Here is a 113,530-nt window from a genome sequence, read left to right on the forward strand (position 1 = left end):
ACGTGCTGCCACGGCTCGCCCCCCTCGACCGGGAACACCGTCCGCAGGGTCTCGTGCCGGGCGACGACGTCCCGGCAGGCGGCCGCCAGTGCCGGGACGTCCACCGGCCCGGCGAGGCCGAGGGTGAGCGGGATGTTGTACGCGCGGTCCTGCCCGTCGATCCCGGCGAGGAACCACAGCCGCCGCTGGGCCGGGGACAGCGGGACGCGGTCCGGGCGGGGCAGCCGGGTGAGGGCCGGGCGGACCGGGCCGGGTGCCTGTGCGTCGAGGGTGGCCAGGATGCCGGCGACGGTCGGCGCCCGGAACAGCGCGCGGACGCCGAGTTCGGCGTGCAGCGCCGTGCGGATCCGGCTGATCAGCTGGGTGGCGAGCAGCGAATGGCCGCCCAGCGCGAAGAAGCCGTCGTCGAGGCCGACGGTGTCGAGCCCGAGCACGTCGGCGAAAAGTCCGCAGAGGATCTCTTCGCGCGCGGTGCGGGCCGCGCGGAACGCGACCGGCTCGTCCTCGGGCGCGGCCGGCGCGGCGACGGCCTCGACGCGCGCGAGTTCGAGCGTCCCGAGTGGACGGTCCGGGTCCGCCAGCGCCAGTTCGAGCAACCGCACCAGCATCGCGGCCATTTCGTCCACAGTGGACCTGTCGAACAGGTCGGCGGCGTACTCGAACTGGCACGACACGCCGTTCGCGTGCTCGGCGAAGACGACGCTGAGGTCGAGCTTGGCCGTCGCCAGGTCCAGCGGCACCGGCTCGACGTCGAGGCCGGGCAAGGTGAGCGCCGTTCCGTCGTCGTGCTGGAGCACGACCATGACCTGGAACAGCGGGTGCGCGGCGGCGGACCGGCCGGCGCCGAGGCGCTCGACGAGCCGGTCGAAGGGGACGTCCTGGTGGGCGTAGGCGTCGAGGCCGGTGTCGCGGACCCGCGCCAGCAGCTCGGTGAAGCCGGGGTCGCCGCTCAGGTCGGTGCGCAGCACGAGCGTGTTGACGAAGAACCCGACGAGGTCGGCCAGCGCGGCTTCGCTCCGGCCGGAGACCGGAGTGCCGAGGACGACGTCGTCGCCCGCGCCCCAGCGGTGCAGCAGTGCGGCCAGCGCCGCCTGCAGGCCCATGAACGGGGTGCAGCGCGCGGCCCGCGTGACCGCGACGAGCCGGGCGTGCAGGTCCGCCGGGAGCTCGATCTCGACGAGCCCCGCGGCGCCGGTCGTGCCGCCGGTGCGGTGCGCGGGCAGGACCATCCGCCCCGGCAGGTCCGCGAGCCGCTCGGTCCAGTACGCGAGCTGGGCGCTCAACACGCTGTCCGGGTCGTCCTCGGTGCCGAGCACCTCCCGCTGCCACTCGCTGAAGTCCAGGTACTGCACGGGAAGCGGCGCCCAGTCCGGCGCGTGGCCGTCGAGCCGCGCGGTGTAGGCGGCCGCCAGGTCGCTACCCAGCGGGCCGAGCGACCAGCCGTCGCAGGCGATGTGGTGCAGCACGAGGAGCAGGATGTGGTCGTCCGGCGCGAGCTCGAACAGCGTGACCCGCAGCGGCAGGTCTTCGGCGAGGTCGAACGGCCGCGCGATGGCGGCGGCGAGGTCGTCACCGGCCCGGACGTCGAACACGAGCCGCTCCGCCGCCGCCTCGAGCGGGAGCACCCGCTGGCCGGGCACGCCGCCGTCGACCGGGATGACCGTGCGCAGCACCTCGTGCCGGCCGAGCACGTCGGCGACGGCGGCCCGCAGCGCGCGGCGGTCGAGGTGGCCGCGCAGCCGCAGCGGGAAGGGGACGTTGTAGGTCGCGGCGGGACCTTCCAGCTGGTCGAGGAACCACAGGCGCTGCTGGCCGAACGACAACGGACGCACGGGAGGGATCCCTTCACTCGGGCAGGCGCAGGGCCCGGGCCGCGGCCACCGGCCCGCCGAAGGCGAGCAGGGCGCTGCAGATCCAGGCGACGACGGGGGTGGTGAAACTGGCGATGGCGCCGGAAACCGCGTAGGCCAGTGGCGCGCAGCCGATGCCGGACAGCGAAACCATCGACATGGCGACGCCGAGCCGGTCGCTGGGCGCGGCCTGCTGGTAGAGCGTCACGGCGGCCGGGCCGTTCTGGCCGGAGCACACACCGAGCGCGACGGCCATCGCGGCCATCGCGGGCAGCGACGTCACCAGGACCATGCCCAGGAGCAGGACGGCGATGCCGATCCCGCTGCCGACGAGCCGCACCGAGATCGGCACCCGCTCGCCGAGCAGCGCGCCGAGCCCGGCGGACACCAGCGCGCCGGCGGCCCAGCAGGCGATGAGGAGACCGACGGCGGAGACCGCCCAGCCGCGTTCGATGACCACTTCGGGCAGGCCCGGGTTCATCGGCCAGGCGAACGCGAAGTCCAGGCACAGCCCGGAAAGGAACAGCAGCCGCAGCCGCCGGTCGGCGCGCAGGAGCTTGAGGCCGTCGCCCGAACGCCGCCACAGCGGGACGTTCGACACCGTCCTCGGCGCGTCGATCGCCTTCGTCGCCGGGGCCAGGCACGCGAGGGAGACCACGCAGCCCCCGCAGACGACGGCCAGCGCGACGCCGAGGTGCCCGGTCGCGACCAGCCAGGCCCCGAACGGCGAGCCGAGGATCGGGGCGAACCGCGCCACCATGGTGCGGACCGAGTTCGCCGTGCTGAGCCGTTCCTTCGGGACCATGCGCGGCATGAGCGTGCCGAAGGACGGCGAGCCGAGGCCCAGCATCGCGCCTTCCAGCGCGGCCACGACGACCAGCAGCGGCACCGACTGCGCGGACAGCGCGACGACGACCGAGACGGCCAGCACGGCGATGCGCACCGACGTCGTCCGCAGCAGGACCGAGCGCGGGCCGAAGGCGTCGCAGATCACCCCGCCGAAGATCATCGCCAGCGCCCGGGGAACCGACTCGGCCAGCGTCACCCAGGTGACCGCGGCCGTCCCGCCGAGCTGGGCGGCGGCCCAGACGGCGGCGATGAAGAACACCTGGTCGCCGATCAGGGAGACGCCCTGACCGGTGAGCAGCAGCCCGACCCGGCCCCAGGGCGCGGTCGGCCGGGCTTCGTGCACCGGAGCTTGTGTCATGACTGGTGTCCGTTCGCGCTCAGCGGGCCCGCAGGCGCACCGGGAGGTGGTCGAAGCCGAAGTTGATGATCGACCGGTTGTGCACCGGTTCGCCGTCGAGCTCGAGCTCGGCGACCTGGTCGAGCAGGGCGGCGTAGACGGCCTTGAGCTCGGCCTTCGCCAGCGGCGCGCCGACGCAGTAGTGCGCGCCCACCCCGAGGGCGAGGTGCCGGTTCGGCGACCGGTCGAGCACGAGCTCGCGGGGCCGGTCGAAGACGTCGGGGTCGTGGTCGGCCGACCACGTCCAGACGGCGACCTTGTCCCCGGCGTCGATGACGTGCCCGCCCAGCTCGGTCCTCGTCGTGGCGGTGCGCAGGACGTGGAGGCCGACGGAGGTGTAGCGGAGCAGTTCGTCGGTGGCGAGGTCGAGATCGGCGGTCTTGAGCCGGTGCCAGGCGCCGGAGTGGTTCAGCAGCGCCCAGACGCTCATGGCGGCGGTGTGGCGCACGGTCTGCACCCCGCCGACGACGATGTTGTCGAGGTTGAGGACGACGTCCTCGATGGGCAGGAGCCGGTTCTTGATCCGGTGGGTGGCGAGGGTGCTGATGAGGTCGTCGCCCGGGTTCTTGCGCCGCTGCGCGACCTTTTCGACGAGGTAGGGCAGCAGCTTCTGGTGCCCGGCCCGCCGCGCGTCCGGCGTCTGCGCGAGGAAGGCTTCGTCGCAGACGGCGACGACGAGGTCGCGGTCGTCGCCGGGGATGCCGAGCAGGTCGCACATGACGACGAGCGGGACAGTGGCCAGAACGTCCACCAGGTCGACTTTTTCCTGCTCGACCGCGGATTTGATGACGTCCGCGGCGAGTTCGGTGATGCGTTCGGCGGTGCCGCGGACGCCCTTGGGCGAGAAGTACGGGAGGACGGGCGCGCGGAGTTCGCGGTGGCGGGGACCGTCGGAGAGCGCCATCATCTTGCCGGCGCCGGCCGGGGTGCCGCCGGTACCGAGGAGCGAGCCGCCGGTGGAGCTGAAGGTGACGGCGTCGGTGAGCACGCGGGAGCCGAGGTGGTAGCCGAGAACGGACCAGACGGGACCGTCGAGCGCGGTTTCGGTCCGGTGGACGGGAGTGCGGGCCCGGAGGTCGGCGACGATCTCGTCGACATCGGGCCGGGCCCACAGGTCGGGGTCGGTGAGATCGACGGTGGCGGTGGACACGGTTGCCTCCTCGGGCGGGTGAGCGGTGGCCTCTCGGCGCGGGGTTTCGCGTGGGGTCCGGCGTAGGGTGGTCCTGGCCGCCGAAAGGTCTTGAATGAGTCATTCAGGACCCCCGGTGACCTGAATGACTCATTCAGGACACCGCGAGCCGGGCGGGTGGGCGGCTTGCGGTGGTGCACGTCAGGCCCGGGCCGGCCCACCCGCGTGCAAGGCGCGCAGCAGCGTCGCCGGGCCGGTCGTCAGCGGAGTGGCCAGCAGGTGGCCGCCCGGCTCGGTCGACGTCGTGAAGGGGCCCGTCGTCGCGGCCGCCCACCCCGCCGTCACCGACGGCGGGAGAGCTTCGTCCCGCTCGCCGGTCACCGCGTGGATCGCGAACGTCGCCGGCTCCCCGTGGGGGCGGTAGCTGCGGCAGACCGCCAGGTCCGTCCGGATCGTCGCCACCGCCAGTTCGCGGATCGCGGGGTCGTCCGGCAGCGCCCCGGCCAGGCCGCACCGCTCCAGCAGTTCCGACGCACGTTGCCCGGTCGGCGGGATCGAGCCCGGCCACGCGGCGGGCGGGGGTGCGCACGCCGGGACCACGATCCTCGGCCGGTGCCCGGCGGGCAGGGCGCGGGCGACCTCGTACGCCAGCAGCCCGCCGAAGCTCTGGCCGTAGAACAGCGATCCCGGCCGCAAGTGCGGGAGGAGCCCTTCGACGACCGACGTCACCAGCGCGGCGAAGCTCCCCGGCATCACGTCGGTGAAGCGGCCGCCGCGCGCGGGGAGGCGGATCGCCCGGACCTCCAGGGCCGGGGCCAGTGCCGCCGCCAAGCCGGCGAACGCCGTGACGTCGCCGCCCGCGTGCGGGAAGCACACCGCCTGCGGGGTCCCGGCGGCCAGCGGGTACGGGCGGTAGCACCAGTCCCCCGCGATCGCCGGTCGCGGGCCGGCCGCCACGGTCACCGGGTCCCCCGGCGGCCGATCAGCGCGACCGCCGGGCGGGACGGCGCCTCCCGGGCCGCCGCGACCGTCTCGACGAACTCGGCCAACGTCGCCGACGCCATCAGATCGCGCAGCGACAGATCGACCGAAAATTCGTCCCGCACGCGGTACACCACCCGCAACGCGGTCAGCGAATGCCCGCCCAGCTCGAAAAACCCGTCTTCCGGGCCGACCCGGTCGACGCCCAGCTCCTCGGCCCAGACCGCCGCTATCGTCGCCAGCACCTCAGACCCCGAGCGCGACGCGCAGGCTCTTCGGGCGGATGTCGGTCCACGTCTCGTCGACCCACGCCACGCACTCCTCGCGGCTGCCGCTCTTGCCCGCCGGCTGCCAGCCCGCCGGTACCGGCAGCTCGGCCGGCCAGATCGAATACTGCTCCTCGTCGTTGACGACGACCGTGAAGTCCTTGAACGCGTCCACAGTGGATTCCTTTCCTCAGATCAGCTGACGGTGTCCCGCGACCAGCGCGGCGAGTTCTTCGGCATAAGCGGTCACGTAGGCCTCGGCGACGTCGTCCGGGACCAGCGACCGGAGGTGGTCCACGGCCAGCAGGATCCGGCCCGACGCCGGGTCCTGCACCAGGGCGACGCCGAGGGCGAAGTTGGTCGGCTCGTAGCGCATGTCCGGCTCGCAGCCGATCCGGTCGTCGACGATGCTCGTCGCCGAGCCCGCGAGCCGGCCCAGTGCGTGGAACCGCAGGAACGCGAAACACGCTTCGAGCCGCGGGCCGGCCATCATCCGGGCCAGCCGGGCGAACGGGACCCGGCGGTGCGGCAGCAGCTCGACCTCGGCCTCGTGCACCGCGCGCACGAGATCCGGCTCCGACGCGGTCACCACCAGCGGGACCGTGTTGAGGAACAGCCCGTACGCCTCCGTGCCGCTGCGTTCCTCCAGCCGGCCGTTCACCGAGAGCCCCGTGGTGACCCGGTCGCGGCCGGTGATCCGGGACAGCGCCCGGACGTGCGCGGCCAGCGCGGCCGCCTTCACCGGGACGCCTGCCGCGGCCGCGATCGCCTCGAGCTGGGCCGGGGCCTCCGGCAGGACCCGCTCCAGCGTGCGCGGGATCTCCGCCGTCGCCGCCTCGGAGCCGGCACCGGACGACCAGAGCGCGCCGTCCGCGTCGCGAAGCCGGGAACGCCAGAACCGCTCGCTCTCCGGCGAAGCCGACGCGGCTCGCTCGGCGGCCACGAAGTCGCGGAACGTCGACGCGGGCGGCGGCGCGAGCGGGGTGTCCGGCGACGCGTGCCGCTCCAGGATCTCGGTGAGCAACGAGGTGAAGCTCCAGCCGTCCAGGATCGAGTGGTGCTCCGCGATGGTCAGCTGGAAGGCGTCGTCGGCGAGCCGTTGCGCGACGACGCGGAACAGCGGCGCGGAACGCAAGTCGAAGCGCATCGCACAGCAGGCGTCGAAGACCGAAGCGACGGCCGAACGCTGCTCGGCGAAGGGAAGACCGCGCAGGTCCGCAGTGGACACCGGCGCCGGTGCCGAGGCGTGCACGAGCTGCATGGGCTCGCGGTGGCCGATCACGTCGAACGTCGTCCGCAGCACGGGGTGCCGGGAGATGACGCCGGCGACCGCCGCGTGCAGGGCGTCCTCGTCGAGGCGCCCGGCGACCCGGTAGCTGTTGACGTTGTGGTAGCCACCGGCGTCGCCGGACAGCTCCATGTGGTAGATCATCCCGAGCTGCATCGCGGCCATCGGGTAGGCGTCGACGACGTCCGCGGGCAGCTTCGCCAGGTCCTCTTCGGACAGTCCGGCGAACGGCCGCGCGGCCGGGACGTCGACGGCACCCGGCTTCAGCAGCGGCGCCAGGGCCGCCGGGGTGGGCGCCGCGAACAGGTCCGGCAGCGTGAGCGTCCAGCCGCGGTCCCGCAGCTTGCCCGCCAGGTGCACCGCGCGGATGGAGTCGCCGCCGAGGTGGAAGAAGTTGTCGTGCGCGCCCGCCCCGGTGACACCGAGGACGTCGGCGTACAGCTCGGTGAGCAGCCGCTCCCCCGGGGTGCGCGGCTCGGCGTGCTGCCGCGTCGGGCGGGGCGCGGCGGGTGCCGGCAGGGCCGCCCGGTCCAGCTTGCCGTTCACCGTCACGGGCAGCCGGTCGAGGACGGTCACCGTCGCCGGGATCATGTGCTCCGGCAACGACGTGGCCAGGAACGACCGCGCGTCGGCGTACTCCAGGGTTCCGACGACGTAGGCCGCCAGCCGGTCGTCGTGCACGGTGACCGCGCACGCGCCGACCGCGGGGTGCGTCCCCAGCGCGTGCTCGATCTCGCCGAGCTCGATGCGGAAGCCGCGGACCTTGACCTGGCTGTCGCACCGGCCGACGTACTCCAGGCCACCGCCGGCGAGCCGCCGGGCGACGTCGCCGGTGCGGTAGAGCCTCGCTCCCGGGGAAGCCGAGAACGGGTCCGGCAGGAACCGCCGCGCGGTGAGCCCCGCTCGCCCCCAGTAGCCGTGGGCGAGCGCGCCGCCGCCGATGTACAGCTCGCCCGGCACGCCCACCGGGCACGGCCGCAGCCACTCGTCGAGCACGTGGGCGCTCAGGTGCGGCAGCGGCGCGCCGATCAGGCTCCGCTCGAACCCCGCCGGTCCGGTGACGTCGTGCGTGGTGACGTGCACGGTGGTCTCGGTGATGCCGTACAGGTTGCACAGCGGCGCGGACAGCCCGAGCGCGAACCACCGGCGCACGACCGCCGGGTCCAGCGCCTCACCGCCGAGCATGACCTGCCGCAGGGCGGGCAACGCGGGCCCGGTGCGGAGGGCGGCTTCGAGCTGGCGCAGCGCCGACGGCGTCTGGCACAGCTGCGTGACACCCTCCGCCGCGAGCAGCGCGGCGAAGGCCTCCGGCGACCGGCTGGTCAGGTAGGGCACGACGACCAGGCGGCCGCCGTGGTGCAGCGGCCCCCACAGCTCCCAGACCGTCCAGTCGAAGGCGTAGCTGTGGAACAGCGTCCACACGTCGGTCTCGCGGAACGCGAAGTGCGCGCGCCCGGATTCCATCAGCCGCCCGGCGTGCTCGTGGGCCACGGCGACGCCCTTGGGCCGGCCCGTCGAGCCGGAGGTGAAGATCAGGTAGGCCAGGTCACCGGGGCGGACCGGTACGCGCGGCCGGTCCGCGGGGTAGGCCGAGACGTCCTGCCCGACGTCGAACACCGGCCCCGCGGTGTCCTGGTCGGTGACGACCAGCCGCACCCCGGTGTCGCCGAAGACGAACGCCGCACGGTCGTCCGGGGCGGCCGGGTCCACCGGCACGTAGGCGGCGCCGGCCTTCAGGACGGCCAGGATCGCGGTGACGATCGCCTCGCTCCGGTCCAGCAGCAGGCCGACCCGGTCGCCGGGGCGGACCCCGGCCGCGATCAGGGCGTGTGCGAGCCGGTTGGCCCGCCGGTCCAGCTCGGCGTAGGTCACGCTCTCGCCGTCGAAGGTCACGGCGGGCCGGCCGGGGAACCGGTCCACGGCGTCTTCGAAGGACTCGTGCAGGCACCGGGGCTCGGCGGTGGTGACGGAAGCGGGCCACGCCGGCTCCAGCTCGACTCTCCACAGTAGACCGTCCGGTTCGGACAGCACGGCGGCCAGCAGGGTGCGCCACTGCCCGGTCAGCCGGTCGATCGTCGCGGCGTCGAACAGGCTGGTGCGGTACTCGACCTCCCCGCGCAGCTCGCCGTCGTCGAAGGTCGACCAGGTGAGGTCGAACTTGCTGGTGCCGTTGTGGTGCACCCGCCGGGTCGCGGTGAGCGGCCCGAACCGCAGCGGCTCGGCCTCCTCCGCGTGCGCCCCGAACACGACCTGCACCAGCGGCGCGTGCCGGGCCGAGCGCTCGAGGCCCAGCGCGTCGACCACGACGTCGAACGGCACGTCCAGGCAGGCGTAGGCGTCGAACGCGGTGTCGCGCACGTGCGCCACGAGGTCGCGGAAGCTCGCCGCGCGGTCGACGCGCAGCCGCAGCGGCAGGATGTTGACGAAGTAGCCGATCAGGTCGGCCAGCTCCGGCCGGTCCCGCGTGGTCACCGGGGTGCCGACGACCAGGTCGGCCGCGCCGGTGCAGCGGTTCAGCAGCGCGGCGAACGCGGCCAGCTGCACGACGAACGGCGTCGCGTCCAGTTCGGCGGCCAGCGCACCGATCCGCGCGGCCAGGCCGGCCGGGAGCGCGAACTCGCGGGTGTCGCCGTCGAAGTCCTGCCGTGCGGGCGCCTCCCGGTCGGCCGGCACCTCGAGGCGCGTGGGCGCACCGGCCAGCTGCTCCCGCCAGTACGCCAGCGGTTCGTCGCAGGGCTCGGCTCCGGTCGCGTAGTCGGCGTACTGGGTGGTCAGCTCGGGCAGCACGGGCGCCCGGCCTTCGACGGCCGCGGTGTAGAGCTCCGCCAGCTCCCGCTCGAACACCCCGGACGACCAGCCGTCCCAGACGATGTGGTGCACGACGAGGACCAGTGTCACCGGATCCACCAGGGCCGCCCGCAGCACCGGGCCGGTTTCGAGGTCGAACCCGGTGGTGAGGTCGGGAGCGCCGCGGTGCAGCGGGATCCGGACGTGGTCGTGGACCGTCTGCAGTGGACCGTCCGGGCCCGCCGAGAACGTCGTGCGCAGGACTTCGTGCCGCCGGACGATCCCGTCGATGGCGCCTTCGAGCACGTCCGGGTCGACCGGCCCGTCGAAGGTGAACACCCACGGCACGGTGTAGGCGGCGGAGCCGGGGTTCCAGCGGTCGAGGAACCACAACCCGCACTGGAGCCCGGAAACCGGGGCGGTGCGGCCGGTCATGCCCGCACCTCCAGCCGCCGGGCCAGCGCACGGACGGTCCGGGAGGCGAACACCAGCCGCGGCGCGACCCGGGTGCCGGTCTCGGTGGACAGGCGCAGTGCCACGCGGACCGCGGCCAGCGAGTTGCCGCCGAGCCGGAAGAAGCTGTCGTCGACGCCCACCGCGTCGATCCCGAGCACCTCGGCCCACACGGCCGACACCAGCCGTTCGGCCTCGGTGGCGGCGGGGTCCGCCGGCACCGCGGCCACGACGCCGTCCGGGTCGGGCAGCCCGGACCGGTCGAGCTTCCCGTTGGCGGTCAGCGGAAGCGCGTCGAGGGCGGTGACGCTCGCCGGGATCATGTAGTCCGGCAGCAGCGTGGCGAGGTGGTCGCAGACGTCCTGGTAACCGGGGGCGGCGGCGCGGGCGACGACGTAGGCCGCGAGCCCGTCGCCGTGCGCGACCACGGCGCAGTCCCTGACCCCGGCGTGCCGCGCCAGCGCGGCGGCGACTTCGCCGGGCTCGACCCGGAAGCCGCGGATCTTCACCTGGTCGTCGGCGCGGCCGGTGATGGTGAGCAGGCCGTCCGGGGTGCGGCCGCCGACGTCGCCCGTGCGGTACATCCGCGAGCCCGGCGGGCCGAGCGGGTCGGGCAGGAACCGGTCGGCGGTCAGGCCCGGCTGCCCGACGTAGCCGAGGGCCAGCCCGGCCCCGGTCGCGTAGAGCTCGCCTTCGGCCGACGGCCGGAAGTGGTCGTCGAGCACCCGGACGTCCTTGTGCGCGACCGGCACGCCGATGGGGATGGCGGCCGCGGTCACGTCCGCGGCGCCGACGACGTGGCAGGTGGTGAAGCCCATGCTCTCGACCGGGCCGTAGCCGTTGACGATCCGCACGTGCGGGTAGCGCTCGCGCAGCCGGGCCACGTGGGCGACCGAGGCGCGCTCGCCGCCGGTGAACACCACGCGCAGGCCGGCGAAGATCGCCGGGAACTCGTCGACGAGGAAGTTGAACAGGGTGGCCGACAGCTGCAGCTGCGTGACGCCGTGCCGGGCGACGAGCGCGGTCATCGTCTCCGGGTCCGGGCGCTGGCCGGGGTGCAGCACGCAGGTGCCGCCGAAGAGCAGCGGGCCGTAGACCTCCAGGCCGAAGGCGTCCCAGGACACCGGCGAGCACTGCAACCACACCTCACCGGGCGCGAAGAGCGCGTAGTCCTGGTCCAGGTAGGTCCCGGCGAGGGCGCGGTGCGACGCCGCCACGCCCTTCGGCCGGCCGGTGGAGCCGGACGTGAACATCACGCACGCCACCGCGTCGACCTCGACGGCGACGCCGAGGTCGTCCCCGGGGCCGTCGGCGGCCGCGACGAACGCGCGGTCCACGACCAGCCTCGCCCCGGACGCCGCGATCGCGTCCGCCCGCCGGGCTTCGGGCAGCTCCGGGTCCAGCAGCGTGTAGCCCGCGCCCGCCTTGAGGACGCCGAGCAGGGCCACGACCAGGTCGGTGTCCCGCTCGATCAGCACGGCGGCGACCGCGCCTTCGGTCACGCCGTGGGCGCGCAGGCGGCGGGCGACGCGGTTGGCCCGCGCGTTCAGCTCCGCGTAGCTCAGCTCGTCGTCGCCGGAGACGAGGGCGACGGCGTCCGGGCTCAGCGCGGCCTGCCGCTCGAACAGCTCGTGCACGGGGAGGACGGCGGTCTCGGTCGCTTCGGGCCGCACGAACTCGTCCGGCTCGGTGACCAGCTCGGTCACCGCCGTCAGCCAGGCTTCGCCCAGCGCGGTCAGCGTCGCGGCCTCGAACAGGTCGGTGTCGTACTCGATCCGGCCGCCGAAGCCGGTGCCGTCGTCCTCGACCGACCACGACAGGTCGAACCGGGACAGCTCGTTGACGTGCAGCCGCCGCGAGAGCCGGGCTTCGCCGTAGGGCAGCGGGTCCGGGTCGGCGGTGTGCATCTCGAAGACCAGCTGGAACAACGGGTTCCGGTCGCCGGAGCGCTCCCCCAGCACCCGGCCGGTGATCTCCTCCAGCGGTACGTCCTGGTGGCGGTAGCCGTCGAGGGCGACGCCGCGGACGTGGTCGAGCACGTCCCGCCGGGTCGCCCCGGCCTCGACGCGGAACCGCAGCGGGAGGAGCGTGATGAAGTAGCCGATGAGGGCGTCGAGCTCCGGCCGTTCGCGGACGCTGACCGGAGTGCCGACGACGAGGTCGGCGGCGCCGCCGGTCCGGTGCACCGCGAGCACCAGCCCGGCCAGCAGCACCATGAACGGAGTCGCGTCGGCTTCCTGCGCGAATTCGCGGACCGCGGCGGCGAGACCGGCGTCGAGCGCGAAGCGGTGGTAGCCGCACAGGTGCGCGGGTTCGGCGGGCCGCGGGTGGTCGGGAACGACGGCCGGGCGGTCCGGCAAGCCGCGCAGGTGCTCGGCCCAGAAGCCGAGCTGCCGCTCGGCGATCCCGGTGTCCTGCAACCAGTTCGCGTAATCGGCGTACTGGACGGCGAGGCCGGGCAGCCGCGGCTCGCGGCCTTCGACGAGCGCGGTGTAGCACTCGCGCAGCTCCCGGTCGAGCACGGCGAGGGAGCCTTCGTCCCAGACGATGTGGTGGAAGACGAGGACGAGGGTCGCGGTCGCCGCCGACGTCCGGACCAGCCGGGCGCGCAGCAGCGGCCCGGTCGTGAGGTCGAACGGCGTGCGGGCGTCGGCCGCGATCAGGCCGGCCGGGTCAGCCGCCTCGGTGACCTTGAACGGGACGTCGAGGTGCGGGTGGATCACCTGGCGCGGCAGGGTTCCGGTGACCTCGAACGTCGTGCGCAGCGCCTCGTGGCGATCGACGACCCGCTGCAGCGCGGCGCCCAGGAGACCGGCGTCGAGCGGGCCGTCGAGGTCGAACACCCACGGCACGTTGTAGGTCGGCGTGCCCGGCTGCCAGGCGTCCAGCAGCCACAGCCCGCGCTGGAACCGGGAAAGCGGCGCGTCGGACGCCGGGGCGCGGACCGGGCCGGGGCGCTCGGCGCCGGCGTTGTCCTGCGTCGCGGCGGCGAAGCGCTCCAGGGTCGGCGCGTCGAAGATCTGGTACGGCGACACGGGTCCGAACACTTCGAGCACGCGGCCGGCCACCCGGACGGCGGTGAGCGAGTCCCCGCCGAGGTGGAAGAAGTTGTCGTCGAGGCCGACGCGCTCGACCCCCAGGACGTCCGCCCAGATCGCGGCGAGCAGCTGCTCGGCCGGGGTGCGCGGGGCGCGGTAGCCGGTTCCGGCGTGGGCCGGCTCCGGCAGGGCGGCGCGGTCGACCTTGCCCGCGGCGGTCAGCGGCAGCTGCGCCAGCGAAGTCAGGCTCGCCGGGATCAGGTGCTCCGGCAGGGACTTCGCCAGGAAGTCGCGGACTTCCGGGTACTCGAGCGGTTCGGCGGCGACGACGTACGCCGCCAGCCGGGTGCCGTTCGCGGCCTCGTGCGGCACGACCGCGCACGCGGTGACCGCGGGGTGCGCGGCCAGCGCGTTCTCGACCTCGCCGGGCTCGACGCGGAAGCCGCGGATCTTCACCTGGTCGTCGGCGCGGCCGAGGAACTCCAGCTCGCCGCCGCGAGTGCGGCGGGCACGGTCGCCGGTGCGGTACATCCGGGCTCCGGGCTCGGCCGAGAACGGGTCCGCGACGAACCGGGCGGCGGTGCGGCCGCCGTCGCCGAGGTACCCGGCGGCGAGGAGGGACCCGCCGAGGTACAGCTCGCCCTCGTCGACCGGCCGCAGGTGGTCGTCGAGCAGGTGCGCGACCCGGTCGCCGACCGGGGTGCCGACGGTGACCGGCCGCCCGGGCCGGACCTCGTGCACGGTCGAGGTGATCACCGTTTCGGTCGGGCCGTAGGCGTTGAACAGCCGGACGCCGGTCCGCTCGAGCCAGGTGGCGGCCGCGGCCGGGGAGAGCCGGTCGCTGCCGGAGATCATGGTCCGCAGCGTGGGCGGCACGGCCCGGCCGGCGGCCACCGACGCGACGAGGTCGTGGAAGTACCCGGCGGCGACGTTGGCGACGGTGACGTGCTCGGCTTCGAGCAGCTGCCAGAACTCTTCGGCGGACCGGAGCTTGGCTTCGGGGACAACCAGGCAGGCGCCGGCGGTCAGCGCGGTGGTGATCTGCTCGACGGCGACGTCCACAGTGGACCGCGCGAAGTGGAGGACGACGTCGTCGGAGCGGAGGTCGAAGCGAGCGGAGACGGCTTCGACGTGCGCGGCCAAGGCGCGGTGCCCGACGGCGACGGCCTTCGGCTCGCCCGTGGTGCCCGAGGTGTGGATGAGGTAGGCGAGCGGTTCGCCGTCGGCCGGTGCCGCGGGCTCACCGCCGCCGGGCCGCACCGCCCCGCCGTCCAGGACGAACCGCGCGCCGGCCCCCGTCAGCAGGCGCTCGGTGCGTTCGGCCGGCGCCGCCGGGTCCAGGGGCAGGTGCACCCCGCCCGCCCGCCAGACCGCGAGCAGGCCGGTGACCTGGTCGAACCGGTCTTCACTGCGTACCGCGACCACGTCACCCGGCCGGGCGCCCGCCGCCGTCAGCCTCTCGGCCGTGGTCGCGACCAGCTCCTCGAGCTCGCCGTAGGTGAGCGTCCGGGCCCCGCACCGCAAGGCCGGGCGGGTGGAATCGATCGTCACGGCCGGTTTTTCGTCCTGCACCGACATGCTGGGCTCACCCCGAACTGACCACAAAGGACGGACACGGAACCTGCTCGGGCGCGGGGACCGCGCCACTGGGGAAAAACTAAGCGGTGGGAACGGCTCCGACCGGCAGGTCGAGCGGCAGTTCCGCGGCGGCAGGAGCGGCAGGCCAGACGTCGTCGGCGGCGACGGCGTCCGGCCGGTACTTGCCCAGCGCGCTGATCAGCAGCCGCGTCTCCAGCGCCAGCGCCTCGACCAGCCGCACCAGTCCTCCGGCACGGTCTTCGTCGACGGCGACCAGCGCCGCCCGGCCGAGCGCTGCCGCGCGGACGCCGTGGGCCAGCGCCTTCACCACCCGGGTGCCCTCCCACATGCGCCCGCCCGCCAGCAGGCAGCCGTCCGGGCGGCCGATCCGGCGCAGGCACTCGGCGAGCGGGAGGCCGACGTGGCCGAGGAAGGCCGTGGGCGCCCAGCCCGTGCCGCCCTCGGCGCCGTCGACGGTGACCGCGTCCGCCCCGGCCGCCCACGCGACCCGGGCGGCTTCGGCGACGTCCCGGCCCGGCGGCAGCTTCACCCAGACCCGGGCCCGCGGGAAGTTGTTGCGCATCAGGCGGATCTGCTGCCGAAGGATCTCGGCGGTGAACGTGCCGGGACTGCCCGACCGCAGCTTCCGCTCCCCGCGGCCGAGCGCGGTGAGCGCGTACTGCCCGTCGACCCGGGCCGCCGCGGCCGCGTCGAGCAGGGTCATCCCGCCGAGTCCGGGCTTGGCGCCCTGCCCCACCTTCAGCTCGAACCCGAGCCGGCCGCCGTCGAGCAGCGCCGACGCGGCCGGGTCGCTGTAGACGAGGTTCCAGACTTCGGCGTCGGCGTCTTCGGTGCTCTGCTGCACCACGACACCGCCGAGCCCGTCCGGCACCTCCCCGGCGTACGCCCGGACGCGGGTGAGCAGGGCGTTCGCGTACCCGTTGACCGGTACGACGTTCTCGCCGAGCACCATCGGGATCCCGAGCCGCCCGGCTTGGCGTGACGCCGCCATCGCGAGCTCACCGCCGCCGAGCTGCGTCGACCCGAACGCCGAGAGGAACACCGGCAGCGGCGAGGCGAACCCGCCGATCGCGGTCGCCAGGTCGACGTCGGAGAACAGCGGTTCGCGGCCCAGCTCGATCAGCTTCTCCAGCCGCAGCGGCACGAACACCGGCGGCACCAGCCGCGCGCGGTCCAGTTCGTCGCCGTCCGGCGCGACCGCGCCGAACACCTCGCTGCCGTAGGCGGATTCGTCGGGGAACACCGCGGCGGCGCCCCGCGCGGCCCGGTCCCGGACCGCCGCCTCGGGGAAGCCGGCGGCCTTCACGGCGCCACCAGCCCGGGGACCTTCGGGTAGGCGTTGACCCGCCACACCGCGTCGAGGCCGGTGAGGAACCGGACCAGCCGTTCCAGCCCCAGCCCGAAGCCCGCGCTGGCCGGGATGCCGTCGCGGACCATGTCGAGGTACCAGCCGTACTTGGCCGGGTTCTCCCCGGTTTCGCGCATCCGCGTGACGATCCGCGCGTAGTCGGACTCGCGTTCACTGCCGCTGGCCAGCTCACCGAACCCGCCGGGCGCGAGGAGGTCGAAGTTGCGCAGGACCCCGGGCTCGCTGGTCGCTTCGCGGTCGTAGAAGCCGCGGGAGCCCTTGGGGTAGTCGTCGACGAAGAACGGCCGCTCGGCGGTCCGGGACAGCAGTTCCTCGCCTGCCCAGTCGATCTCCGCGTCCGGGCTCTGCGGGTGGCCGAGCTCGTGCAGCCGGGCGACGGCGGCGGCGTGCGTGGTGCGGCCGAACGCCCCGGACAGGACGCCGGCGAGGTCCGCGAGGTCCCGGCCGAGCCCGGTCAGCTCGCCGGGGACCGTCGCGAGGACGTGCTTCACGACGTGCGTCAGCAGCCGTTCGGCGACGTCCTGGGCCTGTGCCCGGCTCGCGCCCGCGACCTCGACGTCGATCTGGTGGAACTCGGCGAGGTGCCGCCGCGTCGAGCAGGTTTCCACCGGTTCCGCGCGGACGTTCGGCGCGATGTAGAAGATCTTGCCGAAGCCGAGCAGCGACGCCTGCTTGTACAGGATCCCGCTGGTCATCAGCTTGTAGCGGTGGCCGTAGTAGTCGACGTCGAGCTGCTTCGAGCCGCGGACGCCGGGGTCGGTGACCGGGCCGATCACCGGGGGCAGCAGCTCGGTGAACCCTTCGCCGCCCAGGAATTCCCGCACGGCGGCCAGCACCTGGTGCTGGACGCGCAGCGCGGCCCGGGTGACGGGTGAGGCGAGGTGCACGGGCAGCGGCGGTGGCAGCTGCCCATCGGGGGTGTCGGTCATGGCGCTCCTGTCGGCTCCGGCCCCGGCCCGGCCGGGCGGGGGCGTGTCGAACTTCCGTTCCACGTGCGAAAGCGCGGCCAGCAGCCCGGCCGAGCCGGTCCGGTGCGGCCGGGTACCGCGCGGCGGCGGGCCGATCGGCAGCCCGCCGGTGTCCGCCCACTGCAGGCGGCCGTCGCCGTCGAGGTAGCTGCGCACCCGGCCGGCGTTGTCCGGGTGCAGGCAGTACGGGATGTCGAGCAGGCCGCGGGCGAACGCCTCCGGCAGCGAACCGGTCGGGTCCTCGTCCAGGTCCAGCACGGCTTCGACCAGCGCGGCCGCCTCGGCGTGGATGCCGGTGTCCTCGGCGCCGGTCGCGGCCGGGGCCGCGGCGGCGGCGCGCGCGGCGAGTTCGAGCGCCTCGACGTTCTCCGCGACGGTCGGGATCCGGTGGGCTTCCGCGGCCGTCTTGACGATCAGCCGGGCCGCGCCGGAGCGCACCGCGAGCCGCGCCGCGGAGGTCAGCAGCCGGGCGGCCCCGGCGCGCGTCCGCGGGAAGACACCCATGTAGGCGTAGACCACGACGTGCCACTCGACGCCGGGCAGGTACCGCGCGGCCAGCAGCCGCAACGCCCGGACGGCTTCCTCGTCCTGCGCCGGGTCCGTCTGCTGCGCGTAGCTCAGCGAGACGCTGCGGATGCCCTGCCGGGCGAAGAAGATCGCTTCGAGGACGCTGATCGCGACCAGCATCCCCGGCGGGCAGAGCTGCCCGAGCATGCAGCCGCCGAAGGTTTCCACGTGCGCCGAGCCGCTCGCCGCGGTCAGCCGGGCGCAGGCGTCGGTCCAGTGCCGCACCGCCGTCCGCAACGGGGTGCGGCTGTAGGGCAGGCAGTAGGACACCGGCCCGCCCTCGGTCGCGTCCAGCCCGGCGGCGACCAGGGTGGCGACGATGTCCTGCGGGCGCGCCGAACCGTGCCGCACCTGGACCGGGAAGTCCGGCCCGAGCACGCCGTCCAGGACCCCGCGGGTCACCTCCGGGCCGTGCGTGACGAGCGGGAAGCCGTTGAGCGGCGCGCCTTCGGCCAGGGCACGGGCCGCCGTGACGAGGTCGCCGACGCGGGTGTAGCTGTCGATGGTCAGGGTGCCCACCGTGGTGGCCGCGGCGTCGCGGGTGCGGCGCAGGCCGGCCCGCATGTCCGCCGGCGCCGGGAAGCCCATCCGCGGCTGGACGACCAGCCGGCCCGCCGCGTGCTGCCGGGCGACGAACGTCCCGAACGGCACGCTCACGACGCCACCCGCACCGGCAGCCCGGCCAGGTAGCGGCGGAAGGCGGTGAGGTCGCCGTCGCCGAAGACGCGGTCGAAGCCCGCCGCCCGCAGCCGGGTCTCCGCCTCGGCGCCGCGGCTGCCGTCGACGCCCAGTTTGCCGCCGATCACCAGCGCCGCGCCCGGGAGCGCGGCACGCAGGCGCGGGGCCAGGCGGAGGCCGTCGGTGGCGCCGTGGCCGTTGACCGTGCTGAGCACCACCAGGTCCGGGTCGAGCCGCCGGCATTCGGCGACGGCGAGCTCGTCCGGCACGCACGCGCCGAGGTTCGTCACCGCGAAGCCGAGCTCTTCCAGCAGCAGCTGCAGGTAGACGAGGTTCCAGGTGTGCGCGTCGGAGGCCGTGCTGCTGACCACCGCGACCGGGCGAAGTTCCGAAGTCACGCCCCGAACCTAGGCGGGGCACCCCGCCCCGACCGGCAGTTGCGGCGGCAGGACGGCGGCGAGAACCCGGCGGCGCGGAAACTGCCGCCGCACTGCCGCACCGGCTGCCGCCGCCCGCGCCCGCCGCCGCCTAGCGTCGGGGCACGAGCGAACCCGGGTGGCTCCACTGTGGACGCCCGCGGCGGGTGCGGCGAAAGGACAAACGATGGGTTCCCTGGGCGTCAAAGAGTTCCTGCCGCTCGACTGGGTGGTCGAGCCCGGCGAGCCGGCGAGCGCCGAAGTGCGCGAGCTGACCGACCTCGACGCCGCCGTGGCGTGGCTCGCCGAGGCGGCGCCGTCGCTGCGGGCGGCGTTGCACCGCCACGGTGCGGTGCACCTGCGCGGCCTGCCGATCGGATGCGTCGAGGACTTCGGGCGCGTGCGCGACACGCTGATGCCGGCCCGCACGCCGTACCGCGAGAAGGCGACCCCGCGCAGCGACTTCGGCAACGGCGTCTTCTCCTCCACCGACCTCCCGGCCGCGCAGCGGATCCGGATGCACAACGAGAACAGCTACACGCTCACCTTCCCCGGGCTGCTGATGTTCTCCTGCCTGATCGCGCCGGCCGAGGGCGGGGCCACACCGGTCGCCGACGTCCGGAAGGTGCTGCGCGCGCTGCCGGCGGAGCTCGTGGCGAAGGTCCGCGCGCACGGCTGGCTGCTCGACCGCAGCTACTCCGAGCACATCTCGACCGACTGGCGGACCGCGTTCGCCGCGGCCACCCGCGAGGACGTCGAACGCTACTGCGCCGAGAACCTGATCTCGGCCCGCTGGCAGGCGGACGGGCACCTGCGGACCAGCCAGCTGCGGCCCGGGATCATCAGCCACCCGGTCACCGGCGAGGAGGTCTGGTTCAACCACCTGGCCTTCTGGAACGAGTGGTCGCTCGACGAAGAGCTGCGCGAGACGCTGATCGACGAGTTCGGCCGCGACGACCTCCCGTTCAACACCGCCATCGGCGACGGCAGCCCGCTGACCCGCGAGGAGATGGCCGCGCTCGACGCCGCCTACGACGCCGCGACCGTGCGCAAGCAGTGGCGGCCGGGCGACCTGCTGCTCGTCGACAACATCCTGAACACCCACGGCCGCGACCCGTTCCGCGGGGACCGCAAGATCGTCGTCGCGATGGGCGAACCCGTCGACGTGGCCGGCTGCGCGCCGACCGTCGCGCCGGCCGGAGCCCGCTGATGGCCGGCCTGCTCCCCCGCTTCCGAGACGCGGTCCGCCGCGCGCCCGAGCGGATCGCCGTGCGGGACACCGCGTCGGCGCTGACCTTCGCCGAGCTCGACCGCCGGACCGCGGCGCTGGCCGGCGCCCTGCGCGCGCACGGCGTCGGCCGCGGCGACCGCGTCGGGGTCGCCCTCGGCCGGGGTACCGACCTGGTGGTGGCCCTGCTCGCCGTCTGGCGCACCGGCGCCGCCTACGTCCCCCTCGACCCGGCCTACCCGGCCGACCGGCTGGCTTTCATGGCCGGTGACGCGGCGATCCGGGCCCTGGTGTCGGCGACGACGCCGGGCTGGCTCCCGGCGGGCGCGGTCGTCGTCGCGCCCGATGCCGACGGGCCTTCGGCAGCCGACACCGCCGGATCGGACCTCGATCCCGCCTACGTGATCTACACGTCCGGCTCGACCGGCCGTCCCAAGGGCGTCCCGGCGCACCACGGCGCGGTGGCCGCGCTCGTCGCCGCGCTGGAGCAGGCGGGCATGTACGCGGGCGAACCCCGGGTCGTCGCGTGGAACGCCAGCGTGTCCTTCGACGCCTCCGTGCAGCAGTGGGCCCGCGTCTGCCGCGGCGACACCGTCGTGGTCCTGGACGACGCGCACCGCACCGACCCGGCCGCGCTCGTCGCGTGGCTGGCCGACTGCGGGGTCACCGACCTCGACCTGACGCCGTCGCACTGGACGGCGCTGCGGGAGCACCTGCTCGACCGGCCGCTGCGGCTGTTCGTCGGCGGGGAGCCGATCCCGGAACCGATGTGGCGGGAACTGGCCGAAAGCCGGCTGGAGGCGCTGAACCTCTACGGCCCGACCGAGTCCACTGTGGACGCGACGGCGACGTGGATCACCGGCCCGGGCGGACCGCACATCGGCGTGCCGCTGGCCGGGATCCGGGCGCACGTCCTCGACGACGCCCTGCGGCCCGCGCCGTCGGGCGAGCTCTACCTGTCCGGGCCGCGGCTTTCGGCCGGCTACCTCGGCCGGCCGGGCCTGACCGCCGAGCGGTTCGTCCCCGACCCCTTCGGCCCGCCGGGTTCGCGGCGGTACCGGACCGGGGACGAAGTCCGCTGGAGCGACGGCGGCACGCTGGAGTTCACCGGGCGGCTCGACCGCCAGGTGAAGCTGCGCGGCCACCGGATCGAGCTCGGCGAGATCGAGGCGGTGCTGCGCGAGGCACCCGGCGTCGCCGCCGCGGCGGTCGTGGTGCGCGACGACCGGCTGATCGCCTACCACGTCGGCGGCGAGGACCCGCGCGCGACGGCGGAAAGGAAACTGCCGGAACACATGGTCCCGGCCGCGTTCGTCCGGCTCGAGTCGCTCCCGCGCACGCCGAACGGCAAGCTCGACACCGCCGCGCTGCCCGAACCGGAAACCGCGGGCGGCCCGGCCCCGAGCGGCCCGGTCGAGGAGCTGATCGCGGACGTCTGGGCGGAGGTCCTGGGCCGCGACGGCGTCGGCGCCGACGACGACTTCTTCGCCCTCGGCGGGCATTCCCTGGTCGCCCTGCGCGTGGTCGCCCGGCTGAAGAAGAACTTCGGCGTCCCGGTGTCCACCAAGGACGTCTACCGGCACCCCCGGCTGGCCGACCTCGCCAAGCACGTCTCGGCGCTCGCCACGAGCTGAAAGGAGCACGGCGATGGACAACCTCCGCAACACCGTGGTGCGCGCCAAACCCAACCCGGGGGCGGCGAAGACGCTGGTGTGCCTCGGCTTCTGCGGCGGCGGCTCCGGCCCGTACCTGCCGTGGGCCGACGTGCTGCCGCCGGACGTCGAGCTGGTGACGATCTGCTACCCCGGCCGCGACGGCCGGTTCCTCGACGACTTCGCCCCGGACTGGGACGCGCTCGCCGAAGACGCGACCGACGCGGTGGCGGCGGCCGCGCGGCCGCGGCCGTACCTGTTGTTCGGGCACAGCATGGGCGGCTGGATGGCGTTCGAGGTGGCGCACCGGCTGCGCCTGCGGGGCGGCCCGCTGCCGGAGACGCTGATCGTGTCGTCGGCGAACGCGCCGAGCCGCGGGCTCACCCCGCGGGACATGTTCCCGGCCCAGCAGGACACCGACGAGCAGCTGGTGACGTGGATGCGCACCAACGGCCTGCTGCCCGGCTACGTGCTCGACGACCCGGAGCTCAGCGAGATGGCCCTGGAGCTCATGCGGGCCGACATCCGGGTCCGCGACACGTTCACGGCCCCCGAAGGCGCGACGGCGAGCGTCCCGCTGGAGGTGCTGACCGGCGCCGACGACGACGTGATCGTCCCGGACGCGGCCGAGCAGTGGCGGGCGCTGGCCGGGAACGGCTACCGGCACGTCGAACTCCCGGGCGGGCACTTCTACACCCCGGAGATCTGGCGCACCCTGCCGGCCCGGATCCCGGCCCTGGCCCCGCTCCCGGCGGCCGGCTGAGCCGAGCTCCTCCCGGCCGGGGTCCGGCCGGGAGGAGCTCGCCGGGGGCATCGCACCCGGCCGGTCGAGCGTCCGCGGACACGCTCCGGCCTACGGGAGCAAAGCCCGGACCGCGGCCGGTTCCGGGCCGTCCGGCGCGATCAGCACGACGGCGTCGTCGAACCCCGCTTCCGCGTACCGGTGCAACACCTCGCCGGTCGGTCCGAGGTCGGCCGCCACCGGGACGGCGCACACGATCGCGCGCCGTCCCCCGGCGGCTCGGTAGCGTTCGTGCGCCGCGATGATCTGCTCGGGGGTGCGGCGGTAGGCGGACGCCAGCCAGCCGTCGAACTCCCGGGCGGCTCGCTCGACCTTGGCTCCCCACGAGCCGAGGAGCACCGGTGGCCCGCCGGGGAGCGACTCGCGCACCTCGGGCAGGTTCTCGTCGAAGGTCCGGAAGCGCGCGCCGTAGTCCCGCCCGAAAGCGGCGTAGTCGAGGTCGGTCGAGCCGGGGCTGACGCCGAGGGTCAGGCGGTCGCCGCACACCGACAGCAGCGACCGGATCCGGTGCGCGAGGTCGGCGGGGTGGTGCAGCGGGACCTGCACGGTGGCCGTGCCGACTTCGACGCGCTCGGTGGCCGTGGCCGCCACCGCCAAGGCGACGAACGGGTCCGGGACCTCGAGCCCCCGCCCGATGATCTCGGGCGTCCAGAGGCTCTCGAACCCTTCGCCCACCAGCCGTCGCGCCCACTCCGCGACCGCGATCGGCGGTCCGGGGGCCAGCCGGGCGAGCGTCGCGCCCAGGCGCACCTCAACGAGCCCGGTCCGCCGCGAACCGCGCGTACCAGCGCAGCGCGTCCGGGTCGTCGACGGAGGCGAGGTTCGCGGCCTTCGCCAGTTCCTTGCCGGACAACAGCTTCTTGATCGGCACCTCCAGCCGCTTGCCGCTCAAGGTGTGCGGGACGGCGGGCGCTTCGACGATCTCGTCCGGGACGTGCCGCGGGGTCAGGCGCGTCCGCAGCGTGGTGACGATCTTCGCCTTGAGCGCGTCGTCGAGGTCGTGGCCGGGCGCCGGGACCACGAACAGCCCGAGCCAGTACTCGTCGCCGGGCAGGTCGATCCCGATCACCAGGGTTTCGCTGATCTCGTCCAGCGTTTCCAGCACGTCGTAGAAGTCGCTGCTGCCCAGCCGGACGCCCTGGCGGTTGAGCGTCGAGTCCGACCGGCCGTGGATGGAAACGCTGCCGTCGGCGTGCAGCGTCACCCAGTCGCCGTGCCGCCACACCCCGGGCCAGGTGCCGAAGTAGGACTCGGTGTAGCGGACGGCGCCGGGGTCGTTCCACAGCGACACCGGCATCGACGGCATCGGCTGGGTGATGACCAGGTCCCCGACCGCGTCCACCACCGGTTCGCCGTCGTCGTCCCAGGCCGCGCAGTCGACGCCGGCCAGCCGGCCGCCGATGCGGCCCACCCGGACGGGGTCGTACTCGCTCGCGCCGACGAACGAGCCGGAGATGTCGGTGCCGCCGCTGGTCGAGTCGATCCGCAGGTCGGCGCGGACGTGCTCGGCGATCCAGTGGTAGCCCGCCGCGGGCAGCGCCGAGCCGCTGACCATGACGTGCCGCAGCCGGCCGAAGTCGTGCTGCCGCCGCGGCGAAGCCCCGGTGCCGGCGGTGACGACCGCCGCGCCGAGCAGCACGACGTCCGCCCCGGTCCGGGCCGCGACCTCCCAGACCGCGCCCGTGGGGTGGTGCGGGGCGCCTTCGTACAGCGTGATCGCCGCGCCCTGGGTGAGCGCGCCCAGCTGCATGTTCCACAGCGCCCAGCCGGTCGACGTGCAGGCGAACATCCGCTCGCCGGCGCGCAGCCCGCAGTACAGCCCGGACCACTTCAGCCCTTCCAGTGTGATGCCGCCGTGGCCGTGCACCAGGCCCTTGGGCAGCCCGGTGGTCCCGGACGTGAAGAGCACCCACAGCGGGTGGGAGAACTCGACCTGCTCGAACGCCAGGGGTTCGTCCTGGGCGAGCAGCTCGGCCCACGGCGTCGAGCCGCCGGGGTCCGGCCGGTCGAACGCGTACGGGACGTGGACGAAGTGGCGCAGCGCCGGGAGCTCCTCGCGAAGCCGCGCGACGATGTCGGCGCGGTCGATCTCCTTGCCGTTCCAGTGGTAGCCGTCCGCCGCGATGAGCACGGTGGGCTCGAGCTGCGCGAGGCGGCCCAGGGTGCCGTCGGCGCCGAAGTCCGGGGAGCAGCACGCCCACACCGCGCCGACGGCGGCGGTCGCGAGGCAGGCGATCACGGCGTGCTCGGTGTTGGGCAGGTAGGCGCCGACCCGGTCGCCGGGGCGGACCCCCGCCCGGCGCAGCCAGCCGGCCGCGGCCGCCACCGACCGGCGCAGCGCGGCGAAGGTGATCTCGCGCGCGGGCCGGCCGCCCTCCCGGACGCACACCAGCGCGGTGGCGTCGCCGGCGCCGCGGCGCAGCGCGTGCTGCGCCCAGTTCAGCCGCCCGCCCGGGAACCAGCGGGTGTGCGGCATCGGGTCCGCGGTGCGCACGCGCGTCCACGGCGTGGCGAAGGCGACGTCGTAGTAGTCGACGATGGAGGTCCAGAACCGGTCCAGGTCCGCGACCGACCAGGCCCAGAGCGCGTCGTGGCCGGGGAACGGCCGTCCTTCGCGCTGCTCCAGCCAGTTCAGGTACGCGCGCAGCGCCGAGTTCTCGATGCGGTCCGCGGAAGGGCTCCAGAGCACGTCCATACCGGGAAGGTAGCGGCAGGCCGCGCCGCTCGTCGGCGCTGTTGTCGGGGATTTGAGAATCACGTGTGATCGAGTTGAGCCGGCCGGCGCACGATCCGCTTGACGACGACGTCTCGAGGAGGCCGGACGCATGAAGCTCGCTCTCTACCTGCCCAACTTCCGCGACGAGGTGACGATCAAGGAGCTCGAAGACCTCACCGCGCTGGCCGAGGACCTCGACTTCGACTCCGTCTGGACGCTCGACCGGATCGTCGTCCCGGAGAGCTCCGACCGCGCCGAACTGCAGTACCCGTTCGGCATGATGACCGACCTGCCCAACGCCCTGCCGGTCATCTCGCGCGGCAAGTGGTTCCAGGGCATGACGCTGATCCCGTGGCTCGCGGCGAAGACCACGAAGGTGCGCATCGGGATGAGCATCATCGACACCCCGTACCGCTCCCCCGGCGTGCTCGCGGCCGAGCTCGCCACCCAGGACCACCTCTCGGGCGGCCGGCTCAACGTCGGCGTCGGCTCCGGCTGGATGCCCGAGGAGTTCGCCGCCGCCAGCGTCCCGCACCTGTTCCCGCGCCGGCACGGCCACGTGCGCGAGACGATCGAAATCCTGCAGGGCATCTGGTCCAACGAGCTGTTCGAGTACCACGGCGAGTTCGCGGACTTCGAGCTGTCGGGCTTCGGCCACAAGCCGATCCAGCAGCCGCCGCCGATCTTCTTCTCCGGCCTGAAGGACCCGAAGCGCTCCGCCAAGCGCATCGCGAAGTACGGCCTGCAGGGCTGGATCGGCATCCAGGACAGCCCGGAGGACATCCGGCGCTGGAAGGGCGAGATGGAGCGCGAGCTGGGCGAGCTCGGCCGCGGCTTCCCCGACGGCTTCGAGATGTGCAGCATGATCTGGTTCGTCATCACCGACGAGCCGATGGACCAGACCCCGGCGGGCAAGGGCACGAACCTGCTCGCCGGCAGCGCCCAGCAGATCGAGGACATCCTCAAGCGCTACCAGGACGCCGGCCTGACGATGCCGCTGCTGTGGCCGCCGTTCCGCGACGTGCCGACGTCGAAGACGCTCGACGACCTCAAGCGGCTGACCGAGGAGATCATGCCGAAGGTCGAGGCCGCGTGACGCCGTCCCCCGCGGCCGCTCGCTGATCTGGCCGCCGCGCCGCAGGTGAGGCACCATGGGTGCGGGCCGCGGCGTGGCGGCCGGACGGTGGCGAAGGAGCCCGCGATGGACGCCCATGCGACGCTGCCGGACAGCCGGCAGGTCCTCGTCGTCGACGACGACCCCCGGGTGCGGACCGTCGTCACCTGGCAGCTGGAAGCCGAAGGGTTCCGGGTCACCGAAGCGGCCGACGGCCGGCGGGCGCTCGAGGCCATCGAGCGCGACCGGCTGGACCTCGTCATCCTCGACCTCGCCCTGCCCGGCGTCGGCGGCCTCGACGTCCTGCGGCGGCTGCGCGACGGCGAGCACGCCGCCCTGCCCGTGATCGTGCTGTCGGGCCGCAGCGGCGAGACCGACCGGATCGTCGGGCTCGACCTGGGCGCCGACGACTACCTCGTGAAACCCTTCTCCCCCGGCGAACTCGCCGCCCGCGTGCGCTCGGTGCTGCGGCGGGCCGCGCCCGCCCCGCCGGTGGCCGCGGCCGGGCTGCGGATCGACCGGGGCGCGCGGGAGGTGTTCCTCGACGGCCGCGAGCTGACCGTGACCGCGAAGGAGTTCGACCTGCTCACCTTCCTGTCCGCGCACCCCCGGCAGGTGTTCACCCGCGCCCAGCTGCTCGAACGCGTCTGGGCGAGCGCCGCGGAATGGCAGGGCGAAGCGACCGTCACCGAGCACGTGCACCGCCTGCGCCAGAAGATCGGGCCGGAGCGGGTGCGGACCGTCCGCGGGGTCGGCTACCGGTTCGAGCCGTGACCCGCACGCACGAAGCCGCCACCGACACCGAAGCGCTGCTCCAGGCGCAGTCCGGGGTCCTCGAACGCATCGCCGGCGGCGTCCCGCTGCCCGACGTGCTGACCGAGGTCGCGACCACCCTGGAACGGCTCATGCCGGGCTGCCACTGCTCGATCCTGCTGCTCGACCGCGAGTCGTCGACGCTCCGCCACGGCGCCGCGCCCTCCCTGCCGTGGACCTACTCCTCCCGCATCGACGGGCTCGCCATCGGCCGCGACGAGGGGTCCTGCGGCGCGGCCGCGTACCTGGGGACACCGGTCGTCGCCGAGGACGTCACCACCGACCCGCGCTGGGTCCGCTTCCGCGACCTCGCGGGCGCGCACGGCCTGCGGTCCTGCTGGTCGACGCCGATCCGCGGCCGGGCCGGGGTGGTCGGCACCTTCGCCGTCTACCACGAGCGGACGCACCAGCCAGCTTCCCGCGAGCGCGACCTGGTCGACCGGCTCACCCACCTGGCGTCGGTGGCGATCGACCACCACGCGCTCTTCGGCGCGCTCGCCGACAGCGAGGAGCGGTTCCGGCGGGCGTTCGACGACAACGCGATCGGCATGGCGATCACCGCCGCCGACGGGGCCGTGACCAGGACGAACGAGGCCCTGCGCGACCTGCTCGGGAGGTCGGAGCACGAGCTGACCGGCGTCCGGCTGGCCGAGCTGTTCACCCCGGTGACCGCGCCGGAGGCGCCTTACGAGGCGACCCTGCGCCACCCCGACGGCCGGACGCTCGACGTGGTCGTCTCGGTCTCACCGGTCGCCGGGCCGGACGGCGTGCCGGTCCGGCTGATCGCCAACGTCCTGGACGTCACCCAGCGGCGCGCCGCCGAACGCGAACGCCAGGCCCGGCACGAGGCCGACGTCGCCCGCCAGGCCGCCGAGCGGGCGAGCCGCGCCAAGACCGACTTCGTCGCCGCGCTCGGCCACGAGCTGCGCACGCCGCTGCAGGCCGTCACCGGGTTCACCGAGCTGCTCGGGTCGCTCGACCTGCCCCCGGAACGCCGTAAGGCGGCGCTGGAACACATCAACGGCGCGGCCGGGCATATCCTCGCCATGGTGGACGACGTCCTCGACGTGGCCCGGATCGAGGCCAGGGCGCTGCCGCTGCACCCGGTGGAGATCGACGTGCCGGCGGTGGTCGCCGAGGTGCTGAGCCTGCTGGAGCCGCTCGCCGACGCGGAAGGCGTGCGCCTGCGCGACGAGAGCGGGCCGGCCGCGCTGCACGCCGACGAGCGGCGGCTCAAGCAGATCCTGCTCAACCTCGCGGGGAACGCCGTCCGCTACAACCGGACGGGCGGGACCGTCGCGCTCACCACCCGCACCGAGGCGGCCGCGGTGGTGATCACCGTCGCGGACAGCGGCCGCGGCATCGCACCGGAGCACCTCGACCGGCTGTTCACCCCGTTCGACCGGCTCGGCGCCGACTCCGGCGAGGGCGTCGGCCTCGGCCTCCCCCTGGCCAAGGGCCTCGCCGAAGCGATGGGCGGCGGGCTCGCGGTCACGAGCACCCCCGGCCGGGGCACGGTCGTCGAAGTGACGCTGCCGCGCTGATCTTCCCGGTTCGGCCGTTCCGGAGCGGGGAACCCGGGGACCTCCCACGCCGACCACGGAGGTACCGATGCGCGTCCTGGCCCTCGTCTGCACCCTCAAGCCGTCGCCGGCGAAGTCGAGCAGCGACCTGATCGCTTCTCAGCTGCTCGAGCTGTTCGCCGCGGAGGGCGTCACCGGCGAGACGGTGCGCGTGGTCGACCACGACGTCCGGCCCGGCGTCGAAGCCGACATGGGCGACGGCGACGCGTGGCCGGGGATCCGCGCCAAGCTCCAGGCGGCCGACATCCTGCTCGTGGCCACGCCGACGTGGGTCGGGCACATGTCCAGCGTCGCCCAGCGCGTGCTGGAACGCCTCGACGCCGAACTGTCCGAAACGGACGCCGAAGGCCGCCCGGCGATGTTCGGCAAGGTCGCCGTGGCCGCGGCGGTCGGCAACGAGGACGGCGCCCACAAGATCATCGCCGACCTCTTCCAGGCCCTCAACGACACCGGGTTTTCCATCCCGGCCCAGGGCGGCACCTACTGGAACGGCGAAGCCATGCGGGGCGGCGACTACAACGACCTCGACGAAACACCCGCAGCCGTGGCCTCGACCAACGCCACGCTGGTGCGCAACGCCGTCCACCTGGCCCGCCTCCTCGGGGAGACGCAGTACCCGGCCGCTTGAACCGCGCGGGTTCTGGGTAAGAGCACCAGTACCCGCGGTTCAGCCAGCAGCCGTGACGCTCTTCGCGTCGGCCCGGCTCCGCGGCGCCGCCGTCACACCGGAGGTGGCAGCACCATGCGCACTGACGACCCGGTAGCCCGGTTCCACCGGCGCACCACGACCGTCACGGTCACCGCGACCGGCGAGTCCACCGTGCTGGCCGCCGTCGGGGACCTCGACCAGGACATCGCCGACCGCCTGTTCGCGCACCTGGACGCCGAGTTGCTCAAGCGCCCGCGCGCCCTGCTCGTCGACCTCACCCGCGTCGGCTTCTGCTCGGCCGGCGCCCTGCGGGTCCTGCTGCTGACCACGGCCGAAGCGCACGCCGCCGGCATCCCGTGCGTCATCGCGAGCGACCAGCACTCCGTCCGGCGGCCGATCGCCGCCCTGCACCTCGAACACCAGCTGCCGGTCTGCCCGACCCTGGCCGACGCCCGCGATCGGCTGGCGCTCTGCGCGGCGTCGACGGCAGCACGAAGGTGGTGACGCCGTCGGGCCCGGTGACGGTGATGTGGAAGGTGAACGTCTCCGTCGTGCCCGACTCGGTGGTCGACGTCTCCGTCGTGGTGGACTCGGGCTGCTCATCCCCGGGACCGAACAGCTCCACCCGGAACAGTCCCAGTACGACGGCCGCGCCGAGCAGCAGGCCCGCGAACGCGGCCGCGGCGACCGCGCCGCCCTCCGGTGGCGGGGCGACCACCGCGGACTGAGGCGCCGGCTCGAGCACCGTCTCGTCCGCCCGGCGCCGCCACTCCGCCGTCGGGTTCGGCACGACCTCGGCTCGCCAGGGCCGGTCCGGTGGGTACTCGACCACGAGGACGTCGCCCGCCGGGAAGCCGGGCAGGTCGGCCAGGTTGACGTGGTGGGTGGTCTCGACGCGGAACGGCGGCGCGCCGTCGGGGGCGACGGTGAGGACGAGGGTCAGCGGGACGTCGCCCGTTTCCGTACCGCCGGCACGCCGGCTTTCGATCCTCGCCAGCGCGACCCGGGGTACGACCGCCGCCTCGCGGGCCCGCCGTGGCAGGCCGGCGACGAACAGCAGGAAGCCGTACGCGACGGGCAGGCCCAGACCGGTCAGGACGAGCGGGAGCCGTTCGAGCACGGTCCCGGTGACGAAGGCGCTCAGCGCCGCCCCGGCGACGCCGCCGCCGAGGAAGCCGCGGACGAGAGCGGCAGGGGACATGGGAACTCCTCAGCAGAAGGGCGATCCGGCCGGATCCGGTTCCACCAGCACGGCTTCCGGGTGCTGCGGGTCGTAGCGGACGCGGACGGCCGAGCCGCGGGACGGGGCCTGGAGGAAGGGCGTGGTCATCGTCGTCACCACCGTGCGCTCCCCCGTCTCCGCCGGGAACCGGACGTGGACGACGAACCGCGGGTTCCCCAGCACCCAGACGTTGGTGAACTCGACGTGCGTGACGTGACCGGTCACCTCGCGGCCGTACCGGCGCAGGGCTTCGGCGCGGTCGTCGGCCTCCGCTTCGGTGAGGAACGCCCGCAGCAGCACCGCGATCAGCACCAGCGCCACCAGCCCGGACACCGCCGGCACCAGGTAGGGCTCGTAGTAGACGACCCAGTCCACTTCGGACCACGGCTCGGCGTCGCCGTCGAGGAACGGCAGCCGGCGCCCCACCGCCTCCGGCGGCGTCCACGAGGGGATCGCCGCGCCGCTGCCCAGCGCCACGCCCAGGGCCGCGGTGAGCGAGCCCGCCCGGAACCGGACGGCCATCCGGTCCAGCGACAGGCCCGCCGTCCACAGCATCGCGAAGCCGAGCGAGGACGCCACCGTGATCGCGAGGCTGAAGAACAGCACGAGCGAAGCCACCGGGCCCGCGTCGGCCCCCCACGCGTCGACGCGGTTCAGCGACATCAGCCGGAAGCCGTCCAGCAGCCCGAGCGAGCCGGACCAGCCCACCGCCGCCCAGGCGAGCGTCGTGGGCACGCCGAGCAGCCACAGCCGCCGCCCGGGACGGTCCGGCCGCGGGTCTCCCGGCAATCCGAAGGCGAACACGGCGCCTCCTTTCGGTCTTGGGGTTCAGGTACTGCCGGGTCCGGATGCCCCCAATGTGGCGTTCGGTGCGTCCAGCGCACCCAATGTGGCGTTCGGTGCGTCGGACGCAACCAACGCCACATTGGGGCGCGGCCGCTGGGTGCCACGCCACTAGGCGATCGGCCCGAACACCGCGACCTTCGCCGGGTCGGCCGGGTCGACGCGGGCCTCGTGGCGGGTGCCGGGCGCGTACTGCTGGATCGTCGCCAGCGGCGTGATCAGCGGGGTGACCGTCCGGTAGGTGGTGCCGTCGGCGCGGGTGACCTCCAGCGTCGCGGTGTACCGGGCCTGCCCGGCGACCGTCCGGTCGGTCGGCTCGAGGGCGCGGACGACCAGGGTGGCCGGCTCGCCGGTGTCGTAGAGCCGGCGCAGCTCCGTGCCGTAGGCCTGCAGTTCCTGCTGCTGGCGCAGCTGTTCGTCGGCGGGCAGCGCCAGGAACGCCGCCGTGGCCGGGTCGGCGTTCACCGCCCGGACCGCCTGCGCGGCCAGCTGCGGCGTCGGCAGCTGCGGGGTGATGTCGTACCCCTGGGCGGCGGCCGCCCGCCGGAACTGCTCCGCGTGCTGCTGGAACTGCTGCGCGCCGCGGGCGGCGCCCTGCTGGGTGGCCTCGTCGACCTGACGGCGGATCTTCTTGAACATCGTGGTCCTGCCTCTCTGTGCGGTGTGCACAGCTTCGGCGGGCCGCGGTGCTACCGAACCCAGGTTTGCCCGTCGCCGGTGGCGTCGAGGCAGGTCAGCGCCGCCCAGAAGACGGGCGAGCGGGCCGGCTCCGGCTGTTCGCGCCACCGCGCGAGCCGGGTGCGCTGCCACGCGCACAGCTCGGTCACGGGGTCGTCGCCGTCGAGGGCGGTGTCGACGGCGATCACCAGTTCGGCCATCGGGTCCGCGCCGGGCACCGCGGCCGACGTCGGCAGCGCCCACACCGTCGCGGCCACCAGGCGCGCCCCGGCCGCCACGGCGGCGAGCAGCACGCCGAACGGCTCGGGCAGGCCGAAGTCGCTCGCGCTGGCGCAGCCGATGAGCGCCACCCGCGCCGGCATCGCGTCCACATCGGACAGTGCGAGGTCCGCGGCGGTGAACGGCCGGTGCGCCCCGATCGGCTCGGCGGTGCCGGGCAGCTCGGCCGGGCAGGACAGGTGCAGCGCGGTCTGCGCGCCGTGTTCGTCGCGGACCTGGCTGACGTGCCCGGCGAACACCAGCCGCGAACACGGTTCGGCCAGCAGCCGGGCGAGCAGCCGCCGGTCGGTGTCGGTGCGGCGGACCAGGTCGAGCCCGCGCGCGGCGGACGGCCGGACCGGGCCGACGGCGAGCCGCGCGTCCAGGTGGCGGATCAGCGGCGACGCCGGTTCCTGCTTGCCGAGCACCGAACCCAGCTCGCCGAACGCGCTCCGGCCGGGGATCCGCGGGTCGAGCAGGTACACCGGCGGTCCGCCGGCGGCGCGCGGCGGCCGGCGCGGGATCCCGGCGGGTGCGAGCAGGGAGACGTCGGCGACGTCGAGGACGCGCTCGTCGCCGTCGAAGCAGGTGCTTTCCCCGCCGGGTTCGAGCGCGTGGTCCGGCCGCCGGTCGGGCAGGGCGAGCAGGCCCCACGGCACCGCGGCGAGGCTGGGCGAGGGCTGCACGCGCAGGAGCGGGCGCCGGCCACCGGCGGCGGCCGCCCGCAGCCGCGCGACGAGGTCGGCGGGCAGGAGGTTGAGGGCGAGCACCCGGGCCAGGCGCTGTTCGCCGGCGAAGCCGCCGAAGGCGTCCTCACCCAGGGAGCGCCGGACGGCGTCCGCGGCGCTCTCCCCTTCACGCGGCGTCGGCGAGGCGCCGGACAGGACCTCGCGGGCCGTCGCCACCAGGACGGCGTCGACCGGGTGGACGTGGACGGTGCCGAGGTCCCCGGTGCTGCGCCAGCTGAGGTAGGTGTGGCCGGCGTCGGCGTAGCGCAGGAGGAACGTCTCGCGCCCGGGCTCGGCGGTGGGCCACGTCGTGACGGGATCGCCGGCCGGCCGGGGCGAGCCGTACCGCTCGGCGGCGACGTCGAGCCAGTGGTCGAGTTCCATCGGCGAGTCCGGCGACCAGCGCAGGGCGGGCGGCGGGGCGAGCCGCAGCGGCAGCGACGCGGTCACGGAACCCAGTGCGGCCGGCGGGAACCCGGCGCCGGGCGGCGCGGCTTCGAGAACGGGCAGCGCGCCGGTCAGGTCCACCGCGGGCGCCCCGGCCCCGGTGTACGCGCCGACCGCGCAGGTCCGCTCGATCAGCTCGGCGGCCAGCCTCGGCTCCTCCAGGCGGGCCAGCAGCGTCATCAGCAGTCCGGTCGCCGGGCCCGCGACGTCGCGGGCCCAGGCCGTGCGCGCTCGCGGCGACGCGAATTCGAACCGGTAGTCCGCCGCCGCCAGCGCCACCGGGAGCAGCAGGTCCAGCACGGCTCGCAGGTCATCGTCGCGGGCGAAGCCGATCGTGGCCGCCACGAAGTCCGTGTGCAGGCGCTGGAGCCAGTCCCCGGACGCCCGCGCCGACTCCCGCGCGCGCGTCACGTGCGCCTCCGCCGCCGCCCAGTCCCCCTCCGCCGCGGCGCACCGGGCCAGCGCGACGGCCAGCCGGCGCAGGCCCGGCGTGTCGCCGTTGGCCGTCCAGAGCTCCCCGGCGTGCCCGAACTGCTCGCGGGCCTGCCGGGGGTCCCCCGCGAGCAGCAGGAGCGTGCCCAGCGCGTGGCTCGCTTCCGCGACGTCCCCGGTCGCGCCGGCCGCCGCGAGGTCGTCCCGGGCGGCGATCAGCGCCGCGAGCGCGCCCGGGAAGTCGCCGCCCAGCGCCCGGTCCGCGGCGAGGTCGATGGCGAACTTCGCGGCCGCCGGCCCGCCTTCGTGCTGGGCGTCGAGCCGGACCAGGTCGGCCCGCGCGGCCGCGTCCTCGCCGCCGGCCTGGCGGAGGCGGGCGCGTTCGGCGCGCGCCACCCCCTGCAGCGCCACCGCTTGGTCGCGGGCTTCACCGACATCGGTGAGGGTTTCCAGCGCGGCGAGGATCTTCTCGAGCGCGGCCAGCGCGCCGGCCGGGTCGCCGGCCGCCGCCTGGACGCGCACTTCGAGGATCCGCAATTCCAGCTCCTCGGCGCCGTGCGGGTCGAGCAGCTCGGGCGGGTACTGCCCCGGCCCGGCCGCCCGGCGCTGCGCCGCCCGGTGCCGCTGTCCCGCGATCAGTTCGCGGGCCCGGCCGACGTCACCTTCCTCAGTGGACAGTGAGATCAGCACGCGATCGGCCACCTCGCGGGATCCTTCGACCATCCGCAGCTCGGCGTACTGTCCGAAGTGGACGGCCGCGGCAGCGCTCACGGGGAAGGCGGCCAGCACGGCCTCGGCGCACTGCCGCGCGGTGCGCAGGTCGCCCGCCGCGTACCGGAGAGCGGCCAGATCGCTGACGGCGGCCAGTTCCAGGTCGGTCCGGTCGAGCCGCCGCGCGAACTGCCGCAGCCGGCCGTACTCCCGGTGCGCGCCCGCGAAGTCCCGCGCGGCCGCGAGCCGCTTGGCCGCCTGCTGGGTCTCGACGGCGTCGCCGAGCAGCCGCCGGTACTCGGCGTCGGTGAGCGAGCACGCCGGCAGTTCGCCGTACGGTGCCGGGTCGAGGCCGAAGTGCCGCGCCACACAGCGGCAGTTGTAGCCGTGCGAACTCGCCCCCGCCAGTTCGGCGGGCAGCGGCCGGTCCGGCGGGGTGAGCGGCGGCGGCAGGCCGGCGAGCACGTCAGAACTCCTCGTCGCGGGCCGCGGCCGCCGCCCGCTCGGCCAGCGTCCGGGCTTCCGGCGGTAGTGCCTGGCGGGCCCGGACGAGCGCCACCACGTCGGCGCGGTCTTCGCGCGTCGTCCCGGCGAGGTGCTCCGCCGTCACCCCGACGACGAGTCCGATGTGGACTCCGCCGGTCAGGTCCGCCGCACCGGAGAACCGCCCGGCGCCCAGGTGCAGGGGAACCTCCGCGACCACCTCGCCGTCGCGGGTGGCGAACGCGGTGAGGGCCGCGTCGGCGAAGGCGCCGGCGACCTCGACCTCGAGCCGGGTGCCGGCCGGCGCGGCGACGATCCGCCAGGTCACGGTGTCTTCCGCGGCGTCGAGGACACCCGGGGGCACCCGGGCCCAGTCGACGCTCGCCCGGCCGGCGGCCACGATCCCGTCCCCGGCCGCCGTCCCGTCGGCACCCGCGGCCAGCGTGTACGCCCGCTGCCCCGGCGAGACGGCGGCCGCCAGCCCGGCCGCGGCTTCGGCGCGCCCGAGGTCGTCCCGATCGTCGAACCAGGCGGACAACCGCAGGCACAGGTCCCGGACTTCGCCGGCGACTGCGGCCGCGCCGATCCCGGCGGCGGCGGCGTCGAACAGCTCCCCCGGCGTGGCTTCGAACCCGTCCAGCACGCCCTCCGCCACGGCGGCCGTCGCGACGGCGGCTTCGAGGTCCAGCAGCGCGGGGTCCAGCACCGGGATCCCGAGGAGCGGACTCGCGGGCCACCACCGGCGCGCCCACAGCAGCAGCGCGAGCGCGGCCAGTTCCGGCCGGGCGGGCACCTCGACGTACCCGCCGGTGAGCGCCGCCAGCGCGGGTTCTTCACCGACGAGCCGCGTCAGCCACGGTTCCGCGGCCGCGGCGTCGCTCAGCTCGACGCGCATCGTCGCGGGCCCACCGGCGAGCAGCTCGGCGAGCGCGAACCGGACGAGCCCGCCGTCCGCCGCGACGACGGGGGTGTGCACCGGATGCGTCACGACACGGCCTCCAGGTCCGGCAGCCGGGCCGCGAGGGCGCGGCGCACCTTCGTCCGCAGGTCCAGCGAGGTGGAGCGGACGACGCCGGTGACCAGGTCGCGGACGTCGGTGGCGCCGGTCGGGAGGTCGCCGCGGACGTCGAAGCCGTGCAGGCGGATCCACAGGCGGCCGAGGAACTGCTTGGCGAACTCCCGCAGGTCGCGGACGAGTTCGGGGTCGGGCCGCGCGGTGAGGGGCGTGGTGCCGGCCAGTGCCCGGCGGGCGTGCAGCACGTACCCCTCGCGCGCGACCTGGGCGTTGAGCTGCCGGGCGAACTCGGGTGCCGCGCCGGGTGCGCCGCCGTCGAGTGGGCGGAGGGCGGGCGCGAGGACGACGCCGAGCGCGAAGCAGGTGGCCAGGGCGGGCAGGCCGAGCCCGAACCCGGCGGCGACCCGGGCGAGCTCGTCGTCGACGAGGTCGGCCACCGGACCCCGCTCGTCGGCGGGAAGCCGCCGCAGGGTGGCGCGGACCCGCCGTTCGACACTGCGTTCGAGCAGCTCGGGCCCGGTTTCGTCGCCGCGCCGCAGCGGGGGCACGGCGGTGCGTTCCCCGCGTTGCAGTCCGAGCTCCGGCGCACCGGGGACGGCTCCGGCACCGCCCGGCCGGCGGAGGGCGAGTCCCAGCGAGTGCCCGGCGGCGGACGCGGCGAGCGCGCGCCAGGCGTCGTCGTCGAGATCGTCGGCGAAGACGCCGAGCAACGCGACGGCGTCCCCGGGCGCGAGCGCGGGGACGGGCCCGGTCCGCCAGCGCCGGTGCAGCTCCGCGGTGAGATCGGCCGCCACCCGGGGCTCGGCCAGGTACGCGGCCAGCCGCGCGACCCCCGCTTCCTCGCCGTCCCCGTGCAGCTCGCGCAGCGCCGCCGCAGCGGTCTCCGGCGCGTCCGGGCCGGGCGCACCGGACCCGGTGGCCAGCTCGTACGCCAAGGGGAAGCAGACGTCCTGGACGTCACCGGCGGTGATGCGCAGCGCCCTCCGCTGCCGCTTGAGGTGGGTGAACCACGCGGCGGTCGCCCGCAACCGGGCGGCGTCGGCGACCAGCAGCGCGGTCAGCTCCGCCGCCTCGGCGGGTTCGAGCAGCGGCCGCCCCAGCCGCGGCCGCGCGGCGGTGCGCACGACCAGCGGGTCGATGATCTTCTTGACGGTGCGGGTCAGGGGACCGCCGTCCGCCGCCGACAGCACTTCGACCCCGGAGATCCGCGTCCACGCGGCGGCGAGCACGGCCGAACGCGGCCGAGCCCGCCCCGATCCGGCCACCGCCACCCCCTCGTCCTCCCCGTACTTTACGACGGCCAGCTGTGGAAACCCCGCCCCGTCTTGCGGCCCAGCTCCCCCGCCGCCACCTTGTCGCGCAGCAGCCGCGGGGGTGCGAAGCGTTCGCCGAGCGTTTTGTGCAGGTATTCGGCGATGGCCAGCCGGACGTCCAGGCCGACGAGGTCGGTGGAGCGCAGCGGGCCCATCGGGTGGCGGTACCCCAGCTCCATGGCGTCGTCGATCGCTTCCGCGTCGGCGACGCCCTCCTCGAGCATGCGGATCGCCTCCAGGCCGAGCAGGACGCCCAGGCGGCTGGTGGCGAAGCCGGGCGAGTCGCGCACGAGCACGTCGGTCTTGCCGAGGTCGCGGACCCACTCGCGGACGCGGTGCACGACTCCGTCCGCGGTGCCGGGCGCGTGGACCACTTCGACCAGCTTCGACGCCGGGACCGGGTTGAAGAAGTGCATGCCGACGAACCGGGCGGGGACGCGTAGCGCCGCGCCCAGCTCGGCGATCGACAGCGAGCTCGTGTTGCTCGCCAGCACCGTGCGGTCGCCGACCACGGCCTCGGCACGGGTCAGGACGTCGATCTTCAGGTCCGCGCGCTCGGGCACGGCCTCGACGACCAGGTCCGCGTCCGCGGGCAGCCGGTCGACGCCGTCGACGACGTCCAGCCGCGCGAGCACCGCGGCCGGGTCGGTGGTGAGCTTCCCGCGGCCGGCGGCTTTGGCCAGGCCGTCGGCCAGCCGCGCGCGAGCGGCTTCGGCGGCCTCCGCGCCGCTTTCGACCACCGAGACGCGGGCGCCGCGGGTGGCGAAGACCTGGGCGATCCCGGCGCCCATCCGGCCGCCGCCGATCACCCCGACCGTGGCCGGGGCCTGCTGGTCGGCCTGCACCGTTTCCGCCTTCACACGCGCTCGATCAGCAGCGCGACGCCCTGGCCGACGCCGACGCAGAGGGTCGCCAGGCCACGCCGGGCGTGCTCGCGCTCGAGGCGGCCCAGCAGCGTCACCACCAGCCGCGCGCCGGAGCAGCCCAGCGGGTGGCCGAGGGCGATCGCGCCGCCGTCGGCGTTGACCTTCGCCTCGTCGAGCTTCAGGCGGCGGATCACGGCGAGGCTCTGGGCGGCGAACGCTTCGTTCAGCTCGACCGCGCCGAGGTCGTCGACCGTCAGCCCGGTGCGGCCGAGCAGCTTCTCCGTCGCCGGGACCGGCCCGAGGCCCATCACGTTCGGCGCCACCCCCGCGCTCGCGCCGGCGACGACCCGCGCCCGCGGCGCAAGGCCGTGCCGGCGGACGGCGTCCGCACTGGCGAGCACCAGCGCGGCCGCGCCATCGGACAGCGGCGACGAAGACCCGGCGGTGACGATGCCGTCCTCGCGGAACACCGTCCGCAGCTTGCCGAGCTTCTCCAGGGTCGTGCCGCGCCGCGGTCCCTCGTCCACCGCGAACTCGCCGTCCTGCACCGGCACGGGCACGATCTCGGGCGCGAACCGGCCGGCGTCGATCGCGGCCAGGGCACGCTGGTGGCTGCGCAGCGCGAACTCGTCGCTCTCCCGCCGGGTCACGCCGTCCAGCCGCGCGACCTCTTCGGCGGTCTCCCCCATCGGCAAGGTCACCTTGCGGGTTTCGGGACCGGCGCCCGGTTCGACCGCGGCGTCGTGCCGGGTGAACTCCGGGTTGGTGAACCGCCAGCCGAGCGAAGTGTCGGCGACCTCGCCGGGCCGGGCCCACGGGGTCCCGGGCTTCGCCAGCACCCAGGGCGCCCGGGTCATCGACTCGACCCCGCCGGCGACGACGACGTCCGCCTCCCCCGACCGGATCGCCTGCGCCGCGGCCGCGACCGCGGTCAACCCGCTGGCGCACAACCGGTTCACGGTGTAGCCGGGCACCTCGTCGGGCAGGCCCGCCAGCAGCGCGGCCATCCGCGCGACGTTGCGGTTGTCCTCGCCGGCCTGGTTCGCCGCGCCGAGGACGACCTCGTCGACGGCGTCGCCGGGGACACCCGCGCGCTCGAGCGCGGTGCGCACCACGAGCCCGGCGAGGTCGTCGGGGCGGACCCCCGCGAGCGCGCCGCCGTAGCGCCCCTGCGCGGTGCGGATTCCGTCGACCACGAACACTTCCGGCATCTGCGCTCCTCTTGACCTCCGGCAGGCGGCACCCTTGCCCGGCTGACATTGTTTACCGTCCATTCGGTCAGTTAGCAAGGGTGCGGAGTCCCGGATCCCGACCCGTGCGCAGCGGAGTGCCGGGCACCGGGCGTCTCGGCATCGACCGGCGGTGACCCCTTGCGACAATGTCGGCATGGCCGACACAGCGACGAACCGGACCGCCCGGCGCGGGCGACCCGGGTACGACCTGGAATCCCTGCTGCGCGTGGCGGTTTCGGCGTTCACCGAGCGCGGCTTCGACGGCACCAGCATGGAAGACCTCTCCCGCAAGCTCGGCATCTCGAAGTCGGCGATCTACCACCACGTGCCGAGCAAGGACGAACTGCTGCGGCTGGCGGTGAACCGCGCGCTGGACGGGCTGTTCGCCGAAGCGGCGGCACTGGCGGAGTTCGACGGCCGGGCGGTCGACCGGCTCGAGCACCTCGTGCGCGCGAGCGTCGGCGTCCTGATCGGCCAGCTGCCGTTCGTGACCCTGCTGCTGCGCATCCGCGGCAACACCAAGGTGGAACGCGCGGCGCTGGCCCGGCGCAAGGAGTTCGACCGGATCGTCGCGGACCTCGTGCGCGAGGCCGCCGCCGACGGCGACCTGCGCCCCGACATCGACCCGGACGTTTCCGCGCGCCTGCTGTTCGGCCTGGTCAACTCGGTGACGGAGTGGTACCGGCCCCGTGGCGGCACCTCGGCCGCGGCGATCGCGGACGCGGTCACCGCGGTGGCGTTCGACGGCCTGCGCCGGCACCCCTGAGCGCGCAGCGCGCCGGCCGGGGGAAAACCGGTGGCGGGCCACCACGGCCGCTGCTACCTTCCCGGGAGCCGTGCGAGAGACCGAGGAGGTGGTACCCGTGGACCAGACGACGTGGGTGCTCCCCTCCGGGGTCACGGTCGGGCGATAGGTCGCCCGGGAGCGCCGTTCACCAGCACTCCCGGAAGGCACGACCATGCACTTCACTTCCGAACAACGCCTCGGCGACGGTGTCCTCGAGCGCGCGTTCACCCTCGGCGAGGTCCCCGGCATCCTGTGGACGCCCGAGCCCGCGACCGGGCCGGTTCCCCTGATCCTGCTCGGCCACCCCGGCGGCCTGCCGAAGATGTACCCCCGGCTGGCGGCCCGGGCCCGGCACTCCGTGGCGGACGGCTACGCCGCGGCCACCATCGAGCTGCCCGGCAGCGGCGACCGGCCCCGGCTCCCCGCCGTCGACGCGGCCCGCGCCGACCTGCGCCGGGCACTGGCGGCCGGTGAGCCGGTCGGCGACGACGTCGTCGACCGGCTCGTCCTGCCGCTGGTCGACCAGGCGGTCCCGGAGTGGCGGGCCACGCTGGACGCCCTCCTGGAACTCCCCGGGATCGACGGCCCGGTCGGGTTCGCGGGCGGGGTGATCGCCGTCGCCGTGCGGCTCGCGGTGGTCGAGCCGCGCATCTCGGCCGCGGTCCTGTTCGCCGGGAGTTACGTGCCGCGGAGCATCATCGAGGAGGCCCGGCAGGTCACCACCCCGCTGCTGGTCCTGCTGCAGTGGGACGACGAAGGCAACGACCGGCAGCTCGCCCTGGACCTGTTCGACGCCTTCGGGACCGGGGAAAAGACGTTGCACGCCAACACGGGCGGGCACACGGGCGTCCCGGCGTTCGAGGGGGATGACGGGAGCCGGTTCTTCGCCCGGCACCTGAAGTGAGGCGGGGCCGCCAGGCCGGCCCGGCCGGCCCGGCCGGCCTGGCGGTTCCCGTCAGAAACCGGGGAACACCCGGCGCAGGTCGTCGAGCGTGACACTCCCCCCGACGCTGACCCCCTGGTCGTACGGCGCCTTGAGCCGGCCGCTGAGCAACCGGACGAACGCTTCCGCCGGCCCGTCGAACGTCGCGGATGGCGCCTCCAGGTGGTCGACCACGGTGACCGCGTCATCGATCACCAATCCCCCGCCGGGAACCGCGACGGAAACCGGGTTCGCCAGCTCGGCGGGCTTCGCCAGGAAGCTCAGCATGAAGCCGACCGGCCCGGCAAGGAGATCGAGGAGCACCTCGGCCGAGCCGGCGTCCACGCCGGCGTCCGGGTCGACGGCCACGCGCACGTCCCACGAGTGGTTGGCCACCTCGCTGAGCCGCATGCCCAGCGCCGTCACCAGCGGCACCGGCTCCGGCAGGAAGCCCAGGTCCACCGTCAGCGACGAACGCTGCTCGGGCGTGAGCGCCTCGACCGTTTCGAGCCAGCGGCCGTTGTGCTCCAGGAAGCCCTCGGCCTGCGCGCGCGGCGTGGCCGAGTCCCAGCGGGCCCAGATCGTCTGGTTGTCTTCGACGGCCACGGTCTCCCCGGCGGCCCGGAGGATCGGCGCGCGGCCGATTTCGGCACCGCTGCCGAGGTGGGAAAGCGCCTGCGCGACCGTCCATTCCGCGGCACCGCTGGTCTTGGTGAGCTGCTCGTCGGTGAGGGTCCGGGCGAGGCCGGCGAGCACGTCGTGCTCGGCCCGGAGGGCGGCGATCGTGCGATCCACGAGTTGGTCCATGCCCAGCTCAACTCCCGGACCGCCGCGTGTGTTCCACCGATCACCGCGCGCGATGTGCCGACCGCCACCTTTCCAGTTAGGTAAGCCTGACCTTATTGTTCTCGCGTGTCCCACGTCCCCCACCTCGCCGGCACCGGTGTCGACGCCCGCGAGATCGACGTCGCCTACGGCAGCGACGTCGTCGTGCGCGCCGCGTCCGTCTCCCTGCACGCGGGCAGCGTGACCGCGCTGATCGGCCCGAACGGCAGCGGCAAGTCGACGCTGCTGCGCGCGCTGGCGCGGCTGCACCCCCCGGTCGCCGGCTCGGTCACCTTCGCCGACGGGGCGGACTTGCGGGCACTGTCCGGAAAGGACATCGCCAAGCGGATCACCTTGCTGTCGCAGCAGCGGACGGCGCCGGGCGGCGTGTGCGTCCGCGAGCTCGTCGAGTTCGGCAGGCACCCGCACCGGTCCCGCTGGGGCGGCCGCGACCCCGAAGGCCCCGCCGCCGTCGAGCGCGCGCTGGAGCTGACCGGCCTGACCGCGCTCGCCGACCGGCCGGTGCAAGCGCTCTCCGGCGGCCAGGCGCAGCGCGTGTGGCTCGCGAGCTGCCTGGCGCAGGACACCGCGCTGCTGCTGCTCGACGAACCCACGACCTTCCTCGACCTGCGCTACCAGGTGGAGATCCTCGACGTCGTCCGCGACCTCGCCGACCACCACGGCGTCGGGGTCGGCGTGGTGCTGCACGACCTCGACCAAGCCGCGGCGGTCGCCGACCGGGTGCTGCTGCTCGAGGACGGCCGGGTCACCGCCGAGGGCGCCCCCGCCGAAGTGCTGACCGCGGCGAACCTCAGCCGGGCCTACGGCATCCGCGTCGACGTCGCGCTCGACCCGGCCGACGGGCGGATCCACGCCCGCGCGGTGGGCCGCTTCAACGACACAGCACCGCGTACCGCGTCGGTCTGACCGGTCCGCCGTCATCGGAAACACCTAGGAGAAACATGCGGATCACCCGGATGATCCTCGGGCTGTCCGCGGCCGCCACGTTCTTCGTGGCCGCCTGCGGCACCACCGAGGAACCGACGAGCGCCGCCGCCACGAGCGGCGCCGGCGGCCCGGTCACGGTCGTCGACTCGCGCGGCAAGGAGGTGAAGCTGCCCCACCCGGCCAAGCGCGTCGCGGCGACCGAGTGGAACGGCGTCGAGCACCTGGTCTCGCTCGGCGTCATGCCGGTCGGCGTGTCCGACATCAAGGGCTACGGCCAGTGGGTGAGCGCCGAGAAGCTCGACGGCACCCCGAAGGACATCGGCACCCGCGGCGAACCGAGCCTCGACACGCTCGGCTCGCTGGGGCTGGACCTCGTGGTCGTCACCGACAGCGTGACCGAAGGGGCGCTCGAACAGATCGAGGCGAAGGTCCCGGTCATCGTCATCAACGGCGGCTCCGCGAAGGACCCGATCGCCGGGATGTACGCCGGCTTGGACGTGATCGCGAAGGCCACCGGTACCGAAGCCGAGGCCGCGCAGCTCAAATCCGAGTTCGAGCGGAAGCTCACCGCCGGCCGGGCCGAAGTGGAGAAGCTGGGCGCGCTGGGCCAGCAGGTCGCCTTCTCCGACGCCTACGTCACCTCCGGCTCGGTGAGCATCCGGCCCTACACCAAGGGCGCGCTGGTGTCCGCGGTGTTCGGCGAGCTCGGCCTCGAGACCGCGTGGCCGATGGACGGCGACCCCGCCTACGGACTCGCGCAGGCCGACGTCGAGGGCCTGACGAAGCTGCCCGACGTCCGGTTCTGGTACATCGCCAACAACGCCGACGGCGACCCGTACCGGCAGGAGCTGGCGAACAACGCGATCTGGCAGAACCTCCCGTTCGTCAAGAGCGGCAAGGTGCACCGCTTCCCGGACTCCCTCTGGATGTTCGGCGGGCCGAAGTCCATGGAGCAGTTCGTCGACGCGGCCGTCGGCGCGCTGAAGAACTAGCGGTGCTCACCCTGACCAAGCCCGGCCCGCCCGCGGTCCGTCGCCGCGGGCGGGCGGCGCTGCTCGGGACCGGGCTCGCCGCCCTGCTCCTGCTCGGTTCGGCCCTGCACCTGACGCAGGGCACCGCGAGCGTCGACGCCTTCGACGTGCTGCGCCTGGTGTTCGGCGACGCGACCGGCGACACGACCGCGGTGGTCGTCGAGTCGCGGTTGCCGCGGCTGCTCGCGGCGCTGCTCGTCGGGGCCGCGCTCGGCGTGGCCGGCGCGGTGCTGCAGTCGGTGTCCCGCAACACCTTGGCGTCGCCGGACACGCTGGCCGTCAACGCCGGGGCGCACCTCGCCGTCGTCGCCGTCGCCGCGTTCGGTGTTTCGCTGCCCCTGCTCGGCGCGACCGGGGTGGCGTTCGCGGGCGGGCTGGCCGCGGCCGTGTTCGTGCTCGCGCTGTCGGGCACCGGCGGCACCGGGATCGTGCGGCTGGTGCTGGCCGGCACCGCGATCGCACTGGCGCTGGTCTCCGTGACCCAGGTGCTCCTGCTGCTGTACGCCCAGGAAACCCGCGGCCTGTTCGCGTGGGGCGAGGGATCGCTGGAGCAGAACGGGCTCCGCGGTGTCGGCACGCTCGGCCCGCTCGTCGGCCTGGCGCTGGCCGCGCTGCTCGGCATGGCCCGGCGGCTCGACCTGGTCCACGTCGGCGACGACCACGCCCGGACGCTCGGGGTCCACGTGGGACGGGTCCGCGTCGCCGCGATCGCGCTGGCCGTGCTGCTGGCCGCGGCGGCGGTGACCCTGGCGGGTCCCATCGGCTTCGTCGGCCTCGCCGCGCCGGCACTGGCCCGGCTGCTCGCGCCGGTGGTGCCGGGCCTGCACCGGCACGCCGCGCTGCTCCCGTTCTCCGCGGCGCTGGGCGCGGCGCTGCTGCTGGGCGCCGACGTGCTGCTCCGCGCGATCGTCAGCCCGCAGCGCGCCCTGGAGGTGCCGACCGGCGTCGTGACGACGATCCTCGGCGCGCTCTTCCTCGTCGTGCTGGCCCGCACCGCCCGGATCACCTCGGCGACCGCCGAACCCCCGGCGGCCGGCGCGCGCGGCGGCGTGAGCGCGCTCCGGTACCGCGTGGTCCTGACCGTGCTGGCGCTCGCGACGGTCGGCGCCGCCGTGGGCGCGGTCCTGCTCGGGGACGCGAAACTGCTGCTGGGCGACGTCGTCAACTGGCTGTCCGGCCAGGCCGGCCCGATCGTCACCGGCGTGCTCGACACCCGCGTGCCCCGCGTGGTGGCCGCGCTCCTGGCGGGCGCGGCACTGGCGCTGGGCGGCGCGCTCACCCAGGCGGTCGCCCGCAACCCGCTGGCCGAACCGGGGATGATCGGGGTCGTCGGCGGGGCCGGCCTCGGCGCGGTCACCGTGATCACCCTGGTTTCCGGCGTCGGGTTCTGGACCCTGACCGGCGCCGCCGGCCTGGGCGCCGCGCTGGCGATGGCCGTGGTCTTCGCCGTGGCGGCCCGGGGCGGCTTCACGAGCGAACGCCTGGTGCTGATCGGCTTCGGCGTGCACGCGGCGACACAGGCGCTGGTGACGTTGCTGATCACGCTGTCCGACCCGTGGAACGAGACCAAGGCGCTGACCTGGCTGGGCGGCTCGACCTACGGCCGGACCCTGCCGCACCTCGTGCCGATGGCGCTGGTGCTGGTCCTGGCGGTGCCCGTGCTGATCCGCCTGCGCCGCGAGCTCGACCTGCTGGCGCTGGACGACGAGACCCCACGGGTGCTGGGCGTGCCCGTCGCCCGGTCGCGCCTGCTGCTGCTCTCGTGCGCGGTGCTGCTCACGGGCGCGGCCGTCGCCGGCATCGGCGTGCTCACGTTCGTCGGCCTGGTCGCCCCGCACGCGGCCCGCGCGATCGTCGGCAGCCGGCACGCCCGCCTGCTCCCCGCGGCGGCGTTGCTGGGCGCACTCCTGGTGTGTGCGGCGGACACGCTCGGCCGCACGGTCATCGCCCCCGGCCAGCTCCCGGCCGGCCTGATGACCGCGATCATCGGCGCGCCGTACTTCGTGTGGCTCCTGTACCGGCACCGCCGTCAGGGCTCGGGCGGTTCCCGGCCGCACTAAACCGCGGGACCGGGAAGCGCGTGTGCGACACCGAACCCCGGAACAGCCGGGGCCCGGCACGAGGAGCACCGCGATGTCGTTCAGCCGACGAGCCAGGCGAACCGGGGCGGCGGCCGTGGGCCTGGCCCTCGCCTTGACGTTGTCGCCGGCCACCCCGGCCGGCGCGGCGAGCGGGGCCGGTGGCGCGCCGGCGTCGGCCACCGCCGCGTCGCCGGTGTGCTCCGGCACCGCGGGGTGGGGAAAGATCGCCTACCAGGTTTGCGTCCGGTACAACTGCGACAGCGACAGCTGCTTGTCCCGCGGCTACCTCGGCCTGGTCAACCGGGCCACCAGCGCCCGCACCGTCCACTGGGAACTGGACACTTCCCTCTACTTCGACGGCACCGAGCCCATTTTCGACGACGGCGGCAGCGTCACGCTGGCCGCGGGCGAGCAGCGGACGATCTTCTCCGACTTCACCTACCAGGAACCGTGCGGCTCCAGGACCCGGGAGTGGCTCCGCATCCGGTACGACAGCGCCGGCTGGAGCCCGACGATCTCCGTCTCGACCCTGGTCCCCTGCGCCTGACCACCCGGCCGGCGCTCCGCGAGCGGTTCAGGAACCCACGATGCCCCGCACCGTGGCCAGCACTTCGCCGGGGTGGTCGAGGTGGACGCTGTGCGTCGCGCCCGGCCAGCTCACCAGCCGGGCGCCGAACGCGGTGGCGAGGCGTTCGTGGGCGCGGTGGACGGCGTGGTCCGGTTTGCGGTCCGCCGTCACCACCACGGACGGGAGGCGGGGCAGGTCGGGCTCCCGCACGGTGCGGGCGACGTCGGTGAGGCCCCGGACCGCGCGGGCCAGCGTCGGGATGTCGAGGTCCGCCGTGCGCTCGAGGGCGGCCGCGCAGTCCGGGCGCAGGTCGCGGCGGCGGGCAGTGCGCCGGGCCGACCGGCGGAGGGCTTCGGCGAGCACGCGGCGCAGCCCGGGCACGGCCGACAGCTTGGCGAGCACGGCCGTCATGCGCTCGATGCTCGCGCAGACCCGGGCGTCGTTGATCGGGGTCGGGTCGAGCAGGACCAGGCCCGCGAGCAGGTCGGGGCGGTCGCGGGCGAGCAGGACGCCGACCGCGCCGCCGAGGCTCTGGCCGACCGCCACGACCGGGCCGAGGGCGAGCCGTTCGACGAGCGAGGCCAGGTGGGCCACGGCACCGGCCACCGAGCCGTCCACAGTGGACGTTCCGGTGCCCGGGCGGTCGTGCACGACTACTCGCGCGCCGGGATCGGCCACCAGCCCCTCCACCAGGCCGGGGAAGAAGCCGTCACAGCTCTCGGCGCCACCGGGGAGCAGCAGGACCGGAGGGCCGGACTCGCCGTGGACGCGGACTCCGTCGATCTCCATGCCACATTGTGACACAATCTGCAGTGATCGTGTGCGACAAGGAGGACGGCCATGGTCGGGCCCGCGGCGCCGGAGCGGATCGCCGCGGTGGTGCGCGGCGAACTGCTGGACGGCGCGCACCCCGTCGGCACCCGCTTCCGCGAGGAAGACCTGGCGGAACGCTTCGACGTGGGCAGGCACACCGTCCGCTCGGCCCTGCGGCTGCTGGCCGAGCGCGGCCTGCTGCTCCACGAACGCCACCGCGGGGCCGTGGTCGCGCCGCTGAGCCGGGCGCGCATCGACGAGATCTTCGACTACCGCAAGGTCCTCGAGCTCGGCGCGCTGCGCATGGCACTGGACCGGGGCGCGGACCTGACGCCGGTGCACGCCGAGGTCGAGCGCCTCGATGCACTCGCCGAGCGAACGCCGCGGCCGTCGTGGCGGAAGCTGACGGAGGTGCACGGCGCGATCCACCGGGCGATCGTCGCGGCCGCCGGGAACGCGCACGTCCTGGACAGCTACCACCGGTGCGAGGACGAGGTCCGCCTGCTCCAGGCCTTCGTCCGCCCCGACTTCGACGCAGCGGCCATGGCGGCGATCCACCGCCGCCTGGTGGTCAAGCTCGGCCTCGACGGCGAGACCGCGACGGACGCCCTGACCGAGGACATCGACCGCACCGGCCGCGCGGCCCTGCTGACGGCGCTGCACCGCGCAGAGGAGAGCGCCCACCGGCTCGGCCGGTGAGCGGCGCCGGCCGGCAGCAGCTGCCAGCGGGACGACGGGACGCGGTGGACCCCGCGGCGAGCACCGTGCTAGAAATAGAACGTGTTCCACTTCTGACCACCGCTGCCGGGAGGTGCGTGGATGGGCGTCCCGACGGTGACCGAGCTGCTGCTGGCCCGCGCCGGGGACGACCGGCCGGGCCTGCGGTTCGAGGACGAGACCTGGTCGTGGACCGAGCACGTCGAGGCGTCGGCACGCCGGGCCGGTGACCTCCGGGCGGCGCTCGACCGGGACGAACCGCCGCACGTCGGCATCTTGGCCGACAACGTGCCGGCGTTCTCGATCCTGCTGGGCGCCTGCGCGTTCGCCGGGGCGGTGCTGGTCGGCCTCAACCCCACCCGGCGCGGTGAGGCCCTCGCGCGGGACGTGCGGCTCGCCGACTGCCAGTTCGTGCTCGCCGAGCGGAAGTACCAGCCCCTCCTGGCCGGGCTGGACCTCGGCGGGATCCGCGTGCTGGACCTGGATTCCTGGCCGTCGGCGAACACGCCGATCGATCCTGCCGAGACGTCGGCGGACGACCTGCTGATGCTGATCTTCACCTCCGGCACCAGCGGCGACCCGAAGGCGGTGCGGTGCACGCACGGCAAGATCGCGTTCCCCGGCGCGATGCTCGCCGAGCGCTTCGGGCTGTCCACATCGGACACCGTCTACGTCACGATGCCGATGTTCCACTCCAACGCGATCATGGCGGGCTGGGCGGTCGGACTCGCGGCGGGGGCGGGCATCGCCTTGCGCCGCCGGTTTTCCGCCTCCGGGTTCCTCCCCGACGTGCGCAAGTTCGGCGCGACCTACGCGAACTACGTCGGCAAGCCACTGTCCTATGTGGTCGCCACACCGCCGCGCCCGGACGACGCGGACAACCCGCTGCGCCTGGTCTACGGGAACGAAGGGGCGAGCGCCGATCTGGCCGCGTTCGAAAAACGCTTCGGCTGCCAGGTCGTCGACGCGTTCGGCTCCACCGAAGGCGGGGTGGGGTTCGCCCGCACCGCCGGCACCCCGGCCGGTTCACTCGGCAAGCCGGCCGGCGACGTGGCCATCCTGCACCCGCAGACCGGCCGGCCGTGCCCGCCCGCCGAGTTCGACGCCGACGGGCACCTGGTCAACGCCGGGGAAGCCGTCGGCGAACTGGTCAACACCGCCGGCCCCGGCTGGTTCGCCGGGTACTACCGCGACCCCGGAGCCGACGCGGAACGGCTGCGCGGCGGCCGGTTCCACACCGGAGACCTCGCCTATGCGGACAGCAACGGGTTCTACTACTTCGCCGGCCGGCTCGGCGACTGGCTGCGCGTCGACGGCGAGAACCTCGGGACCGCGCCGATCGAGCGGATCCTCCTGCGCCACCCCGCGATCACCGACACCGCGGTCTACGCGGTCCCCGACCCGGTGACCGGCGACCAGGTGATGGCCGCCATCGTCACCGACGGCACCCCGCTGGACCCCGCCGAGTTCGGCCGCTTCCTCGCCGGCCAGCCCGATCTCGGGCCCAAGCAGGTGCCGAAGTACGTGCGCACGGTCCGGGAGCTGCCGCGGACGTCGACGTTCAAGGTCGTCAAGCGGCAGCTGTCCGCCGAGGGCCTGGACGGCGACGGCTCACTCTGGGAACGCGCGGGACAGGAGATCGCTTACACGAGCCGGTAGCCGGCCGCCGAGAACTCCGCCGTCAACGCGTAGCGGTCACCGCGGACCAACGTGTGGCGCCACTCCACCGGGCGGCCGCGCGCGTGGCTGAGCCGGTTGATCGCGAACGCCGCGACGTCGTGCGCGCACGCGAGCTGGGCCCGCTCGGCCGCGGTCGGGATGACCGCGCGGACCTCTTCCCGGCCGTGGTCGAGCCGCACGCCGGTGCGGCGGGCGAGTTCGGCGTACAGGCCGGTGTGCGTGAAATCGGCCGGCAGCAACGGTTTCGCCACCTCGGCCGGCAGCCAGACGCGGTCCAGGGCCAGCGGTTCGCCGCCCGCCAGGCGCAGCCGCTCCAGGTAGACCAGCGGCGTCGACGCCTCCAGCTCGAGCCGCTCGGCGACCAGCGCGTCCGCGCGGACGTCGAAGGTGCGCACGACGCTGTGCTGCGACAGCCCGGCCGCTTCCACCGAGGCGAACAGGCTGTAGAGCGCCCCCATCGGCTGGGCGATCTCCGCGGGCGGCGCCACCCGGGGCTGGCGGCCGCGCTCGGCGACGATCACCCCGTCCGCGCGCAGCTGCCGCAGCGCCTGCCGCACCGTGCTGCGGCTCACTTCGTACTCCTCGACCAGCGCCAGCTCACCGGGGAACTGGTCGGTGAACTCCCCCGCGTCGAGCCTGGTCAGCAGCTCGCGCTGGAGCTGGCGCCAGAGCGGCTCGGTGCCGGAGCGGCTGAGCGTCCGCGGTGGCATGGCTTCCTCCCGGCTCGTCGCGCCGACCCTACCCGTGGCCAAATGTCCGTACATCATCTAAGTTGAATGTACGTACATTTCGACACGGAGGCACGGGTGACCACGATCCGGAACGCACCGGCCGCGCCGCAGGCGCCGGTCCGCCCTCGGCACGGGGCGGTGCCCGGCCTGCTGGTGACGGTCGCGGCCGCCGCGGTGGCGACCGGGCTGGGCTCGCTGGTCCCGATCGTCGGCGGCCCGGTCTTCGGCATCCTGCTCGGCGCGCTCGCCGCCGCCGTCGTACCCGGCCTGCGCGACGAGCGGTGGGCCCCGGGCTACGCCGTCGCGTCGAAGCCCGTGCTGCAGGCTTCGATCGTGGTGCTGGGCACCGGCTTGTCCCTGCGCCAGGTGCTCGAGGTCGGCGGCGGCTCGCTGCCGGTCATGCTCGGCACCCTGGCGGTCGCCCTCGGCGGCGCGTGGCTGCTCGGCCGGTGGCTCGGTGTCCGCGGCGACACGCAGACCCTCATCGGCGTCGGCACCGGGATCTGCGGCGCGTCCGCGATCGCCGCGACCACCGCCGTCCTCAAGCCGAAGCAGGCCGACGTCGCCTACGCGCTCGGCACGATCTTCGCCTTCAACATCGCCGCCGTCCTGCTGTTCCCCCCGCTCGGGCACCTGCTCGGCCTGAGCCCGCACGCCTTCGGCCTCTGGGCGGGCACCGCGATCAACGACACCTCGTCGGTGGTCGCCGCGTCGTTCGCCTACGGCGAGGACGCCGGGTCGTACGGCCTCGTCGTCAAGCTCACCCGCACGCTCACGCTGATCCCGATCGTCATCGTGCTGGCCGTCCTCAAGTCCCGCCGCGAAGCCCGGCAGGCCGGCCCCGGCGCCACGGTCGCCGCGATGCCCTGGCGGCGGATCGTTCCCCTGTTCCTGCTGGGTTTCGTCGCCGCGGCCGCGCTGAACAGCCTCGGCGTCATCCCCGGCTCGTGGCACCCCGCCCTCACCGCGCTGGGCACGTTCCTGATCACCACGGCGCTGGCCGGCATCGGCCTTTCCCTGCGGCTGGGCGACCTGCGCCGCGCGGGTGCCCGGCCGCTGCTGCTCGGCGGGCTGCTCTGGATCGCCGTCGCCGCGACGAGCCTCGGCCTGCAGTCCCTCACCGGCACGCTCTGAACCGACTGCCCGGTAACATGCGGCTGGTGACCGACAGCCACGGCGACCGGCCGGACTGGCCCCGTAAGGTGTCCCGCTTCGTCGACCTGCTGCGGGCCGCGGACCAGCGCCCGGGCCTGATCCGGTCCGCGCGCGCCGTGCGCCGTCTGGTCCCCGGCGACCGCGACCTCGGTGACGCGCTGTCGACGACGGCGGGCCACCCGTCGGACCGGGTCGCCCGGCTGCTCGCCGAAGCGAAGGCCGAACAGCCCAGCGCGGTGCGGGAACTCGGGCTCGCGGCCGTCCAGGTCTGGCAGGCCGTCGCGCAGGGACGGCACGGCGAAAGCGGCGAGGCGACGATCGTGTTCACCGACCTGGTCGGCTTCTCGAGCTGGGCCCTCGACGTCGGCGACGCGCGGGCGCTCGAACTGCTGCGCGCGGTTTCGACCGCGAGCGAGGCGACGATCTCCCGTCACCGCGGCCGGGTCGTCAAGGGTCTCGGCGACGGCTTGATGGCCGTCTTCGGCGATCCGGCGGCCGCGGTCGAGGCGGCGTACGAGACGTGCGGCGCGGTCAGCGCGATCGACCTCGGCGGCTACCGGCCCCAGCTGAGAGCCGGCCTGCACACCGGACGGCCGCGCAAGGTCGGCCGCGACTACTTCGGCGTCGACGTCAACATCGCGGCGCGGATCGCCGACGCGGCCGCCGGCGGCGAGGTCCTCATCACCGGGGACGTGCTGGCGAACCTCGACACCGAGCGGTTCACCGTCCGGCGGCGGCGCCGGTTCCGCGCCAAGGGCGCACCCAGCGACCTCGAAGTGTTCGCCGTCGTCCCGCGGTACGACGGGACCTAGCGGGTCGTCCAGGTGGTCAGGGCACCGGGTCGAAGATCGGTGGACGCCCACCGCGGGAGCCGAGACGTTGCGGTGCCCGAACTGATCGGCGGATTCGGGCATCCCCGCGACGATGCCGCGGTCCCGCAACGTCACCAGCCGCCCGTTCCAGGCCGGCCGCGTCGGCGTCGGTGAGCAGCCGTCCGCCGAGGCCTTTGCCAGACGGGACCTAGCGGGTCGTCCAGTAGACGATGCCGGGCAGCACGACCAGCAGTGCCACCGCGAGCCAGTACCGGCCCGCTTTGAGCTGCGGTGCGCGGAAGGCGAACAAGGCGTTCAGGCCGAACACGACCAGTCCGGCGAACACCAGTGAGACCAGGCCGAGCCCGATCACGAAGCCCGCGCCGTCGTCGACCACGGTGGGGTCGGCCGTGCCCCAGCCGAGCTCCCACGCGAGGACCTGCGTCCCCAGCATGGCGAACGCGACCGGGTAGGCGCACGGGACGGCCAGCAGCAGGTTGAGCGGAACGCCGATCAGCCATACGTGACGCGGGCGGAGCTCACGACGGGGCACCCGCTCATCATGCACCGGCTCAGGAGCGGCGCTCACCGAGCACCCGGTTCAGCTCGGGCAGCACGGTGGCCAGGTCCTTCGTCGTCCGGAAGACCACGATGGACGCTTCACCGTCGTCGTCGGGCCGGGTGAACAGCGCCACCGTCTCCGCCATCGCCGCGTCGAACTCCCGCTCGGGGTCGCCCGGACGGCCGCGCAACCACCCGCGCAGCACGTGGTTGTGCGCGGTCACGACCGCGCCGGCCATCAGCTCCGCCCGCAGCGCCGTGTCCTCGCCGCCGCCCATCCAGCGGTGCAGGAACCCCCGGAACAACCGCTGGTACTGCTGCAACCCCGAGATCTCCCGGTCCCGCAGCGCCGGGACGCTGCGCGTCAGCCGGTACCGGGTCCGCGCCCGCTCCCCCTCGGCGAGGTAGTGCCGGAGGACCAGCCGGGTGCCTTCGGTGACCGCGAGCAGCGCGGTCCGCTCGGTCGAGCCGGCCAGCCGCGCCTCGATGGCCTGCAGCAGCACTTCGTGGTCGGGGAAGATCACGTCCTCCTTCGCCCGGAAGGTCCGGAAGAAGGTCGTGCGGCCGACGCCGGCGCGCTCGGTGATGTCGTCGATCGTCGTGTGGTCGTAGCCGCGCTCGGCGAACAGCGCGAACGCCGCCTCGACCAGGCGTTCCTTGGCCGTCATCCGCTTCCTCCGCCCTGCCGCGGCCCAGCCTAGGGCGTGGCGGTCGTCATATCCGGGAGCGACGCCTTCAGCTACCGGCCGGTACTGAGTACCGTCGAAAGGGTATCGAGTCCCAGAGAGGTGGCGGCGATGGAACGCGTGGGCGTGGTCGGGTGCGGGCAGATGGGGGCCGGGATCGCCGAGGTGTGCGCCCGGGCGGGCCTCGACGTCGTGGTCGTCGAATCGAGCCCGGAAGCCGTGGCGGCCGGCCGGCGCCGGCTCGAAGCTTCGCTGGCCCGCGCGGAGAAGAAGGGCAAGGTGGCCGATGCCGCCGCGGTCCTGGACCGAATCCGGGTCACCGAATCCCTCGACGACCTCGCCGACCGCACCTTCGTCGTGGAAGCGATCGTCGAAGACGAAGCCGTCAAGACGGAGCTGTTCGGCCGGCTGGACAAGATCGTGACCGCACCGGACGCGGTCCTCGCGTCCAACACCTCGTCCATCCCCATCATGAAGTTGGGCACCGCCACCGAACGGCCCGCGCAGGTCGTCGGCGTGCACTTCTTCAACCCCGTACCGGTGCTCCCGCTGGTCGAGCTGGTGCCCAGCCTGCTGACCACCGAAGCCACCGTCGACCGCGCCCGGGCGTTCGCCCGGGACGTCCTCGGCAAGCAGGCGATCCTCTGCCAGGACCGGGCCGGGTTCGTGGTCAACGCGCTGCTGATCCCGTTCATCCTCGCCGCGATCCGCATGTTCGAGTCCGGCTTCGCCACTCGCGAAGCCATCGACGAAGGCCTGGTGCGCGGCGCCGCCCACCCGCAGGGACCGCTCGCCCTCGCCGACCTGATCGGCCTCGACACCACCAAGGCCGTCGCCGAATCGCTCTACGAAGAGTTCAAGGAACCGCTCTACGCACCCCCGCCCCTGCTCGCCCGCATGGTCGACGCCGGGCTGCTCGGCCGCAAGACCGGCCGCGGCTTCTACACCTACGAGCGGCCGTGACGGAATGCCGGTGCTTGTGCGCCCCGGCCGGCCACGAGCACCACATCTGCACCGGCACCGCGGAGCACGGGAACTCGGTTCCGCTCCCGGGCAGCCCGACGGGCGCGTTCGTCCCGGCCTGCCCGCCGTGCCACCGCGCCACGCTCCCCCACCGGGGCCACCCGGGCCGTCGGGCGGCCGAGCCGCCGCGGCGCCTCGACGCCCGCGACTGGGACGCCGCCGTGCTCGCCCGCCCGGGCCGGCGCTCCGCCCGATGGCCGAAGGCGGCTGCGGCGAGCTGACGCCGGACGGCCTGCAAGAGCCGACGGGTGCGCCGTCCGGCCGTGCCGATGCACGGCCATTCGCACACCGAAACCGTTGAGGGACAGGAAAACTCGTACATCCGTCAGGTGACGGATGTCTGATCCTTGCCCGCCGCGAAGCATTGCTCTACGGGGCCCCGACGCTCCGACCTCGAGACCCGAGGAGGAGCGATGTCGCGTGCTACCACCACCGTCTCCACGTTCGTGATCTTCCTGTTGGCCATCAACCTGCGCCCGGCCGTGACGAGCCTGGGCGCGGCCCTCCCGGACATCTCGGTCGCCGGCAACCTCGTCGCCGCGGTGCTCGTGGCGCTGCCCCTGTGGGCGATCGGTCTCGGCGGGTGGGCGACGCCGTGGCTGGCCAACCGGGTCGGGACGTACCGGACCGTCGCCGCGGCGCTCGGCGCGCTCGTGCTTTCACTGGGTGGGCGGGTCCTCGGCGGCTCGGCGCAGCTCCTGATCGGGACGGCGCTGACGTGCCTGTCGATCGCCGTCCTCGGCACCATCCTGCCCCTGCTGGCCCGGGGTTCCGCCGCCTTCACGTTCGGGCTCGGGCTCGGCAGCACGGTCGGCGCGCTGGTGACACCCGCGGTGGTCCTCTCGTCGTCGTGGCAGGTCGCGCTCGGCCTGTGGGCGGCCGTGGCCCTGCTGGCCCTCTACGCGTGGCAGCTCATCCCCGGCGAGTTCGCGGCGCCGCAACCGGCGTCCGGGGCGACCCCCGCGTTCGCCCTCACCATCCACTTCGGACTCATCTCGACGGTGACGTTCCTGGTCATGGGCTGGCTCCCCGGCATCCTGCGCGACGCGGGGGTCCCGGCGACGACCGCGGGCGGCTGCCTCGCGCTGTCGATGGCCATGGGGTTGCCCATGATGCTGCTGGTCCCGGGCTGGACGCGCCGGTGGCGCAACCAGACCCTGCTCGTCATCGCGCTGGCCGCGCCCAACGCCATCGGCGTGACCGGGCTGCTCCTCGCCCCCGCGGCCGCCCCCTGGGTGTGGGCCGCGGCCACCGGCACGGGCATGGGGTCCCTCGCGTTCGCGCTGACGACGATCTCGTTGCGCAGCAAGGACAGCTCGCTCTCGCTGTCCGCGGTGGTCCAGGGCGTGGGGTACGTCATCGCCGGCTTCGGCGTACTGGCCTGCGGCTGGCTGCACACCTACACCGGCGCCTGGCGGACCCCGCTCCTGCTGGTGCTGGCCGTCCTGGTCGGCCAGGTCGCCAGCGGGCACGCCGCCGTCACGCGCCGGACCCTGGCGTCGCTGGTCCCGCGTCCCCTCTTCGTGCGCCGCCCGCGGCCGCTCTTCGTGCGCCGCCCGGACGACGCGCCGGAGGTCGGGGTCTGATGGCCCCGCTCAGCCCGAGGCGGATTGGTGGCGGGCGGCTTCCCGGGCGATGTCGATGCGGGAGTGCACGCCGAGCTTGTTCAGGATGTGCGAGACGTGCGTGCCGACGGTGCGCGGGGACAGGTAGAGGCGGGCCGCGATCTGCGGGTTCGACAGGCCTTCGACCACGAGGGCGGCGATCCGGCCTTCAGTCGGGGTGAGGCTTTCCCAGCCGTGCGTGGTCTGGCGGTGCTTCACCGTCGGGCCGCGCCGGATGCCGAACGCCCGGAAGAGTGCGCGCAACCGGGCCACGTCCCACTGCGCGTCCAGCTCCGCGTAGAGGTCGACGGCGTGGGTGAACGCGGCCCGCGCCGAAGCGCGGTCTTCCTCCTTGGCCTCGGCGAAGGCGATCGCGGCCGCTTCGAGCGCCTTGGCGCGGGACAGCGGCCGGCTCGCGTCGCGGTAGCCGTCGGCGGCCCGCAGCAACGTCGTCCCGTCCCGGTCGAGCAAGCCGCGGCAGTACAGGGCGAGCGCGCCGAGGTGCGGCACGGCGGAATCGGCGGCGAGCGCGCGCACCCGGGCTTCGACCTCCGTCGCGGTCCGCACGTCGCCGATCGTCGTGGCCAGCCGGACGGCGTCCCCCAGCAGGTCCTCCCCCGCGTCCACGCCGGTCAGCACCGCGGTCAGCACGGCGAGCGCCCGCTCCGGCGCCCCGGCGTGCTCGAAGGCGAGACTGCGGGCCCGCACCAGGGATTCCACGACCCGGTCGCCGATGCGCTCCCAGTACTTCGCCGCGACGTCGAGGTGCTGCCGGGCCGCGGCTGTCTCGCCGCGGTGGAAGTGGATGATCGCCGCGACGCCGTGGTCGCAGCACACCACGCTCGGGTCCTTGCGGTCGTCGGGGACGACGTCCACCTCGGCCAGCGCGTCGTCCCACCGGCCGGCGCCCAGCAGCAACTGCCCGAGCGCGCTCTGGGCCTCGCTCAGCCGGACGACGCTTCCGGTGCGGTCGGCCAGTTCCCGGGCCTGCGCGGCGGCTGCGTGCGCCTCGGGGTAGCGGTCGAGCGCGCCGAAGGTGACCGACTGGTTGATGCGCAGCTGCAGGGTGAGGTCGATCAGCGCGGGATCGCCTCGCACGACGGCCATCGCGCGCTCGAACAGCGGCAGCGCGCCGGCCCAGTCGCCCCGCACCATCGCGACCAGGCTCAGCACGTGCAGCGCCCACCCGGTCGCCCAGCGGTCTTCGACCGGGCCCAGCTCCTCCAGCGCCTCGGTGGCGACCCGGCCCGCGGTGTCGACCTCGCCGATGTAGCGGTGCGTGCGTGCGATGAGCACCAGCAACCGGGCCCGGTGCCGCGGCTGCAGACCCGGCTGGCCCAAGGCGGAGTTCAGCTCGTTGAGGAACTCGGCGGACCGGCCGGTCATCGCGCGGCACTGGACGACCGTCGTGTACAGGTCGACGCGCACGTCGGGGTCGCGCACGCGGTCGAGCGCGCGGTCGGCGATCCGCTCGGCTTGGGCGACGTTGCCCACGCCGTAGTAGGCGTCGGCCAGCCGGCAGGCCAGCGCGCCGGTCACCGCGTCGTCTAGCGGCGCGTCCCGCACCGCCCGCCGCAGGAGGGCGACGGCGACCACCGGAGCCTGGCCGATCAGCGGCGTGGCCACGTCGAGCAGCCACCGCACGGCCCAGGCGGGCACCGGTACCCGGCTGTCCGTTGTGGACACCATGGGCAGCAACTGCCGCGCGACCCGCTCGACCGGGGCGTTCGCCTCGGCCAGCGCCCACGCGGCGCCCTGGTGCCAGGCGATCCGCACCGCCGTCGGCATGTCGTCGTACAACGCCGTGCGGATCAACGGGTGCCGGAACTCCAGGTCGTCGCCGGCGGCCACGAGCACCCCGGCCGCGCGGGCCTCGTCGAGGGCGGGCAGGAGGTCGGCGAGCGGGGTGTTGGTGACGGTCACGAGGTCCGCGACCGAGAAGCCGACTCCCAGCAGCGCCGCCGCGCGCAGCACGCCCCGCGCGGGTTCCGGGAGGAAGCCCAGCCGGTCCGCGATCGCCTCCGGCAGCGAGTCCGGCGTGGCCGCGCCGGTCAGCTCCGCGATGCCCGCGGTGTCGACCTCCAGGCACGAGCTCCTGGTCAGCGCGTCGAGGAGTTCGGTGAGGTACAAGGGGTTCCCGGCGGCGTCGGCGGCCAGCCGCGCCAGCTCGGCGCCCGGCTTGCCACCGGCCAGCTCCGACACCAGTTCCAGCACCGCCGGTTCCGGCAGCCGGCCCACCCGCAACCGCTCGCCCGGCCCGACGATCCGGAAGAGCGACCGCAGGTCGTCGCGGCGCGGGATCGGCCGCAGCACACCGATCAGGAGCAGCGGGAGCTGCCGGACCGCCCGGGCCAGCCGGCTCCACACCGCCACCGTCGTGCGGTCGGCCCACTGCATTTCGTCGACGACCAGCACGGCCGGGCCGTCCTGGCTCAGCTCGTCCACCAAGGCGATCAGCTGCTCGGCGGCCCGGGCGGCGAGGTCGGCACCCTTGCCCGCGACGGCGCCGCCCCGCAGCAGCTTGGAAATGGCCACCCGGCGGGGATCCCGCGCGGCCGGCGTGATCCGCAACGCGTCCAGCAGCGGCAGCAGCGGCAGTGCCTGCCCGAGCTCGTCGCCGGCTCCCCAGTACACCTGGCAGCCCGCGTCGGTCGCGGCCGCGCAGGCCGTCCGCACGAGCGCGGACTTGCCGATCCCCGGCTCGCCGTCCACCAGAACGGCGACACCGCGACCGGCGCCCACACCACGGATCCAGGCGACCAGCCAGGACAGCTCACTGTCCCGACCGACCAGCAGCTCGGTACCGTCGGTGAGCGGTCGCACACGGAGATAATAAGAGGAAAACTTGTTGCCCAACAAGAGGTATCGTGGGGCAAACCCGGATCGCCGGCCGTTAACCAAGGCTTCCCTTCCGGGCAAACATCCATTTCGATAATAATCCCGTTTCGTGATCCGAACGTGATTCCGCTGCGCGGAAGAATGTGGCTACTTGCCGCCACGCAACGCCGGAGAACGCCGCACGTACCGATCCGGACGAAATGCGGAGAAACGGTGTTACCGCCATCGAAAGGGGCCGCGGCCGCGGAACACCCGCACCGGTTCCACGACTTTCCGGCCCTCGTTCCGCCCGCACCGGGCGTGGCGTTCGAGCATTTCGACGACCACACCGCGTCCCCGAAGGCCCGGGCCGGCGACAGCGCCACGGCACCCCGCGGCGTTTGGTTTCAGCCGGGCGAACCGGCCGGATTCACCGGCGCGCCAGATCGCCGATCCGTTGTTTTCCGCCTTGACCTGCACCCTCGGGCCACGTTTTCCGCACCCCGCCGGTGGCCGCCGCCCGGCCGGGCGGCCGCATACCCCTTCGGACGAGCGCCTGCCTCCTCATCACCCTCAGTGACCACTCCGGAGACCGCCGGCACGGGAACCGGAGCGGGCGAATCAGCGATCCCGGTGCCAGGCTCTCCGGAATCAGCGGGCCTGCCCCGTTTCCACCGGAGCTATTCGTAGCGCACGACGACGTCCGGCGAGCAAAAACAAGATCGTCGATCTAGTATTCGTGCGGCCATTCTGGTGAAATCCCGTTTTCGATGTACGCACGCGTTGTCAAGCGCTTACCAGGTCCCTACAGTGGCCTGCCTGACTCCGGGGAATGATTCACACACACCCCTTGGACTCGGTACAACAACCGTGATCTCCTGTCGAGGAGCAAGGCCTTGTTCGGAATAGCCAGGAGCAGTAACCGGGTTCGCACACGTCACGTCGCGCTCGCCGTCGCGGCCGTCCTGGCCGCCAGCGGCTGCGGGGCGCTCGGTGCCGAAGTCTCGAACTCCTCGTCCAGCGGCAGCGGCCTGGAAAAGCACACGATCAAGGTTTCCATCTTGCCCACCACGGATCTCGGGCCGTTCTGGCTGGCCCAGGAGGGCGGTTACTTCCAGGCCGAAGGCCTCACCGTCGAGTCCGTGGTCGCCGCCAGCGGCCAGGCCTCGCTGACGAAAGCGATCTCCGGCGAGGCCGACATCGCGTTTTCCACCTACCCCCCGTTCTTCATCGCGCGCAGTTCCGGCTCCGCCGACATGCAGCTGGTCGCCGACGCGACGTCGGTCAACCCGAAGTCCAATGCGATCGTCACGGTTCCGAACTCCCCGGTGAAGACGATCTTCGACCTGGCGGGCAAGAAGATCGCCATCACGGCCAAGAACACCGCGTCCGATCTGCTCACCCGCTCGGTGATGCAGGACCACAACGTGGACGTCGGCAAGGTGAAGTGGGTGCTGGTCGCGCTACCGAACATCGCCGCCGCGCTGCAGCAGGGGCAGGCCGACGCCGCGTACCTGCCCGAGCCGTACATCACGCAGGCGGCCCAGACGGTCGGCGCGATCCCCGTGATCGACATCAACAGCGGCGCGACCCAGGACTTCCCGCTGACCGGCTACGGCGCGACGAGGAAGTGGGTGCGGGAGAACCCGAAGACGCTGGCCGCGTTCCAGCGCGCGATGCAGAAGGCCACCCACGAGACCACGAACGACCGCGCCAAGGTCGAGCCGCTGCTGGTGCGGTTCGCCAAGATCGACGAGGACACCGCCAAGCTGCTCACGTTGCCGGGCTACGGCTCGATCCTGGACTCGCGGCGCCTGCAGCGGGTGCCGGACCTGCTGCTGCAGCTCGGCGCCATCCCGTCCCCGATCGACGTGAACTCGATGATCGGACCGCAGGCGGGCCGATGACCCCCGGTGTGCGATCCTCGGCCGGGCCGGTGCCGGGATAAAAAAGTTCTTCCGCAGTCGTGTTGATCCGCGCGCCGCCCGTTCGACAAAGGGGGGCGAGGGCCGAGAGGCGGCCACGCGGACGAGGAGCGCACGATGCCGAAGTACATGCTGATCATGCGGGGCACGGACGAATCGAACGCGGCCATGCTGGCCGACATCGACGCGATGATGGCCGCCAGCCGCGAGTTCATCGAGGAGATGCTCAAGGCCGGCGTCCTCCTCGCCGCCGAAGGGCTCGACCTGCCGGGCCGCGGTGCGGTGGTCGACTTCGGCGGCGAAGCGCCAGTGGTCACCGACGGGCCGTACGGGGAGACGAAGGAGCTGTTCGGGGGCTACTTCCTGCTCGAAGTCGCCACGAAGCAGGAGGCGGTCGAGTGGGCCAAGCGGGTCCCGGCGGTCCGCGGGTCCAAGATCGAGGTCCGCCGGGTGGCCGGCAGCGACGAAACTCCCGAAGCGGCCGGGTCCTGATGGACGCGGCCGACGTCGCGGCCGTCTGGCGGATCGAGTCGGCGCGGATCGTGTCCGCGCTGACCCGGTTCACCGGCGACTTCGAACTCGCCGAAGACGCCGCGCAGGAAGCTGTTGCCGAAGCGCTGGTGTCGTGGCCGCTCACTCCCCCGGCCAACCCGGCCGGCTGGCTGCGGGCCACCGCCCGGCGGCGGGCCATCGACGCGATCCGCCGGCGGGCCGCGCTCCAGGAGCGCTACGCCCGGCTCGCGACCGACCCCGTGGCCGACGACGACGTCGACCCCGACCGGATCGACGACGACGTCCTGGCGCTGATGTTCATCAGCTGCCACCCGGTGCTCTCCCCCGAGGCCCGGGTGGCGCTGACCCTGCGCGTGGTCGGCGGCCTGTCCAGCGAGGCGATCGCCCGCGCGTTCTTCGTGCCCGTGCCGACCGTGCAGGCCCGCATCACCCGGGGCAAGAAGACCATCGCGGCCGCCGGGGTGCCGTTCGAGCTGCCGCCGGCCGCCGAGCGCCGCGAACGGCTGGGCGGCGTGCTCAGCGTCCTCTACGTGATCTTCACCGAGGGGTCGACGGCGACGTCGGGTGACCGGCTCCTGCGTCCGGAAGTCGCGTACGAGGCGATCCGGCTGGCCCGCACGCTCGCCGCGCTGCTGCCCGGCGAGCCCGAGGTGCACGGCCTGCTCGCGTTGTGCGAGCTGACGGCCGCGCGGTTCCCGGCCCGGACCGCCCCGGACGGCGCGCCGATCCTGCTCGAAGACCAGGACCGGCGCGCGTGGGACCACGCGGCGGTCCACCGCGGGCTGGCCGCACTGGCCAAGGCGGCTCCCCACGGCCTCGGCCCCTATGGCCTGCAGGCCGCGATCGCCGCCACCCACGCGGCGGCGCCCTCGGTCGAAGACACCGACTGGGACCGGATCGTGCTGCTCTACGAGGCACTCGGCCGCGTCGCGCCTTCGCCGGTGGTCGAGCTCAACCGGGCCGTCGCCGTGGCCATGGCCACGGGGCCGGAACCGGCGCTGGCGATCGTGGACGAGCTGGTCGCCACGGACCGGCTGCCGGGGTCGCACCTGGTCCCGACGGTCCGCGGCGAGCTGCTGGCGAGGCTCGGGCGGCGCCGGGAGGCACGCGCCGAGCTGGAACTGGCCGCTCGGCTGTGCGCCAACGAACGCGAACGTTCGGTACTGCTGGGCAAGGCGGCCGCGCTGGACTGATCCCCTCATCCGGTTTCGGCGGCCGGCCGGGTTTCGTGAGCGGCGCTCGAGGCGCGATCCCTGGTAATACCGGGCGGAATGGACGAGTATCCCCGAGGTGCCCGACATCAGAGGATTCAGCCTGTTCGCCCGGATCGGCCTGCTTTGCTACGCCTTCGTGCACCTGATCGTCGCCTGGCTGGCGGCCCAGGTGGCGCTCGGTGACAACGAGAAGGCCGACAAGGCCGGCGCGCTGCAGATCGTGGCCACGGGCGGCGGGGCCTGGCTGCTCTGGCTGATCGCCGCCGGCACCGGGTTGCTGGCGCTGTGGCAGCTCACCGAGGCGATCGCCGGTCACCGGCACGCCGCCCCGCGACGCCGGTGGGTCCGGCGGGTGACCAGCGGGCTCGAGGTCGTCTTGTACGCCCTCGTCGCCTACAGCGCGGGCAAGATCGCGACCGGTGGTTCCGGCAAAGCGGGGTCGATCGTGGCCGCGGCACTCGCGCAACCCTGGGGTGCCGCGGCGGTCACCACCGCCGGCGGCGCGGTGATCGCGGCCGCGGCGTTCCTCGCCTACCGCGGGATCGGGAAGAAGTTCGTCCACGACCTCGACTTCGACGGCGCGTCCCCGGCCCTGCGGCGCTCGACGATCCGGCTCGGCCAGGTCGGCTGGTGCGCGATGGCCCTCGCCTACGGCACCGTCGGCGCGATGTTCATCCTCGCCGCCGTGAACTACGACCCGGCCAAAGCCGGCGGCCTGGACCCGGCGCTCAAGACGCTCGCGGTCCAGCCCTACGGCCAGGCGATGCTGCTGGCGCTGGCCGCGGGCATCGCGGTCTTCGGGGTGTTCGCGCTGTTCGAAAGCCGCTACCGCCGGATCTGACGCGGCGGCGCTGCTCTCTCACGGCGTGGTGAAGTCGAGCAGCACCTTCGACGCCACGGTCCGGTCGCCGGCGGTCCCGAAGGCCGTGAGCGCCTCCGCCAGCGGGAAGCGGTGGGTCACCACCGGGTCCACCGGCAGGCCGCCGGCCAGCAGGGACAGGGCGTCGTCGAACTCGGTGTCGAAGCGGAACGCACCCTTCAGCACGATCTCGCGGGTCACCACGACGTTGCCGGGGAAGCCCGTCTCGCCCGGCGGGAGCAGGCCGAGCAGGACGACCGTGCCGCCGCGGCGGACGCGCGCGACGCACGTCGCGAGCCCGGCCGGGGCGCCGGACGCTTCGATCGCCACGTCGACGTCCGCCGGCCACGCCGGGTCGTCCGGGCGGCCGGCCCGCACCGTCGAGGTCGCGCCGACCAGTTCGGCCACCTTCAGCGGTTCGGGGAGCAGGTCGCTCACGACGACCTCCACCGCGCCCGCGTGCCGCAGCACCGCCACGACCAGGCAGCCGATCGGCCCGGCGCCGGTGACCAGGACCCGCTTGCCCTGGACGTCGCCGGCGCGGCGCACCGCGTGCACCGCCACCGACAGCGGCTCGGCCAGCACCGCCCGGTCGAGCGCCAGCCCGGGCGGGAGCACGCGGACCTGGGCGGCCGGGACCACCAGCCGCCGCGTGAATCCGCCCTCGACGTGCGGGAAGTGCGCCGCGCTGCCGAGGTAGCGGGACCGCGCGCAGACGTTGCGCCGGCCCTCGCGGCATTCGCGGCACTCGTCGCAGGGCGTCGCCGGGTGGATCGCCACCGGAACGCCGGTTGCGGGGCCGGGCACCCCGGCACCCAGCGCCGCGACGTGGCCGGCCACCTCGTGCCCGAGCACCATCGGCTCCCGCACGGTGAAGTCACCGACCGCGCCGCGGTGGTAGTAGTGCAGGTCGGAGCCGCAGATGCCGCCGTAGGCGACCGCGATCTCGACCTCGCCGGGGCCGGGGCCGGCCGGGTCGCGCTCCTCCACCCGCAGGTCGCCCGCTCCGTGCACGACGCACGCTCGTCCAGCAGTCATCGGATTCCTTTCACAGCACGGAAAGCATGCCGCCGTCGACGTACAGCAGCTGCCCGTTGACGAACGCGGACGCGTCGGAGGACAGGAAGATCAGCGCGCCGACGAGGTCCTCGACGCGCCCCCAGCGCCCGGCCGGGGTCCGGCCGCGCACCCAGGCGCTGAACTCCTCGTCGGCGACCAGCGCGGCCGTCAGCTCGGTCTCGAAGTAGCCGGGCGCCAGCCCGTTCACCTGGATCCCGGACGGCCCGAGGTCGGCGCACATCCCCTTGGTCAGCAGCTTCAGCCCGCCCTTGGTCGCCGCGTACGGCGCGATGCCGGGGCGAACGGTTTCGCTTTGCACCGAACAGATGTTGACGATCTTGCCGCGGCCGCGCGGCCCCATCCGGCGCGCCACCTCGCGGCCGACCAGGAACGCGCTGGTGAGGTTCGTGTCGAGCAGCCGGTACCAGTCCTCGTCGGAGAACTCGGTGAACGGCGCCCGGTGCTGGACCCCGGTGTTGTTCACCAGGATGTCCAGCGGCCCGGCCCGGTCCTCGGCGCGGGCGACGCCCGCGGCCACCGCGGCGGAGTCGGTGACGTCGAACGGCTCCGCGAACACCGTGCCCAGGCCGGAAAGTTCCTTCTCCGCACACTCCAATGCGGACACGTCGCGGCCATTGAGGACGACCACGCAGCCGGCTTCCAGGAGCCCGCGGGCCAGCGCGAAGCCGATCCCCCGGCTGGAGCCGGTCACCAGCGCGACGCGGCCGGTGACGTCGAAGACCGGATGGCTCGTCACGCCGCCACCGCCTCGGGGACCGGCGTGCGGGCCGGGCGGCCGGCCAGCACGTCCAGGACGTTGTCGACGGCCAGGTCGACCATCGCCGCCCGGGTCGCCTCGGTGGCCGACCCGACGTGCGGCACCGCGACCAGCCGGTCGGCGGCGATCAGGTCGGCGACGTCGGCGCCGCGGGGCTCGCGCTCGAAGACGTCGAGCCCGGCCGAGTGGATCACGCCGGTGCGCAGCGCGGCCAGCAGCGCGGCCTCGTCGACGACGCCGCCGCGGGAGGTGTTCACCAGGGTGGCCGTCGGTTTCATGGTCCGCAGCTCGCCCGCGCCGATGAGGTGCCGGGTGGCCGGGGTCAGCGGTACGTGCAGGGACACGACGTCGGACTCCGCCAACAGGACCGGGAGGCCGACGCCGTCCGGCGCGGCGGGGTCGTGGTGCAGCACACGCATGCCGAACCCGGCGGCGCGGCGGGCCATCGCGCGGCCGATCTGGCCGTAGCCGACCAGGCCGAGCGTCGCGCCGTGAACGTCCAGGCCGAGGTGGCCGTCCATCGCGAAGTGGGTCCACGCACCGGACAGCAGGCTGTCGCGGGCCGCGCCGAGCCGCCGGCGGGCCTGCAGGACGAGCGCGAACGCCAGGTCGGCGGTGGTCTCGGCGAGCACGCCCGGCGTGTGGGTGACGACGACGCCGCGCTCGCGGGCCGCGTCCCGGTCGACCGCGTCGTAGCCCATGCTGGCCAGGCTCACCACGCGCAGCGCGGGGCCCGCGGCGTCGAGCAGAGCCGCGTCGACGGGGTCGTTGCCCAGGCACAGGATGCCGGCCACGCCGTGGGCGAGCCGGGCGAGGTCGCCCGGCTGCGGCCGGCCGGTGCCGGACCAGCGGACCAGCTCGGTGTGGTCGCCGAGCCGGCTCAGGCCGGTGCCGGGGAGATCCCCCCGGGTGCTGAGCACGCGCTGCTTCACTTTCACTCCTCGGGCCGGAATCCGATCTCCCGAAAAGGTAGGCAGCGGCGCTCGGGAACCGCAAATAGCGATTCCCGGTGACGTGATACCGGCACCTTATCGATCCTCGAACCCGGTGATCAGTTCGTGGAAGAGGTCGTGCACGACCAGCGCGGGCTCCGACAGCGGCTGGTTCTCCGAAGTGCACAGCGACACCTGGACCCGGATCGCCGGGGCGATGCGCCGGACCACGAGGCCGCTGACGTCGAGGATCGCGCGGGCCGCCGACCCCGGCAGCACCGTCGCGCCCAGGTCCGCCGTCACCGCGTTGACCAGCGTCAACGCCGACTCGATCTCGCCGGTCACGCGCGGGACCAGCCCGGCGTGCGCGAAGGCGGCGTCGACGACCTGGCGGATGGTGTGGATCCGGCTCGGCAGCAGCAGGTCGACCTCGGCGAGCTCCTCGACCGTGACCTCCCCGGCCGGCGTGCTGCCGCGGCCGGCGGAAATCAGCAGCAGGTCCTCGGTGCGCATCGGCTCGAACCGGACGCCGCGGATCGGGCCGGCGCCGTAGATGAACGCCATGTCCATCCGGCCGGTCATGATCGCCTCGCTGATCACGCCGCCGAAGTTTTCGTTGATGTGCAACACGATTTCGGGGTAGCGCTCCCGCACCGCGCGCAGCAGCGGGAGCGCGAGGGCGGCACCGGTGCTGTAGGGCGCGAGGCCGACCGAGACGCTGCCCGCCGGGGCGCGGCCGCCGATGTCCACCGCCGCGCGGGCCTGGTCGACCTGGCGCAGGATCAGCTGCGCGTGCCGGTAGAGCGCCCGGCCCGCTTCGGTCGGCACCACCCCGCTCTTGCTGCGGATGAGCAGCCGCTGCGCGAACTCCGTCTCGAGCGTCGACACCTGCTGGCTCAGCGCGGGCTGCGCGATGTGCAGGATCGCCGCCGCGCGGGTGATGCTCCCCGCGTCGACGATCTTGACGAACGAGTACAGGCGCCTGGTGTCCACAGTGTTCCTCCCGGTGCGAGCCGGGGCCATCGTACGGGGCCGGGGTCATAGCGAACCGCGATCACGTCAGCCGGAACGGGTATTTGCCGCCCTCCTGACCTGGGATTACGGTCACCGAAACGCGTTCCGCCCCACGGCCCGAACAGCTCCCGGCCGGTGTTCCCCCGTGTTCTACGGAGGCTTTCATGACCGCGAAAATCGATCTCGTCGCCGATCTCGGCGAAGGGTTCGGCGCCTACACCCTCGGTGACGACGAGGCGCTGCTCGACGTCGTCAGCTCCGCCAACGTCGCCTGCGGCTTCCACGCCGGCGATCCGTCCACCATGGACACGACGGTCCGCCGGTGCGTGGCCCGCGGGGTCGGGATCGGCGCGCACCCGGGCTTCCCGGACCTGGCCGGGTTCGGCCGCCGCGCGATGGACCTGACCGCGGACGAGGTGCGCACCGCCGTGCTCTACCAGGTCGGCGCGCTGCGGGCGTTCGCCGCCGCGCACGGCACCCGGGTCGCCCACGTCGCGCCGCACGGGAAGCTCGGCAACCTGGTGGCGGTCCGCCCGGACTACGCGGCCGCCGTCACCGACGCCGCAGCCGCCCTCGACCCGGACCTGATCGTGCTGGCCCAGGACGGCGAACTGGCCGACGCGGCCCGCGCACGCGGGCTGCGGGTGGCGATCGTCGGGATCGCGGACCGCGCCTACCGCGACGACGGGACGCTCGTACCCCGCGGCGAACCGGGCGCGGTGCTGCACGACCCGGCGGAGATCGCCGGGCGCGCGGTCCGGCTGGTCACCGAAGGAGTGCTGGAAACCGTCGGCGGCGGGGACCTGGCCGTCGCCTGCGACACCGTCCTGCTGCACGGCGACACGCCCGGCTCGGTCGCCGTCGCGCGCCGGGTCCGGGCCGAGCTGCGCGCCGCCGGCGTCACGATCGAAACCCTGCGGGGCTGACGTGGACCTGCGCATCCGCGACGCGGGCGACTCCGCCGTCATGGTGACGGCGCTCCGCGGCGACGAAGAGCACCGCTGGCAGCGGGTGCACGCGCTGGCCGACGCCCTCGAAGCCGCCCGCGTCGACGGCGTCCACGGCCTGGTCCCCACCTACGACACCCTGCTCGTCGAATTCGACTGCGTCCGCGTCGGGCACGCCGTCGTCCGGCGGGCCGTCGAACAGGCCGCGGGTGCGGCGCGAGTGCGGCGGACCGAACCCGCGCGCTTCGTCGTCCCGGTCGTCTACGGCGGCGAACACGGGCCCGACCTGCCGCTGGTCGCCGAGCAGCTCGGGCTGTCCGAGCGGGAGGTCGTCGACGCGCACAGCGGTGAAGACCTCGTCGTCCGCTGCCTCGGCGCGCCGGTCGGGGCGCCCATGACCGACGGTCCCGCGTTCGGGAAACCCGTGCCCCGCCTGGCTTCGCCGCGCACGAGCGTGCCGGCCGGCTCTGTCGCGGTCGCCGGGCGCCAGGCCGTGGTGTGCCCGCTGCCCTCCCCCGGTGGCTGGCCGCTGCTGGGCCGCACCCCGCTGCGGGTGCTGGACCTCGGGGCCGAGCGCCTCACCACGTACCGCCCCGGCGACCGGTTCCGGTTCGTCCCGATCGACGCCGCCGAGTGGTCCGCGCACGCCGGCCGGCCGCTGGAGGCCGCCGATGCCTGACACCCTCACCGTGACGCGGGCGGGCCACGCCGTCGTCCAGGACCTCGGCCGATTCGGCCGGTCGCGGTCCGGGCTGCCGGTCAACGGCGCCCTCGACCAGTACTCCGCCCGCGTGGCCAACGTGCTGGCCGGGAACGCCGAGAACGCGCCGCTGGTCGAGCTCACCGCGCTCGGCTTCGGCTGCACCCCGTCGGCCGACGTGCTCGTGGCCGTCACCGGCGCGCCCGCCGAAGTGCTCGTCGACCGTGCCCGCCGCCCGCAGTGGGAACCGGTCACCGTCCACGCCGGACAGACCATCCGGATCGACGGCATCCGCGACGGCCTGCGCGTCTACCTCGCCGTGCACGGGGCCGTCACCGCGGACTACCTGCTCGGCAGCTGCGCCCCGGACACGATCCTGGGGTTCGGCCGCCGGCTGCGCGAGGGCGACGAACTCGCCCTCCCCACCCGGCTCCCGCCGCTGGAGCACCCCGTGTTCCGGCACCCGGTGTTCCGCCTGCGCCCGCCGGTGCCGCGGTTCGGCGGGCCGTGGACCGTCGACGTCACCGACGGCCCCGACGCCGCCGAGTTCGGCGCCGGCGCCGAGCGGCTCTACACGGAGCCGTTCGCCGTCACCGCCCGCAGCAACCACGTCGGCCTGCGGCTCAGCGGCCGGGTACCGCGCCGGGAAGCCACCGGCGAGGTCCTCTCCCGCGGCGTCCCGGTCGGCGCGGTCGAGGTGCCGGCCGGCGACGAGCTGCTGGTCCTGCACCGCGGCCACGGTGTCACCGCCGGCTACCCCGTGCTCGCCGTCGTCACCACGACCGGCCTGTGCGCGCTCGGCCAGGCCCGCCCCGGGCAGACCGTCCGGTTCCGGCGGCGCACGGTCGAAGACGCCGTCTCCGCCCGCGTCGCCCAGCACCACACCATCCGGGCACTCCACCGACGGGTGTCCACAGTGTTCGACGCCCTCCGCATCCCCGTGCCCGCCCACTGAGGAGACCATGATGAGTACCGTGGCCGCACAACCCGATTCACCCGTCGTCGACGCCAAGGCCGCGCGCCGCATCACCGCGGCCGGCTGCGTCGGCATCTTCGCCGAGCTCTACGACAACGGCATCTTCGGCTTCATGGCCGCCACGCTGGCCACGGTGTTCTTCCCGGACTCGCAGAACGCCGTGCTGCTGGTGTTCGTCGGGTACGCCATTTCGTTCTTCTTCCGGCCGCTCGGCGGCATCATCTGCGGTCAGCTCGGCGACCGCATCGGCCGGCAGCGCATGCTGGTCTTCGTCATCCTGCTGATCAGCGTGGCCACCGCGGCCATCGGCATCCTGCCCAGCTACGCCGCGATCGGCGTGGCCGCGCCGATCCTGTTGCTCCTGCTGCGGATCCTGCAGGGCTTCTCGGTCGGCGGCGAGGCCGCGGGCGCGATGACGTTCCTCGCCGAGCACGCCCCCGAGGGCAAGCGCGGGCTGTACACGAGCTTCGCCCAGATCGCGTCGTTCCTCTCGCTGCTGACCGGCACGCTGATCGCCGCGGCGATGACCAGCGGCCTCGGCGCGCAGCGGATGCACGACTTCGGCTGGCGCATCCCGTTCCTGCTGGCCGTGCCGCTGGGCATCACCGGGCTCTACATCCGGCGCCGGATCAGCGACACCCCGCGCTTCACGAAGCTGAAGGAAGCGGGCGGGCTGTCGGCCAACCCGATCAAGGAAGCGTTCTCCACGCCGCAGCACCGGCGCGCGATGCTGCTCGCCCTGTTCATCCCGCTGATGAACGGCTCCGGCTACTACGTCCTGTTCACCTTCATGCCGACCTTCATGAGCAAGAACCTGAAGTTCGACACCGTTTCCGGGCTGCTGGTCACCGCGTCGAGCCTGGTCGCCATCTCCGTCGCCATTCCCTTCATGGGCAAGCTTTCCGACCGCGTGGGGCGCAAGAACGTCCTGCTCGGCGCCGCGGCCGCGATGATCGTCGCCGGGATCCCGTGCTACGCGCTGATCGCCACCGGCTCGGTCGGGCTCGCGGTCCTCGGCGCGTGCGTGATGGCCGTGATCTTCGCCGGCCACACCGGGGTCATCCACATCCTGCTGGTCGAGCTGTTCCCCACCCGCGTCCGCTACTCCGCCTACGGCCTGGGCTACAACGTCTCCTCCGCGCTGTTCGGCGGCACCGCTCCGCTGCTGATGACCTACCTCATCGCCGAGACACAACGTCTACGTGCCCGCGTTCTACGCCGTGCTCACCGCGCTCGGCACGCTCATCGCCGTGTCGCGGGTGCGGGACCGCGCGCACGTCCCGCTGCGCGACGCCTGATCCCCGTCCGTCCCCGAGAGTTCTGGAGATTCCCCATGCCCTTTTCCGACTACGCCACCGCGCTCGTCACCGGCGCCTCGACCGGGATCGGCGCGACGGTCGTCGAACGCCTGGCCAAACAAGGCCTGGTCGTCCACGCCGTCGCACGGGACGGCGAGCGGCTGGCCGAACTGGCCGAGCGCACCGGCTGCATCCCGCACGCGCTGGACCTCACCGACACCGCCGCGCTGACCGAGCTGACCCGCGGCCTGGAGATCGACGTGCTGGTGAACAACGCCGGGGTGTCGCGGACCGGGAACATCCTTACCGTGGACGAATTCGGCGTCGACGAGCTCGTCGCGGTCAACGTCCGCGCGGTGCTGCACCTGGTGCGGCTGCTGATGCCCGGCATGGTCGAGCGCGACCGCGGGCACATCGTCAACATCAGCTCGATCGCCGGCGTCTACAACTTCGGCGGCAACACCGTTTACCACGCGACGAAGGCGGCGGTGCACACCCTTTCCCGCCAGCTGCGGGTGGACGGCTTCGGCAAGCGCGTGCGCGTCACCGAGATCTGCCCGGGCCGCGTCGAGACCGAGATCTTCGGGCGGCTGATCGGCGACATGGAAGCCGCGCAGCGCGAGTTCTACGACGGCTACGAATCCCTCAAGCCCGAGGACATCGCCGACGCCATCGAGTTCGCCGTCGACTCGCCGCGGCACGTCAACATCGGCCACATCGAGATCCTGCCGACGTTCCAGGTGCCGGGCGGGCTGGACTTCGAGCGCCGGAGCGACGCGTGAGCCTCGCCCAGCGCGTCACGCGCATCCAGCCCTCGCCCAGCACCGCGGCCGCGCAACGGGTCCGGGAGCTGCGCACCGGCGGCGTGCGGATCGTCGACCTGACGGTCGGCGAACCGGACTTCGACACCCCCGAGCACGTGAAAACCGCGGCGGTGGCGGCGATCCGGCGCGGCGACACCAAGTACACGCCGGTCAACGGCGTCCCGGAACTGCGGCAGGCGATCGCCGCGAAGCTGGCCCGGCGGCACGGCCTGGCGATCCCCGAAGCCGACATCGCCGTCGGCGGCGGTGCGAAGCAGGTCATCTTCCTCGCGCTGATGGCCACCCTGGACCGCGGCGACGAGGTGATCGTCCCGGCACCGCACTGGGTGTCCTACCCGGACATGGTGCTGGCCAACGACGGCACGCCCGTCGTCGTCCCCTGTCCCGCCGGGCGGGGGTTCAAGCTCACGGCCGCGGCCCTGCGCGCCGCCGTCACCCCGCGGACGCGCTGGCTGGTCCTCAACAGCCCGGGCAACCCGACCGGCGCGAGCTACACCCCCGCCGAGCTGCGGGAGCTGGCCGGCGTGCTCTCGGACCACCCGCACGTGCGGGTGCTGACCGACGAGATCTACGACGAGATCCGCTACGAACCCGGCCCGCCCACGACGCTCACCCAGGTGGCGCCGGAGCTGGCCGACCGCGTCCTGCTCACGAACGGCGTCTCGAAGACGTACGCGATGACGGGCTGGCGGATCGGCTGGGGCGCCGGCGCGCCCGACGTCGTCGCGGCGATCAACAAGCTGCAGTCCCAGATTTCGTCGTGCCCGTCGTCGATCTCCCAGGCCGCGGCCGTTGCGGCGCTGACCGGCCCGCAGGACTTCGTCGAGGAGACGGTCGCGGCCTACCGCGCCCGGCGAGACCGGACGGTGAAGCTGATCGACGAGGTCCCGCTGCTCTCGTGCACGCCACCCGACGGCGGGTTCTACCTGTTCGCCAGCTGCGCCCGCGCCTTCGGCCATCGCACGCCGGGCGGTACGACGATCCGCACCGACGCGGACTTCGCGCGCTACCTGCTCGAAGCGGAACAGGTGGCCGTGATCCACGGCGAGGCGTACGGATCCCCCGGCTACTTCCGCGTTTCCTTCGCCACTTCCGACGACGTGCTCGCCGAAGCGTGCACCCGCATCGCGCGCGCCTGCGCCGCCCTCACCCCGGAGCCGTCATGACCGACTTCACCCGTCCCGAGCCCGGCCTGGTCGAGGAGCTGGGCCGGTACTCGGCCGCCACGATCCACGAAGCGCAGGGCCGCCGCGGCGCGCTGACCTCCTCGATCAAGCCGGTGGACCACCGGATGTCGCTGTGCGGCCCGGCGTTCACCGTGCGCTGCGCGCCGCGCGACAACCTGATGCTGCAGGTGGCGATCTCCCGCGCCCGGCCGGGCGACGTCATCGTGGTCTCCGCCGGGGAGTACGCCGAGGCCGGCTCGTTCGGCGACGTGCTCGCCAACGCCTGCCTCGCCAAGGGGATCGCCGGCCTCGTCACCGACACCGGCGTCCGGGACACGGCCGAGCTGCGGAAGCTCGGGCTCCCGGTGTTCTCCCACAGCGTGTCGATCAAGGGCACGGTCAAGGAGACGGTGTCCCCGCCGGCCGAGCCGGTCCTGATCGGCGGCGAGCTGGTCCGCCCCGGCGACGTGGTCCGCGGCGACGCCGACGGGGTCGTCGTGGTCCGGCAGGAGGAACTCGCCGACGTGATCGAGGCGTCCCGGGCCCGCGAGGTGGCCGAAGCCGGGTACATCGCGGCGTACCGCGCCGGGAAGTCGGTGATCGAGGTCAGCGGCCTCGCCCCGGTGCTGGCCGCGAAGGGCCTGGCCGTCGACTAGCCGGGTGGCCACCACACGGGCGGAGGTGACCCGCCGTGTGGCGCAATCCGTCGGTTTTCGCCCGGTAACCGGCGGGACGGTGTTAACTTCCGTCCGTCGTCCGCTGCCCGAGCGAGGTGGTTTAGTCGCCGTTGACACCGCACACGGACAAGTTCGCCGCCTACCTGCGCATGCTGAAGGACCGCAGCGGCCAGGGCTACGAACGGCTGGGCCGGCGGGCCGGGGTCAGCGGCTCCAGCCTGCACCGGTACTGCTCGGGCAAGAGCGTCCCCGCCGACTACCGCGTGGTCCACTCGTTCGCGAAGGTCTGCGGTGCGTCCACGGACGAACTGCGCGAGCTGCACCAGCTGTGGGCACTGGCCGACGCCGGCCGGGCCGACGACGGGCCGTCCGAGCCGGCCGAGGCCGTGGCGCGGGCGCGGCCGCGAAGACGCGGGTACGTGGCGGTGGCCATCGCGATCGCGGGCCTGCTCGCGGGCGGCCTGGCCTGGGCCACCGCCGGCGGGACCGGGCCCGGGCCGGCCGCGCAAGGCCGGTACGCGGACCGGGTGCTGTTCTCCACCGGCTGCCAGCCCCCGGTCAGCATGGGCCAGCACGACGAGTGCGTCACCGAGGTGCAGAACCTGCTGGTCGCGGCCCAGGGGCGGCTCTCGGTCGACGGCTCGTTCGGCCCGGAGACGCTGCGCCGGGTCACCGCGTTCCAGGTGCTGGCCGGCCTGCCCGCCCGCGGCGTGGTCGACGAGGCCACCAAGAACGCGCTGTACGACCACCGGACCAGCCTGGCGGGCTGGTCGGCGGCCATGGTGGAGCAGCGGGTCCGGGCCGTGTTCACCGAGGCGCCGGACACCGCGGTCGCGATCGCCCGCTGCGCTTCGTTCCTCGACCCGCTGTGGGTGCTGCCGAACACGAACGGCAGCCGCAACTGGGGCGTCTTCCAGATCTCCGACGCCCGCCTGCTGGAGCTGGGCGGCACGCCGCGGCAGGCGTTCGACCCGGTCTGGAACATCGACGCGGCGCACCGCCTGTGGAGCGCGCGCCACGACTTCCACGACTGGCCGTCCTGTTCGGCCGCCCTCCAGAACCCGCCGCCGCACTGAGCACCGGGAGGGCGAAGCCCGCGCCCTCCACGAGGGGCGGCCCGGGAACGGGCCCGGAGGGCGCGGGCTTCGCGGCACGGGGCGGGATCGCTGACGCCGGAACCCCCAGGTTCCCGGCGGCAGCCCCGACCGTCAGACGGTCCCGTTCTCCCACCACCACGAGCGGCCGAGGTCGGCCCGGCTGTCCACGTGCTGGTGGTCGGTGTTGTACGTCTCGAGACCGGAGAACCCGCTGGTCTCGGCCTTCTGGTACACGGTCTTGTTGGCCACGCCCGGCACGTTCAGGTCGGCCGCGGTGCCGTAGAGGTGCATGCTGTCGCTGGCGCCGCCGATGTCCGCGTTGTGCGCGATGCTGCGGAACCCCGAGTTCACCGTGATCGGCTTGTTCCCGAGCTTCTTGCGCACCGCCTCCAGCTTGTACATGCAGCGGCGGGCGTTCTCCTTGGCGGTGGCCGCGCTGACCTTGCCGCCGTTGAAGGTGCCGCTGACCCGGTCGGTGAATTCGCTGAAGTCGAAGTGGACGGTGGAGCCGTCGCTCTGCTCCAGCGCGTTGAGCGCGGCCTGGGTGGCCGGGCCGGCCTGGCCGTCCACGCCGAGGCCGTAGGCGGACTGGAACCTGCGGACCGCCGCGGCCGTGCCGGGGCCGAACTCGCCGTCGATCGAAACCCGGCTGTGGCTGGGCGCGTCGGCCGCCCAGCCCGCCACCCGGATCTGGAGTTCGGTGACGTCGGCACCCGTGGCGCCCTGCGCCAGGGTGCGCGACCAGGGGTAGGCCTGGGCGACGCCCGGTAGCAGCAGCGGGCTGACCGCCGCGGCCGCGCCGAGCACCACCGCGCCGCGCAGCACCGTGCGGCGGCTCATGGGGAGGGTCATTCTCGTCCTTTCCTAGCGGGGAATCAGCGGTTGGCGAGCTGGTCGAGATCGGCCTGGGTGCCGTTGAAGACGTCCCCGGTGGCCGGCGCAGGGATGCCGTCGGGGATGGCCGCGTCGGTGTACTGCCACATCAGCCAGGTCTTCGTCCCGGCGGGCAGGGCCGGCTGCGTGACGGACTGGCGGTAGTCGGCGAGCTGCATCGGGTACGCGGAGAGCGCCGTGGTGCCGCCCAGGCACGCGTCCAGGAACGACTTCTGGGTGTAGATGATCGGGGTCCGGCCGAACGCCGCCTGCACTTTGTCCAGCCACGCCTTGGCGTCGGCGACGGTGACGTACGGCGGGCAGCCGCCGGAGCCGTCGTCCTTCCACTCGAGGTCGAACACGGGCGGCAGGTCGCCGGCGCGCTTGCCGGTGTACCCGGTGGCCCGCACCGCGGCGATGAACCGGTCCGCCTGCGCGCCGCCGGTGCCGGCCGCCGTACCGGTGTAGAAGTGGTACGGCCCCACGGCGAGACCGGCGTTGCGCGCGGCGGGCAGGTCCGTGGCCAGGTAGTCGTCGGTGACGTTCAGGCCGCGGGTCGCCTTGACGGTCGCGAACTCGACGCCGGACGCCTTGACCGCGCCCCAGTTGATCGGCGCGCCGCCGGGGTGCTGGTACTTCGCGGTGTCGACGCCGTCGATCGGGTGCCCGGCGGGCTTCGGCGGCACGCAGTAGGTGTTGCGGCCGGACCAGTCGGTCACCTTCGCCCAGGTGGTGGGCCCGGCGACGCCGTCGGCGCTGGCGTTGACGCAGTGCTGGAACTGGATCACCCGGGTGCGGGTGCCGTCACCGAAGTTGCCGTCGATCGTCAGCGGCGGGTAGTGCCCCGGCTCCATGGCGAGGTTCAGCCGGCACTGGAGCTCCTTGACTTCCGTGCCGGTGGCACCGCTCTGCAAGGTGGGCCGGGCGGTGGACAGGCCGCACACCACGCTCTGCGCGGTCTCCGCCGTGCCCGGGGTGGCGCACTTGCGCGGCCGCGCCGACCACGTGTTCAGCGCGGCCCAGGTGTTCGGGCCGATCTGCCCGTCGACGCTCAGGGCGGCGCACCGCTGGAACACGCGTACCCGGGCGTCGGTCGCCGGGCCGAAGGAGCCGTCCGCGCCGATGGGCGTGTACCGGCTCGCCTTGGTCGCGAGGTTCAGTTCGCACTGGGCTTCGGCGACCGGGGCGCCGGTCGCCCCTTGCTTCAGCGTGGGCTGGGCCGTGGTGTGCCCGCACACGGCGACGGGTTCGGCCGCGACCGCGGTCGCGGCCGCGGCGGGGAACACCAGCAGCACCGCGACGGTCAGAGCGAGTCTTTGCATGGCGAGCAGGCTGGCAGGGACCGCCCCGGCCGGTCGCCGTCCGGCGCGCGACTCGGGACGGCGGGACGGTCCCACCCCACCGGACCAGCGGGAACGTGACCCCGCTGGGACACCGCTGGGACAGCCGGCCGGCACCTGGGGCCCGGTCGAGGGCACACGGCCCCGCACGGACCACGAGTGCCGGGACCGTATACGGCTAGCCGCGCGGGGTGCCGAAGTCCTGCGTCCAGTACGCCTTCCGCGCCGAATCGACGGTGTAGCCGACCCCGAGCTCGGTCAGCCGGCAGTCGAGGATGTTCGCCTTGTGCACCGGGCTGTGCATCCACGAATCGACGACCTGCTCGGGCGTCCGCTGCCCGGCGGCGATGTTCTCGGCCCAGCGCTGCCACCGGTACCCGGCGGCGGAAATCCGCGCCGCCGGGTCCTCGCCGGCCCGCCCGGTATGGCTGAAGTACCGGTAGCGCGCCATCTCGCCGGTGTGCCCGTCGGCCGCGTCGGCGAGCAGCGGGTTGTCGGCGAGCGGCCCGCAACCGTACTTGACGCGCTGCACGTTGGTGAGCTGCAGCACCTGCGTGGGGTAGGAACCGGCGCCCGCCGCCGCGGCGGGCACCGGCGCGACCAGCGTGAGCACAACAGCGAATTCGAGAAACATGCCGACCTCCTCGTGGGGTGTTCTCCGTACACCCGGGGAATGGCGCGGACGGCCGGGTGGCGAAACCCGCCCGAGCGAGGGAAACCGCCGGCACGGACGGTGCGGGACGGGCCGGCGGTTCACCGGGAATGGCGGCTCGGCCACCGGAGGAGTGGATTTCCCGGAACGGGCGGGAACGCGGTGTCGCGGCACGTGCAGGCTCACGTGCTCGCCGGGCACGCGGGCGGGACGTGGTCGCACCCCAAGACTGCTACCGAGAGTCACCAACACCCGAAGGATCCTCATGATCACCAACCGGGAAACCCAAGCAATTCTCGGAAAATCGCTTCCTGTACCAGTCCACGCGATCACTCTGAGTATCGGGGGGTGGCTGAGCACCCATGATCATCGCGCTAGGTTTCGCGGTGTTCACCGGGGCCCGACGACGCGTCCCCGCCCACCCTTCCGCCGGCGCGCGCCCCGTGGCGTGCGCTGGTTCGCCGTGCCGAAAGGAAGTTGCTTGACCGCCACGACGTTGACACAGGTGCTTCGCGAGACCCACACCGTCGCCGGGCCCACCCGGCTGATCGTGCGGTGGGACCGCGAAACCGGCTGGGCGCACCTGGCCATCGCCGTTCCGGGCGCCGGTCCGGCCTGCTTCGCGGGTTTCCACCGGTTCGCCGGGGGAAGCGCCGGAGCCGTCGCCGCCGAGCTCGCCGCCGCCGGTTGTGCGTCCGCTCCCCCGCTCCACCTCGACGACGCGCTGTCGGAGATCGAAGCCGTGCTGCCGGAGGTGCCCGCCGATGCGCGTGGATGACCTGCACCTCAACGGGATCGGCACCGACGTCGGGGCGCTGAGCCCGGTCGCCGCGTCGCTGGCGGCCGGCGAGTTCTCCGCCGGCGACGCCGGTCGGACCGGCCAGCTCTCCACCGCCGTCGCCGGGCTGCCCGGTCCCGAACTCGCCGTGCGGGCGGGGCGGGAAGCCCTGCGCCAAGCGGAAACCACGGGCGGCGAGCCGGTCTGGCCGACGTTGTGCCTGCACGCCGGGATCTACCACTCCGGCATCGACTTCTGGCACGCCGCGTCCTACGTGCGCGACCAGCTCGGCATCGGCGCCGGCCCCGGCCTGACGCTCGAGCTCGGCGCGATGAGCAACAGCCTGGTGGCCGGCCTGGACGTCGCGGCGAGCGTGCTGCGCGGCCGCCCGGACCACGACGCCGCGCTCATCACCGCGGGCGACCGGTTCGGCGCGCCCGGTTTCCCGCACTGGAGCACCGACACGGGCATCGTCTACGGCGACGCCGGGAGCGCGGTCGTGCTGTCCCGGCGGCCGGGCCTGGCGCGGATCCGCGCGATCGCCTCCTACACCGACCCGTCACTGGAAGGCTTGCAGCGCGGCAACGAACCGTTCCGCCCGGCCAGCATCACCGCGCACCAGTCGCTCGACATCCGCGCCCGCAAGCGCCAGTGGCTCGGCCGCCACGGCGGTCCGGCGCACGTCGACAGCCGCAACGCCGACGGGGTCACGACGGTGGTGAAGACCGCACTGGCCGACGCCGGTGTCGACCTGCCCGACATCGCCCGGGTCTGTGCCCCGCACTACGGGCGCCGCCTGGTGCACACGCAGATCCTGCGCCCGCTCGGCATTCCCGAGCACCGCACGATGACCGAGCTGGGGCTGCGGGTCGGTCACCTGGGCGCCAGCGACCAGATCGTGGCCCTCGACCACCTGCTCCGCACGGGCGAAGCCGGCCCGGGCGACCACGTGCTGCTGCTGGGCATCGGAGTCGGCATGACGTGGACGGCCGTGGTCCTGCAGCTCGGCCCGGCCGCCGTGCGCTGACCGGCCTGCCCGGCGAGACCGTCTCGCCGGGCAGGCACCGGGCCCGGACAGTCCGATGTGGACACCACGGCGCTTCCCCGGTCACCCCATCGGGAAGGTCCGGCCGACCCACGTCTCGGCTTCCGCGCGGGTCGGGTACGTCGGCAGGTACGGCCCGGAGGCGACGACCACCCCGATGCCGAACAGCAGCCGCGCGTGCTCCTCGGAGAGCACCCCGCGGGCGCCGATCTTGATCCCGAGTTCCCCGGCGCGTTCGACCACCTGCCGGATGGCGCGCACGGCCTGCTCCGGCGGGTCGTCGACCTCCAGCGCGTCGATGATGGCGCCGGTGAGCAGCACGGCGGGCGCGGGCACGTCGAGGGCGGGCAGCAGTTCCAGTTCGGGCAGCCCGGTGATGTCGACGACGAACACCACGCCGGCCCGCGCGAGCTCGGCGAGGGAGCCGAGCAGGTCGCCGCGGTCGTCCAGCAGCGAAGGCGCGTCCGTGCAGAGCATCAGGTGCCGGTGCGCCAGGCCGTTGCGGTCGAGCTCCTGACCGACGACGCGCACGAGGTCGCCGTCGATCGCCATCCGCCGCGGCAGGGTCAGGCAGACCATCGGCGCGGCGTCGCCGAACCGGGCCCGCCAGTCGCCGGCGGTGCGCAGCGCCTCGGCCAGCAGGTGCCGCCCGAGCGCCACCGTCATACCGGTCGTTTCGGCGAGCGGGTAGAACTCTTCGGGCCGCAGCTCGCCCAGCTCGGGGTGGCGCCAGCGCAGCACGGCGTTGAGGGAGGTGACGATCTCGCCGTCCGGCAGCACGACGTGCGGCCGGTAGGCGACCGCCAGCTCGCCGGAGGCCAGCGCCCCCGCGACACCGCACGCGAGGCGGTACCGCGCCGCGTCCGCGTGCCCGGCCACCGGGTCGAACAGCACCCACCGCGTCTGCCCGAGTTCCTTCGCCCGGCGCAGGGCGACCTGCGCCGACCGGATCGCTTCCGCCGGGAGCGCCTTGCGCGTGTCAGTGAGGAAAACGCCGACGCTCGCGCTGACCCCGACCCCCAGACCATCCACATAGGACGGCCGGCCCAGCGCGGCGATCACCGACTCCGCCAGCTCCCCCACCGACACCGCGTCGTGCTCGCCCGGCAGCGCCACGGCGAACACGTCCCCGGGCAGCACCGCGAGCACCGGCCGGCGGTCGCGGAAGATCTCCCCGAGCGTCCGCGCGACGCCCGCGAGCAATTCGTCGGCCGCGTCGAACCCGAGACCGTCGCGCACCACGGCGAATCCGTCGAGGCCCACCAGCAGCACCGCGACCTGGTTCCCGGTCCCGGCCGCCAGCAGCGGCGCCAGCCCGGCTTCGAGCACCGCGCGGCCGGGCAACCCGGTCACCGGGTCGAGGGGCGCGGAGCTGTCGGGCACCCGTCAGCCACCTCCTCGTCCAGCGCGCACCGGCCGTCTCTCGGCGTGGAGCCAGGATAGGGGCAAGGCTAGTGTGTGCCCGTGCGGCCCGCCGCGGTGGAGCTCGACGGAGAGGAGCGATGGTGCAGCTGGATGCCGGTGCCTACCAGCGCATGCTCGGCGAGGAACTCCGCCGGCTGCGCGAGGAGCGCGGCCTGACGCGCCGCGACCTCAACCACCGGCTGCGCAGCGACCTCTCGCTCCAGACGCTCGCCACCTACGAGCTCGGCACCCGGCAGTGCTCCGTCGTCCGCCTGGTCGAACTGTGCCTGGCGCTGGAGGTGTCCCCCGAAGCGCTGCTCGCCCGCGTCGGGCAGCGCTACTCCGGCACCTTCGGCACCACGGACTCCGACGGCGTCCGGATCGACCTGCGGCGCGTCGTCGACGCCCGGCACGACGACCTGGCCCCGCTCCGCCGCTGGGCGGAGGGCAGGCTGGCCGAGTGCGGGACGACGGGCGCCCCGCACGAGGTGCACCTGGACTCCGCGGCCCTGGCGCGGCTGGCGGAGCTCTGCGGGACCACGGCCGCGGACCTGCGCACCCGGATCCGCCGGCTCAGCTGACGAGCTGCCAGAGGTAGCTCGCGTTCTTCACCGGGGCGGAGACCTTCTTCGTCCAGAGGTACTTCGTCGTGCAGGGCGGGACGATGTGGTACTTCCGCACGGTGAACGTGCGGGCCTCCTTGTACTGCTGCAACCGCAGCACCTTGCCGGCGGGCACCGTCGCCGCGTAGGACCACGAGTCGGACTTCGCGTAGCTCGCGCCGACGCTCACCGCGAGCGAAACGCTGGCCTTGGCGAAGATCACGCCCGCTTCGGCGCTGGTCGTCCCCGTGATCGACGCGTTCACCGTCGAAGTCGCCGTCTTGTTGTAGGTGATCGTGCCCGGCCCGCGGAGGTAGTCGCTGCGGAGGTTCGTCGCGAGCCACGAGCGCGACGGGTTGGAGAACGTGTAGTCGGGCGGATCCCGCACCTCGGGGCACGGGTACAGCGCGAGGGCCTGCGCACCGGCACCCGTCACGGCGGGCACGACACCGGACGCGCAGGCCAGCAGGACCACTGCGGCGATGGAACGCAAACGCATGCTGGGCTCCCCTGGTCGATCTTGAAAGCGACCCTAAGGGCACCGCGTCGGCGAAGCGCGGGAAGTAACCTCTTCGGGCGATCCGGGCCGCCGGCCAGGTATTGCTTCGCCTACCTACCGAAAATCACTCGTTCGAGTGTATTTGCCGCCGTTTTTCCGTCAATTCGATCGCAGTCAGTAACTTCACCCCTCTTTCGGTCGACTCCCCGTGCGTTGCCGGATCCCGAAGGAGAGGTCGACGCCTGGTGAGTGCTCACGGCCCGGTCTTCTTGACCGCCCACGATCCCGTGTCCCACCCACAGCACCTCCGGACCACGCCGGTCGGCCGGTGGCCGCTCCTGGCCGCGGCCGCGATCGCGGTGGTGCCCGCCGACGAGGGGACCGCGTGGACGACCGCCATCGCGATCGTCGTGACGGCGGTGGTCGCCTGGGTCGTGCTCGCGGTGCGCCGGGCCGCGGCGAAGATCGACACCGTGCTAGCCGAGGAACTCGGCCAGCGGCCAAGGACCGATGGGGACCGCTGACCGTGTGGTCCACAGTGGACTCCGCTGCCGACGTGGTCGTCGGGGACCCGGGCAGTCGCGACCGCGCTGATGGTTCCGCGACTCGCGCGCGGGGATGGTTCGGCCTTGGTGGTGCGGCCGGCGACCGGTGCACGCTGCCGTCCCCGATCAGGGACGAACCCCCGGGCCGGTCGCCCGCGGCGGCACCGGCGAGACAGCGCCGGACCTACCGCGTGACCGGCGAAGCGACCGACGGTCCGGAGTCCGGCACCCCCGCGTACTCGGGCAGCTCGACGCCGTTGATCGCGCGCTGGACCAGATCGGTGAGCCACTCGGTGTCGGGCTCGCCCGCCGGCTCGGTGTCCGGGCCGGGGGCGCCGCGCATCCGGGCGTGCAGGCGGCCTATCTCCTGGTTGGCCTCGACGAACGAGCGCATCCGCTCCTCGTAGCGGCCGAACCCGGCCGCCGGGTCCCAATCCGCCGCGGCCAGGTCGCCGGCCAGCAGGTACGCGCCGACCAGGGCCAGTCCGGTGCCCTGGCCGGACAGCGGGGACGAGCTGAACGCCGCGTCGCCGATCAGCCCCACCCGGCCGCTGGACCAGCGGTCCATCACCACCTGGGCGACCTGGTCGAGGTAGAAGTCCGGGGTGTCGTCGAGGTGCGCGAGGATGCGCGGGGTCAGCCAGCCGAAGTCGCCCATGCGCTCGCGCAGCAGCCGCTTCTGGGCCTCGATGTCGCGGTGGTCGACGTCGAAGCCCGCCGCGGTGAAGGAGAACATCGCCATCGCCCGGGTGGCGTCGCCGATCGGCCGCAGCATGGCGGAGCGCCCGGGCTCCTGGTAGTCGAGCAGCCAGCGGTCCAGCCCGAACTCGTTGGGCACGCTGTAGAACGCCAGCACGTGGCCGAGGTGGCGGACGAACCGCTCGCGCGGCCCGAACACCATCGCCCGCACCGACGAGTGCAGCCCGTCGGCCCCGATCACCAGGTCGAAGCGCCGTCGGTCGCCGCCCGCGAAGGTCACGTCGACGCCGCCCGCGTCCTGGGTGAGCTCGGCGATCCGGTCGTCGAAGACGTACTCGACGCCGTCCCGCGTGTCGTCGTACAGCACCTGCGACAGGTCTCCGCGCAGGATCTCGATCTCCGAGATGTAGCCGTCGCCGCCGTCGTCCTCCGCGCTGAAGGTCTCCAGCACGTTCCCGGCCGCGTCCACGGTGTGCGCGCCGGCGGTTTCGGTGCGGGCCGCGCGCACCGCGTCGTCCAGCCCCATCAGCCGGATGACCTCCCGGGTCACCCCGCGCGCGTCCACTGCCTGCCCGCCGGGACGCAGCCCCGGCGCCCGCTCGACCACGGTCACCTCGGCTCCCCGCCGGCGCAGCCAGTGGGCCAGCGCGGGCCCCGCGATGCTCGCCCCCGCGATCAGAACCCTGACACCGCTCATCGTTCCCCCTACGGTCCGGATCAGTGCCGGGATCGTACAGCGACGCTCAGCCGGCAGGTTGCTCGCTGGGGAAGAGGATGGGGCTGAGCAGGTACCGGGTGCGGCCGGGAGCCGGCTCGTTGGCCAGCCGGGGCAGGATCGCGTCGCGCAGTTCCGCGTTCATCGCGACCAGCTCGTCCCGGTCGAGCCAGACCGCGTGCTGCCGGTAGCCGACGGGATCGGTGGCCGGGTCGGCGTTTTCGCGGTCGAGGTAGGCGTTGAACTCGGCGACGAGCGCCGCGACCGCCACCGCGAAACCGCGCCGGTGGTCCTCGAGGGACAGTGCCGCGGCGGTGTCCGGGTCGATGGCGGCCCGTTCCGGGCGCAGCTGGTAGTGGCGCTCGACCGCGCCGCGCACCCGCCGTTCGTCGGCCACGCGCAGGATCCCGCCCGTGGCGAGCAGGTCGACGTGCCGGTAGACCATGGCTTTCGAGACGTCCGGCAGCAACGCGCAGAGCTGGGCGGTGGTGTGCGTCCGCCCGCCGCGCATGGCGTGCACGATCCGCAGCCGCACCGGGTGGGCCAGCAGTTCCAAGGTGTCCACTACCGAACGATCTCACACGGTGATACCGTTCGCAAAACACGAGAACGATGGGGGCGGCGTGGTGGACGAGGGGCCGGCGGCGGTCGCCGCGGCGGTGGTCGGCATGGCGGCCGAGCGGCGGTTCGCCGACGTCGAGGCGATGTTCGCGCCGAGGTTGCGGGCGGCGGCGTCCGCCGAGACGCTGCGGGTCGGCTGGGAGAGCGAGCTCGCCAAGATCGGGCCGGTCTCGGCGGTCGGCGCCCCGGCGAGCGAGCCGGCCCAGGCGGGGCTGGTCCGGGTCAGCGTTCCGGTGACCTGCGAGCGCGGCGGCCTCACGGTCGTCATGTCGGTCGACGACGCCGGACTGCTGCACGGCCTGCGGCTCGCGCCCCCGGGCGGCACCTCCTGGGCACCACCGGGTTACGCCGACCCGGCACGGTTCACCGAACGGGAAGTCACCGTCGGTTCCGGTCCGCTCGCGGTGCCCGGCACGCTGACCGTCCCGACCGGGCGCGGCCCGTGGCCCGGGCTGGTGCTGCTCGCCTCGGGGCCGTTCGACCGCGACCTGACGACCGGCCCGAACAAGCCGTTCAAGGACCTGGCGTGGGGCCTGGCGAGCCGCGGTGTCGCGGTGGCCCGGTTCGACAAGGTGACCCACACCCACCCCCACGTCGGCGCCGAACCCGGGTTCACCCTGACCGAGGAGTACGTGCCGCACGCGCTCGCGGCCGTCCGCCTGCTCCAGCGGCAGCGGACCGTCGACGCCGAGCGGGTGTTCGTCGCCGGTCACAGCGGCGGCGGCAAGGCGGCCCCGCGGGTCGCGGCCGCCGACGCGTCGATCGCCGGGCTGGTGAGCCTCGCCGGCGACACCCTGCCGCTGAGCCGGGCGGCCGTCCGGGTCGTCCGGTACCTGGCGGACCTGGATCCCGGCCCGGCCATGACGGCGGCCGTCGAGGCGGTCACCCGGCAGGCCGCGCTCGTCGAGAGCCCCGAGCTGTCGGCCGCGATCCCGCCGTCGGACCTGCTCTTCGGCTGGCCGGCGTCGTACTGGCTGGACCTGCGCGGCTACGACCCGGTCGCGACCGCGGCGGGACTGGACCGGCCGATACTCATCCTGCAGGGCGGCCGCGACTACCAGGTGACCGCGGCCGGCGACCTCGCGGACTGGCAGGCGGGCCTGGCCCACCGGCCCGACGTCACGATCCGCGTCCACGACGCCGACGACCACATGTTCTTCCGCGGCGCAGGACCCTCCACACCCGCCGGGTACGAGCCGCCGCAGCACGTCGACCCGGCCGTGGTCGCCGACATCGCCGGCTGGCTGGCCGCCCACCGGCGGAAGATCCCCCGGCGCCGGCTCCGCCGCGAGCGTTAGCCGGCCCGGACCGCCAGCAGACTGCGGGCGGTGTCGGCCAGGGTCTCTTCCACCGGGCGGGTCCGCCAGCCGAGCACGCTCCGCGCCTTGTCCGTGCGGATGACCGGGACGCGGCCGAGCCTGCCGAGCGCTTCCCGCATCGCCGGGTCGGTCTCGGCGGCGGCCCGCACCTGCTCGGCCGTCAGTTCACCGGTGGGCAGGCCGTCCCCGCCGACGGTCTCCGCGAGGATCCGGGCCATCCCGAGGAAGCTGATCGACTTCCCGGCCGCCGCCAGGAACCGCTCCCCCGCGGCCCGCGGGTGGGTCATCGCCCGCACGTGCAGGTCGGCGACGTCCCGGACGTCGGCGACGCCGAAGTGCAGCGGCGGCACCACCGGCACCGCCCCGTCGAGCATCGCCCGCACCAGCGCGACCGACGACGACAGGCGGCCGCCGAGGACCGGGCCGAAGATGCCGGCCGGGTTGATCACCGCCAGTTCCGGGCCGCCTGCCGACCGCACCTGCTCCCACGCCGCGCGCTCGGCGATGACCTTCGACCGGACGTAGGCGCTGTTGGGGTCGGCGGGGTCGGTCCAGTCGGCCTCGGTGTACTCCTCCCGCGGCGTGGCGCCGTAGCCGACCGCGGCGAAGGACGACGTCAGCACGACCCGCCGGACCCCGGCTTCCCGGGCGGCCGCCAGCACGCGCACCGCGCCGTCGCGAGCCGGGCGGATCACCTCGTCGTCGGTCTCGGGCGAGCCGGGCGGGAACGGTGAGGCGACGTGGAGCACGGCGTCCACCCCTTCGGCCGCCTCGGCCCAGCCGGCGTCCGCGCCGAGGTCCGCGGCCACCACCTCCAGATCACCGGGTCCCACGGCGGCCCGCACCTCGGCCGCGCGCCCGGGGTCGCGCACGGTGGTGCGGACCCGGTGCCCGTCGGCCAGCAGGCGCGCGACGGCATGCCCGCCCAGGTAGCCGGTACCCCCGGTCACCAGGACCACCGATCGGTTGTCGTCGTTCATGTCTTCCGTCCTCCGGTCAGAACCGCTCGATCAGCGCCAGGAGCTCCGGGACGAGCCGCTTCGCCGCGTCGGTGTCACCGCGGTCGCGGGCGTCCCACAGCCGCGCCTTCACCCGCAGGTACGCCAGCCGCGACCGCAGCCGCTCGATCTCGGCTTCGAGCCGATCGGCGTGGTGGTCGAACAACTCCCGCTGCTCGGCGGCGGCCGCGTCCCCGCGGGCCAGCAGAGCGAGGTAGCGCCGCAGGTCCTCGACCCGCAACCCCGCCGAACGCAGGCACCCGAGCGAATCGAGGACGTCCATGGTCTCGGCGTCGTACCGCCGGTGCCCGCTGCTCGGCTCCCGCGGCACCGGGCCGATCAGCCCGATCTGCTCGTAGTAGCGCAGCGTCGGCTCGCTCAGCCCGCTGCGCCGCGACGCCTCGAGGATCGTCAGCCACACCTGCTCGCCCGCAACTCCTGCCGCCATGGGAGCCAGCATGCAGAACTTCAAGCACTTGAAGTCAACCGGACGAGACCGGTGTCGCCGACCACACCCGAACGGGTGCCGTCGCCCCGGATGCGTCGGCGCCGGCCGCGTCCGCCACCCGGAAATTGATCCAGATCGCCCGCCGAGCACCGAATTGCGCGATTTCCTCGAATTGACCGCCATCGGCGAGGAATCCCGATACCGTGACCCACGGAGGGGAGCCGCCATGGCGCGAGTCACCGCGAACGACAATCACGAACCGCGGCGGAGATTCGGGCGGATCCGGCATTTCCTGCGTCGCCGGGGCCGCCCGCTGACCGGGCTCGAGGCGTTCAACCTGATCGAACTGAAACGCGGCGCCGATCCGATGCGCTGGCATTCCCGGCACGGCGTCTGGCCGGCCGACCGGCAGTCCTCGGGGACACCGGGCCGTCAGCCTTAGCGCACGGCCATCCTCGCCAGTGGCACGTGGTGCTGCCCCGCGTGCGTGTCCCGGTCCCGCAGCGAACCCTGGCTCACCGGGCGCGGGAACGAAATCTTCACGACGTTCAACGACGGGATCCGGAAGATCCGGATCGTCGCTTCGTCGACCCGGTACAGCGCCGCCACCACGCGCTCGTTCAGGAAATCTTCGTCCGCCGCCAAGCGGTAGCCGTCGGCGTCGCGCAGGAACAGTTCCAGCGTCACCCAGAACGGGCCGGCGTTCTTCGACCGGACCTCGTGGGCCAGGTCCGCCAAGGTTTTGTCAGGCACGGGTCGTCCCCTCGAACTCGATCCGGAACAGGTCCAGCGGCGCGCAGTCCACGACGTGGTTCAGCACGAACTCGTACGCCGCCCCGCGCTCGACCTCCGCCGGGGAGGACGGGAACGCGAAGCTCGGCAGGTAGCCCATCGAAGGCGTCGGCAGGTGCAGCATCAGCGGGTTGGCCACCTTCGCCACGGCCGTCGCGGTGGCCTGGTCGGGCGCGTTGACCAGCAGCATCACGCCGACCTCGCGCGGCGGCCCGCTCTCCGGTTCCAGCTCGCCCAGCACCGCGTTGTGGCCGTACAGCCGCAGGTCGAACGCGTACTCGCCGGCGGCGAGGCCCAGCGTCTGGCCCACCCGCCGGGTGATCAACGTGCGCATCAGCTCGGCCCACTCGTCGATGTCGGCCAGCACCAGCGGGTCGCGGATCGCCGAGAACGACATCGTCTCGTACCCGGTGATCCGCGCGCCCTCCAGCTTGATCGTGTACTGGTCGGCGACGTGGAACTTCGACCCGGTGACGCGGACGATCCGGTCGTCGACGGCCGTGTACTCCGCCTCGCGGACGTCGAGCGTGCCGTCGGGTTCGCGCATCTCGAACGGGTCCGCCGTCTCGTACAGCATGTGCGCGGCGACCAGGATCGGCGTGCACGCCGCACCCGGGTCGAGCGGCTCGATCGTGAAGCCGTCCGCGTCGATGGTCGCCAGGACGCCGCCCGCGCGCGGGTTGTCGGTGCACTGGCCGCCGCACTCGACGATCTTGGCCGCGTGCCACGTCGGGCCGGCCGGCATGCCCCGCATCAGCGGGTACGCGGCCGCCACCGCGGTGTCGGTCGCGCGGCCCGCCAGCACCACCTGCGCCCCCGCGCGCAGCGCCTCGACGATCGGTTCGTGGCCCATCGCGCCGACGACGTGCGTGCAGCTCTCCAGGGTTTCCGCGGCCAGTTCTCCCAGCGGGGGCAACGGGTGCACGCGGCCCGCGCCGAGGTGCTCCTTCAGCTCGGCCGCGTCCTGCTCGCTGTAGATCTTCGCGACCTTCAGGTCCAGGCCCTCCTCCGCGAGCACCTCGGCGGCGATCCCGGCGACCCAGTCGACGCCGGTGTCGGTCCCGCTCGTCCCGCACGAGCCCACGATCACCGGGATCCCGGCGCCCGCGGCGGCCGTGAACAGGCTGCGCAGGTCGCGTGCCACGGCCTTGGCGGTCGTCTTGGCCGTCGCGGCACCGAGGTAGTACGGGCCCGAGTCCGTCGACCCGCCGTCGATGCTGATGACGTCGGCGCCCAGTGCGATGCCGCGTTCGACCGTCGCGTGGTCCCAGCCGGCGCCGAGCATCCCGCTCGGTGCCAGCACGCGCACTTCGTCCATGTTCCTCATTCCGCTCCGTTCACGATGTGCCGGCCCCGGCCGTCCAGGGCCGCGACTAGTTCTTCGGCACCGCGCAGGCCCGCGGCCCGGCGCGCTTCGGCGGTCTGCCCGGCCAGGTGCGAGCAGACGACGATCCCGGCCACCCCGCGCAACGGACTGCCCGCGGGCAACGGCTCTTCACGCACGACGTCGAGCACCGCGCCCGCGATCTCGCCGGAGCACACGGCTTCGGCGAGCGCGTCCTCGTCGACGATCGCTCCCCGGGCCGTGTTGACCAGGAGCGCGGTCGGCTTCATCCGCTTGAAGGCCGCGGCGTCCAGGAGCCCGCGGGTGCGCTCGGTGAGCGACGTGTGCACCGAGACGTAGTCCGAAGTGGACAGCAGCTCGGGCAGCCCGGCGAACCGGACGTCCGGGCCGCGCAGGTTCGACGTGCAGACGACGGTCATCCCGAACGCGCGCGCCAGCGGCACGACCGCCCGCGCGGAAGCGCCGTACCCGATGAGCCCGAGGGTCGACCCGCGCAGTTCGTGCCCGTCCTCGCGCGGCCACTCCCCGCGTGCTACCCCGGACGCCGACTGCACGAGCCGCCGCGCCCCGGCGAGCAAAAGTCCCATGGTGTACTCGGCGACGGCGTTGGCGTTGACGCCGGGCAGATTGCTGACGCTGATCCCCCGGCGGGCGGCGGCTTCGACGTCGATGGAGTCGTAGCCGACGCCGGTCCGCACGATGACGCGCAGCTTCGGCGCGCGGGCCAGCACGCCCGCCGTCAGCGGCTCGTTGGCCACCAGCGCCGCGTCGATCCCGTCGAGCGCCTCGACCAGCTGCTCGGGGTCGCGCTTGCCGGCCATCGGCGCGTACACGGTTTCCAGCCCGGCGGCGCGCAGGTACTCGTCCACCTCGTCGCCGGGGCGCAGGTAGTCGGTGGTGACCAGGACCCGGCTCACCGGACGCGCCCGTCGGCGCGGCGCCGCTGCAGCACGGCGACGCGGGCGACCAGGAGCACCGCGATCGCCGTGACGAGCGCGATGTCGAGCAGCAGGAACGGCCAGCCGGTCAGGTCGACCATGCCGCCGACCAGCGCCGGCCCGAGGAACCCGCCGCCCGACCAGCCGACGGTGTAGAGGCCCGTGTAGGTCCCGAGCACCCGGGCCGAGGGCGCGAGGTTCCACAGCACGACCGCCGTGTTGACCATGAACGCCGCCGCGCCCGCGGCCGCCACGCACATCGCGATGATCGTGCCGGTGGGCGTCCGCACGACCGTGCCGAGCACCATGGCCGCGGCGAACACGGCCATCCCGGCCAGGATCACCCGCAGCCGGCCGAAGCGTTCGGCGAACAGCGCCACCGGGTAGGCGGCCGCGAGGAACGCCAGGCCGCTGGGCAGGGTGAGGCCGCCGGAGTCGCCGCGGGACATGCCGAGCGTCTCGATGCCGTAGTTGGTGACGAGGGAGCGCGACGCGAACCACGCGCCGCCGAACGCGAAGACGGCCAGGATGACCAGCAGCCGGCTGCGGTCGGTGTCGCGCAGGATGTCGAGCAGGACGTCCCGCATCCGCACCCGCGGAGAGTTTTCGGTGTGGCCGGCGCGATCTTCTTCGAGCGCGGCCTGGTAGGCCGGGGAGTCGCTGTCCCGCACCCGCCAGGCGAGCACGCCGATGGAGACCAGCATCAGGACCGCCGGGATCGCGAAGGACAGCTTCGGGAAGTCGTCGATGAGGAAGAGGCTGATCAGCGCGGCGACGATCACGGTGATGCTGGAGGCGATCTTGACCGCCGCGTTGGCCCGGCTGCGGCGTTCGGGGGCGATGAAGTCCGGGAGCAGCGACTCGGCGATCGGCTTGAACGAGTTCGCGACCAGCGCGTAGCCGAACATCACCACGACGAGCAGCGGCAGCGAGACCGCGGCGTGCGGGATGAGCACGAACAGCACGGCCGCCACCGGCATGCCGGCCACGAGGTACGGGATGCGCCGGCCCCACGCCGTCCGGGTGCCGTCCGAGCGGTTGCCCATCCACGGCTGGACGAAGATGCCGAGCAGGTTGTCCATGCCCATCAGCGCGCCGATGAGCGCGGCGCTGCCGACGTGCTCGCGCAGCAGCGGCGGGACCTGCGAGTCGTAGAGGTTCCACGTCGACTCCTGCGCGAAGACCGCCAGAGCCACGAAGAACGTGATGCGTCCGGGCCGGACGCGCGGGGTGGTCAACGTCATCGTCGGCACCTTCCCTTGGACATGGCGGCCACCGTACTTTTGCTATAGCAAGATGGTCAATAGTTGCAAAAGAGTTTTGCGATGGCCAGTAGGCTGGACGCATGATGGGCGAGACACTGCAGACCGACACGCTGGCCGACCGCGTGTACCGGGCCCTCCGCGACGCGATCACCACCGGCGAGCTGCGCCCGGGCCAGAAGGTCACCGAACGCGGGTTCGCCGAGCGGCTGTCGGTCAGCCCGACGCCGGTGCGCGAAGCCATCCGGCGCCTCGAACAGGACGGCCTCCTCGAGCGGTCCGGCCCGCGCACGGTCAAGGTCGCGATGTTCGGCGGCGTCGCCGTCCAGGACCTCGCCGAGGTCGAGGTCGGCCTGCGCGGCATGGTGGCCCGCTTCGCCGCCCGGCACGCCACGCCCGAGCAGCTGGCCGGGCTCGACGCGATCCTCGACGAGGCCGACGACCTGCTCATCCTCATCCAGCAGCGCCACGGGTCCGGGCAGGACGTCGAGAAGCACGTCGGCCGGCTCTTCGACGCCATGCAGCGCTTCAACGCCCTCGTCGAGTCGTGCGCCGGCAACCCGGTGCTCGTCCGCCTCCTCGACCAGACCCGGGTGTTCTCCTACCCGGAGCGGCGCTCGCGGGTGCTCGAACGCGTCAGCGTCGACGAGACGTTCGGCCTCGACCGCTACCGGACCCACCGCGCGCTCGTGCACGCCCTGCGGGCCGGCGACTCGGCGCAGGCCGAAGCGCTCGTGCTCGAAGACGCCCGGGGCGGCCTCGGCGACCTGCTCGCGGGCTCCTGAGCCGAGCGGTCACGCGGCTCGCGGCCCGGCGGCGATCCGCTCGGCGATCGCCGTCCCGAGGCCCTCGGTCGTCCCCGGGCCGCCGAGGTCGGGGGTCAGCACCTCCGGCCGCTCGGCGAGCACGCCTTCGATCGCCGCGACGACCCCGGCGGCGGCTTCCGGTTCGCCGAGGTGGTCGAGCAGCATCGCACCGCTCCAGATCTGGCCGATCGGGTTGGCGATCCCCCGGCCGGCGATGTCCGGGGCCGATCCGTGGACCGGCTCGAACAGGCTCGGCCAGGTGCGGTCCGGGTTGATGTTGGCGCTCGGGGCGATCCCGATCGTGCCGGTGCACGCGGGCCCGAGGTCGGAGAGGATGTCGCCGAAGAGGTTGCTGGCCACCACGACGTCGTAGGTTTCCGGGCTCAGCACGAACTTGGCCGCGAGGATGTCGATGTGGTCCTTGGCCGCGGTCACCCCCGGGTACCGGGCGGCCATCGCGGCCGCGCGCTCGTCCCAGTACGGCATCGAGATCGAGATCCCGTTGCTCTTGGTCGCCCACGTCAGCCGCTTGCGCGGCCGGGCCGCGGCGAGGTCGAAGGCGTAGCGCAGTACGCGGTCCACGCCGGTGCGGGTCATCACCGTCTCCTGCAGCACCGTCTCCCGGTCGGTGCCTTCGAAGATCCGGCCGCCGATGCTGGAGTACTCGCCCTCGGTGTTCTCCCGGACGACGAGGAAGTCGATGTCCCCGGGCCCGTGACCGCGCAGCGGGGCGCGCACCCCGCGCAGCAGCCGGACCGGCCGCAGGTTCACGTACTGGTCGAACCCGCGGCGGAACTTCAGCAGGCTGCCCCACAGCGACACGTGGTCGGGCACCACGTCCGGCCACCCGACCGCGCCGAAGAAGATCGCGTCGAAACCGGAAAGGATCTCCCGCCAGTCCGGCGGCAGCATTTCACCGTGCGCCAGCCAGTAGTCCGCGGAGGCGAAATCGAACTCCGTCGTCTCGAGCCCGAAGCCGTGGACGTCGGCCGCGGCACGCAGGCAGCGCACGCCTTCCGGGACGACCTCCCGCCCGATGCCGTCGCCGGGGATGACCGCGATGCGGTGGTTCACGGAACGCTCCTCGCAGTAGGGGTCCCGCCACTGTGGACGGCGGCCCGGCACCCCGGCAAGAACGCTCGCGGCAACCTATCCTTTCTCCCATGGAAAGACTCGACGACCTCGCGTTCTTCCACGTGGTCGCGGTCAGCGAGACGCTCACCGCCGCCGCGCGCGAGCTGGACGTGTCGCTGCCGGTGGTCAGCAAACGCCTGAAAGCGCTGGAAGAACGGCTCGACGTCCGGCTGGTGCACCGCGGCGCGCGGCGGCTCGCCCTGACCGCCGAGGGCGAGCTCTACGCCGCGCGCGTCGAGGCGATCCTCGACCAGGTGCGGGAGCTCGACGACCTGGTCGGCCACCGCGCCGGCGACCTGCGCGGCCCGATCGTCGTCCAGGCGACCCCCGGGCTGGGCCGCGCGCACGTCGCGCCCCTCATCGGCGAGTTCACCGCGCGGCACCCGCTGGTGCGCGTCCGGCTCCACACCTCGGCGCTGCCGCTGCGGCCGCACCGGCGCGAGTTCGACCTCGCCGTGCACGTCGGGACGCCGCCGGACTCGACGCTGCGGATGCGCCGCCTGGCCCGCAACCGCCGGGTGCCGTGCGCGGCACCGTCCTATTTGGACCTTCGCGGGATCCCCGGACGGATCGAGGACCTCGCCGGGCACGACTGCATCGTGCTGCGCGAGAACGAGGGCGACTTCGCCGTGTGGCGCTTCGGCGGTGCCGCCCACCCCCGGCAGGTGCGGGTGCGCGGCAGCCTGGCGAGCAACGACGGCGACATCGTCACGGACTGGGCGCTGCGGGGCCGCGGGATCGTGATGCGCTCGGAATGGCAGGTCCGGCCCCACCTGGACAGCGGCGCACTGGTGCGGGTGCTGCCCGGCGTGCCGACCCCGCCCGCCGACATCTACGCCCTGCTGGCCGACGACGCCCACATCCCGCGCCGGACCAGCGAACTGGTCGCCCACTTGGCGGCCCGGTTACCGGACGCGATCACGGCCTCGCGGCGCCCGAGCCGGTGAAGCCGCGCAGCCGCAGGCTGTTGCCGACCACGAAGAGCGAGCTGAACGCCATTGCCGCGCCCGCGATCATCGGGTTCAGCAGGCCGGCCGCGGCCAGTGGGAGCGCCGCCAGGTTGTACGCGAAGGCCCAGAACAGGTTGCCCTTGATCGTCCGCAGTGTGCGGCGGGACAGGCGGATCGCGTCGGTGGCCGCGCGCAGGTCGCCGCGGACCAGGGTGATGTCGCTCGCCTCGATCGCGACGTCCGTGCCGGTGCCCATGGCCAGCCCGAGGTCGGCCTGGGCCAGCGCCGGTGCGTCGTTGACGCCGTCGCCGACCATGGCGACCACCTTGCCTTCGTCCTGCAGCCGCTTGACGACGTCGAGCTTGTCCGCGGGCAGCACCTCGGCGATCACCTCGGCGATCCCGACCTCCGCCGCCACCGCACGGGCCGCGGCCGCGTTGTCCCCGGTCAGCAGCACCGGGGTCAGCCCCAGCGCGCGGAGCTGCGCGACCGCTTCGGCCGACGTCGGCTTCACCGTGTCGGCGACCACCAGGACGCCGCGGGCCGCGCCGTCCCAGGCCACCGCGACCGCGGTGTGCCCGCGTTCCTCGGCCGCCGCCTTCACCGCGGCCAAACCTGCGGGTAGCGGCCGGCCCCACTCCTCGAGCAGGGCCGCGCGGCCCACGAGGACCGCCTGGCCGTCGACGATCCCTTGCACGCCAAGGCCTGCCACGTTCGTGAAGTCCTCGACGGCGGGGAGGTCGGCGCGCTCGCGGGCGCCGCGGGCGATGGCCGCCGCGATCGGGTGCTCCGACGCGTCCTCCACCGCGCCCGCCAGCCGCAGCAGCTCGGCCTCGTCGACCCCCTCGGCCGCGTGCACGCCGGTCAGCGTCATGCGTCCCGCGGTCACCGTGCCGGTCTTGTCCAGCACCACGGTGTCGACGCGGCGGGTGGACTCCAGCACCTCCGGGCCCTTGATCAGCACCCCGAGCTGGGCGCCGCGGCCGGTGCCGACGAGCAGCGCCGTCGGCGTGGCCAGGCCGAGCGCGCACGGGCAGGCGATGATCAGCACCGCGACCGCCGCGGTGAAGGCGGCCGCAGTGCCGGCGCCGGTACCGAGCCAGAAGCCGAGCGTGGCGACCGACAGCCCGATGACGATCGGCACGAACACCCCGGACACCCGGTCGGCCAGGCGCTGGACCTCGGCCTTGCCGCTCTGGGCGTCCTCGACGAGCTTGGCCATCCGCGCCAGCTGCGTGCCGGCGCCGACCCGGGTGGCCCGCACGACCAGCCGGCCGCCGGCGTTGACGGTCGCGCCGGTGACCGCGTCGCCTTCCCCGACCTCGACGGGCACCGGCTCGCCGGTGAGCATCGAGGCGTCGACGGCGGACTTGCCTTCTTCCACGACGCCGTCGGTGGCGATCTTTTCGCCCGGCCGCACGACGAACCGGTCCCCCACCGCCAGTTCGGCCGTCGGGATCCGGACTTCGGCGCCGCCCCGCAGCACGGCGACGTCCTTCGCGCCGAGGTCCAGCAGCGCCCGGAGCGCGGCACCCGCGCGGCGCTTGGCGCGTGCCTCGAAGTAGCGGCCGGCCAGGATGAACGTCGTGACGCCCGCGGCGACTTCGAGGTAGATGTCGCCCGCCCCGTCCGACGGCGCGATCGTCAGCTCGAACGGGTGCACCATCCCCGGTGTCCCGGCCGTGCCGAACAGCAGGGCCCACAGCGACCACGCGAACGCGGCCAGCACGCCCATCGACACCAGGGTGTCCATGGTCGCGGTGCCGTGCCGCAGGTTCGCCGATGCCGCCCGGTGGAACGGCCACGCGCCCCAGGTGACCACCGGCGCCGCCAGCGTCAGCGAGATCCACTGCCAGTAGGTGAACTGCAGCGCCGGGACCATCGCGAGCAGGATCACCGGGACCGCGAGCGCGGCGCTGGCGATCAGGCGCTGCCGCAGCGGCCGCGCCGGGTCGTCCCCGGCCGGTTCGGGTTCGTCCGGCCGGGGCAGCGTCGCCTGGTACCCGGCGGCTTCGACCGTGGCCACCAGCGTGGCCGGGTCGACGCCCCCGGGCGCGTGCACCCGCGCTTTTTCGGTGGCGTAGTTGACCGACGCGGTGACGCCGTCGAGCTTGTTGAGCTTGCGTTCGATGCGGTTGGCGCAGGACGCGCAGGTCATCCCACCGATCGCGAGTTCGATCTCGGTCATGATCGTCTCCTTCCGCGGTCAGTGGCCGGTGCTGAGGGTGAACTCGGCGGTCCGCACGACGCCGCCGTGCCGGAAGTCGAGGAACAGCCGGTAGGTCCCGGCGCTGGGGACCTCGGCGGCGAACCGCACCCGGGGGCCGGCACCGGGTTCGCCGTCGGGGTGGACGTGCAGGTAGGCGAGGTCGCCTTCGCGCAGCGCGACCAGGTGCCCGTAGGCGCCGAGGTAGGGCTGCAGGTCGGTGACCGGAACGCCGTCGCGGCTGACGGTCAGCGCCAGGGGCGACGTCTTCCCCGCGGTCAGGTCGCCGGTGAGCTCGACGGTGTAGCCGTCGACCCGGGCCGTGCGGCTGGGCGCGTACGTCACCGGCCGGTAGTCCCCGGCGACGGACAGGTCGGCGCCGAGGGTCATCGGCTTGCCGCCGGTGGGCGCGAAGTCGGCGAACGCGCGGTAGGACCCGGCGGCGGGCAGCGTCAAGGGAACGCTCCACGTGCCGTCCGGGGCCAGGTCGGGGTGGATGTGGCGGAAGCCGGCGGTGTCGCGGCGGACCACGATGAGGTGCAGCTTCTTCTCGTGCTCGACGTCGAACGCGGTGACGGGCCTGCCGTCCGGGCCGGTGATCGTGAACGAGAACCGGCCCGCTTCCGGCGACGCGCCGGCGGGGACGAAGGTGTAGCCGGCCGCGCTCGCGGCGAGGCCGCCCGGCAGTTCTTCGACCGCGGCCATTTCCGTGGCCATTTCCGCGTGCTCCGAGGGTTCCCCGGTCGCGGCGGCGACCGGGCCGGTCGCGGTCCCGGCGGCGAACCCGCCGGCGGCGAGGAGGGCGAGCGCTCCCCCGAACGCGGCGAGCCGTGCTGTGGTGTTCATGGCTACTTCCCGGCGAAGGTGTAACCGGCTTCCTCGACGGCGGCGCGGATCCGCGCGTCTTCGAGGACCCGGCTGCTGGTGACGGTGACGGCTCCGGTGGGCAGGTCGACGACGACGTCGGTGACGCCGTCGACCGCGCGGACCTCTTCGCTGACCGAAGCCACGCAGTGCGCACAGGTCATGCCGGTCACGGTGTAAGTGCTTTCCATGCGCCTGAAGATACCCCTACGGGGTATGGGTTTCAAGTGGCCCGCGTCACCTCGGGGTGCTGGCGGCCGCCGGGCATCTGCGTGACGATGGAACCGCTTTCATCGGACAAGGGAGTTCGCATGGTCAAAGCGTTCAGCCGGCGCACCGTCCTGATCACGGGCACCGGAATCACCGCCGGACTCGCGTTCCCCGGCGTCGCCGGGGCCACTCCGGCCGGCCGCGTGGGGTTCGGCCTCGACGCCGAAACGCTCGACGGCGGCGAGCAGATCACCTCGCTCACCCTCGCCACCACCCGGTTCGGGCCGATCGACCCGGCGAGCCTCACCACCACGACGTTCAGCGTGCACGCCAAGGCCACCAGCCCGATCGACACCGGCGGCCAGGACATCGGCTACGAACTCGACCGGCCGGTCACCGCGGCGCGGCTCGACCGCCACGGGAACATCGTGCTGCACCTGAGCCACGGCGAAGGCCAGACCGGCGGCGGCACCCTCGGCTACATCAACGGCAAGGGCCGCAACGTCCGCCTGGACCTCGCCTACACCGTCACGCAGCACGCGCCCGTCCGGCTCCGGCACGGCCGGCCGGTCACCTTCAGCGGATTCACCCAGGGCCGCCTGGCCAACCCCGAAGTCGACGCCTTCACCTACCACGCCTCGCGTTCCGGCATGAAGTACCGGCTGTACGCACCCTCGGAGCGGCGCGGCAGGCGCCCCTTGATCGTCTGGCTCCACGGCGGCGGGGAAGGCGCTTCCCTGCCCGACGGCTACTACGACAACGAAACCACGTTGCGCGCCAACCGCGGTGCGCTGGGCTTCACCACCCGGGAAGCCCAGGCGGTCTTCGAAAGCGCTTACGTCGTGGCCCCGCAATGCACCGCCGCGTGGATGGACGACGGCCCCCGCTTCGCCCCGCTCATCCACGAAGTCATCCAGGACGTCCGGCGCACGCACCCGATCGACCCTGCGCGTGTCCACGTCACCGGCTGCAGCAACGGCGGCTACATGACCATGAAGATGACCACCGTCCACCCCACGGCGTTCGCCTCCTCGGTCCCGATCTGCGGCGTCGTCGCCGGCCGGCAGGCGGGCGACCCGCCGTTGATCCCCGACCCCGAGCTGACCGCGATCCGCACGCCCACGTGGCTCATCGCCTCGCGCGACGACGACACGGTCGACCCGCAGGCCAACTCCGTCCACGCGCACGACCTCATCCCGCGCGCCGAGCTGACGCTCTACGACCAGGTCGTGTGGAACGGCCACCGGTTCCCCGGCCACTGGTCGTGGATCTACGCCGCCCGCAACGACCCGAGCACCCGGGGCACCCACCTGTGGCAGTGGATGGCGCGGAAGGTCAGCGGCGGATGAGACCGAGGTCCGTCGCGGCCGCGACGGCCGCCGTGCGCGAGTCGACGCCGAGCTTGGTGTAGCAGCGCGCCAGGTGCGACTTCACCGTGCCTTCGGTGAGGTGCAGGCGCGCGGCGATGGCCCGGTTGGACAACCCGTCGGCGACCAGGGCGAGCACCTCGATCTCCCGCCGGGTCACCGCCACACCGGGCCGGCGCATCCGGTCCAGGAGCCGGTCGGCGACGGTGGGCGCCAGGGTGGTGCGCCCGGCCGCGGCGGTGCGCACCGCCGCGGCCAGGTCTTCGGGCAGCGCGTCCTTGAGCAGGTACCCGGTGGCGCCGGCCTGGATGGCGGGCAGGGTGTCGGCGTCGGTGTCGTAGGTGGTGACGATCAGGACCCGCGGCGCCCCGGCCCGCGCGGTGATCGCCGCGGTGGCTTCGGCACCGGTCATCCCGGCACCGAACTGCAGATCCATGAGGACGACGTCGATGTCCCCACCGGCGGCCCGGGCCACGGCGGCTTCGGCGGTCGCGGCCTCGGCGACCACGAGGAGGCCGGGTTCGGTCTCAAGGACTGCGCGCAGTCCCGCCCGCACCACGGGGTGGTCGTCGGCCAACAGCAGGCGGATCGGGGTGCCGGTCACGGGCGAACCTCCGGCCGGCTCTCGACGGACCGGGCCACGACGAAGCCGAGCCCGGGCACCAACACCGCACGCACCACCGGGTGATCGTCGGCCAACAACAAACGGATCGGGCTACCGCTCACCGGCGAACCTCCGGCCGGCTCTCGACGGACCGGGCCACGACGAAGCCGAGCCCGGGCACCAACACCGCACGCACCACCGGGTGATCGTCGGCCAACAACAAACGGATCGGGCTACCGCTCACGGGCGAACCTCCGGCTGGCTCTCGGCGGGCCGGGCCACGGGAAGCCGGGCGGCCAGCGCGGTGCCCTCGCCGGGCGTGGACTCGACGGTGAACGCGCCGCCCAGTGCGCGGGTGCGGGCGCGCATGGCCGCCAGCCCGAACCCGCCTTCGCCGGGATCGGGTACCGGCAGCCCGCCGGGGTCGAAGCCGGTGCCGTCGTCGACGACGTCGAGGGCTACCTCGTCGCCGAGGTAGCTCAACGTGACCTCGGCGGTGGTGGCGCCGGCGTGCCGGACGGTGTTGGCGAGCGCCGCCTGGGCGATGCGCAGCAATGCCACCTCGTGGGCGGTCGGCAGCGGTGCCGGGTCGCCGGTGAGGTGGAAGCGCGCGGTGATCCGGTGGCGGGTGCTGGTGGTGGCGCACAGGCGTTCCAGCGCGCCCGCGAGCGTGGTGCCGTCGAGCGACGGCGGGCTGAGGGCGGCGACGAAGCGGCGTGCTTCGGCGAGGTTGTCCGCGGCGGCCTGGCGAGCCTGCTCCACGTAGCGGGCGGCGTTCCCCGGCGGATCGGGCAGGGACCGCCCGGCGGCGCGCAGCAGCAGTTGGATGCTGGACAGCCCCTGGGCGAGGGTGTCGTGGATCTCGCGGGCCAGGCGTTCCCGTTCGGCCAGCACCCCGGCGGTGTGCTGGGCCTCGGCCAGGTCGGCGCGGGCCGCGGTGAGCTCCTCGATCAGGCGCCGCCGTCGTTCGCTCTCCTGGTACAGCGCCTGGTAGCCCCACACCACGGCGACCGCGACCGCCGCGCCGAGCGCCGGGCCGATCGCGGCGGCCGGGGTGACGGTGTCCTGGTGCGCGGCGAAGGCCGCGATCGCGGTCAGCGCCGTGGCGAGCACCGCGAGCAGGCCCGCCCGGCGGGACAGCAGGTGGAGCTGGAGGAAGTACAGCGGGAAGGCGACCCACACCCCGTCGGCGGTCAGGACGACCAGGACCAGCCACCCGGCGCCGACGGCCCCCAGCCACCCCGCGGCGGCCCGCCGGGACGCGCGGACCGGCGGGAGGAGCGGCCCGGCCGCGTACACCACCGCGCAGGCCACCGCGGCCGCGACGACCGCACCGGCCCGCGGCTGCCCGCCCGCCACCGCCCGCGCCGCCGCCAGCACGAGCAGGGCGACGAGCAGCAGGTGCAGGCACCAGGTCAGCACCCGGCTGGTCGGGGTCAAGGCAGGAGCGGCGGCGTTCACAGTGCGTCCAGGCTACGGAGCCGCGGCGGGAACCACCTCTATCGAAAGGGGGAACCCGCGCCCCGTCGTCCGGCCCGGGAAGTGCCGTCCGCCGCCGGATGCCCCACCCGGGCGCCGGGGGCGACGCTGGAGGGACCCGCTTCCCCTTCCGGAAAGGACAGTCCGAGGCCGTGTTCGTCGCCTGGAGAGACCTGAAATTCGCCAAGGGGCGCTTCGCCCTGATGGGGACCGTCATCGTGCTGATCACCCTGCTGGTCGGCCTGCTGTCCGGGCTGACCGCCGGACTCGGCGAGCAGAACGTCTCCGCCGTCACCGGCCTGCCCGCCGACCGGATCGCCTTCGCCGCCCCCGGCGACGGCCAGGACCTGTCCTACGCCGACTCCACCGTCACCGAGGCGCAGTGGCGGCAGTGGTCCGCCGCGCCGGGGGTCACCGGTGCCGAACCGCTGGGCATCACCACCACCAAGGCCGCGGCCGGCGGCCGGAGCGCCGGCGTCTCCGTGTTCGGCGTCCGGCCCGGATCCCCGCTCGCCCCGGACAGCGGCGAGCTCACCGCGCACGCCGCGGTCCTGTCCGCCCCGGCCGCCGCCGGCCTGGGGGTCCGCTCCGGCGACCGCGTCACCCTGGCCGGCCGGCAGCTGACCGTGGCCGCGGTCTCCGGCGACGCCTCCTTCAGCCACACCCCCGTCGTCTGGACCACCCTCGACACCTGGCGGGCGATCGCCCCGCCGACCGGCGGCGACGCGACCGTGATCGCCCTGACCACCACCGCCGGCGCCGACGTCGCGGCCACCGACCACGCCGCCGGCACCAGGACGGTCGCCCGGGACGATTCCCTGTCCGCGATCGGCTCCTACCGGTCCGAAAACGGTTCCCTGCAGCTGATGCGCGGTTTCCTGTTCGCCATCTCCGCGCTGGTGATCGGCGCCTTCTTCACCGTCTGGACGATCCAGCGCAGCGGCGACATCGCCGTCCTCAAGGCGCTGGGCGCCACCACGGCCGTGCTGCTCAAGGACGCGCTGGGCCAAGCCGTCGTCCTGCTCGGCGGCGGCACCCTGGTCGGCACCGGGCTCGCCGCCGCACTCGGAGCCGCGCTCGCCGGCTCCGCGGTCCCCTTCGTCCTCACCCCCGCCACCGTGCTGGTCCCGGCCGCCGTGCTGGTCCTGCTCGGCGGGCTCGGCGCGGCGCTCGCCGTCCGCCGGCTCACCTCCGTCGACCCGCTGACCGCCCTGGGAAGTGCCCGATGAGCCTCACCCTGACCGACGTCACCCTCACCTACCCCGACGGCGACACCCGCCTGACCGCGCTCGACCGGGTCAGCCTGGACGTCCCGCGCGGCAGCCTGACCGCGGTGGTCGGCCCGTCGGGGTCCGGCAAGTCCAGCCTGCTGGCCGTCGCCGCCACCCTGATCACCCCCGACTCCGGGACCGTCACCGTCGACGGCACGGCGGCCACCGGCCTGACCCGCCGCGAGCGCACCGATCTGCGCCGGCACCGGATCGGCATCGTCTTCCAGCAGCCGAACCTGCTGCCCGCGCTCACCGCCGCCGAACAGCTCCAGGTCATGGCCCGGATCGGCGGGCGCTCCCCGGCGAAGGCCCGCACCCGCGCGCTGGACCTGCTCGACGCCGTCGGCCTCGCCGCCCAGGCGGGCCGCCGCCCGCACCAGCTCTCCGGCGGCCAGCGCCAGCGCGTGAACATCGCCCGCGCCCTGATGAACGAGCCCACGGTCCTCCTGGTCGACGAACCCACCAGCGCCCTCGACCACGACCGCGGGGCCGCCGTCATCGACCTCCTCACCCGCCTCACCCACCAGCGGGCGACCGCGACGGTCCTGGTCACCCACGACCGCGCCCACCTCACCGCGGCCGACCGGATCGCCGAAGTCCACGACGGCCGCCTGCGCCTCGCGGCGGCGACCGGCTGAGACCCGCGGCGGTTACGCGAACCCGAGCGACCGGTCGTCGCCTTCGAGCACCGCCGTGCGGGTGCGGGTCAGTTCCGCGCCGGGTTCGACCGCGAAATCGCGCACCAGCCGGTCGTGGACCCGCTGGTACACCGCCAAGGCGTCGGTCCGCAGGCCGCGGGCGTACAGCGCGCGCATCAGCAGCGCCGCGATCGGTTCGCGGTGGGGATGGGCCGCGAGCACGGTCGACAGCTCGTCCGCGGCCGAGGCGTACCGGCCCAGGCGCAGCTGCGAGTCCGCTTTCCGCTGCGCCAGGGAAAGCCGGTGTTCCCGCAGCCGCAGCCGCTCGCCCTCGGCGAAGGGGCCGGGCAGGCCCGCGAGCGGTTCGCCCTGGAAGAGCCCGATGGCGTCCGCGCAGAGCTCGGCCGCGGTGGCCAGGTCGCCGGTGCCGGCGGCCGCTTTCGCTTCCTGGTCGAGCTCCCGCAGGCGCGTGAGGTCGGTCCGGACGCCGTCGCTCGCGAACAGGTAACCCGCGCGGCCGCGGCGGATCACCGACTCCTTGCTGGTTTCGTGGGCCGCGCGCAGGCAGGAACGCAGCCGCAGCACGTACGTCGGCAGCACGCCGGTGCCGGTTCCCGGTGGTTCGAGGCCCCAGACGTCGTCGAGGAGCCCGTGGTCGGTGACCACGACGTCCGGGCGCAGCAGCAGGGCGGCCAGCAGGGCCTGCTGGCGCACCGGGCCGAGGTCGAGGGCGGCCGTGCCCCGCCACGCCCGCAACGGACCGAGCACCGAAAACCGCAGCCTCGCCGCCGGCGGCCGGGGCGCGGGGGCCGGGGGGCCGGCGGTGGTCCGGGCGGCCGTCACGATGCCGTGGTCGAAGGCGTACACGACCGCCGCGGCCCGGTCGCGCAGGCCGAGTTCCTTCAGGAGGCGGGCGAACCGGGTCTTCACCACCGATTCGGAAAGGCCGAGCGTGCCGGCGATTTCGGCGTCGGTGCCGCCCCGGCCGGCGGCGCGCAGCAGCTCGAGGTGTTCCGGGGTCAGCGATCCCGGCGCCGGCTCGGGGTGCGCGGCCGCGTGCCGGTAGGCGGTGAGCACGCGGGCGGTGACGGCGACGTCGAGCCACGCGTCGCCCGCGGCGACGGCGCGGACGGCCCGGATCAGGTCCTCGGCGGGCGAGTCCTTCAGGACGTAACCGACCGCGCCCGCCCGCAGCACGCCCGCGAGCAGCTCGTCGTCGTCGAACGTGGTCAGGGCCAGCACCGGCGGCCGGGCGCCGGTCCGGCGCAGCCGCCGGGTCGCTTCGATCCCGTCGACGTGCTTCATCCGCAGGTCCATGACGACGACGTCGGCTTCGGCCGCGGCGAGGGCCGCCGGTACTTCGGCGCCGTCGCCGCATTCGCCGACGATGGTGAACCCGTCGCGCTCGCGCAGGATCCGGCGCAGGCCGGAGCGCACCAGCTCCTGGTCGTCGACCAGCAGCACCCGGATCGCGGTCACCGGGCCACCCCGGCCGGGGGAACGGCGAGGTCGACGAGCCAGTCGCCGCCGTCGGGCCCGGTGCGCAGGCGGGCGCCGATCTGTTCGGCCCTGGCCGCCATCCCGGTCAGGCCCGAGCCGTCGGCGGCGAACTCGGCCGGGCGGTCGGGCAGGGTGTTGCGGACGATGAGGCGGACCTCGTTCCGGCCGACGTGCAGCCGGATCCGGGCGGTGCTGCGCGGGGCGTGCTTGGCGATGTTCGCGAGCGACTCCTGCGTGATGCGGTAGAGCGTGAGCCCGGCCAGGTCGGGCACGTCGGCGGCGTCGCCCTCCTGCTCGAAGTGGATGTCGAGGCCGGCCCCGCGGGTGTGGTCGACCAGGTCGGCGATGTCACCGGCCCCCGGCAGCGTGTGCCGTTCGGCCGGGGAGTGCGAGAGCAACCGGACCGTGCGGCGGATGTCGGTCATCGCCGCCCGCCCCACCCGTTCGGCCTCGGTGAGCCCTTCGATCGCTTCGTCGACGTCGCGGTCCTGCTGCAGCGCGCGCCGGGCGCCGGTCAGGTGCAGCAGCGTGATGCTGAGCGAGTGGGCCACGACGTCGTGCACCTCGCGGGCGATGCGCTGGCGTTCGGTCAGGATCGTGTGCTCCCGCTCGGCCACCCGGCCGGCGCGCTCGGCGGCCAGCGCGCGGACGTACCAGCGGAGCATGAAGCCGCCGGAGTGCCCGAGCAGCACCGCGGCCAGGTACACCGCCGCCCCGGTCAGCCCGGGCCCGGCCGCCGCCCAGCCGAGCACCGCGAGGTCGAGACCGAGGAACAGGAACGCGACCGCGGGCCGGGCGATCGAGGCCACCTCGGCGGCCAGCACCACGAGCACGATCGGCGCGAAGTCCGGCAGGCGCGGTTCGGTCAGCAGGATCGCCACCGCGGCGGCCACCGTGACGCACTTGGTCCACACGGGCAGGATCCGGCCGGTGCCCAGCCAGGCCAGGCTGGTCGCCGCGACGAGCAGCACGACCAGGACGAGCACGAGCGGCGGCAGCACCCCCGCCCGCTGGGTGACGGCGGTGGCGGTCAGCAACGCGGTGAACGCGTTGGTGCAGACCGCCACCCACCACGGCAACGCGATCCGGGACTGGGCGAGACTCGCTTCCAGCTTTTCCCGCATCTTCACCTTTTCACCCTAGGGCTCGTCGTGGGATCAGGGGTAGTAGACGCCGTTGTACCACTGGCCGCCGGCGTCGTCGGAATAGACGTCGACGTTGAAGTTGTAGTTGCCGTGCTTGCCTTCCCACAGGTAACCGGGCAGGCCCGAAGCCGCGTCGATGTCGCAGATGACGTCGTCGGTGCACAACGTCAACGTGGGGATGTTCCCGAAGAAGTCGTCCACCCCGGCGAGCGGGAAACCGGCGATGGGCGCGATCAGCGGATGACCCGCCGCCCCGGCGTTGCCCGGCCCCGGTGCCCGCTTCGGGTCCGCGATGAGCACGGCGTTCACGTTGTCGAAGGTCTGCCAGTTTTCGGTCACCCACGTGTGCACCACCGCGGCGCCGAGCGAGAACCCGACCGCCTTGACGTGCTGGCCCCCGCACGCGTTGCGCTGGTCGCGGATCAGCCGGTTCAGCTCGTTGACGCCCTGGCGGGCGTTGTAGCCGATCGGCTGGGCCGGGTACCCGACGCGCTGGCTGATGTTGCCCTGCCAATAGGGAGCGTTGGAATCGTTGTCCCCCGTTCCGCCGACCACGATCGTGTAAGTGCCGTCGCACGACGCGGCCTGCGCCGCGGGCGGGGAAAGCAGGCCAAGTCCCGCGGACGCGAGAATGCCCGTCAGCACAACCGAAATCTTCTTCACTTCAACCCCCTTGCGCTGTCGCGGCCCGAATGACCGCGACGCGGGGAATGCTGCCGAGCGATCATGAAATTCCGATGAAACCGCGGCCCGGTCACCCGGTCATGCGATAGCCGACGCCCCGGACGGTGTGGATCAGCACCGGGTCGCGCAGCTTGCGCCGCAGGCGGCCGATCACCACCTCCAGCACGTTCGACCCCGGGTCCGCCGCCTCGTCCCAGGCGTACGCCAGCAGCGCGGCGCGCGAGACCGGCCGCCCGGCGGCGGTCATCAGGCGTTCGAGGACGAGGTATTCCTTGCGGGTCACCGTGAGCAGCACGCCGGCGCGGGTCACCCGGTGCTTGCCGTTGTCCAGCTCGACGTCCGCGCAGCGCAGCACGTCCGGCCGGCTGGTCAGGTCGCGGCGGCACAGCCGGCGCACCCGCGCCACCAGTTCCGGCATGGCGAACGGCTTGACGAGGTAGTCGTCGCCGAAGCGCAGGCCGTCGATCCGGTCGGCGACGCTGTCGCGCGCGGTCAGGAACAGCACCGGCATCGGCCAGTCTTCGCGGCGCCGCCCGCTCACGTACCGCAGCGCGTCGCCCGACGGCAGCATCCGGTCGAACACCGCGCAGTCGTACGGGTTCACGAACAGCGCCTCGTCGGCGGCCGGCAGGTCGGCCGCGGTGTCGACCGCGAACCCGGCGGCACGGAGGGCGGCGTCGAGCGCCACCCGCAGATTTTCGTCGTCCTCGGTCACCAGCACCCGCACCCCCGCACGTTAGCGTGCGGCGGCCGCCACGACGTCGCCGGCGAGCAGCTCGCGCAGTTCGCCCACGTCCGGGATCCGGCCCAGCCGCCGCAGCCGCTGCGACTGCGCCTTGCGCATGCCTTCGAACAGCCGCCGCGCGTCCCGCGCGTTGCCGAAGTTCCGTTCCCCCGCGGCGCGCGTGAAGAAGTCGATCAGCACCGGGTGCGCCGTCGGGTCCAGCTCGTAGTCCCCCGCCGAGACCAGCCGCCCGACGATGCCGAGCAGCTCGCCGGGCGTGTAGTCGGCGAACTCGATCGTCTTGCCGAAGCGGGACGCGAGACCGGGGTTGGCCGACAGGAACTCCGCCATCTCGGCGGTGTAGCCGGCCACGATCACCGCCACGTCGTCGCGGCGGTCCTCCATCAGCTTGACGAGCATGTCGATCGCTTCCTGGCCGAAGTCGCCGCCCGCCGACGCCGACCTCGACAGCATGTAGGCCTCGTCGATGAACAGCACGCCGCCGAGCGACTCCTCGACCACGACCGCGGTCTTCTCCGCGGTGTGGCCGATGTACTGGCCGACGAGGTCCCGGCGCGACACCTCGCGGAACTGGCCGCGCGGCAGCACGCCCAGTGCTTTCAGCAGCTTCCCGTAGATCCGCGCGACCGTCGTCTTGCCGGTGCCGGGCGCGCCCGCGAAGACCAGGTGGTGGCCGGTCGGCCCGACCGGCAGCCCGGCCCGCCGGCGCCACTCGTTGACCTGCAGCTCGTCGACCAGCGCCCGCACTTCGGCCTTCACCCCCGGCAGGCCGACCATCGCGTCCAGCTCGGCCAGCAGGTCGTCCAGCTCCTGGCTGCCGAGGCCGCCGGGGGCCGCCGGATCGCTCGCCGCGACCACGGTCGTCGCCGCGCCCGGCGCCACCGCGATGCCCGCGGTGTTCTCCACGCGGCACCCGGACACCCGGCCCCCGCAGTCCGCGGCGAACGCGATCCCGGCGCCCCGCGCGTCGCGGACCGTGCAGCCGGACAGCTCGGGCGCGCCGTGGTGCGCCACCGCGATGCCCTCCTGGCCGGTGCGGGTGATCTCGCAGCGTTCGACGACCGGCCGGGCGTACTGGTAGACGTACAGCCCGCGCAGCCCGCACCCGGTCACCGCGCAGTTGCGGATGACCGGGTCGGCGCCCATCGCGATGATGACGCCGTCGCCGGTGACGTCCTCGACCGTGGTGTCGGCGAGCGTGCCGGAGCCGCCTTCGACGACGATGCCCTGTTCCCCGCCCGTGACGGCGCACCCGGTCACCTCGAACCCGGCGGTCCCCCGGATCCGGAGCGCCGGGCCGCGCCCGCCGGTGAAGACGCACTGCCGCACGGTGAGCGCGACGTCGTCGGCGGAGATCGCGCCCGCGTCCCCGGCGCGGACCTCGATCCCGCGCAGCGCAAGAGATCCGCCGTGGACGGCGAAGACCGGCCGGTCGGCCCCGCCGCCGTCGACGACCACCGCCGCGCCGTCCGCGGCCACCAGCGTCACGCGCCGGCCCGCCAGGTCGAACACCTCGTGGTAGGTGCCTTCGGCGACGGTGATGAGGGCGTCGTCGCCGGCGTCGGCCAGTGCGTCGCCGATCGTCGCGTACGCGCCGGGCCGCGCCGCGACCTCCAGGGTCCGGCCGGGCATCAGCCCGCCTCGGCCAGCAGCCAGCCGCGGTCGACCGCCTTGGCCCCGGCCTGGAACCGGCTGCGCGCGCCGAGCCGGTTCATGATGTCGGCGACCATCCGCCCGACCGTGCGCACCGAAATGCCCAGCTGCGCCGCCGCCGACTCGTCGGTGCTGCCGGAGCACAGCAGCACCAGCAGGTCCCGCTCGCGCGCGGTCAGCATCTCGCCGTCGTCCGGCTCGGGCAGGTCCGCCGGCCCGAGCGGCACCGCGGTCCGCCAGGCCCGCTCGAACAGCCCGGCCGTCGCGGTGACCATCCCGGGCAGCCGGAACGCCGCGACGCTGTGACCTCCGCCGCCCGGAGCCCCCGAGCCGGACCCGGTGCCCGCCCGGTCGGCGGGCAGCACGACCGACCGGTGGTCGAGCACCAGCGCCGCCATCGGGACCTCCGTGTCGGTGCGCACCCGCGCGCCGGCGAGCGCCAGCGCCCGCGCGGTGCCCGACAGCCGCGCCGAGTCGGGGAACAGCGCCCGGCAGGGCACCCCCGCCCGCAGGTTCGCGTGGGCGATCCGGCGGAACTCGCCGACGGCGGCCGCACTAGTGTCGGCAATCATGATCAGGACCTCGCTGAACGCTGTGTCCGGCAGCGCGTCCGGTCCGGTCCCCTCGACGAGACTGAGCCCGCTTCCCTGGTTCATCGCGCCATCCCCTCGTTCCACTCCGGCCGCCGCGGCCGGTTCCTGCCAGATCCCGCGGATCCGCTGGTCTTCGCCCGCCGACGCGTTAACGTGCTCGAGCATGTGGCCACTCTCCCCCGGGCACCTGAGGTTTCGATGACAAGCGTGCTGGTCGTCGAGGACGACGAAAACCTGCGGGTCGCGGTGGCCGCGCGGCTCGGCGCGGCGGGCCTCGACGTCGACGTGGCGGGCGATCTCGCGAGCGCCGACCAGGCCCTGCGCGCCGGGCGGCACGGCTGCGTCGTGTTCGACCGGATGCTGCCCGACGGCGACGCGATCGGGTACGTCCACGCGCGGCGCGTCGAAGGCTGGCGCACCCCGGTGCTGTTCCTGACCGCGCGCGACGCGCTCGCCGACCGGGTCGCGGGCTTCGAGCACGGCGGCGACGACTACCTCGTGAAGCCGTTCGCCGTGGCCGAGCTGACCGAGCGCGTGCTCAACCTCTGCCGCCGCGCCGGGCTCGACCGGCCGTCCGTGCTGCGGCACGACGACCTGGTGGTGGACTGCGCGCGCCGCGAGGTGCGCCGCGCCGGCGTCCTGCTCACGTTGTCGAACAAGGAGTACGCGGTGCTGGAGTACCTCCTGGTCCGCGGCGGCGACCCGGTGGAGCGGGCCGAGCTGCTGGAGCACTGCTGGGACAGCACGACCGACCCGATGTCCAACGTGGTCGACGTGACGATCCGGCGGTTGCGCCGCAAGCTGCGGGAACCGGAGCTGATCCACGCCGTGCGCGGCCTCGGTTACCGGCTCGGCCGGTGAACGGCTCGTCGGCCGACCGCCTGCGCCGGCTGCGCTGGGCGTTGACGGCGCTGTTCACCGCGGTCAACGCGATCGGGCTGGTCGCGTTCGCCTGGTTCATGATCAGCGAAGACGCCGACCAGGGCACCGAGCGGATCGACGCCGACCTGCTGCGCGTCACGTCGTCGGTCAGCAGGCTGGTCGGCTACGACGACGCGATCGACCTCGCACTGGTCAACACCGACGTGCTCAACGAGCAGTGCCCGCAGTTCGCGATCCTGCCCGGCGGCGCGTCCGGGTTCCAGCCGCACCTGTCCCGGCGGACGTGCGTGCCGGTGGACGCGCCGGTGCTCGACGGGCTGGCCACCGAAGCGGTGCGCGGCGGCACGGTCGTGACCGGTTACCAGCGCGGCTCCGGTGGCGAACTGGTCCAGGTCCGGGCGGAGCCGCTGCTCAGCCGGACGGGCAAGCCCTTCGCCGCGGTGGTCGCGGTCGAGGACACCGCGGCGGTGTCGGCCGAGCACACCCGGTTCGTCCTGCTCGTGGTCGGCGGCTGCGCCCTGCTGGTCACGGCGCTCGGGTTCGCGGGCCACGTGCTGTCCGGCCGCTCGATCCGCCCGGCGGCGTCGGCGCTGCAGCAGCAGGAGGTCCTGCTCGCCGAAACCGCGCACGACCTCCGCACCCCGGTGGCGGCCCTGCGCGCGCTGGCGGAGACGGCGATGCTCGACCCGGCCCAGCGCACGGACCTGCTGCCCCGCACGGTCCGCCTGGCGGCCCGGATGGGCGGCATCATCGACGACCTCCTCGTCCGCGCCCGCCTCGCGGCCGGCGTCGAGCAGCTGAGCATCCAGCCGGTGTGGCTCGACCAGCTCGTGGCGGGCGTGGTCGAGGACACCGAACCGGACGGCGCCCAGGTCACCGTGACGACGGCCCCGACGAAGGTGAACGCCGATCCGGCACTGGTCCAGCGCGCGGTCGGCAACCTGCTGAACAACGCGCTGCGGTACGGCCGCCAGCCGGGAGCACCGGCGATCGTGCACGTGATGGTGGCGGGCGGGACGGTGACGGTCGCCGATCACGGTCCGGGGATCGACACGACGCTGACCGAGGACGCGTTCGACCGGTTCGCGAGCACGGGCGGGTCGTCGGGGCTGGGGCTGTCGATCGTGCGGTGGGTGGCCGAGGCGCACGGCGGGACGCTGGCGGTCTACAACGCCGACGAGGGCGGCGCGATCTTCGAGCTGCGGTTCCCGCTGAGCACGTCCTGACCGCGGCGGCCGCTCAGGTCGAGTGCTCGCCGGTCCAGGTGCCGGCCAGCAGGTTCGCGGGCAGGTAGTCCGACTCCACCTCGATGGTCACGCCGGCGTCGCGCGCCAGGCAGGCGACGGCCAGCGGCCCCAGCGCGACGTAGCCGAACGGGCTGGTCCGCCGGTCGTCGGCGGACCAGTACCGCCGGTGCAGTTCCAGCGCGGTGTGGAGGGAGTCGTTGAACGCGGCGTCGTCCCGCTGGGTCAGGTGGAAGAACATCTCGATCGGCGGGTAGTACCGCTGGAGGACGGCATCGGGGTCGAGCAGGCGGAGCCCGGCCGGGTCGGTGCCCGCCATGGCCGACAGGATCCGGTCGACGAGCCCGTCACCGCGGGTCCAGTAGGTCTGCAGCGCGGCCACCCACGAGTGGACGAACTCGTCGTACTCGATCGTGGAAGCGCGCAGGAGGTCCGGCGGGATCGCGGCGAGGACGTCGATGCGGGGGCGTTCGCGGCAGATCATGGCCAGCCACAACGCATCCAGCCACACCACCGCGTTGGCGTCCATGTTCGGCCCGACCGCCGCCCGGCGCAGGGTGTCCTCGCCGTAGCGGAACTCGACCTCGCCTTCGGTCCGCCTCGCCGCGAGGAACAACGCGGTGCCGGCCTGCATCGCGTGCACCGCGGCCGCCCACGTGCCGAGCCGGTCGGCCCGCGGGTCACCGATCGTCCGGAAGCCCAGTTCCTCCATTGACCGGGACAGGGCGAGCCGCAGGCCGCGCCCTTCCGGGCTGCGCTCGATCAGCATCGGGAGCTTTTCGAGCCCCGGTCCGAGGAGCTCGAGGTCCTGTTCGGCGACGGCCCCGTCGACCGGGTGCCGGCTCACGCTACGCACGTTGACGGTCTCTTCCTCAGGGCTTGGGGGTCGTCGTCTTGATCGACAGGTCGAAGTGCTTCAGGTTGTAGCCACCGTACACCGGCTTTTTCACCGGTTTGCCGTCCGCGCCGACGACGGCTTTCCCGTCGGTGCCGACGACCGCTTCCTCGCGCACGCGCGCCCGGGCCACCGAATAGTCGACGGTCTTGAGCGCCACCGAGTCCTCCAGCTCGAGCGCGAGCGCCTTTTCCGCGGGTGTCCCGTTTCGTTTCATGGCTTCGATGATGCTCTCCACGTATTTCGGATGTCCTTGTTCGAAGTTCGTCTTGCCGTCGATGCCCTTGCGGGTGCCCAGCTCGGCGTTCGGGCTCTTCGCCTCGACGATGACGTGCCGGGTCTCGCCGGTCGCCCGGTCGGTGACTGCGTAGATCCGGTCGAACCGGCCGGCCCCCGGCTTCTCCCCACCGCCCGGGCGGGTGTTGTCGCCGTGGACCGCCGGGTCCGGCAGCTCCTTGACGTCGTACCGCTCCGGCGGGAACCGGTCGGCCACGGCGTCGGCGGCCGCGTGCTCACCGAGCTTCTCGCCGTGGTCGGTCCGGTCCTTGTGCGCCGCCACGCGCTGTTCTTCCAGCTCATCGGTCAGGGTCCGGGCGTCGCGGTGCGCGCGGTAGTCCGATTCGAC

104 protein-coding genes and 1 pseudogene (2 of these 105 cut by a window edge) are annotated in these 113,530 nt (G+C 73.9%); 44 read left to right on the top strand and 61 right to left on the bottom strand.

The window, feature by feature from the left end:
• The 12 genes and pseudogenes from AB5J73_RS39605 to AB5J73_RS39660 all read right to left on the bottom strand — a co-directional run.
• Positions 1-1,832 carry the 5' end (the start) of an amino acid adenylation domain-containing protein gene (locus AB5J73_RS39605; protein WP_370964015.1) on the bottom strand. It extends 9,655 nt beyond the left edge of the window, so the window shows 1,832 of its 11,487 coding nt (coding positions 1-1,832); it begins with the start codon at positions 1,830-1,832; the stop codon falls past the left edge of the window.
• Positions 1,833-1,845: 13 nt separating this feature from the next.
• Positions 1,846-3,057, bottom strand: a complete 1,212-nt coding sequence (locus AB5J73_RS39610; protein ID WP_370964017.1) for an MFS transporter — start codon at positions 3,055-3,057, stop codon at positions 1,846-1,848.
• 19 nt (positions 3,058-3,076) lie between these two features.
• Positions 3,077-4,246: a cytochrome P450 gene (locus AB5J73_RS39615; RefSeq protein ID WP_370964019.1), complete on the bottom strand. Its 1,170-nt coding sequence runs from the start codon at positions 4,244-4,246 to the stop codon at positions 3,077-3,079.
• Between the two features lie 180 nt (positions 4,247-4,426).
• Positions 4,427-5,188, bottom strand: a complete 762-nt coding sequence (locus AB5J73_RS39620) for a thioesterase II family protein (RefSeq protein WP_370964021.1) — start codon at positions 5,186-5,188, stop codon at positions 4,427-4,429.
• Positions 5,185-5,451: a phosphopantetheine-binding protein gene (locus AB5J73_RS39625; protein ID WP_370964023.1), complete on the bottom strand. Its 267-nt coding sequence runs from the start codon at positions 5,449-5,451 to the stop codon at positions 5,185-5,187. The genes AB5J73_RS39620 and AB5J73_RS39625 overlap by 4 nt, the downstream gene beginning before the upstream one ends.
• 1 nt (position 5,452) lies before the next feature.
• A complete protein-coding gene (locus tag AB5J73_RS39630) occupies positions 5,453-5,647 on the bottom strand; it encodes an MbtH family protein (protein ID WP_370964025.1) in 195 nt (64 codons plus the stop codon).
• Between the two features lie 15 nt (positions 5,648-5,662).
• On the bottom strand, positions 5,663-9,982 hold the full coding sequence (locus AB5J73_RS39635; RefSeq protein ID WP_370964027.1) for an amino acid adenylation domain-containing protein: 4,320 nt from the start codon (positions 9,980-9,982) through the stop codon (positions 5,663-5,665).
• The gene (locus AB5J73_RS39640; RefSeq protein ID WP_370964029.1) at positions 9,979-14,589 is read right to left on the bottom strand and encodes an amino acid adenylation domain-containing protein; all 4,611 of its coding nucleotides are present in this window, start codon (positions 14,587-14,589) and stop codon (positions 9,979-9,981) included. The genes AB5J73_RS39635 and AB5J73_RS39640 overlap by 4 nt, the downstream gene beginning before the upstream one ends.
• A 106-nt stretch (positions 14,590-14,695) precedes the next feature.
• Positions 14,696-15,943: a glutamate synthase-related protein gene (locus AB5J73_RS39645; RefSeq protein WP_370964031.1), complete on the bottom strand. Its 1,248-nt coding sequence runs from the start codon at positions 15,941-15,943 to the stop codon at positions 14,696-14,698.
• Complete coding sequence (locus AB5J73_RS39650; protein ID WP_370973465.1) at positions 15,940-16,935, bottom strand: asparagine synthetase A; 996 nt, start codon at positions 16,933-16,935, stop codon at positions 15,940-15,942. Before AB5J73_RS39650 ends, AB5J73_RS39645 begins: the two co-directional genes overlap by 4 nt.
• Before the next feature lie 144 nt (positions 16,936-17,079).
• Positions 17,080-18,198, bottom strand: a pseudogene (locus tag AB5J73_RS39655) (methylaspartate mutase); the annotation flags it as partial.
• Positions 18,195-18,617, bottom strand: a complete 423-nt coding sequence (locus AB5J73_RS39660; protein ID WP_370964033.1) for a cobalamin B12-binding domain-containing protein — start codon at positions 18,615-18,617, stop codon at positions 18,195-18,197. The gene AB5J73_RS39660 and the pseudogene AB5J73_RS39655, both read right to left, overlap by 4 nt.
• A gap of 205 nt (positions 18,618-18,822) precedes the next feature.
• Here AB5J73_RS39660 and AB5J73_RS39665 point away from each other — a divergent pair, with 205 nt between their 5' ends.
• From AB5J73_RS39665 to AB5J73_RS39675, 3 genes are read left to right on the top strand one after another with little or no spacing between them, the layout of a single operon-like run.
• On the top strand, positions 18,823-19,845 hold the full coding sequence (locus AB5J73_RS39665; RefSeq protein WP_370964035.1) for a TauD/TfdA family dioxygenase: 1,023 nt from the start codon (positions 18,823-18,825) through the stop codon (positions 19,843-19,845).
• Complete coding sequence (locus AB5J73_RS39670; RefSeq protein WP_370964037.1) at positions 19,845-21,497, top strand: amino acid adenylation domain-containing protein; 1,653 nt, start codon at positions 19,845-19,847, stop codon at positions 21,495-21,497. Before AB5J73_RS39665 ends, AB5J73_RS39670 begins: the two co-directional genes overlap by 1 nt.
• 13 nt (positions 21,498-21,510) lie before the next feature.
• On the top strand, positions 21,511-22,278 hold the full coding sequence (locus AB5J73_RS39675; protein WP_370964039.1) for a thioesterase II family protein: 768 nt from the start codon (positions 21,511-21,513) through the stop codon (positions 22,276-22,278).
• 90 nt (positions 22,279-22,368) lie between these two features.
• Here AB5J73_RS39675 and AB5J73_RS39680 read toward each other — a convergent pair whose 3' ends face one another.
• Together AB5J73_RS39680 and AB5J73_RS39685 are read right to left on the bottom strand one after the other, a co-directional pair.
• The gene (locus AB5J73_RS39680; RefSeq protein ID WP_370964041.1) at positions 22,369-23,067 is read right to left on the bottom strand and encodes an LLM class flavin-dependent oxidoreductase; all 699 of its coding nucleotides are present in this window, start codon (positions 23,065-23,067) and stop codon (positions 22,369-22,371) included.
• Between the two features lies 1 nt (position 23,068).
• Positions 23,069-25,012 carry an acetoacetate--CoA ligase gene (locus AB5J73_RS39685; RefSeq protein WP_370964043.1) on the bottom strand — a complete coding sequence of 648 codons (1,944 nt, stop codon included), beginning with the start codon at positions 25,010-25,012 and terminating at the stop codon, positions 23,069-23,071.
• Positions 25,013-25,142: 130 nt separating this feature from the next.
• On the opposite strand from AB5J73_RS39685, the gene AB5J73_RS39690 reads away from it, so the two are divergent.
• The 5 genes from AB5J73_RS39690 (at position 25,143) to AB5J73_RS39710 (ending at position 29,696) form a co-directional block, all read left to right on the top strand.
• The gene (locus AB5J73_RS39690; RefSeq protein WP_370964045.1) at positions 25,143-26,129 is read left to right on the top strand and encodes an LLM class flavin-dependent oxidoreductase; all 987 of its coding nucleotides are present in this window, start codon (positions 25,143-25,145) and stop codon (positions 26,127-26,129) included.
• Between the two features lie 105 nt (positions 26,130-26,234).
• Complete coding sequence (locus tag AB5J73_RS39695; protein ID WP_370964047.1) at positions 26,235-26,921, top strand: response regulator transcription factor; 687 nt, start codon at positions 26,235-26,237, stop codon at positions 26,919-26,921.
• A complete protein-coding gene (locus AB5J73_RS39700) occupies positions 26,918-28,504 on the top strand; it encodes an ATP-binding protein (RefSeq protein ID WP_370964049.1) in 1,587 nt (528 codons plus the stop codon). The genes AB5J73_RS39695 and AB5J73_RS39700 overlap by 4 nt, the downstream gene beginning before the upstream one ends.
• Before the next feature lie 67 nt (positions 28,505-28,571).
• On the top strand, positions 28,572-29,171 hold the full coding sequence (locus tag AB5J73_RS39705; protein ID WP_370964051.1) for a flavodoxin family protein: 600 nt from the start codon (positions 28,572-28,574) through the stop codon (positions 29,169-29,171).
• A gap of 114 nt (positions 29,172-29,285) precedes the next feature.
• Positions 29,286-29,696 carry an STAS domain-containing protein gene (locus tag AB5J73_RS39710; RefSeq protein ID WP_370964053.1) on the top strand — a complete coding sequence of 137 codons (411 nt, stop codon included), beginning with the start codon at positions 29,286-29,288 and terminating at the stop codon, positions 29,694-29,696.
• A 706-nt stretch (positions 29,697-30,402) separates the two neighbouring features.
• Here the strand turns inward: AB5J73_RS39710 and AB5J73_RS39715 are convergent.
• The 7 genes from AB5J73_RS39715 to AB5J73_RS39745 form a co-directional block, all read right to left on the bottom strand.
• Positions 30,403-31,218, bottom strand: a complete 816-nt coding sequence (locus AB5J73_RS39715; RefSeq protein WP_370964056.1) for a DUF3592 domain-containing protein — start codon at positions 31,216-31,218, stop codon at positions 30,403-30,405.
• A 150-nt stretch (positions 31,219-31,368) separates the two neighbouring features.
• Positions 31,369-31,896, bottom strand: a complete 528-nt coding sequence (locus AB5J73_RS39720) for a hypothetical protein (protein WP_370964058.1) — start codon at positions 31,894-31,896, stop codon at positions 31,369-31,371.
• 50 nt (positions 31,897-31,946) lie between these two features.
• Positions 31,947-34,976, bottom strand: a complete 3,030-nt coding sequence (locus tag AB5J73_RS39725; protein WP_370964060.1) for a hypothetical protein — start codon at positions 34,974-34,976, stop codon at positions 31,947-31,949.
• Between the two features lies 1 nt (position 34,977).
• On the bottom strand, positions 34,978-35,982 hold the full coding sequence (locus AB5J73_RS39730) for a hypothetical protein (RefSeq protein ID WP_370964062.1): 1,005 nt from the start codon (positions 35,980-35,982) through the stop codon (positions 34,978-34,980).
• On the bottom strand, positions 35,979-37,274 hold the full coding sequence (locus AB5J73_RS39735) for a hypothetical protein (RefSeq protein ID WP_370964064.1): 1,296 nt from the start codon (positions 37,272-37,274) through the stop codon (positions 35,979-35,981). The genes AB5J73_RS39730 and AB5J73_RS39735 overlap by 4 nt, the downstream gene beginning before the upstream one ends.
• A 26-nt stretch (positions 37,275-37,300) precedes the next feature.
• Complete coding sequence (locus tag AB5J73_RS39740) at positions 37,301-38,182, bottom strand: 3-hydroxyacyl-CoA dehydrogenase family protein (protein WP_370964066.1); 882 nt, start codon at positions 38,180-38,182, stop codon at positions 37,301-37,303.
• A complete protein-coding gene (locus AB5J73_RS39745) occupies positions 38,179-39,399 on the bottom strand; it encodes an acetyl-CoA C-acyltransferase (protein ID WP_370964068.1) in 1,221 nt (406 codons plus the stop codon). Before AB5J73_RS39745 ends, AB5J73_RS39740 begins: the two co-directional genes overlap by 4 nt.
• A 175-nt stretch (positions 39,400-39,574) precedes the next feature.
• On the opposite strand from AB5J73_RS39745, the gene AB5J73_RS39750 reads away from it, so the two are divergent.
• Together AB5J73_RS39750 and AB5J73_RS39755 are read left to right on the top strand one after the other, a co-directional pair.
• Complete coding sequence (locus AB5J73_RS39750; protein WP_370964070.1) at positions 39,575-40,186, top strand: TetR/AcrR family transcriptional regulator; 612 nt, start codon at positions 39,575-39,577, stop codon at positions 40,184-40,186.
• Positions 40,187-40,379: 193 nt separating this feature from the next.
• The gene (locus AB5J73_RS39755) at positions 40,380-41,111 is read left to right on the top strand and encodes a dienelactone hydrolase family protein (RefSeq protein WP_370964072.1); all 732 of its coding nucleotides are present in this window, start codon (positions 40,380-40,382) and stop codon (positions 41,109-41,111) included.
• A 51-nt stretch (positions 41,112-41,162) separates the two neighbouring features.
• Here AB5J73_RS39755 and AB5J73_RS39760 read toward each other — a convergent pair whose 3' ends face one another.
• On the bottom strand, positions 41,163-41,924 hold the full coding sequence (locus tag AB5J73_RS39760; protein WP_370964074.1) for a maleylpyruvate isomerase family mycothiol-dependent enzyme: 762 nt from the start codon (positions 41,922-41,924) through the stop codon (positions 41,163-41,165).
• 117 nt (positions 41,925-42,041) lie between these two features.
• Here AB5J73_RS39760 and AB5J73_RS39765 point away from each other — a divergent pair, with 117 nt between their 5' ends.
• From AB5J73_RS39765 to AB5J73_RS39780, 4 genes are all read left to right on the top strand, one after another.
• A complete protein-coding gene (locus tag AB5J73_RS39765; protein WP_370964076.1) occupies positions 42,042-42,881 on the top strand; it encodes an ABC transporter ATP-binding protein in 840 nt (279 codons plus the stop codon).
• A gap of 35 nt (positions 42,882-42,916) precedes the next feature.
• Entirely contained in the window at positions 42,917-43,894 is a 978-nt protein-coding gene (locus AB5J73_RS39770) for an ABC transporter substrate-binding protein (protein WP_370964078.1), read from the top strand.
• Between the two features lie 2 nt (positions 43,895-43,896).
• Positions 43,897-45,993, top strand: a complete 2,097-nt coding sequence (locus AB5J73_RS39775) for an iron ABC transporter permease (protein ID WP_370964080.1) — start codon at positions 43,897-43,899, stop codon at positions 45,991-45,993.
• Between the two features lie 73 nt (positions 45,994-46,066).
• The gene (locus AB5J73_RS39780) at positions 46,067-46,561 is read left to right on the top strand and encodes a hypothetical protein (RefSeq protein WP_370964082.1); all 495 of its coding nucleotides are present in this window, start codon (positions 46,067-46,069) and stop codon (positions 46,559-46,561) included.
• A 27-nt stretch (positions 46,562-46,588) separates the two neighbouring features.
• Here the strand turns inward: AB5J73_RS39780 and AB5J73_RS39785 are convergent, their stop codons facing one another.
• Entirely contained in the window at positions 46,589-47,371 is a 783-nt protein-coding gene (locus tag AB5J73_RS39785) for an alpha/beta fold hydrolase (RefSeq protein ID WP_370964084.1), read from the bottom strand.
• Between the two features lie 51 nt (positions 47,372-47,422).
• On the opposite strand from AB5J73_RS39785, the gene AB5J73_RS39790 reads away from it, so the two are divergent.
• Both AB5J73_RS39790 and AB5J73_RS39795 read left to right on the top strand, forming a co-directional pair.
• Complete coding sequence (locus AB5J73_RS39790) at positions 47,423-48,094, top strand: GntR family transcriptional regulator (protein ID WP_370964086.1); 672 nt, start codon at positions 47,423-47,425, stop codon at positions 48,092-48,094.
• 120 nt (positions 48,095-48,214) lie between these two features.
• Entirely contained in the window at positions 48,215-49,771 is a 1,557-nt protein-coding gene (locus AB5J73_RS39795) for a long-chain-fatty-acid--CoA ligase (RefSeq protein ID WP_370964088.1), read from the top strand.
• On the opposite strand, the gene AB5J73_RS39800 is transcribed toward AB5J73_RS39795, so the two are convergent.
• Positions 49,756-50,502: a GntR family transcriptional regulator gene (locus AB5J73_RS39800; protein ID WP_370964090.1), complete on the bottom strand. Its 747-nt coding sequence runs from the start codon at positions 50,500-50,502 to the stop codon at positions 49,756-49,758. The genes AB5J73_RS39795 and AB5J73_RS39800 overlap by 16 nt on opposite strands.
• Positions 50,503-50,598: 96 nt before the next feature.
• Here AB5J73_RS39800 and AB5J73_RS39805 point away from each other — a divergent pair, with 96 nt between their 5' ends.
• Positions 50,599-51,657: a YeiH family protein gene (locus AB5J73_RS39805; protein WP_370964092.1), complete on the top strand. Its 1,059-nt coding sequence runs from the start codon at positions 50,599-50,601 to the stop codon at positions 51,655-51,657.
• 26 nt (positions 51,658-51,683) lie between these two features.
• A complete protein-coding gene (locus tag AB5J73_RS39810) occupies positions 51,684-52,490 on the top strand; it encodes an adenylate/guanylate cyclase domain-containing protein (RefSeq protein ID WP_370964094.1) in 807 nt (268 codons plus the stop codon).
• A gap of 208 nt (positions 52,491-52,698) precedes the next feature.
• Here the strand turns inward: AB5J73_RS39810 and AB5J73_RS39815 are convergent, their stop codons facing one another.
• Together AB5J73_RS39815 and AB5J73_RS39820 are read right to left on the bottom strand one after the other, a co-directional pair.
• Positions 52,699-53,043 (bottom strand): hypothetical protein, encoded by a 345-nt coding sequence (locus AB5J73_RS39815; RefSeq protein ID WP_370964096.1) that lies wholly within the window; start codon positions 53,041-53,043, stop codon positions 52,699-52,701.
• 19 nt (positions 53,044-53,062) lie between these two features.
• Entirely contained in the window at positions 53,063-53,719 is a 657-nt protein-coding gene (locus AB5J73_RS39820) for a TetR/AcrR family transcriptional regulator (protein WP_370964098.1), read from the bottom strand.
• A gap of 120 nt (positions 53,720-53,839) precedes the next feature.
• On the opposite strand from AB5J73_RS39820, the gene AB5J73_RS39825 reads away from it, so the two are divergent.
• From AB5J73_RS39825 to AB5J73_RS39835, 3 genes are all read left to right on the top strand, one after another.
• On the top strand, positions 53,840-54,700 hold the full coding sequence (locus tag AB5J73_RS39825) for a 3-hydroxybutyryl-CoA dehydrogenase (RefSeq protein ID WP_370964100.1): 861 nt from the start codon (positions 53,840-53,842) through the stop codon (positions 54,698-54,700).
• The gene (locus AB5J73_RS39830; RefSeq protein ID WP_370964102.1) at positions 54,697-54,981 is read left to right on the top strand and encodes a hypothetical protein; all 285 of its coding nucleotides are present in this window, start codon (positions 54,697-54,699) and stop codon (positions 54,979-54,981) included. The genes AB5J73_RS39825 and AB5J73_RS39830 overlap by 4 nt, the downstream gene beginning before the upstream one ends.
• Before the next feature lie 192 nt (positions 54,982-55,173).
• A complete protein-coding gene (locus AB5J73_RS39835; protein ID WP_370964104.1) occupies positions 55,174-56,346 on the top strand; it encodes an MFS transporter in 1,173 nt (390 codons plus the stop codon).
• A 9-nt stretch (positions 56,347-56,355) separates the two neighbouring features.
• Here the strand turns inward: AB5J73_RS39835 and AB5J73_RS39840 are convergent, their stop codons facing one another.
• Positions 56,356-59,187, bottom strand: a complete 2,832-nt coding sequence (locus tag AB5J73_RS39840) for an AAA family ATPase (protein ID WP_370964106.1) — start codon at positions 59,185-59,187, stop codon at positions 56,356-56,358.
• Between the two features lie 931 nt (positions 59,188-60,118).
• Positions 60,119-60,241: a hypothetical protein gene (locus tag AB5J73_RS39845; protein WP_370964108.1), complete on the bottom strand. Its 123-nt coding sequence runs from the start codon at positions 60,239-60,241 to the stop codon at positions 60,119-60,121.
• Between the two features lies 1 nt (position 60,242).
• On the opposite strand from AB5J73_RS39845, the gene AB5J73_RS39850 reads away from it, so the two are divergent.
• The 4 genes from AB5J73_RS39850 (at position 60,243) to AB5J73_RS39865 (ending at position 63,674) form a co-directional block, all read left to right on the top strand.
• Complete coding sequence (locus tag AB5J73_RS39850) at positions 60,243-61,088, top strand: ABC transporter substrate-binding protein (RefSeq protein WP_370964110.1); 846 nt, start codon at positions 60,243-60,245, stop codon at positions 61,086-61,088.
• Between the two features lie 135 nt (positions 61,089-61,223).
• Positions 61,224-61,598, top strand: a complete 375-nt coding sequence (locus tag AB5J73_RS39855; RefSeq protein ID WP_370964112.1) for a YciI family protein — start codon at positions 61,224-61,226, stop codon at positions 61,596-61,598.
• Complete coding sequence (locus AB5J73_RS39860) at positions 61,598-62,812, top strand: RNA polymerase sigma factor (RefSeq protein ID WP_370964114.1); 1,215 nt, start codon at positions 61,598-61,600, stop codon at positions 62,810-62,812. Before AB5J73_RS39855 ends, AB5J73_RS39860 begins: the two co-directional genes overlap by 1 nt.
• A gap of 97 nt (positions 62,813-62,909) precedes the next feature.
• Entirely contained in the window at positions 62,910-63,674 is a 765-nt protein-coding gene (locus AB5J73_RS39865; protein ID WP_370964116.1) for a DUF1206 domain-containing protein, read from the top strand.
• An 18-nt stretch (positions 63,675-63,692) separates the two neighbouring features.
• Here AB5J73_RS39865 and AB5J73_RS39870 read toward each other — a convergent pair whose 3' ends face one another.
• The 4 genes from AB5J73_RS39870 to nac all read right to left on the bottom strand — a co-directional run bounded on the left by AB5J73_RS39870 (position 63,693) and on the right by nac (position 67,454).
• Positions 63,693-64,730, bottom strand: coding sequence for an L-idonate 5-dehydrogenase (locus AB5J73_RS39870; protein ID WP_370964118.1), 1,038 nt, complete (start codon positions 64,728-64,730; stop codon positions 63,693-63,695).
• Positions 64,731-64,740: 10 nt separating this feature from the next.
• Positions 64,741-65,508: an SDR family oxidoreductase gene (locus AB5J73_RS39875; protein ID WP_370964120.1), complete on the bottom strand. Its 768-nt coding sequence runs from the start codon at positions 65,506-65,508 to the stop codon at positions 64,741-64,743.
• Complete coding sequence (locus tag AB5J73_RS39880; RefSeq protein WP_370964122.1) at positions 65,505-66,461, bottom strand: 2-hydroxyacid dehydrogenase; 957 nt, start codon at positions 66,459-66,461, stop codon at positions 65,505-65,507. The genes AB5J73_RS39875 and AB5J73_RS39880 overlap by 4 nt, the downstream gene beginning before the upstream one ends.
• A gap of 96 nt (positions 66,462-66,557) precedes the next feature.
• Entirely contained in the window at positions 66,558-67,454 is an 897-nt protein-coding gene (nac, locus tag AB5J73_RS39885) for a nitrogen assimilation transcriptional regulator NAC (RefSeq protein WP_370964124.1), read from the bottom strand.
• Positions 67,455-67,639: 185 nt separating this feature from the next.
• Between nac and AB5J73_RS39890 the strand changes: the two genes are divergently transcribed.
• From AB5J73_RS39890 to AB5J73_RS39920, 7 genes are all read left to right on the top strand, one after another.
• Positions 67,640-68,401: a LamB/YcsF family protein gene (locus AB5J73_RS39890; protein ID WP_370964126.1), complete on the top strand. Its 762-nt coding sequence runs from the start codon at positions 67,640-67,642 to the stop codon at positions 68,399-68,401.
• A 1-nt stretch (position 68,402) separates the two neighbouring features.
• A complete protein-coding gene (locus tag AB5J73_RS39895; protein ID WP_370964128.1) occupies positions 68,403-69,101 on the top strand; it encodes an allophanate hydrolase subunit 1 in 699 nt (232 codons plus the stop codon).
• The gene (locus AB5J73_RS39900) at positions 69,094-70,077 is read left to right on the top strand and encodes a biotin-dependent carboxyltransferase family protein (protein WP_370964130.1); all 984 of its coding nucleotides are present in this window, start codon (positions 69,094-69,096) and stop codon (positions 70,075-70,077) included. Before AB5J73_RS39895 ends, AB5J73_RS39900 begins: the two co-directional genes overlap by 8 nt.
• Positions 70,078-70,096: 19 nt before the next feature.
• The gene (locus tag AB5J73_RS39905) at positions 70,097-72,178 is read left to right on the top strand and encodes an SDR family NAD(P)-dependent oxidoreductase (RefSeq protein ID WP_370964132.1); all 2,082 of its coding nucleotides are present in this window, start codon (positions 70,097-70,099) and stop codon (positions 72,176-72,178) included.
• Positions 72,175-73,386 carry an aspartate transaminase gene (locus AB5J73_RS39910; protein WP_370964134.1) on the top strand — a complete coding sequence of 404 codons (1,212 nt, stop codon included), beginning with the start codon at positions 72,175-72,177 and terminating at the stop codon, positions 73,384-73,386. Before AB5J73_RS39905 ends, AB5J73_RS39910 begins: the two co-directional genes overlap by 4 nt.
• Complete coding sequence (locus AB5J73_RS39915) at positions 73,383-74,042, top strand: 4-carboxy-4-hydroxy-2-oxoadipate aldolase/oxaloacetate decarboxylase (RefSeq protein WP_370964136.1); 660 nt, start codon at positions 73,383-73,385, stop codon at positions 74,040-74,042. The genes AB5J73_RS39910 and AB5J73_RS39915 overlap by 4 nt, the downstream gene beginning before the upstream one ends.
• A 131-nt stretch (positions 74,043-74,173) precedes the next feature.
• Positions 74,174-75,139 (top strand): helix-turn-helix domain-containing protein, encoded by a 966-nt coding sequence (locus AB5J73_RS39920; protein ID WP_370964138.1) that lies wholly within the window; start codon positions 74,174-74,176, stop codon positions 75,137-75,139.
• A gap of 132 nt (positions 75,140-75,271) precedes the next feature.
• On the opposite strand, the gene AB5J73_RS39925 is transcribed toward AB5J73_RS39920, so the two are convergent.
• From AB5J73_RS39925 to AB5J73_RS39935, 3 genes are all read right to left on the bottom strand, one after another.
• The gene (locus AB5J73_RS39925) at positions 75,272-76,012 is read right to left on the bottom strand and encodes a D-Ala-D-Ala carboxypeptidase family metallohydrolase (RefSeq protein ID WP_370964140.1); all 741 of its coding nucleotides are present in this window, start codon (positions 76,010-76,012) and stop codon (positions 75,272-75,274) included.
• Positions 76,013-76,035: 23 nt separating this feature from the next.
• A complete protein-coding gene (locus tag AB5J73_RS39930; protein WP_370964142.1) occupies positions 76,036-77,355 on the bottom strand; it encodes a GH25 family lysozyme in 1,320 nt (439 codons plus the stop codon).
• A 196-nt stretch (positions 77,356-77,551) separates the two neighbouring features.
• Positions 77,552-78,007, bottom strand: a complete 456-nt coding sequence (locus tag AB5J73_RS39935; RefSeq protein ID WP_370964144.1) for a CAP domain-containing protein — start codon at positions 78,005-78,007, stop codon at positions 77,552-77,554.
• A gap of 499 nt (positions 78,008-78,506) precedes the next feature.
• On the opposite strand from AB5J73_RS39935, the gene AB5J73_RS39940 reads away from it, so the two are divergent.
• Together AB5J73_RS39940 and AB5J73_RS39945 are read left to right on the top strand one after the other, a co-directional pair.
• Positions 78,507-78,803 carry a hypothetical protein gene (locus AB5J73_RS39940; RefSeq protein WP_370964146.1) on the top strand — a complete coding sequence of 99 codons (297 nt, stop codon included), beginning with the start codon at positions 78,507-78,509 and terminating at the stop codon, positions 78,801-78,803.
• A complete protein-coding gene (locus tag AB5J73_RS39945) occupies positions 78,790-79,830 on the top strand; it encodes a ketoacyl-ACP synthase III family protein (protein ID WP_370964148.1) in 1,041 nt (346 codons plus the stop codon). The genes AB5J73_RS39940 and AB5J73_RS39945 overlap by 14 nt, the downstream gene beginning before the upstream one ends.
• 81 nt (positions 79,831-79,911) lie before the next feature.
• On the opposite strand, the gene AB5J73_RS39950 is transcribed toward AB5J73_RS39945, so the two are convergent.
• Positions 79,912-81,231: an EAL domain-containing protein gene (locus AB5J73_RS39950; protein ID WP_370964150.1), complete on the bottom strand. Its 1,320-nt coding sequence runs from the start codon at positions 81,229-81,231 to the stop codon at positions 79,912-79,914.
• Positions 81,232-81,353: 122 nt separating this feature from the next.
• Here AB5J73_RS39950 and AB5J73_RS39955 point away from each other — a divergent pair, with 122 nt between their 5' ends.
• Positions 81,354-81,833 carry a helix-turn-helix domain-containing protein gene (locus AB5J73_RS39955; RefSeq protein ID WP_370973467.1) on the top strand — a complete coding sequence of 160 codons (480 nt, stop codon included), beginning with the start codon at positions 81,354-81,356 and terminating at the stop codon, positions 81,831-81,833.
• Here AB5J73_RS39955 and AB5J73_RS39960 read toward each other — a convergent pair.
• Complete coding sequence (locus tag AB5J73_RS39960; RefSeq protein WP_370964152.1) at positions 81,826-82,353, bottom strand: hypothetical protein; 528 nt, start codon at positions 82,351-82,353, stop codon at positions 81,826-81,828. The genes AB5J73_RS39955 and AB5J73_RS39960 overlap by 8 nt on opposite strands.
• Before the next feature lie 245 nt (positions 82,354-82,598).
• Between AB5J73_RS39960 and AB5J73_RS39965 the strand changes: the two genes are divergently transcribed.
• On the top strand, positions 82,599-82,877 hold the full coding sequence (locus tag AB5J73_RS39965; RefSeq protein ID WP_370964154.1) for a hypothetical protein: 279 nt from the start codon (positions 82,599-82,601) through the stop codon (positions 82,875-82,877).
• 205 nt (positions 82,878-83,082) lie between these two features.
• Here the strand turns inward: AB5J73_RS39965 and AB5J73_RS39970 are convergent, their stop codons facing one another.
• On the bottom strand, positions 83,083-84,294 hold the full coding sequence (locus AB5J73_RS39970) for an FAD-dependent monooxygenase (RefSeq protein ID WP_370964156.1): 1,212 nt from the start codon (positions 84,292-84,294) through the stop codon (positions 83,083-83,085).
• A gap of 46 nt (positions 84,295-84,340) precedes the next feature.
• Positions 84,341-84,877: a helix-turn-helix domain-containing protein gene (locus AB5J73_RS39975; protein ID WP_370964158.1), complete on the bottom strand. Its 537-nt coding sequence runs from the start codon at positions 84,875-84,877 to the stop codon at positions 84,341-84,343.
• Positions 84,878-84,935: 58 nt separating this feature from the next.
• Here AB5J73_RS39975 and AB5J73_RS39980 point away from each other — a divergent pair, with 58 nt between their 5' ends.
• On the top strand, positions 84,936-86,231 hold the full coding sequence (locus AB5J73_RS39980) for a hypothetical protein (RefSeq protein ID WP_370964160.1): 1,296 nt from the start codon (positions 84,936-84,938) through the stop codon (positions 86,229-86,231).
• On the opposite strand, the gene AB5J73_RS39985 is transcribed toward AB5J73_RS39980, so the two are convergent.
• The 7 genes from AB5J73_RS39985 to AB5J73_RS40015 are packed head-to-tail and all read right to left on the bottom strand — an operon-like array spanning position 86,228 to position 92,017.
• A complete protein-coding gene (locus AB5J73_RS39985) occupies positions 86,228-87,232 on the bottom strand; it encodes an SDR family oxidoreductase (protein ID WP_370964162.1) in 1,005 nt (334 codons plus the stop codon). The genes AB5J73_RS39980 and AB5J73_RS39985 overlap by 4 nt on opposite strands.
• 16 nt (positions 87,233-87,248) lie before the next feature.
• Positions 87,249-87,698 carry a MerR family transcriptional regulator gene (locus AB5J73_RS39990; protein WP_370964164.1) on the bottom strand — a complete coding sequence of 150 codons (450 nt, stop codon included), beginning with the start codon at positions 87,696-87,698 and terminating at the stop codon, positions 87,249-87,251.
• Positions 87,699-87,732: 34 nt separating this feature from the next.
• Positions 87,733-88,077, bottom strand: coding sequence for a hypothetical protein (locus AB5J73_RS39995; RefSeq protein WP_370964166.1), 345 nt, complete (start codon positions 88,075-88,077; stop codon positions 87,733-87,735).
• Positions 88,078-88,136: 59 nt separating this feature from the next.
• Positions 88,137-88,451, bottom strand: coding sequence for a DUF4387 domain-containing protein (locus AB5J73_RS40000; protein WP_370964168.1), 315 nt, complete (start codon positions 88,449-88,451; stop codon positions 88,137-88,139).
• Positions 88,444-89,808, bottom strand: a complete 1,365-nt coding sequence (locus tag AB5J73_RS40005) for an acyclic terpene utilization AtuA family protein (protein WP_370964170.1) — start codon at positions 89,806-89,808, stop codon at positions 88,444-88,446. Before AB5J73_RS40005 ends, AB5J73_RS40000 begins: the two co-directional genes overlap by 8 nt.
• A 5-nt stretch (positions 89,809-89,813) precedes the next feature.
• Entirely contained in the window at positions 89,814-90,752 is a 939-nt protein-coding gene (locus AB5J73_RS40010) for a phosphoglycerate dehydrogenase (protein ID WP_370964172.1), read from the bottom strand.
• Positions 90,749-92,017 (bottom strand): MFS transporter, encoded by a 1,269-nt coding sequence (locus tag AB5J73_RS40015; RefSeq protein ID WP_370964174.1) that lies wholly within the window; start codon positions 92,015-92,017, stop codon positions 90,749-90,751. Before AB5J73_RS40015 ends, AB5J73_RS40010 begins: the two co-directional genes overlap by 4 nt.
• Before the next feature lie 101 nt (positions 92,018-92,118).
• On the opposite strand from AB5J73_RS40015, the gene AB5J73_RS40020 reads away from it, so the two are divergent.
• Positions 92,119-92,820, top strand: a complete 702-nt coding sequence (locus tag AB5J73_RS40020) for a GntR family transcriptional regulator (protein WP_370964176.1) — start codon at positions 92,119-92,121, stop codon at positions 92,818-92,820.
• 9 nt (positions 92,821-92,829) lie between these two features.
• Here AB5J73_RS40020 and AB5J73_RS40025 read toward each other — a convergent pair whose 3' ends face one another.
• Positions 92,830-93,915, bottom strand: a complete 1,086-nt coding sequence (locus AB5J73_RS40025; RefSeq protein WP_370964178.1) for a tartrate dehydrogenase — start codon at positions 93,913-93,915, stop codon at positions 92,830-92,832.
• A gap of 89 nt (positions 93,916-94,004) precedes the next feature.
• Between AB5J73_RS40025 and AB5J73_RS40030 the strand changes: the two genes are divergently transcribed.
• A complete protein-coding gene (locus AB5J73_RS40030; RefSeq protein WP_370964180.1) occupies positions 94,005-94,922 on the top strand; it encodes a LysR family transcriptional regulator in 918 nt (305 codons plus the stop codon).
• Here the strand turns inward: AB5J73_RS40030 and AB5J73_RS40035 are convergent.
• From AB5J73_RS40035 to AB5J73_RS40045, 3 genes are read right to left on the bottom strand one after another with little or no spacing between them, the layout of a single operon-like run.
• Positions 94,894-97,113: a heavy metal translocating P-type ATPase gene (locus AB5J73_RS40035; RefSeq protein ID WP_370964182.1), complete on the bottom strand. Its 2,220-nt coding sequence runs from the start codon at positions 97,111-97,113 to the stop codon at positions 94,894-94,896. The two genes, AB5J73_RS40030 and AB5J73_RS40035, sit on opposite strands and share 29 nt — an antisense overlap.
• Positions 97,114-97,131: 18 nt before the next feature.
• Positions 97,132-97,977, bottom strand: coding sequence for a hypothetical protein (locus tag AB5J73_RS40040; RefSeq protein ID WP_370964184.1), 846 nt, complete (start codon positions 97,975-97,977; stop codon positions 97,132-97,134).
• Between the two features lie 2 nt (positions 97,978-97,979).
• The gene (locus tag AB5J73_RS40045; protein WP_370964186.1) at positions 97,980-98,186 is read right to left on the bottom strand and encodes a heavy-metal-associated domain-containing protein; all 207 of its coding nucleotides are present in this window, start codon (positions 98,184-98,186) and stop codon (positions 97,980-97,982) included.
• Between the two features lie 120 nt (positions 98,187-98,306).
• Here AB5J73_RS40045 and AB5J73_RS40050 point away from each other — a divergent pair, with 120 nt between their 5' ends.
• On the top strand, positions 98,307-99,554 hold the full coding sequence (locus tag AB5J73_RS40050) for a prolyl oligopeptidase family serine peptidase (RefSeq protein WP_370964188.1): 1,248 nt from the start codon (positions 98,307-98,309) through the stop codon (positions 99,552-99,554).
• On the opposite strand, the gene AB5J73_RS40055 is transcribed toward AB5J73_RS40050, so the two are convergent.
• The 3 genes from AB5J73_RS40055 to AB5J73_RS40065 all read right to left on the bottom strand — a co-directional run bounded on the left by AB5J73_RS40055 (position 99,541) and on the right by AB5J73_RS40065 (position 101,616).
• Positions 99,541-100,176, bottom strand: a complete 636-nt coding sequence (locus AB5J73_RS40055; protein WP_370964190.1) for a response regulator — start codon at positions 100,174-100,176, stop codon at positions 99,541-99,543. The two genes, AB5J73_RS40050 and AB5J73_RS40055, sit on opposite strands and share 14 nt — an antisense overlap.
• A 118-nt stretch (positions 100,177-100,294) precedes the next feature.
• Positions 100,295-100,420: a hypothetical protein gene (locus AB5J73_RS40060; RefSeq protein ID WP_370964192.1), complete on the bottom strand. Its 126-nt coding sequence runs from the start codon at positions 100,418-100,420 to the stop codon at positions 100,295-100,297.
• Entirely contained in the window at positions 100,417-101,616 is a 1,200-nt protein-coding gene (locus AB5J73_RS40065; protein ID WP_370964194.1) for a sensor histidine kinase, read from the bottom strand. The genes AB5J73_RS40060 and AB5J73_RS40065 overlap by 4 nt, the downstream gene beginning before the upstream one ends.
• Positions 101,617-101,807: 191 nt before the next feature.
• Here AB5J73_RS40065 and AB5J73_RS40070 point away from each other — a divergent pair, with 191 nt between their 5' ends.
• Both AB5J73_RS40070 and AB5J73_RS40075 read left to right on the top strand, forming a co-directional pair.
• Positions 101,808-102,884 (top strand): FtsX-like permease family protein, encoded by a 1,077-nt coding sequence (locus tag AB5J73_RS40070; protein WP_370964196.1) that lies wholly within the window; start codon positions 101,808-101,810, stop codon positions 102,882-102,884.
• Positions 102,881-103,564, top strand: coding sequence for an ABC transporter ATP-binding protein (locus tag AB5J73_RS40075; RefSeq protein ID WP_370964198.1), 684 nt, complete (start codon positions 102,881-102,883; stop codon positions 103,562-103,564). The genes AB5J73_RS40070 and AB5J73_RS40075 overlap by 4 nt, the downstream gene beginning before the upstream one ends.
• 12 nt (positions 103,565-103,576) lie before the next feature.
• Here AB5J73_RS40075 and AB5J73_RS40080 read toward each other — a convergent pair whose 3' ends face one another.
• The 6 genes from AB5J73_RS40080 to AB5J73_RS40105 all read right to left on the bottom strand — a co-directional run bounded on the left by AB5J73_RS40080 (position 103,577) and on the right by AB5J73_RS40105 (position 110,049).
• Positions 103,577-105,043 carry a BTAD domain-containing putative transcriptional regulator gene (locus tag AB5J73_RS40080; RefSeq protein WP_370964200.1) on the bottom strand — a complete coding sequence of 489 codons (1,467 nt, stop codon included), beginning with the start codon at positions 105,041-105,043 and terminating at the stop codon, positions 103,577-103,579.
• Positions 105,040-106,188, bottom strand: a complete 1,149-nt coding sequence (locus AB5J73_RS40085; RefSeq protein WP_370973469.1) for a sensor histidine kinase — start codon at positions 106,186-106,188, stop codon at positions 105,040-105,042. Before AB5J73_RS40085 ends, AB5J73_RS40080 begins: the two co-directional genes overlap by 4 nt.
• A gap of 33 nt (positions 106,189-106,221) precedes the next feature.
• The gene (locus AB5J73_RS40090; RefSeq protein ID WP_370964202.1) at positions 106,222-106,872 is read right to left on the bottom strand and encodes a cutinase family protein; all 651 of its coding nucleotides are present in this window, start codon (positions 106,870-106,872) and stop codon (positions 106,222-106,224) included.
• A gap of 91 nt (positions 106,873-106,963) precedes the next feature.
• Positions 106,964-107,620, bottom strand: coding sequence for a winged helix-turn-helix domain-containing protein (locus tag AB5J73_RS40095; RefSeq protein ID WP_370964204.1), 657 nt, complete (start codon positions 107,618-107,620; stop codon positions 106,964-106,966).
• Positions 107,621-107,629: 9 nt separating this feature from the next.
• Complete coding sequence (locus AB5J73_RS40100) at positions 107,630-109,270, bottom strand: right-handed parallel beta-helix repeat-containing protein (RefSeq protein WP_370964206.1); 1,641 nt, start codon at positions 109,268-109,270, stop codon at positions 107,630-107,632.
• Complete coding sequence (locus AB5J73_RS40105; RefSeq protein ID WP_370964208.1) at positions 109,270-110,049, bottom strand: response regulator transcription factor; 780 nt, start codon at positions 110,047-110,049, stop codon at positions 109,270-109,272. The genes AB5J73_RS40100 and AB5J73_RS40105 overlap by 1 nt, the downstream gene beginning before the upstream one ends.
• Positions 110,050-110,082: 33 nt before the next feature.
• Here AB5J73_RS40105 and AB5J73_RS40110 point away from each other — a divergent pair, with 33 nt between their 5' ends.
• On the top strand, positions 110,083-110,745 hold the full coding sequence (locus tag AB5J73_RS40110; protein WP_370964210.1) for a response regulator transcription factor: 663 nt from the start codon (positions 110,083-110,085) through the stop codon (positions 110,743-110,745).
• The gene (locus AB5J73_RS40115; protein WP_370964212.1) at positions 110,742-111,992 is read left to right on the top strand and encodes a sensor histidine kinase; all 1,251 of its coding nucleotides are present in this window, start codon (positions 110,742-110,744) and stop codon (positions 111,990-111,992) included. Before AB5J73_RS40110 ends, AB5J73_RS40115 begins: the two co-directional genes overlap by 4 nt.
• Before the next feature lie 13 nt (positions 111,993-112,005).
• Here AB5J73_RS40115 and AB5J73_RS40120 read toward each other — a convergent pair whose 3' ends face one another.
• Both AB5J73_RS40120 and AB5J73_RS40125 read right to left on the bottom strand, forming a co-directional pair.
• Positions 112,006-112,857 carry an immunity 49 family protein gene (locus tag AB5J73_RS40120; RefSeq protein WP_370964214.1) on the bottom strand — a complete coding sequence of 284 codons (852 nt, stop codon included), beginning with the start codon at positions 112,855-112,857 and terminating at the stop codon, positions 112,006-112,008.
• Between the two features lie 25 nt (positions 112,858-112,882).
• Positions 112,883-113,530 carry the final stretch of a hypothetical protein gene (locus AB5J73_RS40125; RefSeq protein WP_370964216.1) on the bottom strand. It continues 3,177 nt past the right edge of the window, so the window shows 648 of its 3,825 coding nt (coding positions 3,178-3,825); its start codon lies off the right edge, out of view; its stop codon occupies positions 112,883-112,885.

This window comes from Amycolatopsis sp. cg9 (assembly GCF_041346945.1).
In the GTDB taxonomy this organism is placed as follows: Bacteria; Actinomycetota; Actinomycetes; order Mycobacteriales; family Pseudonocardiaceae; genus Amycolatopsis.

What these genes read in the sequence shown, in the direction of transcription:
- AB5J73_RS39610 (WP_370964017.1), bottom strand. Translation starts at nt 3,057, where the DNA reads ATGACACAAGCTCCGGTGCACGAAGCCCGGCCGACCGCGCCCTGGGGC.
- AB5J73_RS39635 (WP_370964027.1), bottom strand. Translation starts at nt 9,982, where the DNA reads ATGACCGGCCGCACCGCCCCGGTTTCCGGGCTCCAGTGCGGGTTGTGG.
- AB5J73_RS39650 (WP_370973465.1), bottom strand. Translation starts at nt 16,935, where the DNA reads ATGACCGACACCCCCGATGGGCAGCTGCCACCGCCGCTGCCCGTGCAC.
- AB5J73_RS39665 (WP_370964035.1), top strand. Translation starts at nt 18,823, where the DNA reads ATGGGTTCCCTGGGCGTCAAAGAGTTCCTGCCGCTCGACTGGGTGGTC.
- AB5J73_RS39670 (WP_370964037.1), top strand. Translation starts at nt 19,845, where the DNA reads ATGGCCGGCCTGCTCCCCCGCTTCCGAGACGCGGTCCGCCGCGCGCCC.
- AB5J73_RS39675 (WP_370964039.1), top strand. Translation starts at nt 21,511, where the DNA reads ATGGACAACCTCCGCAACACCGTGGTGCGCGCCAAACCCAACCCGGGG.
- AB5J73_RS39685 (WP_370964043.1), bottom strand. Translation starts at nt 25,012, where the DNA reads ATGGACGTGCTCTGGAGCCCTTCCGCGGACCGCATCGAGAACTCGGCG.
- AB5J73_RS39690 (WP_370964045.1), top strand. Translation starts at nt 25,143, where the DNA reads ATGAAGCTCGCTCTCTACCTGCCCAACTTCCGCGACGAGGTGACGATC.
- AB5J73_RS39695 (WP_370964047.1), top strand. Translation starts at nt 26,235, where the DNA reads ATGGACGCCCATGCGACGCTGCCGGACAGCCGGCAGGTCCTCGTCGTC.
- AB5J73_RS39705 (WP_370964051.1), top strand. Translation starts at nt 28,572, where the DNA reads ATGCGCGTCCTGGCCCTCGTCTGCACCCTCAAGCCGTCGCCGGCGAAG.
- AB5J73_RS39710 (WP_370964053.1), top strand. Translation starts at nt 29,286, where the DNA reads ATGCGCACTGACGACCCGGTAGCCCGGTTCCACCGGCGCACCACGACC.
- AB5J73_RS39720 (WP_370964058.1), bottom strand. Translation starts at nt 31,896, where the DNA reads ATGTTCAAGAAGATCCGCCGTCAGGTCGACGAGGCCACCCAGCAGGGC.
- AB5J73_RS39745 (WP_370964068.1), bottom strand. Translation starts at nt 39,399, where the DNA reads ATGCCGGAAGTGTTCGTGGTCGACGGAATCCGCACCGCGCAGGGGCGC.
- AB5J73_RS39750 (WP_370964070.1), top strand. Translation starts at nt 39,575, where the DNA reads ATGGCCGACACAGCGACGAACCGGACCGCCCGGCGCGGGCGACCCGGG.
- AB5J73_RS39755 (WP_370964072.1), top strand. Translation starts at nt 40,380, where the DNA reads ATGCACTTCACTTCCGAACAACGCCTCGGCGACGGTGTCCTCGAGCGC.
- AB5J73_RS39770 (WP_370964078.1), top strand. Translation starts at nt 42,917, where the DNA reads ATGCGGATCACCCGGATGATCCTCGGGCTGTCCGCGGCCGCCACGTTC.
- AB5J73_RS39780 (WP_370964082.1), top strand. Translation starts at nt 46,067, where the DNA reads ATGTCGTTCAGCCGACGAGCCAGGCGAACCGGGGCGGCGGCCGTGGGC.
- AB5J73_RS39785 (WP_370964084.1), bottom strand. Translation starts at nt 47,371, where the DNA reads ATGGAGATCGACGGAGTCCGCGTCCACGGCGAGTCCGGCCCTCCGGTC.
- AB5J73_RS39790 (WP_370964086.1), top strand. Translation starts at nt 47,423, where the DNA reads ATGGTCGGGCCCGCGGCGCCGGAGCGGATCGCCGCGGTGGTGCGCGGC.
- AB5J73_RS39795 (WP_370964088.1), top strand. Translation starts at nt 48,215, where the DNA reads ATGGGCGTCCCGACGGTGACCGAGCTGCTGCTGGCCCGCGCCGGGGAC.
- AB5J73_RS39800 (WP_370964090.1), bottom strand. Translation starts at nt 50,502, where the DNA reads ATGCCACCGCGGACGCTCAGCCGCTCCGGCACCGAGCCGCTCTGGCGC.
- AB5J73_RS39820 (WP_370964098.1), bottom strand. Translation starts at nt 53,719, where the DNA reads ATGACGGCCAAGGAACGCCTGGTCGAGGCGGCGTTCGCGCTGTTCGCC.
- AB5J73_RS39835 (WP_370964104.1), top strand. Translation starts at nt 55,174, where the DNA reads ATGTCGCGTGCTACCACCACCGTCTCCACGTTCGTGATCTTCCTGTTG.
- AB5J73_RS39845 (WP_370964108.1), bottom strand. Translation starts at nt 60,241, where the DNA reads ATGGAAACCTTGATCGTGTGCTTTTCCAGGCCGCTGCCGCTGGACGAG.
- AB5J73_RS39855 (WP_370964112.1), top strand. Translation starts at nt 61,224, where the DNA reads ATGCCGAAGTACATGCTGATCATGCGGGGCACGGACGAATCGAACGCG.
- AB5J73_RS39860 (WP_370964114.1), top strand. Translation starts at nt 61,598, where the DNA reads ATGGACGCGGCCGACGTCGCGGCCGTCTGGCGGATCGAGTCGGCGCGG.
- AB5J73_RS39870 (WP_370964118.1), bottom strand. Translation starts at nt 64,730, where the DNA reads ATGACTGCTGGACGAGCGTGCGTCGTGCACGGAGCGGGCGACCTGCGG.
- AB5J73_RS39890 (WP_370964126.1), top strand. Translation starts at nt 67,640, where the DNA reads ATGACCGCGAAAATCGATCTCGTCGCCGATCTCGGCGAAGGGTTCGGC.
- AB5J73_RS39900 (WP_370964130.1), top strand. Translation starts at nt 69,094, where the DNA reads ATGCCTGACACCCTCACCGTGACGCGGGCGGGCCACGCCGTCGTCCAG.
- AB5J73_RS39915 (WP_370964136.1), top strand. Translation starts at nt 73,383, where the DNA reads ATGACCGACTTCACCCGTCCCGAGCCCGGCCTGGTCGAGGAGCTGGGC.
- AB5J73_RS39925 (WP_370964140.1), bottom strand. Translation starts at nt 76,012, where the DNA reads ATGACCCTCCCCATGAGCCGCCGCACGGTGCTGCGCGGCGCGGTGGTG.
- AB5J73_RS39930 (WP_370964142.1), bottom strand. Translation starts at nt 77,355, where the DNA reads ATGCAAAGACTCGCTCTGACCGTCGCGGTGCTGCTGGTGTTCCCCGCC.
- AB5J73_RS39935 (WP_370964144.1), bottom strand. Translation starts at nt 78,007, where the DNA reads ATGTTTCTCGAATTCGCTGTTGTGCTCACGCTGGTCGCGCCGGTGCCC.
- AB5J73_RS39945 (WP_370964148.1), top strand. Translation starts at nt 78,790, where the DNA reads ATGCGCGTGGATGACCTGCACCTCAACGGGATCGGCACCGACGTCGGG.
- AB5J73_RS39960 (WP_370964152.1), bottom strand. Translation starts at nt 82,353, where the DNA reads ATGCGTTTGCGTTCCATCGCCGCAGTGGTCCTGCTGGCCTGCGCGTCC.
- AB5J73_RS39970 (WP_370964156.1), bottom strand. Translation starts at nt 84,294, where the DNA reads ATGAGCGGTGTCAGGGTTCTGATCGCGGGGGCGAGCATCGCGGGGCCC.
- AB5J73_RS39985 (WP_370964162.1), bottom strand. Translation starts at nt 87,232, where the DNA reads ATGAACGACGACAACCGATCGGTGGTCCTGGTGACCGGGGGTACCGGC.
- AB5J73_RS39990 (WP_370964164.1), bottom strand. Translation starts at nt 87,698, where the DNA reads ATGGCGGCAGGAGTTGCGGGCGAGCAGGTGTGGCTGACGATCCTCGAG.
- AB5J73_RS39995 (WP_370964166.1), bottom strand. Translation starts at nt 88,077, where the DNA reads ATGCCAGCGCATCGGATCGGCGCCGCGTTTCAGTTCGATCAGGTTGAA.
- AB5J73_RS40005 (WP_370964170.1), bottom strand. Translation starts at nt 89,808, where the DNA reads ATGGACGAAGTGCGCGTGCTGGCACCGAGCGGGATGCTCGGCGCCGGC.
- AB5J73_RS40015 (WP_370964174.1), bottom strand. Translation starts at nt 92,017, where the DNA reads ATGACGTTGACCACCCCGCGCGTCCGGCCCGGACGCATCACGTTCTTC.
- AB5J73_RS40020 (WP_370964176.1), top strand. Translation starts at nt 92,119, where the DNA reads ATGATGGGCGAGACACTGCAGACCGACACGCTGGCCGACCGCGTGTAC.
- AB5J73_RS40030 (WP_370964180.1), top strand. Translation starts at nt 94,005, where the DNA reads ATGGAAAGACTCGACGACCTCGCGTTCTTCCACGTGGTCGCGGTCAGC.
- AB5J73_RS40035 (WP_370964182.1), bottom strand. Translation starts at nt 97,113, where the DNA reads ATGACCGAGATCGAACTCGCGATCGGTGGGATGACCTGCGCGTCCTGC.
- AB5J73_RS40040 (WP_370964184.1), bottom strand. Translation starts at nt 97,977, where the DNA reads ATGAACACCACAGCACGGCTCGCCGCGTTCGGGGGAGCGCTCGCCCTC.
- AB5J73_RS40045 (WP_370964186.1), bottom strand. Translation starts at nt 98,186, where the DNA reads ATGGAAAGCACTTACACCGTGACCGGCATGACCTGTGCGCACTGCGTG.
- AB5J73_RS40050 (WP_370964188.1), top strand. Translation starts at nt 98,307, where the DNA reads ATGGTCAAAGCGTTCAGCCGGCGCACCGTCCTGATCACGGGCACCGGA.
- AB5J73_RS40075 (WP_370964198.1), top strand. Translation starts at nt 102,881, where the DNA reads ATGAGCCTCACCCTGACCGACGTCACCCTCACCTACCCCGACGGCGAC.
- AB5J73_RS40085 (WP_370973469.1), bottom strand. Translation starts at nt 106,188, where the DNA reads ATGCGGGAAAAGCTGGAAGCGAGTCTCGCCCAGTCCCGGATCGCGTTG.
- AB5J73_RS40100 (WP_370964206.1), bottom strand. Translation starts at nt 109,270, where the DNA reads ATGCCCGGCCGGACCCTGGAGGTCGCGGCGCGGCCCGGCGCGTACGCG.
- AB5J73_RS40105 (WP_370964208.1), bottom strand. Translation starts at nt 110,049, where the DNA reads ATGCTCGAGCACGTTAACGCGTCGGCGGGCGAAGACCAGCGGATCCGC.
- AB5J73_RS40110 (WP_370964210.1), top strand. Translation starts at nt 110,083, where the DNA reads ATGACAAGCGTGCTGGTCGTCGAGGACGACGAAAACCTGCGGGTCGCG.